At 50.3% G+C, this 115343-nt stretch carries 103 protein-coding genes and 1 pseudogene (2 of these 104 cut by a window edge); 35 read left to right on the top strand and 69 right to left on the bottom strand.

Annotation, left to right across the window (positions count from 1 at the left end; genetic code table 11):
- Positions 1-757, bottom strand: partial view of a leucine-rich repeat protein gene (locus ACX93W_RS17680; RefSeq protein WP_459393693.1) — the beginning only. Its footprint begins 4550 nt before the window's first position; 757 of the gene's 5307 nt are visible here — the first part of the coding sequence; it begins with the start codon at positions 755-757; its stop codon lies off the left edge, out of view.
- A gap of 134 nt (positions 758-891) precedes the next feature.
- Between ACX93W_RS17680 and ACX93W_RS17675 the strand changes: the two genes are divergently transcribed.
- Positions 892-1056, top strand: coding sequence for a hypothetical protein (locus tag ACX93W_RS17675; RefSeq protein ID WP_459393692.1), 165 nt, complete (start codon positions 892-894; stop codon positions 1054-1056).
- Positions 1057-1172: 116 nt separating this feature from the next.
- On the opposite strand, the gene ACX93W_RS17670 is transcribed toward ACX93W_RS17675, so the two are convergent.
- The 11 genes from ACX93W_RS17670 to coxB form a co-directional block, all read right to left on the bottom strand.
- Entirely contained in the window at positions 1173-2483 is a 1311-nt protein-coding gene (locus ACX93W_RS17670; RefSeq protein ID WP_459393691.1) for an ABC transporter permease, read from the bottom strand.
- Entirely contained in the window at positions 2476-3378 is a 903-nt protein-coding gene (locus ACX93W_RS17665; RefSeq protein WP_459393690.1) for an ABC transporter ATP-binding protein, read from the bottom strand. The genes ACX93W_RS17670 and ACX93W_RS17665 overlap by 8 nt, the downstream gene beginning before the upstream one ends.
- Entirely contained in the window at positions 3375-4310 is a 936-nt protein-coding gene (locus ACX93W_RS17660; protein ID WP_459393689.1) for an ABC transporter ATP-binding protein, read from the bottom strand. Before ACX93W_RS17660 ends, ACX93W_RS17665 begins: the two co-directional genes overlap by 4 nt.
- 5 nt (positions 4311-4315) lie before the next feature.
- Complete coding sequence (locus tag ACX93W_RS17655; RefSeq protein ID WP_459393688.1) at positions 4316-4711, bottom strand: GntR family transcriptional regulator; 396 nt, start codon at positions 4709-4711, stop codon at positions 4316-4318.
- Positions 4712-4731: 20 nt separating this feature from the next.
- Positions 4732-5463 (bottom strand): hypothetical protein, encoded by a 732-nt coding sequence (locus tag ACX93W_RS17650; protein ID WP_459393687.1) that lies wholly within the window; start codon positions 5461-5463, stop codon positions 4732-4734.
- A gap of 728 nt (positions 5464-6191) precedes the next feature.
- Complete coding sequence (locus ACX93W_RS17645) at positions 6192-6635, bottom strand: DUF420 domain-containing protein (protein ID WP_459393722.1); 444 nt, start codon at positions 6633-6635, stop codon at positions 6192-6194.
- 114 nt (positions 6636-6749) lie between these two features.
- Positions 6750-7649 (bottom strand): cytochrome c oxidase assembly factor CtaG, encoded by a 900-nt coding sequence (gene ctaG, locus ACX93W_RS17640; protein ID WP_459393686.1) that lies wholly within the window; start codon positions 7647-7649, stop codon positions 6750-6752.
- Positions 7650-7744: 95 nt separating this feature from the next.
- A complete protein-coding gene (locus tag ACX93W_RS17635; RefSeq protein WP_459393685.1) occupies positions 7745-8062 on the bottom strand; it encodes a cytochrome C oxidase subunit IV family protein in 318 nt (105 codons plus the stop codon).
- Positions 8063-8065: 3 nt separating this feature from the next.
- Positions 8066-8683 (bottom strand): cytochrome (ubi)quinol oxidase subunit III, encoded by a 618-nt coding sequence (locus tag ACX93W_RS17630; RefSeq protein WP_459393684.1) that lies wholly within the window; start codon positions 8681-8683, stop codon positions 8066-8068.
- On the bottom strand, positions 8680-10530 hold the full coding sequence (gene ctaD, locus ACX93W_RS17625; protein ID WP_459393721.1) for a cytochrome c oxidase subunit I: 1851 nt from the start codon (positions 10528-10530) through the stop codon (positions 8680-8682). Before ctaD ends, ACX93W_RS17630 begins: the two co-directional genes overlap by 4 nt.
- A gap of 80 nt (positions 10531-10610) precedes the next feature.
- The gene (gene coxB / locus ACX93W_RS17620) at positions 10611-11666 is read right to left on the bottom strand and encodes a cytochrome c oxidase subunit II (protein WP_459393683.1); all 1056 of its coding nucleotides are present in this window, start codon (positions 11664-11666) and stop codon (positions 10611-10613) included.
- 366 nt (positions 11667-12032) lie between these two features.
- On the opposite strand from coxB, the gene ACX93W_RS17615 reads away from it, so the two are divergent.
- Entirely contained in the window at positions 12033-12767 is a 735-nt protein-coding gene (locus tag ACX93W_RS17615; RefSeq protein ID WP_459393682.1) for a hypothetical protein, read from the top strand.
- A 46-nt stretch (positions 12768-12813) separates the two neighbouring features.
- Here ACX93W_RS17615 and ACX93W_RS17610 read toward each other — a convergent pair whose 3' ends face one another.
- From ACX93W_RS17610 to ACX93W_RS17600, 3 genes are all read right to left on the bottom strand, one after another.
- Positions 12814-13626 (bottom strand): DUF421 domain-containing protein, encoded by an 813-nt coding sequence (locus ACX93W_RS17610; RefSeq protein WP_459393681.1) that lies wholly within the window; start codon positions 13624-13626, stop codon positions 12814-12816.
- A 1057-nt stretch (positions 13627-14683) separates the two neighbouring features.
- Positions 14684-14884: a cation transporter gene (locus ACX93W_RS17605; RefSeq protein WP_459393680.1), complete on the bottom strand. Its 201-nt coding sequence runs from the start codon at positions 14882-14884 to the stop codon at positions 14684-14686.
- 19 nt (positions 14885-14903) lie between these two features.
- Positions 14904-15242, bottom strand: a complete 339-nt coding sequence (locus ACX93W_RS17600) for a metal-sensitive transcriptional regulator (protein WP_459393679.1) — start codon at positions 15240-15242, stop codon at positions 14904-14906.
- 184 nt (positions 15243-15426) lie between these two features.
- Between ACX93W_RS17600 and ACX93W_RS17595 the strand changes: the two genes are divergently transcribed.
- Together ACX93W_RS17595 and ACX93W_RS17590 are read left to right on the top strand one after the other, a co-directional pair.
- The gene (locus ACX93W_RS17595) at positions 15427-16164 is read left to right on the top strand and encodes a glycerophosphodiester phosphodiesterase (protein WP_459393678.1); all 738 of its coding nucleotides are present in this window, start codon (positions 15427-15429) and stop codon (positions 16162-16164) included.
- A gap of 2 nt (positions 16165-16166) precedes the next feature.
- A complete protein-coding gene (locus ACX93W_RS17590) occupies positions 16167-17351 on the top strand; it encodes an SLC45 family MFS transporter (RefSeq protein ID WP_459393677.1) in 1185 nt (394 codons plus the stop codon).
- Positions 17352-17397: 46 nt separating this feature from the next.
- On the opposite strand, the gene ACX93W_RS17585 is transcribed toward ACX93W_RS17590, so the two are convergent.
- The 4 genes from ACX93W_RS17585 to ACX93W_RS17570 form a co-directional block, all read right to left on the bottom strand.
- Positions 17398-18270, bottom strand: a complete 873-nt coding sequence (locus tag ACX93W_RS17585; RefSeq protein ID WP_459393676.1) for a YitT family protein — start codon at positions 18268-18270, stop codon at positions 17398-17400.
- A 216-nt stretch (positions 18271-18486) separates the two neighbouring features.
- Positions 18487-18981 carry a glutathione peroxidase gene (locus ACX93W_RS17580; RefSeq protein WP_459393675.1) on the bottom strand — a complete coding sequence of 165 codons (495 nt, stop codon included), beginning with the start codon at positions 18979-18981 and terminating at the stop codon, positions 18487-18489.
- A gap of 71 nt (positions 18982-19052) precedes the next feature.
- The gene (locus tag ACX93W_RS17575) at positions 19053-20618 is read right to left on the bottom strand and encodes a UxaA family hydrolase (protein WP_459393674.1); all 1566 of its coding nucleotides are present in this window, start codon (positions 20616-20618) and stop codon (positions 19053-19055) included.
- The gene (locus ACX93W_RS17570) at positions 20602-22107 is read right to left on the bottom strand and encodes a tagaturonate reductase (protein WP_459393673.1); all 1506 of its coding nucleotides are present in this window, start codon (positions 22105-22107) and stop codon (positions 20602-20604) included. Before ACX93W_RS17570 ends, ACX93W_RS17575 begins: the two co-directional genes overlap by 17 nt.
- 258 nt (positions 22108-22365) lie before the next feature.
- On the opposite strand from ACX93W_RS17570, the gene ACX93W_RS17565 reads away from it, so the two are divergent.
- From ACX93W_RS17565 to ACX93W_RS17555, 3 genes are read left to right on the top strand one after another with little or no spacing between them, the layout of a single operon-like run.
- Positions 22366-23043 (top strand): GntR family transcriptional regulator, encoded by a 678-nt coding sequence (locus ACX93W_RS17565; RefSeq protein ID WP_459393720.1) that lies wholly within the window; start codon positions 22366-22368, stop codon positions 23041-23043.
- Between the two features lie 15 nt (positions 23044-23058).
- Complete coding sequence (gene uxuA / locus ACX93W_RS17560) at positions 23059-24141, top strand: mannonate dehydratase (RefSeq protein WP_459393672.1); 1083 nt, start codon at positions 23059-23061, stop codon at positions 24139-24141.
- Positions 24138-25019 (top strand): SDR family oxidoreductase, encoded by an 882-nt coding sequence (locus ACX93W_RS17555; protein WP_459393671.1) that lies wholly within the window; start codon positions 24138-24140, stop codon positions 25017-25019. The genes uxuA and ACX93W_RS17555 overlap by 4 nt, the downstream gene beginning before the upstream one ends.
- A gap of 158 nt (positions 25020-25177) precedes the next feature.
- Here the strand turns inward: ACX93W_RS17555 and ACX93W_RS17550 are convergent, their stop codons facing one another.
- The 24 genes from ACX93W_RS17550 to ACX93W_RS17435 all read right to left on the bottom strand — a co-directional run bounded on the left by ACX93W_RS17550 (position 25178) and on the right by ACX93W_RS17435 (position 43445).
- On the bottom strand, positions 25178-25465 hold the full coding sequence (locus tag ACX93W_RS17550; RefSeq protein ID WP_459393670.1) for a HesB/YadR/YfhF family protein: 288 nt from the start codon (positions 25463-25465) through the stop codon (positions 25178-25180).
- A 91-nt stretch (positions 25466-25556) separates the two neighbouring features.
- Positions 25557-26822, bottom strand: a complete 1266-nt coding sequence (locus tag ACX93W_RS17545) for a DUF438 domain-containing protein (RefSeq protein ID WP_459393669.1) — start codon at positions 26820-26822, stop codon at positions 25557-25559.
- A gap of 172 nt (positions 26823-26994) precedes the next feature.
- Positions 26995-27819, bottom strand: coding sequence for an ABC transporter permease subunit (locus ACX93W_RS17540; RefSeq protein ID WP_459393668.1), 825 nt, complete (start codon positions 27817-27819; stop codon positions 26995-26997).
- Entirely contained in the window at positions 27816-28802 is a 987-nt protein-coding gene (locus tag ACX93W_RS17535; RefSeq protein ID WP_459393667.1) for an ABC transporter ATP-binding protein, read from the bottom strand. The genes ACX93W_RS17540 and ACX93W_RS17535 overlap by 4 nt, the downstream gene beginning before the upstream one ends.
- Complete coding sequence (locus ACX93W_RS17530) at positions 28802-29017, bottom strand: PLD nuclease N-terminal domain-containing protein (RefSeq protein WP_459393666.1); 216 nt, start codon at positions 29015-29017, stop codon at positions 28802-28804. Before ACX93W_RS17530 ends, ACX93W_RS17535 begins: the two co-directional genes overlap by 1 nt.
- Positions 29014-29274: a sigmaY antisigma factor component gene (locus tag ACX93W_RS17525; protein WP_459393665.1), complete on the bottom strand. Its 261-nt coding sequence runs from the start codon at positions 29272-29274 to the stop codon at positions 29014-29016. Before ACX93W_RS17525 ends, ACX93W_RS17530 begins: the two co-directional genes overlap by 4 nt.
- Positions 29274-29627: a DUF5345 family protein gene (locus ACX93W_RS17520; RefSeq protein WP_459393664.1), complete on the bottom strand. Its 354-nt coding sequence runs from the start codon at positions 29625-29627 to the stop codon at positions 29274-29276. The genes ACX93W_RS17525 and ACX93W_RS17520 overlap by 1 nt, the downstream gene beginning before the upstream one ends.
- Positions 29620-30147: an RNA polymerase sigma factor SigY gene (gene sigY, locus ACX93W_RS17515; RefSeq protein WP_459393663.1), complete on the bottom strand. Its 528-nt coding sequence runs from the start codon at positions 30145-30147 to the stop codon at positions 29620-29622. Before sigY ends, ACX93W_RS17520 begins: the two co-directional genes overlap by 8 nt.
- 307 nt (positions 30148-30454) lie before the next feature.
- Entirely contained in the window at positions 30455-32239 is a 1785-nt protein-coding gene (locus ACX93W_RS17510; protein WP_459393662.1) for a PH domain-containing protein, read from the bottom strand.
- Positions 32232-32711 carry a PH domain-containing protein gene (locus ACX93W_RS17505; RefSeq protein WP_459393661.1) on the bottom strand — a complete coding sequence of 160 codons (480 nt, stop codon included), beginning with the start codon at positions 32709-32711 and terminating at the stop codon, positions 32232-32234. Before ACX93W_RS17505 ends, ACX93W_RS17510 begins: the two co-directional genes overlap by 8 nt.
- A 53-nt stretch (positions 32712-32764) precedes the next feature.
- Positions 32765-33250 (bottom strand): hypothetical protein, encoded by a 486-nt coding sequence (locus tag ACX93W_RS17500; protein WP_459393660.1) that lies wholly within the window; start codon positions 33248-33250, stop codon positions 32765-32767.
- 20 nt (positions 33251-33270) lie between these two features.
- On the bottom strand, positions 33271-33696 hold the full coding sequence (locus ACX93W_RS17495) for a hypothetical protein (RefSeq protein ID WP_459393659.1): 426 nt from the start codon (positions 33694-33696) through the stop codon (positions 33271-33273).
- Positions 33693-33839, bottom strand: coding sequence for a hypothetical protein (locus tag ACX93W_RS17490; protein WP_459393658.1), 147 nt, complete (start codon positions 33837-33839; stop codon positions 33693-33695). Before ACX93W_RS17490 ends, ACX93W_RS17495 begins: the two co-directional genes overlap by 4 nt.
- Before the next feature lie 46 nt (positions 33840-33885).
- The gene (locus tag ACX93W_RS17485) at positions 33886-34035 is read right to left on the bottom strand and encodes a hypothetical protein (protein ID WP_169833440.1); all 150 of its coding nucleotides are present in this window, start codon (positions 34033-34035) and stop codon (positions 33886-33888) included.
- 66 nt (positions 34036-34101) lie between these two features.
- Positions 34102-34992 carry a hypothetical protein gene (locus tag ACX93W_RS17480; protein WP_459393657.1) on the bottom strand — a complete coding sequence of 297 codons (891 nt, stop codon included), beginning with the start codon at positions 34990-34992 and terminating at the stop codon, positions 34102-34104.
- A gap of 12 nt (positions 34993-35004) precedes the next feature.
- Complete coding sequence (locus ACX93W_RS17475) at positions 35005-35940, bottom strand: type II secretion system F family protein (protein WP_459393656.1); 936 nt, start codon at positions 35938-35940, stop codon at positions 35005-35007.
- A complete protein-coding gene (locus tag ACX93W_RS17470; protein WP_459393655.1) occupies positions 35937-37325 on the bottom strand; it encodes an ATPase, T2SS/T4P/T4SS family in 1389 nt (462 codons plus the stop codon). Before ACX93W_RS17470 ends, ACX93W_RS17475 begins: the two co-directional genes overlap by 4 nt.
- A gap of 17 nt (positions 37326-37342) precedes the next feature.
- Positions 37343-38194, bottom strand: coding sequence for a hypothetical protein (locus ACX93W_RS17465; RefSeq protein WP_459393654.1), 852 nt, complete (start codon positions 38192-38194; stop codon positions 37343-37345).
- A complete protein-coding gene (locus tag ACX93W_RS17460; protein ID WP_459393653.1) occupies positions 38191-38925 on the bottom strand; it encodes an SAF domain-containing protein in 735 nt (244 codons plus the stop codon). Before ACX93W_RS17460 ends, ACX93W_RS17465 begins: the two co-directional genes overlap by 4 nt.
- A gap of 158 nt (positions 38926-39083) precedes the next feature.
- Positions 39084-39434, bottom strand: coding sequence for a type II toxin-antitoxin system PemK/MazF family toxin (locus ACX93W_RS17455; RefSeq protein WP_068686489.1), 351 nt, complete (start codon positions 39432-39434; stop codon positions 39084-39086).
- A 3-nt stretch (positions 39435-39437) separates the two neighbouring features.
- On the bottom strand, positions 39438-39719 hold the full coding sequence (locus ACX93W_RS17450) for a CopG family ribbon-helix-helix protein (protein ID WP_068686490.1): 282 nt from the start codon (positions 39717-39719) through the stop codon (positions 39438-39440).
- 279 nt (positions 39720-39998) lie between these two features.
- On the bottom strand, positions 39999-41189 hold the full coding sequence (gene alr / locus ACX93W_RS17445; protein WP_459393652.1) for an alanine racemase: 1191 nt from the start codon (positions 41187-41189) through the stop codon (positions 39999-40001).
- 136 nt (positions 41190-41325) lie between these two features.
- A complete protein-coding gene (locus ACX93W_RS17440) occupies positions 41326-42534 on the bottom strand; it encodes a LolA family protein (protein ID WP_459393651.1) in 1209 nt (402 codons plus the stop codon).
- A gap of 236 nt (positions 42535-42770) precedes the next feature.
- A complete protein-coding gene (locus ACX93W_RS17435; protein ID WP_459393650.1) occupies positions 42771-43445 on the bottom strand; it encodes a stalk domain-containing protein in 675 nt (224 codons plus the stop codon).
- A 270-nt stretch (positions 43446-43715) separates the two neighbouring features.
- On the opposite strand from ACX93W_RS17435, the gene ACX93W_RS17430 reads away from it, so the two are divergent.
- The gene (locus ACX93W_RS17430; protein WP_459393649.1) at positions 43716-44858 is read left to right on the top strand and encodes a sensor histidine kinase; all 1143 of its coding nucleotides are present in this window, start codon (positions 43716-43718) and stop codon (positions 44856-44858) included.
- 662 nt (positions 44859-45520) lie between these two features.
- Here ACX93W_RS17430 and ACX93W_RS17425 read toward each other — a convergent pair.
- Positions 45521-45655, bottom strand: coding sequence for a hypothetical protein (locus ACX93W_RS17425; RefSeq protein WP_459393648.1), 135 nt, complete (start codon positions 45653-45655; stop codon positions 45521-45523).
- A gap of 294 nt (positions 45656-45949) precedes the next feature.
- Between ACX93W_RS17425 and ACX93W_RS17420 the strand changes: the two genes are divergently transcribed.
- Positions 45950-48340 (top strand): S9 family peptidase, encoded by a 2391-nt coding sequence (locus tag ACX93W_RS17420; RefSeq protein ID WP_459393647.1) that lies wholly within the window; start codon positions 45950-45952, stop codon positions 48338-48340.
- Positions 48341-48438: 98 nt separating this feature from the next.
- On the opposite strand, the gene ACX93W_RS17415 is transcribed toward ACX93W_RS17420, so the two are convergent.
- Together ACX93W_RS17415 and ACX93W_RS17410 are read right to left on the bottom strand one after the other, a co-directional pair.
- Entirely contained in the window at positions 48439-49098 is a 660-nt protein-coding gene (locus tag ACX93W_RS17415) for a response regulator transcription factor (protein ID WP_459393646.1), read from the bottom strand.
- A 260-nt stretch (positions 49099-49358) separates the two neighbouring features.
- Entirely contained in the window at positions 49359-50321 is a 963-nt protein-coding gene (locus tag ACX93W_RS17410) for a M23 family metallopeptidase (RefSeq protein ID WP_459393645.1), read from the bottom strand.
- Positions 50322-50568: 247 nt separating this feature from the next.
- Between ACX93W_RS17410 and ACX93W_RS17405 the strand changes: the two genes are divergently transcribed.
- From ACX93W_RS17405 to ACX93W_RS17380, 6 genes and pseudogenes are all read left to right on the top strand, one after another.
- A complete protein-coding gene (locus ACX93W_RS17405; RefSeq protein WP_459393644.1) occupies positions 50569-51327 on the top strand; it encodes a response regulator transcription factor in 759 nt (252 codons plus the stop codon).
- On the top strand, positions 51324-53081 hold the full coding sequence (locus ACX93W_RS17400; protein ID WP_459393643.1) for a sensor histidine kinase: 1758 nt from the start codon (positions 51324-51326) through the stop codon (positions 53079-53081). The genes ACX93W_RS17405 and ACX93W_RS17400 overlap by 4 nt, the downstream gene beginning before the upstream one ends.
- Before the next feature lie 229 nt (positions 53082-53310).
- A complete protein-coding gene (locus ACX93W_RS17395) occupies positions 53311-54411 on the top strand; it encodes an SPFH domain-containing protein (protein WP_459393642.1) in 1101 nt (366 codons plus the stop codon).
- Positions 54408-55148 (top strand): hypothetical protein, encoded by a 741-nt coding sequence (locus ACX93W_RS17390; protein ID WP_459393641.1) that lies wholly within the window; start codon positions 54408-54410, stop codon positions 55146-55148. The genes ACX93W_RS17395 and ACX93W_RS17390 overlap by 4 nt, the downstream gene beginning before the upstream one ends.
- A gap of 258 nt (positions 55149-55406) precedes the next feature.
- Positions 55407-55613: pseudogene (locus ACX93W_RS17385) on the top strand (TM2 domain-containing protein); the annotation flags it as partial.
- A 289-nt stretch (positions 55614-55902) separates the two neighbouring features.
- Complete coding sequence (locus ACX93W_RS17380) at positions 55903-57603, top strand: CotH kinase family protein (RefSeq protein ID WP_459393640.1); 1701 nt, start codon at positions 55903-55905, stop codon at positions 57601-57603.
- A 130-nt stretch (positions 57604-57733) separates the two neighbouring features.
- Here the strand turns inward: ACX93W_RS17380 and ACX93W_RS17375 are convergent, their stop codons facing one another.
- From ACX93W_RS17375 to ACX93W_RS17350, 6 genes are read right to left on the bottom strand one after another with little or no spacing between them, the layout of a single operon-like run.
- Positions 57734-59323 (bottom strand): methyl-accepting chemotaxis protein, encoded by a 1590-nt coding sequence (locus ACX93W_RS17375; protein WP_459393639.1) that lies wholly within the window; start codon positions 59321-59323, stop codon positions 57734-57736.
- 42 nt (positions 59324-59365) lie between these two features.
- Positions 59366-61399, bottom strand: a complete 2034-nt coding sequence (locus tag ACX93W_RS17370) for a chemotaxis protein CheA (protein ID WP_459393638.1) — start codon at positions 61397-61399, stop codon at positions 59366-59368.
- Positions 61400-61412: 13 nt separating this feature from the next.
- Positions 61413-61841 carry a chemotaxis protein CheW gene (locus ACX93W_RS17365; protein ID WP_459393637.1) on the bottom strand — a complete coding sequence of 143 codons (429 nt, stop codon included), beginning with the start codon at positions 61839-61841 and terminating at the stop codon, positions 61413-61415.
- A gap of 19 nt (positions 61842-61860) precedes the next feature.
- On the bottom strand, positions 61861-62913 hold the full coding sequence (locus ACX93W_RS17360) for a protein-glutamate methylesterase/protein-glutamine glutaminase (RefSeq protein ID WP_459393636.1): 1053 nt from the start codon (positions 62911-62913) through the stop codon (positions 61861-61863).
- Positions 62914-62959: 46 nt separating this feature from the next.
- Positions 62960-63160 (bottom strand): hypothetical protein, encoded by a 201-nt coding sequence (locus ACX93W_RS17355; RefSeq protein ID WP_459393635.1) that lies wholly within the window; start codon positions 63158-63160, stop codon positions 62960-62962.
- 31 nt (positions 63161-63191) lie between these two features.
- Entirely contained in the window at positions 63192-63554 is a 363-nt protein-coding gene (locus ACX93W_RS17350) for a response regulator (protein WP_459393634.1), read from the bottom strand.
- Between the two features lie 306 nt (positions 63555-63860).
- Between ACX93W_RS17350 and ACX93W_RS17345 the strand changes: the two genes are divergently transcribed.
- Positions 63861-64298: a helix-turn-helix domain-containing protein gene (locus tag ACX93W_RS17345; protein WP_459393633.1), complete on the top strand. Its 438-nt coding sequence runs from the start codon at positions 63861-63863 to the stop codon at positions 64296-64298.
- Positions 64299-64439: 141 nt separating this feature from the next.
- On the opposite strand, the gene ACX93W_RS17340 is transcribed toward ACX93W_RS17345, so the two are convergent.
- Genes ACX93W_RS17340 through ACX93W_RS17330 form a run of 3 tightly spaced genes read right to left on the bottom strand, consistent with a single transcriptional unit; the run spans position 64440 to position 77535 of the window.
- On the bottom strand, positions 64440-67619 hold the full coding sequence (locus tag ACX93W_RS17340) for a hybrid sensor histidine kinase/response regulator (protein ID WP_459393632.1): 3180 nt from the start codon (positions 67617-67619) through the stop codon (positions 64440-64442).
- 18 nt (positions 67620-67637) lie between these two features.
- On the bottom strand, positions 67638-68789 hold the full coding sequence (locus ACX93W_RS17335) for a response regulator (RefSeq protein ID WP_459393631.1): 1152 nt from the start codon (positions 68787-68789) through the stop codon (positions 67638-67640).
- A gap of 28 nt (positions 68790-68817) precedes the next feature.
- Entirely contained in the window at positions 68818-77535 is an 8718-nt protein-coding gene (locus ACX93W_RS17330; RefSeq protein ID WP_459393630.1) for a cadherin-like beta sandwich domain-containing protein, read from the bottom strand.
- 248 nt (positions 77536-77783) lie between these two features.
- Between ACX93W_RS17330 and ACX93W_RS17325 the strand changes: the two genes are divergently transcribed.
- Positions 77784-78002: a PspC domain-containing protein gene (locus tag ACX93W_RS17325; RefSeq protein WP_459393629.1), complete on the top strand. Its 219-nt coding sequence runs from the start codon at positions 77784-77786 to the stop codon at positions 78000-78002.
- A gap of 64 nt (positions 78003-78066) precedes the next feature.
- Positions 78067-78744, top strand: coding sequence for a PspA/IM30 family protein (locus tag ACX93W_RS17320; protein ID WP_459393628.1), 678 nt, complete (start codon positions 78067-78069; stop codon positions 78742-78744).
- Positions 78745-78869: 125 nt separating this feature from the next.
- Here the strand turns inward: ACX93W_RS17320 and ACX93W_RS17315 are convergent, their stop codons facing one another.
- The gene (locus tag ACX93W_RS17315; protein ID WP_459393627.1) at positions 78870-79070 is read right to left on the bottom strand and encodes an AraC family transcriptional regulator; all 201 of its coding nucleotides are present in this window, start codon (positions 79068-79070) and stop codon (positions 78870-78872) included.
- A gap of 193 nt (positions 79071-79263) precedes the next feature.
- Between ACX93W_RS17315 and ACX93W_RS17310 the strand changes: the two genes are divergently transcribed.
- The 8 genes from ACX93W_RS17310 to ACX93W_RS17275 all read left to right on the top strand — a co-directional run bounded on the left by ACX93W_RS17310 (position 79264) and on the right by ACX93W_RS17275 (position 92046).
- Positions 79264-81180 carry a sensor histidine kinase gene (locus ACX93W_RS17310; RefSeq protein ID WP_459393626.1) on the top strand — a complete coding sequence of 639 codons (1917 nt, stop codon included), beginning with the start codon at positions 79264-79266 and terminating at the stop codon, positions 81178-81180.
- On the top strand, positions 81155-82744 hold the full coding sequence (locus tag ACX93W_RS17305; RefSeq protein ID WP_459393625.1) for a response regulator transcription factor: 1590 nt from the start codon (positions 81155-81157) through the stop codon (positions 82742-82744). Before ACX93W_RS17310 ends, ACX93W_RS17305 begins: the two co-directional genes overlap by 26 nt.
- Positions 82741-84054, top strand: a complete 1314-nt coding sequence (locus ACX93W_RS17300) for an ABC transporter substrate-binding protein (RefSeq protein ID WP_459393624.1) — start codon at positions 82741-82743, stop codon at positions 84052-84054. The genes ACX93W_RS17305 and ACX93W_RS17300 overlap by 4 nt, the downstream gene beginning before the upstream one ends.
- A gap of 277 nt (positions 84055-84331) precedes the next feature.
- Positions 84332-85681 (top strand): ABC transporter substrate-binding protein, encoded by a 1350-nt coding sequence (locus ACX93W_RS17295; protein ID WP_459393623.1) that lies wholly within the window; start codon positions 84332-84334, stop codon positions 85679-85681.
- Positions 85682-85814: 133 nt separating this feature from the next.
- Positions 85815-86744, top strand: a complete 930-nt coding sequence (locus ACX93W_RS17290) for a carbohydrate ABC transporter permease (RefSeq protein WP_459393719.1) — start codon at positions 85815-85817, stop codon at positions 86742-86744.
- A gap of 86 nt (positions 86745-86830) precedes the next feature.
- Entirely contained in the window at positions 86831-87658 is an 828-nt protein-coding gene (locus ACX93W_RS17285) for a carbohydrate ABC transporter permease (protein ID WP_459393718.1), read from the top strand.
- Positions 87659-87735: 77 nt separating this feature from the next.
- The gene (locus ACX93W_RS17280; protein ID WP_459393622.1) at positions 87736-88761 is read left to right on the top strand and encodes a glycoside hydrolase family 88/105 protein; all 1026 of its coding nucleotides are present in this window, start codon (positions 87736-87738) and stop codon (positions 88759-88761) included.
- A 1914-nt stretch (positions 88762-90675) separates the two neighbouring features.
- A complete protein-coding gene (locus ACX93W_RS17275) occupies positions 90676-92046 on the top strand; it encodes an FAD-dependent oxidoreductase (RefSeq protein WP_459393621.1) in 1371 nt (456 codons plus the stop codon).
- Between the two features lie 102 nt (positions 92047-92148).
- On the opposite strand, the gene ACX93W_RS17270 is transcribed toward ACX93W_RS17275, so the two are convergent.
- Entirely contained in the window at positions 92149-92538 is a 390-nt protein-coding gene (locus ACX93W_RS17270) for a hypothetical protein (RefSeq protein ID WP_459393620.1), read from the bottom strand.
- 261 nt (positions 92539-92799) lie between these two features.
- Between ACX93W_RS17270 and ACX93W_RS17265 the strand changes: the two genes are divergently transcribed.
- From ACX93W_RS17265 to ACX93W_RS17255, 3 genes are read left to right on the top strand one after another with little or no spacing between them, the layout of a single operon-like run.
- A complete protein-coding gene (locus tag ACX93W_RS17265; protein WP_459393619.1) occupies positions 92800-94020 on the top strand; it encodes an SPFH domain-containing protein in 1221 nt (406 codons plus the stop codon).
- Positions 94021-94023: 3 nt separating this feature from the next.
- On the top strand, positions 94024-94758 hold the full coding sequence (locus ACX93W_RS17260; protein WP_459393618.1) for a hypothetical protein: 735 nt from the start codon (positions 94024-94026) through the stop codon (positions 94756-94758).
- A gap of 19 nt (positions 94759-94777) precedes the next feature.
- Complete coding sequence (locus tag ACX93W_RS17255; protein WP_459393617.1) at positions 94778-95515, top strand: hypothetical protein; 738 nt, start codon at positions 94778-94780, stop codon at positions 95513-95515.
- A gap of 50 nt (positions 95516-95565) precedes the next feature.
- Here the strand turns inward: ACX93W_RS17255 and ACX93W_RS17250 are convergent, their stop codons facing one another.
- Both ACX93W_RS17250 and ACX93W_RS17245 read right to left on the bottom strand, forming a co-directional pair.
- Complete coding sequence (locus ACX93W_RS17250) at positions 95566-96210, bottom strand: response regulator (protein WP_459393616.1); 645 nt, start codon at positions 96208-96210, stop codon at positions 95566-95568.
- A gap of 22 nt (positions 96211-96232) precedes the next feature.
- Positions 96233-97378 carry a sensor histidine kinase gene (locus ACX93W_RS17245; RefSeq protein ID WP_459393615.1) on the bottom strand — a complete coding sequence of 382 codons (1146 nt, stop codon included), beginning with the start codon at positions 97376-97378 and terminating at the stop codon, positions 96233-96235.
- A 188-nt stretch (positions 97379-97566) separates the two neighbouring features.
- Here ACX93W_RS17245 and ACX93W_RS17240 point away from each other — a divergent pair, with 188 nt between their 5' ends.
- From ACX93W_RS17240 to ACX93W_RS17230, 3 genes are read left to right on the top strand one after another with little or no spacing between them, the layout of a single operon-like run.
- Complete coding sequence (locus ACX93W_RS17240; RefSeq protein ID WP_459393614.1) at positions 97567-98502, top strand: ABC transporter ATP-binding protein; 936 nt, start codon at positions 97567-97569, stop codon at positions 98500-98502.
- 10 nt (positions 98503-98512) lie between these two features.
- Positions 98513-99694: an ABC transporter permease gene (locus ACX93W_RS17235; RefSeq protein WP_459393613.1), complete on the top strand. Its 1182-nt coding sequence runs from the start codon at positions 98513-98515 to the stop codon at positions 99692-99694.
- Positions 99691-100839, top strand: a complete 1149-nt coding sequence (locus ACX93W_RS17230) for an ABC transporter permease (RefSeq protein WP_459393612.1) — start codon at positions 99691-99693, stop codon at positions 100837-100839. The genes ACX93W_RS17235 and ACX93W_RS17230 overlap by 4 nt, the downstream gene beginning before the upstream one ends.
- A 104-nt stretch (positions 100840-100943) precedes the next feature.
- Here the strand turns inward: ACX93W_RS17230 and ACX93W_RS17225 are convergent, their stop codons facing one another.
- The 4 genes from ACX93W_RS17225 to ACX93W_RS17210 all read right to left on the bottom strand — a co-directional run bounded on the left by ACX93W_RS17225 (position 100944) and on the right by ACX93W_RS17210 (position 105020).
- A complete protein-coding gene (locus ACX93W_RS17225; RefSeq protein ID WP_459393611.1) occupies positions 100944-101627 on the bottom strand; it encodes a M50 family metallopeptidase in 684 nt (227 codons plus the stop codon).
- A gap of 70 nt (positions 101628-101697) precedes the next feature.
- A complete protein-coding gene (locus ACX93W_RS17220; RefSeq protein WP_459393610.1) occupies positions 101698-103461 on the bottom strand; it encodes an ABC transporter ATP-binding protein in 1764 nt (587 codons plus the stop codon).
- On the bottom strand, positions 103458-104141 hold the full coding sequence (locus ACX93W_RS17215; RefSeq protein WP_459393609.1) for a hypothetical protein: 684 nt from the start codon (positions 104139-104141) through the stop codon (positions 103458-103460). Before ACX93W_RS17215 ends, ACX93W_RS17220 begins: the two co-directional genes overlap by 4 nt.
- Positions 104142-104177: 36 nt before the next feature.
- Positions 104178-105020: a MerR family transcriptional regulator gene (locus tag ACX93W_RS17210; protein ID WP_459393608.1), complete on the bottom strand. Its 843-nt coding sequence runs from the start codon at positions 105018-105020 to the stop codon at positions 104178-104180.
- 214 nt (positions 105021-105234) lie between these two features.
- On the opposite strand from ACX93W_RS17210, the gene ACX93W_RS17205 reads away from it, so the two are divergent.
- Complete coding sequence (locus tag ACX93W_RS17205; RefSeq protein WP_459393607.1) at positions 105235-105531, top strand: hypothetical protein; 297 nt, start codon at positions 105235-105237, stop codon at positions 105529-105531.
- Positions 105532-105696: 165 nt separating this feature from the next.
- Here the strand turns inward: ACX93W_RS17205 and ACX93W_RS17200 are convergent, their stop codons facing one another.
- Complete coding sequence (locus ACX93W_RS17200) at positions 105697-107889, bottom strand: alpha-galactosidase (protein ID WP_459393606.1); 2193 nt, start codon at positions 107887-107889, stop codon at positions 105697-105699.
- Between the two features lie 234 nt (positions 107890-108123).
- On the bottom strand, positions 108124-109197 hold the full coding sequence (locus ACX93W_RS17195; RefSeq protein WP_459393605.1) for a LacI family DNA-binding transcriptional regulator: 1074 nt from the start codon (positions 109195-109197) through the stop codon (positions 108124-108126).
- Between the two features lie 368 nt (positions 109198-109565).
- Here ACX93W_RS17195 and ACX93W_RS17190 point away from each other — a divergent pair, with 368 nt between their 5' ends.
- The gene (locus ACX93W_RS17190; RefSeq protein WP_459393604.1) at positions 109566-110297 is read left to right on the top strand and encodes a hypothetical protein; all 732 of its coding nucleotides are present in this window, start codon (positions 109566-109568) and stop codon (positions 110295-110297) included.
- Between the two features lie 158 nt (positions 110298-110455).
- On the opposite strand, the gene ACX93W_RS17185 is transcribed toward ACX93W_RS17190, so the two are convergent.
- Complete coding sequence (locus tag ACX93W_RS17185) at positions 110456-110983, bottom strand: hypothetical protein (protein WP_459393603.1); 528 nt, start codon at positions 110981-110983, stop codon at positions 110456-110458.
- Positions 110984-111227: 244 nt separating this feature from the next.
- Here ACX93W_RS17185 and ACX93W_RS17180 point away from each other — a divergent pair, with 244 nt between their 5' ends.
- A complete protein-coding gene (locus ACX93W_RS17180; RefSeq protein ID WP_459393602.1) occupies positions 111228-112145 on the top strand; it encodes a class I SAM-dependent methyltransferase in 918 nt (305 codons plus the stop codon).
- Positions 112146-112357: 212 nt separating this feature from the next.
- Here ACX93W_RS17180 and ACX93W_RS17175 read toward each other — a convergent pair whose 3' ends face one another.
- From ACX93W_RS17175 to ACX93W_RS17165, 3 genes are all read right to left on the bottom strand, one after another.
- On the bottom strand, positions 112358-113575 hold the full coding sequence (locus ACX93W_RS17175; RefSeq protein WP_459393601.1) for a hypothetical protein: 1218 nt from the start codon (positions 113573-113575) through the stop codon (positions 112358-112360).
- A gap of 80 nt (positions 113576-113655) precedes the next feature.
- Complete coding sequence (locus ACX93W_RS17170; protein ID WP_459393600.1) at positions 113656-115137, bottom strand: sensor histidine kinase; 1482 nt, start codon at positions 115135-115137, stop codon at positions 113656-113658.
- Positions 115130-115343, bottom strand: the end of a protein-coding gene (locus ACX93W_RS17165) for a response regulator transcription factor (RefSeq protein ID WP_459393599.1). Its footprint extends 482 nt past the window's final position; 214 of the gene's 696 nt are visible here — the last part of the coding sequence; its start codon lies beyond the right edge, outside the window — the gene reads right to left on this strand; its stop codon occupies positions 115130-115132. Before ACX93W_RS17165 ends, ACX93W_RS17170 begins: the two co-directional genes overlap by 8 nt.

Raw genomic sequence — 115343 nt, 5'->3', positions numbered from 1 at the left:
CTGTTTTGGCAGTCGCGACCGCTTGAAACAACGCCGTTCCGTCAACAAATTCGTGACCGCTATTCGCTGCATAAGTAGCTGCTGGAGAATTCGCGATTCCAAATAGTTTTAGATTCCCCGGATTGCTCCTAAAGACGTCTACCCCAAAAGATGTCTCAGCGCCTAAAACAGTTACGCTTGTCAAATTATTAGCATAGAATGCAGAGCTCTGAACAGTCGTTACGCCTGACGGGATAACCAGTCTTGTAAGTTTATTAGTGTCGAAAGCCCCTCCTGAAATGGTCTTCAAATTTTCCGATAAAGTAATTGATGTTAAATCACTCATGTAAAAAGCATAGTTACCGATCGACGTCACGCTATCCGGGAATACAACGCTCGTAAGAGGATTGTTCTCGAAAGCACTGGCTCCAATCCTTAGCAAGTTGTCGGGTAGATCTATAGAAGTGAGGCTATTATAACGAAAAGCATACGTTTGAATCTCCACCACACTATTCGGAATAACGACACTCGCAAGTTTAGGTTTAGCCGTCCCGTAGGTATCAAACGCCGATCTTCCAATCGAAGTTACCGCCACACCCGATAACGTTTCGGGAATGACCACATTCACCTCCGTACCTGAGTAACCTGTAACGGTGGCGACATTGTTGCTCGTAGTGAAAATAAATTCAACTTCGGCCGCATACCCGACTTGAATTTGCGTTAATGAAGTCCCGAACGCTATTAATGCAATCAATAAACATAATAGTGATTTTCTCATAATATTTCTCCTTTACCATTGAGCTTGTCGAATAAACGGGTACAACTTTTCATTATAGAGACGGTCAATAAATAAATAATGAAAGAAATAGCAGAATACGCGCAGCATCAAGCGATTCGGGGATTTGAATTTATGTGAAATGGATCAGAGAAATGGCAGAGATCGGGGAAATCCTTTTCTGGCAAGAATCTGCGGGATATCGGCAGGGAAATAAATCAGGAAAAAAAAAAGCGGAGGAAAAAGCCAAAAGCCAACCGACTATTACTATTCATTATACTTCTGCAGCCCGGTCAATTTGAAATAACTTCAGTTTTCCTGAAGGAGCGTGTTAATTCGAAAAAAGGCTGCCGATTAATATCGGCAGCCTTGATACTCTTCTCAATAATTATGACTCCTCACATGTACATGCAAAGCCTTAAATCTTGTAAGCCTTCATCGCTTTGCGGATTTCTTTCCAGCTTGGGCGTTTGCCGTACATCAGGACGCCTGTGCGGTAGATTTTGGCAGAAGCGTAAACCGCTCCATAGATGGTGACCAGCAGGATTGCGATGGAAACCAGTACTTCCCATGTCGGTACGCCGGTAAGTCCAAGACGAAGCGTCATGACAAATGGCGAGAAGAGCGGGATAAAGGAAGTTATTTTAACCAGCAGGCTGTCCGGCGTGCTGATGCTGAACATGGCGATGTAGAAGCCTGCCAACGAGATAAAAGTCATCGGCATTGTTGCCTGCCCCAGATCCTCCGTCCGGCTCACGATGGAGCCAACCGCAGCATAGAGGGTGGCGAACAGGAAAAAGCCGGTGAGGAAGAACACTAGCGAATATACAAGCAGCATCGGATCAATGCTGGAAAGATCAATATTGAAGCCGCTCAACGTGCTTTTATTATGCGGAAGCGACAGATTGATCAGAATAACGCAGACGTACAAGGCAACCTGAGAAAGCACGACCAGGAACATACCGAAAATTTTGCCGAACATCTGCTTAAGCGGCGCAACACTTGTGATCAGAATTTCCATGATGCGCGAGCTTTTCTCGGCCGTTACCTCGGAAGCAATCAATTGTCCGGATGTCATGATGGCAATGAACAGGAAGATGATGATAAAGTAGATCAAGCCCATGTTTACGCCTTGCTGCGCCGATGATTTGCCTTCACCGCCCGTGCTGCCGGAAGTGATTTGCAAGGTTGTGATTTTGATAGGAGCCTGAAGCATAGCCAATTGGCTGTCGCTAAGGCCCGCATCTTGCAGCGCGGTTTGCAGGCGAATATTTTGCAGCGCGGTTTGCAGAGATTCCGTTACGCTGAATTCCATCAGCTTTTCCGATTTATAGGACATGGCAGGATAGCCGTTGTCGCTCATTTCGCCAAATTCCAGATACCCGTTGATGGAGCCATTGTTAATGGCCTCCTGCAATTGCTGCTCGTTCTGCGCAGCATCGCCTTTGTCCGGGAACGCGGCCATTTGGATGCTGCTGCCTTCCACGGCGTCAAAATATGCCTTGAGGCTGTTGCCCGTTTCCGTACCCGCGTCCTGTTCGCCTTGCTGAGACTGGATATAGCCGATTTGTTTGGCACTGGACTCGCCTTTGTCAAACTGGCTAATGATATAAGGAAGATTAATGCCGATGCTAATAATGAGTGCAATAATAAGCGTTGTAATGATAAATGCTTTGCCGCGGAATTTATTCTTCGTCGTAAATCCTACTACTGTCCAGAAACTATTCATTACGCTCACCTACCGTCTTAATAAAGATTTCGTTTAACGTTGGTTCCTTGATTTCAAAACGGGTCACTTCGGACTGCTCAAGCGCATGGCGCAAAATTTCCGGTCCAACGGCCTCCGACTGGATGCCGATTTCATAGCCGTATTCATGCTTGTTAACAAAGGTTACGCCGCTGATGTCCTCAAAACCTTTTACTTCGGACCTAGCGCTCAGGATCACCCGTTCACGCGGGAAACGTCCCTTTACTTCCTTCAGATTGCCGCTAAGCACGGTATTGGACCTGTGCAGTATCGTAATGTTGCGGCAAAGCTCCTCAACGTGCTCCATCCGGTGAGTCGAAAACAGGATGCTGCTGCCGGAATCGCGCAACTCTTTTACCGTGGCTTTTAACAGCTCCACATTGACGGGATCCAGCCCGCTAAAGGCTTCGTCCAGCACAACGAATTGCGGCTTGTGGTTGACGGCAGCGATAAACTGGATTTTTTGCTGATTACCTTTAGACAGCTCCTCTACCTTTTTGTTGTAATACTCCGGTACCTCGAACCTTTCCAGCCAACGCTTCAGGTTTTGATCGGCGTCTTTTTTAGACATGCCGCGAAGCTGGGAGAGGTAAAGAATCTGGTCGCAAACCCGTACTTTTGGATAAAGACCGCGTTCCTCCGGCAAATATCCCAGCAAACCAAGCTGCTTCGTGCTGTAAGGCTGCCCATTGTAACGAATGTTGCCTGAATCGGGATAAATCAAGCCCAGAACCATCCGCATCGTTGTTGTTTTGCCAGCGCCGTTGGCGCCGAGCAGACCATAAATTTCGCCTTGCCCTACTTCAAAACTGATGCCGTTAACTGCTGTTTTGTCCGCATATTGCTTAATCACATTTTCGACTATTAATGGTTTCATTTGAACAATCCCCTCGTTTCATGTACTCTTGATCCCAAACCGTCCCGCTGTAGATGCGCTGCCAATATATCATCCAGCTCCAATGCTTGCCTGCTGGTTATATCTATGCCGTTTAACCTGCACCATTCCTCTGCATCCCAGGCTTTGCCCGTGACAACCCGGAAAGCGGAGGCTCCGACTGGTTCAATGCTGCATTGACCGGGAAGGTCTGCCAAACGGGTCGACGTAAGTCCGTCTCCCGAAACGTAAAGCGTAAACCAGTTTCCAAACAGTTCATCCTTTTCATACATGCCAAGCACTCGGCCTTGGGCCATAAATACGATATAATCCGCCAGGCGTTTTACTTCCTCAATGATGTGTGTATTCATCAAAATGGTTCTGCCGCCTTGCCCCATATACCGATGCAGCACATCAATCATCGTTTTCCAAGCGATGGGGTCCAGCCCCGACGATGGTTCATCCAGCAGAAGCAGCTCTGGACTATGGGCGATGGCAAGCGCAAATTCAAATTTGCGGCGCATCCCCTTGGACATTTTGGACATCCGCTGATTGTCGTTCACTCCCAAAATATGAAGCAGTTCCTGATATCGATTGACATTCCAGTTGGGATACCAGCCACTATAATAGCGAGCCTTGTCGCAAGCTTTCAAGTTGTCATCAAGTTTAAACGGACCTTCCGCCAGGTAGCCAATACGCTGCTTAATAAGGTGGTCGCCTTCGCCGCCTACTTCGCTTCCCAGCATCGTTACTTTACCATGATCCGGCTTGCTGAGATCCAGCGCCATGCGGAACAGCGTACTTTTCCCGCTGCCATTAGGGCCAACAATCGCCGTTATAAAACCCTCCGGTATGCCAAGCGTAATTGGCCCAATCTCAAAATTGCTTCTTTTTTGGTGTATCCCATCAAAAACAATAGCTTGTTGCTCCTCCATCCCTCTCATCCCCCTTCGCTGTATTGATTGTCTAGCGCCTCGTTAAACAATTGGTGCAATTCCTCTTTGGAACACTTTACTCGTTTTCCGGCAACAATAGCTTCATCAATGGCCTCAAGCACTCCCGCCAACCGCTGACGGTCACGCTCCTGCTCCCCGACTCGCGCCACATAGGTGCCTGTCCCCTGACGTGTTCGCACAAGCCCTTCCGTCTCCAGGTCGCTATAAACCCGCTTGACCGTTATGACACTGCATTTGACAGCCTGAGCAAGCTCGCGGATGGATGGGAGCAAGGTTCCCTCCGCCAATTGCCCGCTTACAATCAAAGCCTTGAGCTGAACTTCAATCTGTTGGTAGAGCGGCTCGGAGCTTTGCTCGTTAATTTGGATGGGCAGTCGCATCGCTTCACCCGCTTTCTAGATTATCTGTACAAATCTCTTTTTTGTATGCGGCCTATTTTCGCATTATAGCTGACTACTGCGGCTAAAACCGCTACGCCCAATGCAATTAGACTGATCCAGCCCTGTCCGTCCCTGCTTAGTTCGTATACCCTCACCAGCACAGAATACTGGACGAGATACGAAAGCAGAATGGATGTGCCTAGCAATAGAACGACGAAGATCAAACAAAACCAGAAGTAAAACTTGCCCGAAAACCCAATCTCGATATAAGTATAGATAACGGCCACCGCTATCGCGTAACTGAACCAGAACAACGAAAACAACAGATAACCGACCAGATCCAAAGGCACACTGTATAGCTGTGTTGTCATGAGATAGAAAAGAGTAAAAAAGATGCCTAACGTCGGAATTGCGTTCATTAATAACAAAAAGATGCGCCCCAATGCGACCTGACGATTCGAAATCGGGAGTATTCTCCAACCCACAACCTTGTTCGTATAATCATCGGTTTTCCAATAAAACCCTTTAACCTGCGATGACAACAACCCCAGAAGAGGAAATAGCCCCCAGGCTAGAAAGTCCATAGCCCATCCGATAAAAGAATCCAGTTCGCCGTCTTTCATAGCACTGGAGAAGTATCCTCCCAGAAACAGAAGCAGATAGAAGATAAAAAAGACGCCCATCAAATGCCGCCATCCGCCCCTTCGAAACTCTTCCTTAGCAAAATACCATGCTCCTTGCCAAGTGTTCATGCCATCACGCCTCCTATATGCTTCACACTGTTTATATACTGTATATATCTATATACACAGTATATGCACACTATACTCTCCTGTCAACCCCCTTGATAATTGCTATTGCCGTTGCCATTTCCTTTTCTATTGCCATCTCGCACATTTTCTCCATTAAAGCCAAGCTCCTTTACAAACAAAGCAGTGAACCTTCATAAATAATGGATGAAAAATGATGGATGAAAGCAAAAATTAACGATTGACTGTTAGCAAGAGAAATCTCTGCGGCACAAAGGTTGGTGTAATTGCTACGAGTGGTTTACAAACGCTAAGCAGCATTTTTTCGGTGTGCCGAATACCGGCCACATTCTTACGGACATCCGTGACCTTTAGAGCCTTTTTTTCGATCAAAAGCCCATTTTAAAGGACATCCATGACCGTAAAAGCCAAAATTCACCCCACACACACGACTTTTGAGCGTCTAAAGGACGGGGATGTCCTTTAGACGAAGACAAAGTAGCCATTTGAGGCTCTAACGGTCATGAATGACCGCTAGACAGGAGAAAGCTTGAAAGCTACCTATCGAAGTCCATTTATTAAAAAAGGTTATCATCTTCAGCAACCCCTATATAAGCAGAAACAATAGGAACAAACAACGATGCCGATTTTCCCCGCAAAAAAACAGCCGTTCCGTACAGCCTCGAACAGCTGTGCCGGAACGGCTGTTTCACCGTTGCCGATATCTCGTTTCAACTAAATATCGCATCAAATAGCGGTTTGACCTCCGCCGCAGGGTATATCACATACAAGATGAGATAAACAAAAACGCCGGTAATCGCCGTTATAAACCATATGATTGAAGTAATTCGCCCCAGTCGGCGATGCTTGACCATTTTTTTGCGGTAACCCAAAGTTATTGTCGTAATCCCGAATACCGCAGCAACCGTAGCGAGGACAATATGGAACAGCAAGAAAATAAGATAATAAGGTTTAAGTCCGTCGGGTCCGTTGTACGGCGTACTGCCGATAAACAACGTTCGTGATGCATAGATAACAAAAAAGATAATTGCCGCAATAGCGGCCCACAGCATTACGGTCTGATGCTGCTCCAGCTTGCGCTTGATGGCAAGTCGCCACCCAATGGCGACCAGCACGGCGCTAACCACGATAAAAAAAGTGCTGGTCGTCGGCATAAGCGTATTCAAATCGCTACCACTCAATCACATCACTCCATCCAGGCGCAAAAGGCTAACCTGTCCCGGACAGATCAAGCGTTTTGCAGCAAAATTGGCTAACCAGCTTCATTCCTATTGTACCGTACCGGGATTGGGCAAATCATCCTCTGTATGCTCGCGTTTAAACCATTGCCGGAAAATGTAGGCAAGAATGATGCCGTACATCAGCTCCTGCACCAGCTTCATTACAATACCGCCAAGCTGCTGGTCCTGCACCACGCCGCCCATGTAATTAAAGAAATCCGGTCCTCCGTATTCCGTCAATAGATAGGCAGTATCGCCGGGTATGCAATACCCCATCGCCGTCGCCCACACCCCGGGATCGCTGTAGGTCGCATACAGACCCGTATCCGCAAAAATAATGAGCGCGCAAGCAGGCGTCAGCAGTACCCCATTGGCAAAAACATACGCCATTCTTTTTACGTCGGTCAGCCTTGACCATTCCGGAACCGGAGATGCCACCTGCCACCACATCATAAAGGAGGCAATGAGCAGAACCAAATAATAGAGCCGATGCACAGTAAAGTTAGTCATGACGTAGTCATGCACAACGGGAACATGGTAGATTGAAAACAACATATTAAATAGAATAAGCGTAATAACAGGATGCATCAAAAAACGCAGCTTGCGCCAGAATGGATGGCCAAACAGCTTGCGCCACAGAAATGCCGGTACGGCCAGCAAAACCATCAGCGGAACAATCAAATAAGAGATTGACATATTGACCATATGAAACGTAAACATCAAATGGCCAAGCAAATTCAGCGGCCCGCCATGCGATAGGTAGAACAGAAAAGCGGCAGAAACAAACAATGTTTTTTGCCACCCGCTTGCTCCCTGCTCGTTCGGGGCGTGTTTCTCCCTCCAAGGGCCTACCAAATAGAAATACAAGATAACGATCGCAGCCATAGCAAAAAGAAACAGCGGCGTCCACAATTCCTCAAAGCTGAAATAACCCAGGATGCCAAACATCGCGATTGCACTCCTTTCGTGCTTAACGGACTTTACGCAAGAAGAGGGACCCGGCAAGGGACCCTCCTCTGTTCAATTATGCCAAGCGGCTTGCCTTACCACCATACCCAATATTCCGCCATAATGACGCAGGTAAAAACGATAAAGACGCCGGACAAGATGCCGATGACGGCGTAGCGGTGTCCGCGGTCCTTCATATGCATCCAGAAGGCCATCTGCACAAACACCTGAAGCACTGCCGTACCCAGCAAAATAATATAGATGAAGTCTTTGTTGATTTCGCCGCTGATGACAGTTGCAAACGCAATAAACGTCAGCAAAATGGAGAACAAAAAAGCAATGATATGCTTTTTGGGTCCTTCAACCTTATGCCGCCTTCTGCTTTGCTCCGGGGAGGAACCATTCGCTGCCATGCGTTAAACCACCTTTCCCATCAAATATACGACTGTAAAGATGAACACCCAGACAACGTCGATAAAATGCCAGTACATGCCCGCAACATAAACCTTTGGCGCGGTAACCACGGTCAGGCCTTTTCTCTTCAGCTGGATAATCAGCAGCGTAATCCACAGGATACCAAACAATACGTGTGCTCCGTGGAAACCGACCAGGGTATAAAACGATGAGCTGAACGCGCTGGTTGTAAAGCCGTGGCCTTCAAGTACATAGTGGTAAAACTCGTAAATTTCCAGCCCTAGAAAACCTACGCCAAGAAGAACGGTAATAATCAGCCAGTTAATCAAAGCTTTAGTTTCATGCCTATGCATCGCCTGAATGGCGAAAACGCTCGTCAAGCTGGATGTAAGCAGAATAGCGGTTGCGATGGCCACCAGCCCAAGATCAAATAAATGATCCGGAGTGGGGCCGTCCATCACTTGATCGCGAAGCGCCAGAAACGCCGCAAAGAGTGTGCCGAAAAGCACTGTTTCTCCGCCAAGGAACAACCAGAAACCAAGAACCTTATTGCGGCCTTCCAGGGTCGCTTTTTCCGGCTCGTGGGGCAATTGCCCTTCTGCATGTGTTTGCGCACTCATGCTTTTCCCCCCATATCCTTCAGAATTTCAGCCTCTTCAATATGGAAGCCGTGATCGTCGATTACGGAACGAAGCAGCATGGAAATCAGGGTGGTCAACAAGCCGATAATACCGATGAAATGCCCGGTCGTCAGCGGCGTGCCAAGGAAATGACCCCAATCCGGCGCGTACATAAACCCAAAACCTGCGATAAACAGTCCCAATCCCATAAAAAACGGAAGGATGGACGGAGATGGCATATGAATCGGGCCAATCGGCTCTGCCGGAGTCATACCGCTGCGGCCTTCCATTTTTTCTTTCCAAAAAGCATCGTAGCCACGTACAAGAGGCGTTTGAGCAAAATTGTATTCCGGCGCCGGCGAAGGAATTGTCCATTCCAACGTACGTCCGTCTTCCCAAGGATCGTATACGGCGGTTTTAGGTTTTGCAAACGAAGCAATAACATTAAGCAGGAACATAATCGTACCGATGCCCATCATAAAAGCGCCGATGGTGCTGATCATGTTCATTTCGTTAAATCCAAGACCGTCCAGGTACTGCCAGATCCGGCGCGGCATGCCCAGCAAACCAAGGAAATGCTGTACAAAAAACGTCAAATGAAAGCCGATATAGAACATCCAGAACGTCCACTTGCCTAATGTTTCATTCAATACGCGTCCGAACATTTTAGGCCACCAGTAATGCAGACCGGCAAATATGCCAAGCACCAGGCCGCCAACAATTACGTAATGGAAATGCGCGACGACAAAATAGGAATCGTGATACTGGAAGTCAGCTGGCGCCGCGGCCAACATGACACCCGTTACGCCGCCCATAACGAAGGTCGGGATAAAGCCGACCGCGTAAAGATTGGCAGTGGTGAACTTGATGGAGCCGCCCCACATCGTAAACAGCCAGTTGAATATTTTGATACCGGTCGGCACGGCAATCAGCATCGTCGCAATCGAGAACAAGGCGTTAGCAATAGGGCCCAATCCCGTTGTAAACATATGATGCGCCCATACCATAAAGCCCAGGAAGCCGATCAAAATCGTCGCAAACACCATAGAGCTATAGCCAAACAGCCGTTTGCGCGAGAAGGTACTAATGACTTCGGAAATGATGCCAAAGGCAGGCAGGATCAGAATATATACCTCAGGGTGTCCGAAAATCCAGAAAATATGCTCCCAGAGTACGGCATTGCCGCCCGCGGTTGGATCAAAGAAATTCGCTCCGAACAAGCGGTCGAACATAAGAGCCGCAAGACCAACAGTCAGTGCCGGGAAAGCAAACAGGATGAGCGCCGATGTAATAAAAGCCGTCCATGTAAACATCGGCATCCGCATAAAGGTCATGCCTGGAGCTCTCATATTAATGATCGTGACAAGGAAGTTGATGCCCCCGATCAAGGTTCCGATCCCCGCAATCTGCAGGCCCAAAACATAATAATCTACGCCATGGTTTCCGCTATACGTTGTTCCCGCTAACGGCGCGTAAGATGTCCAGCCCGCATCGGGAACGCTTCCCACTATCCAGCTGACATTCAATAGCAAGCCGCCAAAAAGGAACGTCCAGAATCCTAGCGAGTTTACAAATGGGAACGCAACGTCGCGCGCGCCGATTTGCAGCGGTACAACCGCATTCATCAAAGCGAACAGGAGCGGCATCGCCGCAAGGAAAATCATAGTGGTGCCATGCATCGTTATGAGCTCGTTATACGTATTTGCGCTTACAAAGTCATTCTGAGGCGCCCATAGCTGCACCCGGATCAGAATAGCCTCCAGGCCCCCTACCAGAAAGAAAAAGCCTCCTGCTATCAAATACAAAATTCCGATCTTTTTGTGGTCAACGGTTGTCAGCCAGTCCATAATCCCACTGTAACGCTTGACTGCATGACCATGTGCGTGAGCATGTGCCAAAGCAGGAACCCCCTTCAATCACTGATGATTTATTCAAAATCTAACGTTAACTCCGACAAATACTTCGCGATGCCCTGTATCTCTTCTTCTGTCAGATCATATTGATCTGTCATCGCGTTTCCGGGTTTGATCGCATTGGGATCTTTAATCCATTTGTAGAGGTTGTTGTAAACCGTATCTTCGTGTTTGTATTTAATATCATCAGCTTCGACGTTAACCAGAATGCCCGCAACGCTTTCTTTGCTGCCGATACCGGTCAGGTTAGGAAAAGCAGGACCGCCCATATCGCCTACGGCATGGCATGCCAGACATTTTTTCTCGAATGCGTCCGCAATCGCCGGATCGCTCGGCATTGCAACTGGAGCTTGCATTGCGGCTGTCCAACGGTCGAAGGAAGCGGCATCAACAGACTTTACCTTAAAGTCCATCAGGCCGTGCGAAGGGCCGCATAACTCGGCGCATTTGCCCAAGTAAACGCCTTCTTTTGGCGCTGAAAAATACATTCTATTTTCGTTTCCTGCAGGATTTGTATCTATTTTGCCCGCAAGAGAAGGAATCCAGAAGGAGTGAATGACATCAGCCGATTTGGCTTCGATGGCTACTACGCGGTTGTTAGGAATGACAAGCTCCTGAGAAGTCTTGATCCCAAGCTCCGGATACTCGAATTCCCACCAATATTGATGAGAGGTAACGATAACTTTCACCGCATCAGGGTCGTTACTGTAATCTTTGGACAGGTTGAATACGGATTGCACAGTCGGCACACCCAAAATAATGAGCAGGATGATCGGAATGACAGTCCAGATGATCTCCAGCTTATGGCTGCCTTCCACTTGCTTAGGTATGCTCTTGTCTCCCGCGCGTCTGCGGAAACGAATAATGACGTAGAAGCAGATTGCAAACACGACAACAACAACGATCGCCATAATGATTATCGCCGTTTTCATCAGTCCAAACTGTTCTTCCGCCACAGGTCCTTGCGGATTCAGCGTCGACAGATCCGCTCTGCCGCAAGCCGTCAGCAGTAACGCCAGCATGGCCATAAGCGGCGCAAGCCGTTTTACAAATTGCCACCGATTCATCATTAATCAACCCCATTTTTGACTTTTTCGCAACGACCGGATTTCCCGTGGCCAGCGGTCTGTTACGTAATCTGTTGATGATTCTTCACAATGCTGTAACATAAATCACTTAATTAAATATAAAGTTGTGTCTCATTTTTGTCAACGCTCCACAGAGAGTTCACAAATTGTTCTCAAAGCTGTCAAAAACGTTGTTGCAGCAGCAATTTGACATTGCATTATTCCTAATTTTCCCCTTCGTATCAAAATTACTCTATTTTTCATTGTAGCCCAAACCAATGGCTAATTATGTATCGGAACCGAAGCGTATATTTCGGGCCGGCTAATCCACACTAATGGCAATACACATTGAAATGGAGGCAATCCGTGATGAGGAAAAAAGCGGCTCTGCTGCTGGTTCTGGCCTTGCTTGCGGTTTTTCCGGCAGGATGCAGCTATAAGCAGGAGTTTCAAAGGAGCGATTCCGATTACGGCAGCAGAAAAAGCGGGGATCCCAAAAACAGCGGAGTCCGGTCATATGGCACAGCGTCAAGCAATCCCAATCAGCATCATAACGTATTTTTTGAATACAGCTCCGCCTTGTCGCGCAAGGTTACATCATTAAACGGCATAGCCGCCGCCAACGTAATGCTGACGGACAAAAACGCATATGTCGCCATCCTGCTGGACTGGACGGCGGTTGGCACGACGGGTTACGGTGGAACCTGGGAGCAGAACAACACCGGCACAAATGAAGGAGTCTACAATATCGATAGCGGCACTCCCTACGGCAACGGCCGGGTTGCCGCCTCTCCTTACAATTCGTATTACACCGTTAATGAACATCATCGATTATCCCATGAGCTCAAGCAAACCATTGCCGACCTGATCCGCGCGGAACTGCCGATGGTACAGGAGGTTCACATCTCGGCCAACATGGAATTTATCAACTATTTCAACGAGTTCGCCAAAGAAGCTTGGGGCGGACGTGCTCTTTCGCCATGGACGGACAGCTTCAACACCGTTGTTCAGTATTATTTCGACGGGGGCAGCGTGATGCCTAAACCGATAACCCAGCCGGGACGCGTGTCGCCCGAGGAATGGCAAATGGTCAAACCGCGTTGAGAAAATCTCTTCCTATTATATATGTCAATACAAACATTCCGAAGAATTAGTTGGAACGATCCTTCTCGTCCAGCTTGCCTTCCAGCATTCGCAGTTCCATCATTAACCGTCCGATGCTTTGCCTGATTTCCTCTTTGCTGGAGGCATTGTAGCCGGACGGTTTCTTCTGCGGCAGCGATCGGCCATCCATCGTATGGAACGTCATTTCATTATTTCCATCGATTTGCGCCAGTAAAACCTCATCCAGCTTTAACGACAACTGCTTGAGCTCGGCATGAACAAAATCTTCATTTTGACCGCTCTGCTGCAGCTCCTCCTTTATCAGCTTGCCGTCGATGATGACGGCATAGGACGGTTTATCTTCTCCGGGATACCACCCTAGCATATCGGGAGTGATGGGCTGAAATTGTTTTTTTAGCATGACATCCAGTTCGCCGTTTGGCTCCATCACCGCAAATTCGACATCCGCTACCCGAAATACATCCTTTTGCCTCAGCTGCTCCAGCAGTTCCTCGACGGTTAATCTTTCTTTGGCAAGTTTGCTTTTCTCCAGCTTTCCGTTTTTGATCAGCACCGTGCTTTTGCCGTCAATATATTCGTTGGCTTTCCTGCTCTTGAGCGTCCAGAACTCAATACCCACCGATACGCTGACCCAAACGCAAAGCGAGATGATGCCCAGATACCATAAATTATCGATGTCCAGAGAAATATAGGCGGCGATATTGCCGATTGAAATGCCCGTTATGTATTCAAACAACGACAACTCCGAAATTTGTCGTTTGCCAAGCAGCTTGGTCAAAAAAAACAAAATGATAATAGCGGCAAAGGTTCGTATAATAACCTCTAACCATTCTTGCATGCATATACTCTCCTTCCCCTTTGAAAGGTTGTTCAAATTGAGCTTTTTGAACCCGTCCTATTAGAGTGTCCAAAAGGAGAAAAGTCATGCATGTTCTGCATTGAATTGATGCTTGCATTTACAGATGAAATGAGTTATGATTATAAGAATGATATATTTAACCCCTATGAAATCCTCAGTAAGATTCAATTTACCCTCTGATTTTGATTTCTAACTGACCCATTGAGCTTTGATTGTTGTTATGGAAATTCTGATTCACACTGGCGCGGTCATTGGAGCCGCAAGGACGGAAGAGAGGTAGGGCTTTCGTTGTTTTAGGATGAGAAGACATTGGTGATTAGGGCGTATCTTAAAACTCGCTCAAGGGCATCTTTCACTGCCTTTTCGCACCCTGCTGCGTTACTTTTCCTTGACTTACCCCGGTAAGCCTGCGAAAAAACGCCTTGCATGGAACGAAAATTCGGCATAATCTGCTCCCAGCGGAATTTCAAGACACACCCGGGCATTTGGATTAAACCCGCTACAGGTTAAATATATATAATTAAGGGCAGCCATCCGGTAACTCAACATATGTTGCTGGAATGGACTGCCCTGTCCAACTTTCAGCCCGCTTTTCAGTTCCATATTCGACGCCGGCCATGCCGCCAGGCATGATCCGCAATGGAAAGCGGACTTTTTGAACAACCGCATAAAAATGAAGTTCAAAAAGTCCGCTTTTCAGTGTCAAGAAGATGGGATGAAGCTAGAAACTGAGTAGCGGAGCTTAGTGGGAGCTAAGTGAGCAACGGAAGTTTCGGCTGAGTCCCATATTCGACGCCGGCCATGCCGCCAGGCATGATCCGCAATGGAAAGCGGACTTTTTGAACAACCGCATAAAAATGAAGTTCAAAAAGTCCGCTTTTCAGTGCCAAGAAGATGGGATGAAGCTAGAAACTGAGTAGCGGAGCTTAGTGGGAGCTAAGTGAGCAACGGAAGTTTCGGCTGAGTCCCATATTCGACGCCGGCCATGCCGCCAGGCATGTTACGCAATGGAAAGCGGACTTTTTGAACATCCTCTTTAAAGGATGTCGTAGCCTTGGTCCTCGATGGCCGCCTTAATTTGCTCCAACGACACCTTTGCTGCATCGTAGGACACCTCAACTTGTCCGCTAGCAAGATCGACCGATCCGCTTGCGCCAACTTCCTCAACTGCTTTTTGCACAGAGCTTACGCAATGACCGCAGCTCATACCCGATACTTTCAATACAGCGTTTTCCATGTTGGATCCCTCTTTCCCTTTATTTCATTAATTTATTGACGGTCACGAGCAATTCCTGAATAACCTCTTCTTCGCCCGCCTGAATGCGTTCAACGACACAGCTTTTCAAATGCCCTTCCAGCAGCAGCTTGGCTACACTGCCCAAAGCGGATTGTGCGGCTGCAATTTGCGTCAATACATCATCGCAATACGTATCTTTTTCGATCATCGCTTTGACACCGCGAATTTGACCTTCAATCCGGTTTAGCCGGGAAGCCAGATTTTGCTTCAGCTTCTCGGAATGATGGCTCTTGCGGGGTTCGTCGCCATTATGACTATGACAGTGTTGCTCCTCCGAGCCTTCATGTGCAGAATTCATTGCGTTACCTCCACTGTAGTTCATTTGATATCACCATTCTATCATACCCCCACAGGGTATGTAAAGGAAACCTTTTCTCCTCTTATTTCAACAGCTTCTTTAGGTTTTGTAAATGCAAATCAGCGGGGTATTGGCTATATTTAATGGAGATGATACATACTTATTTCGGAAAGGGATGGACCTTATGACAACAATTAATTTTGCGCATCGGGGAGCCAGCGGATATTGCCCGGAAAATACGATGAGCGCTTTTGCAAAAGCCGCGGAGCTTGGAGCTACTGGAATTGAGACGGACGTCCAGCGTACAAAAGACGGCGTGCTGGTTCTGATTCATGATGAATCTCTGCAGCGTACAACTGGCCTTGCGCAGCTGGTCAAGGATACCGACTATGAGCAGTTGTCGACTCTGGATGCGGGCAGCTGGTTTCATCCTGATTTTGGACACGAGACCATTCCAACACTGGAACAGCTATTGTCCTTTGGCAAAGAGCATGGGCTGATTTTGAATCTGGAGTTAAAAAACGGAATTGTTCTGTATGAGGGGATGGAAGCGGAGGTCATAACGCTTGTTGCTGAATACGGCATGAACGACAAGGTTGTCATTTCGAGCTTTAATCATTATTCGCTTGCCCTGTGCAAAACACTGGCCCCGGAGATCTCCACAGGCGTTTTATATATGGAAGGTCTTTATCGTCCGTGGGACTACGCGCGGACGCTCGGCGCCGATGCTTTGCATCCTATTTTTTATGCCGTGCTGCCGGAATGGGTGGCAGAGGCTAGGGAAGCTGGCGTTGCTTATCATCCTTTTACCGTCAATGAACCCGGTGATCTGGAGCGGATGCTGAATGCCGGAGTGGCGGGAATCATAACGGATTATCCGGACCGGCTTCACGCATTGATGAATAAGGGGACGGTGCTATAACTATGAGGGAGTTTTCGGCGAAAAAAATATGGCTGCTGGGATTGGGCTTTTTCAGCATTAGCATCACATGGGCGCTTTACAATGCGTTTGTCCCTTTTTTCCTGGAAAAGTATTTGTCCAGCGTGTCCGCCATCGGCTTTATGATGACGATCGACAATTATTTTGCCATCTTTCTTCAGCCGATTATTGGCCGCTTAAGCGACCGCACGACTTCAAAGCGGGGCAAGCGAATGCCATTTTTAATCATCGGCATGCCGCTGGCGGCTCTATTCGGGGCTTTGATACCGTTTCATACCAGCTTTATTGTTTTGATCGTCTTTATGGTATTGATGAATTTGGCGATGAGTCTGTACCGTTCGCCCACCGTTGCGCTTATGCCGGATCTTACTCCTGGCAGCAAGCGGACTCAAGCTAACGGCATCATCAATCTGATGGGCGGAATTGGCTCCATTCTTGCTTTTGCCGGCGGCTCTTATCTTTTCGAAAAGCATACGTCACTGCCGTTCCTATCATCATCGCTTATTACAATCGCCTGTCTTGGCGCGTTGCTGTATTTCATTAAAGAATCCAGAGATTCCAGCACCTTTGTGCCGGCTGAACGCGCTCCTAAGCTTGCTTCGCTGCGCGGCGAATGGAATTTATCCACACTGCTGCTGCTGGGCGCAATCTTTTTCTGGTTTTTCTCGTACCAGGGCGTTGAAGCATTATTTACCCTCTATGGCAAAAACCATATCGGCTTGTCCGAGGGCGAAGCTTCGTTTTCTCTTGCTTTCTTTTCGCTGGCTTTTGTCATTGCCGCGCTGCCAAGCGGGATGTTGGGCAGCCGTCTGGGCAACCGTAAAGTCATCATGGCGGGCGTTATCGGACTAATTGCCGTTTTTAGCCTCATCTCGTTTGTCGAGGATGTATGGACTCTTCGGTTATTTCTGCTTGCTGGCGGTATTTGCTGGGCGTTGATCAATATTAATTCCTATCCCTTTATCGTAGCCCTTGGCAAGGAGAGCAGCATCGGAACCCGAACCGGCATTTATTATTTTGCCTCTTCCTTGGCTGCTATTTCCTCCCCGCCTCTGCTTGGGAAGCTAATCGATATGTGGGGCTACGGTATTCTTTTTTATGCCGCTGCCGGAGGTATGTTGATTGCGCTGCTCTTCCTGCTTCTCATTCGGGATCAAGGCCGCAATTAATCAACCAGCCGTACAACACTGCTCCCTGCGGAGTTTTAAGACAAACCTAGTGAATACTGCTTTTGCTGAAGTTTCCGCCCAGGACGTCGGAGACGTGTTCTATTGCGATAAACGCTTTTTCGTCAATTTCCTGTACGATCGCTTTTAGTTTGGCAAGCTCCAGGCGGGATACGACGCAGTAGATTACCTTCGTGTCTTCGCCTGAGTAGCCGCCTTGGGCTTGCAGCAGCGTTGTGCTGCGACCCAGCCTGTCCACGATGGATTGGGAGATTTCGGAATATTCCTTGGAGATGATGGTAACCGACTTGGATTCATCCAAACCTTCTACCACAATATCAATGACTTTAATGGCGATGTAATAAGTAAGCATGGAGTACATAGCAGAGGACCATTCAAACACAAAACCGGCAATAATGAAAATAATGACGTTAAAAATCATAATGACCTGACCTACGGCCATTCTCAATTTTTTGGAGATCATAATGGATACAATCTCGATGCCGTCCAGCGCCCCGCCAAAGCGGATAACAAGGCCCACGCCCGCGCCAAGAATCATACCCCCAAACAAAACACCCAGCAGCTTGTCGTCGGGAAACGCTCCGCTATGATGCAGGAGAGCCGTTGTCAGCGACATAATAATAATTCCGTACAGAGCCGAAACGGCAAACGTTTTTCCCAATTGCTTATAGCCCCAAATCAAAAAGGGCACGTTTACGATAAATAAGTACAAGCTTAGCGGCAATGGCGTCAAAGCCGAAAGCATAATGGATATACCGGCGATACCTCCGTCGATAATATCAAATGGTACAAGAAACTTTTCCAGGGCAACACCCATCAATATGGAACCGATCGTAATAAAAAAAACGCGTTTAGCAACTTCGAGAAGTGAAAGCTTCCTATGCTCTCTTCCATGTGGCATCCCGGCGCACCTCCGTTTATCAAATAAGTCTGCATTTCATTATAAAACTTTCCGTACCATTTTCCCATTCAAAATTTGCACATCAGAGCAAAATAAATCCAATCCTGCGAAGTATTCACTTTAGAACTTATAATAATACGTAATCATTGGAATAAACTTCAAAAGCCTTCCAGTGAATAGACCACTGAAAGGCTTATATAGAGTGTATTATCGCAATCAGGAAGAAATCGGCGTTTTCAGAAGCTCCGCAATGTAGCTTTCGATTTTGGCTGGTTCGTCGGCAGAGCCAAAACGTTTGACTACATTTCCTTCGCGGTCGACCAAAAATTTCGTAAAGTTCCATTTGATCGCTTTAGTGCCCAGCACGCCGCGTGCTTCCTCCGTCAAATGCTTGAAGAGAGGATGCGCGTCTTTGCCGTTAACATCCGTTTTGGAGAATAGCGGAAAGTTTACGCCAAAATTCAGCTCGCACACTTGAGCCACCTCGCTGTCCGTTTCCTTCTCCTGATTGGCGAATTGACCGCTCGGAAAACCCAATACGGCAAAACCTTGCTCGCTGTATTCGTCATGAAGCTTCTGCAGTCCTTTAAACTGCGGCGCAAATCCGCAACCCGTTGCAGTGTTGACGATCAGCATAACCTTTCCCTTGTAGGGCGCTAGCGTACCGGTCTGGCCAGAAATGCTTTTAACTTCAATATCGTAAATGGACATGTTGTTGCCTCCTCATATATATTTTGCATAATTTAATTTTATACAATTTATATGTGAGTGTCAACTGCTCTCTATAGAGTTACTCCGTCTTTAAAAATAGCGATTTCTTTAAATCCGTTGCGCTCGCTGCAGGTTTGCCCTTTTCCGGAGGCCAGCGCAATCAGGTAGCTCCACAGCTCGTCGCCAAGCTCCTCCATGGAATGGCTTTCCAGCAGTCTGCCCGCGTCAAAATCAATCCAGTTTTTCTTGCGCGCGGCCAGCCCGCTGTTGGTGGAAATTTTGACGGTTGGCACAGGTCCGCCAAACGGCGTTCCCCTGCCTGTTGTGAACAATACAATGTGTGCGCCGGCCGCTGACAAGGCCGTTACCGACACCTGGTCGTTGCCCGGGGCTTCCAGCAGCGTCAATCCCGGCTTCCGCGCTTGTTTACCGTAAGGAATCACGTCGGCAACGGGCGCATGTCCGCCTTTTTGCGTGCAGCCCAGCGACTTTTCCTCCAGCGTAGTAATGCCGCCCGCTTTGTTGCCGGGAGACGGATTTTCGTAAATTTCCTGGTTATGGCGAATGAAATATTGCTTGAAATCATTGACCAAATGAACGATATGATCAAAAACGTCCTCGTTCTCCGCCCGATCCATTAATATTTTTTCGGCGCCAAACATTTCCGGCACTTCCGTAAGAATAGCGCTGCCGCCAGCCGCAATTAAACGATCCGACATTCTGCCCACCAAGGGATTGGCGGTAATGCCGGAAAAGCCGTCCGAGCCTCCGCATTTCAGGCCGATCTTCAGGCGGGAAACCGGAACCGGCTCTCTTTTGAAGGTTTCCGCGTATTCGACAAGTTCTTCTATCAACTCCAGCGCTTCTTCGATTTCGTCCTCCGCTTGCTGCGCCTTCAGAAATTTGACTCGTCGGGAATCATGCGGGCCGATAGCTTCCTTAAAAGCCTCCACTTGATTGTTTTCGCAGCCCAATCCTACAACCAACACGCCTCCGGCATTGGGATGGCGGGCCAGCGAAGCGAGCAGCTTTTGAGTATACGCCAAATCATCGCCAAGCTGCGAGCAGCCGTAGGGATGAGCGTAATGATAGATGCCGTCAACGCGATCCCCAAAAGCGGAGGAGGCGCGCCACGCTACAATATCGCACGTTTTGTTGATGCAGCCCACCGTATTGATAATCCATATTTCGTTGCGGATGCCGACTTCTCCGTTTTCGCGTACATATCCATCGAAGCAGAGCGTTTTATCCTCCACGTTTCCTTTTTCAGCCGCGGCAGATCCTTCCTTAACCTTGTCCGCTCCAGCCGTTTCACCAGCTTCTCCAAAACCCAGGCCAGCGGCTGCGGGTTCATAGACGTAATCCAGAATCCCTTTAAGTCCCGTAGCCAAATTATGAGTATGAATCCACTCGCCGGGTCCAATATCGGCCATGGCAACGCCTATGGAATATCCAAATTTAAGAACATGCTCTCCCTTGGCAATCGCACGAGCCGCTACTTTATGTCCTTGGGGAACATCCTCCGTCAACTCTATCCCCCCGGCAGCTCCTTCCTCATCCAGCCGTTGACCCTTGGCCAAATCCTTGAGAGCGATAATGACCATATCATCACTGTGAAGCTTAATTCCGTTGTTCATGATCTCCGTCCTCCCATTGTTCCATCAGATTTGCTGCCGCTTCTGCCAAGCCAGGTGCTACTGCGTTGAGATCCAAGCCCCATAGCTGCTCTAAAGCCAATAGCCGTTGAACCGTTTCTTGCAGGGAATGATTCTGTTCCTTTGCGGTTGCCCATATATCGGCAATGATCTCCAGCAAAGCAGCGTCGTCCTTTACAATGTAGCGTTCGCCGGCGAGATCATATCCTTCGTATCCATCCTCGCCATTTGCGATTTTATAATACCGCAGCAAACCGGCAAGTCCATGCAGCAGGCCGACCGGCACGGCGCTTTCCCAATAATGGCTGATGGAAGGAAGCAGGCGGGTTTTGAATTTGCTCAAGCTGTTCATGGCAATATCGGAAAGCCTGTGGCGGATAAAAGGATTCAGAAAACGCCCCGTCACTTCAGCCGCATAACTTTCCAATTCCTGCCGGTCGTACGGCAGCGACGGGATAATCTCCTCCTCCACCGTCCTTTTCACCAGCGCGCCCCACCGGGAATGCTCCATGGTTTCTCTAACTTCCTTGAGGCCATGCACCAGGCCCACCAGCGCCATCAACGTATGGGCTCCATTTAGAATACGGACCTTGCGCTGCTGATAAGGATTTAATTCCTCCACCCATCGCACGTTCATTCCGCTTCGGGCAAGCGGCAGCACATCCTCCAGCTCCGGCTCGCCTTCAATAACCCACAGATGGTAAGGCTCCGCCGTTGTCAGCATGGGATCGCGGTAACCCCATTCCTGAAACCAGGCCTCCGCCTGGGCTTCATCGGGATACCCCGTCACAATCCGGTCCACCAATGAATTCAAAAAGCGATTATGCTCCAGCACCCACTTGATGAATGCCTCCGGCAAATCCCAGTCCTTGCAATATTGCAGCACGCATTCCTTCAGCGCGTCCCCGTTGCGTTCCAGCAGCTCGCAAGGGAAAAAATACAACCCCTTCGCTCCATCCCCGTCAAACACCAAATATCTATGATAAAGAAGCTGCGCCAATTTTCCCGGGTACGATACCGCCGGCTGGCCCTCCACCAGCACCTCCGGCCGGTAGGCTATGCCCGCTTCAGTCGTATTGGACACCACAATCTGCAGCTCCGGTCCCTTCGCGATTTCAAGAAACGTTTCCCAATTGCTGTAGGGATCAAAAACACGGCCAAAAACCTCTACTATTTCCTTCCGTTCAACCGGTTTTCCATCCTGAAGTCCCCGAACCACAACCGTATACAGGCCATCCTGCTCCGCCAACGCCTCGATTTTCGGTCTCCCTCCGGGCCTTGGCTGGACAACCGCGACACTTCCGTTATAGACGCCTTTTTTGCGGCTTTCGTACAGCATCAAATCAACAAATCCCCGCAAAAAATTGCCTTCTCCAATCTGCAGCACCGTAACGGGATCGCTCCGCAGCGCCTCCAGTCTTTCCTTGCCTGACTCCCCCAATAGTTCTGCATTAAGCCGATCGATTGTCATAACGGCAACACTCCTTTTACGAATGATTACACCCTTTATTCAAAAAAGAATCTATTCTTATGGCTCCCGCTTGTTTCGTCTTCATTATAGCGAATGAATATTAGTGCTTTAATCACGGATTCATACCTCTTTATAACCTATTTTGATGTTTTTATAAATGCAGTTCCGTTTTCGCTCGAGAAAGTTGGAAGCCTTTACATTTTATCTTGTATACTTGTATGGTAGTGTGGTAGGATGTTTGAAGAGAGGTGATTGATGATGAACATGCTGAGGCGCCAGCGAGGCGGTTCTACCCGCGACGAGGTTTACAGAGCGCTGCGCGACGACATTCTTAGCCTGAAGCTGCCCCCCGGAACTCCCCTATCCGAAAATGAAGCTTCGCAGCGTTTTGAAGTTAGCCGGACGCCGGTAAGGGAAAGCTTGATGAAGCTGGCCCAGGAGGGATTGGTGCAGGTGCTGCCCCAAAGGGGCACGTTCGTTTCGCTCATCGATACCTCGCTTGTGGAGGAAGCCCGGTTTATGCGGGAGCATCTGGAATGCGCCGTTGTGGAGCTTGCCTGCTCCGCTTTTGACGATACGATCTTCCGGGAATTGTTGTCCAATCTGGACCGGCAGCGCGACTCCATACAAGCTTTGGATCTGGATGGCATGTTTCAACTGGATCAGGAGTTTCACGAGCTGTTGTTCAGGGGAGTGGGCAAGTCCCATACCTGGGGAGCGTTAGGGCAGCTGACCGTTCATTTGAACCGCAGCCGCAGACTTCGGCTTGCCGACGATCACAACTGGGGCCACCTGTACGAGCAGCACCGGCAGATGGCGGAGGCGATCCGCAGCAAGGACAGCAGCAACGCCAGAGAGTTAATGAAGAATCACTTGAATTTGAATGTAGCCGATCAAGCATTATTGAAGGAAAAATATCCCCACTACTTTATTTAGGAGGCTATGATCATTATGCGCATGACGTTCAGATGGTTTGGCGAAGGCAATGATACCGTCCCGCTGCGGTACATTCCGCAAATTCCCGGGACAGAGGGCATCGTTTGGTCACTGCATGACGTGCCTGCCGGCGAGGAATGGCCGATGGACAAAATTTTGGAGGTAAAGGCCCAGGCCGAGGAAGCCGGCCTTCATATCGAGGTTGTTGAAAGCGTTAACGTACATGAAGATATCAAGCTTGGTCTTCCGTCCCGCGACCGCTATATTCATAACTACAAGGAAACGATAAAAAAACTGGGTCAGGTCGGCGTCAAAGTGATTTGCTACAACTTTATGCCGATTTTTGATTGGCTGCGCACCGATCTCCATAAGGAGACGGAGGACGGCTCTACTGCTCTCTTTTATGAAAAGGGCCGGATTGACGGTGAAGATCCATTTGAGCTGGTCCGAGTGATTAATGAAAACTCCGCTTTGACGATGCCGGGTTGGGAGCCGGAGCGTCTGCAGCATCTGACTACCCTGTTTGAAGCTTACCGTGGCGTAACGGAGGAGAACCTTTGGGAAAACTTATCCTACTTCCTGCATGAGATTATACCGGTGGCTGCCGAAAACGGAATCAAAATGGCGATCCATCCCGACGATCCGCCATGGAGCATTTTTGGATTGCCGCGTATTATGACGTCGCATGCCAATTTCACCCGATTCCTATCACTCTACGATCATCCGGCAAACGGCATTACCCTATGCAGCGGCTCCTTAGGCGCCAATCCTGAAAATGACATTATAGCCATGATCCACGATTTTAAGGATCGTATTCCGTTTGCCCATATCCGCAATGTGCGCGTCTTTGATAATGGCGACTTTATCGAGACATCCCACCGGAGTCAGGACGGCACCGTCGATATCGCAGGCATTGTGAAGGCCTATCATGATATCGGCTACACCGGATACGCACGTCCCGATCATGGCCGCCATATCTGGGATGAAAAGTGCCGTCCCGGCTACGGCTTGTACGACCGCGCCTTGGGCATCATGCATCTTTGGGGCTTATGGGACGCATACCGTTATGAAGCCGGCCAAGGAGGTAAGGCAAAATGAGCGGAGGAACAAACGAAGATCTGAACGTTGGCCTTCCCCTTCATCCCGCTTTGCACGGCAAGGTAGCCGTTGTAACCGGCGGCGCCGGCGTTTTGTGCCGGACGATGGCGTTAGAGCTTGCCAGGCAAGGAGCAAAAGTTGCCATTGTAGGCCGCACCGCTTCCAAAAATGAGGCGGTTGCCGAGGAAATCAGGGCGCAAGGCGGCATTGCTTTTGCTGCGGCTTGCGATGTGACCAGCGCAGAAAGCACGCGCGAGGCTAGCCGTTCCATTCTTGAGGCGCTGGGCCCCTGCGACATTTTAATTAACGGGGCGGGCGGCAACCATGCCAGCGCCAACACAACCAAAGAAACCTTTAGCAGGGAAGATCTGAACAAAGAAGGATTAACCACCTTTTTTAGTCTGAGTCTGGACGGCTTCAGGCAGGTGCTGGATCTTAACCTGATGGGTTCCTTGATTCCGTCCCAAGTATTTGCGGAGCAAATGCTGGACCGGCCCGCTCCCGTCATCATCAATATTTCATCCATGAGCGCCCCTTCGCCTATGACGAAGGTGCCTGCCTACAGCGCAGCCAAATCGGCCATCGACAACTTTACCAAATGGCTTGCCGTTCATATGGCCGAGGCGGGCATTCGCGTCAACGGAATTGCGCCGGGCTTTTTCCTGACGGAGCAAAACCGCGCTTTGCTTCTGAATGGAGACGGCTCGTTAACGGAGCGTTCGAGCAAAATCATCTCGCAAACGCCAATGCGCCGTTTTGGACAACCTCAGGATTTATTAGGCGTTTTGCTCTGGCTCGTCGACGATGCAACTTCCGGCTTCGTAACCGGTGCAACCATACCCGTCGACGGAGGATTTATGGCCTATTCCGGCGTGTAATGATACAGACAAAAAAATGCCCCGCATCCGCTTGAGAGCAGATGTGGGGCATTTTGGCCTATTGCTGCTGGTTTAAGTCCAGGAAATAACTCCTTATGCTCCAGCGCAAGACATTATAATAGACGACTTTGGAGTCTCTTATCGCTTATGTTTCAGGCTTAAACAACCTGCATCGAGATTTCCTCATATTGGCTGTCAAAGGAGATGCGCAGCTCTTTATCTCCCACGTACCAAAGATTGTCTTCCTCCATAAAGAAGGTAATGCCTTCTACTTCTTGTCTCAGTCCGGCATTTCTAGGCGTTTCCTTCGTTATGCCAAGCGACAAGCCCGGATGTACGCTGCCGCAGCCGCCAAGTCTTACAAAGACTCTCAAGGCATCGCCGTCAGCAAGCTCCATCTGCTCCTTGTACCACAATGCCGCCGCCTGCTCCACGTTCATTTTCATCGCACTCAACCCCCGGCAAATTTGTGATCCTTCCCTTCAACCTTATCCGCTTTGCTGAAGAAAAGCAACCATTCATTCGCCTGGATGACATCTAGTTTTCCGACAATATCCGTTTTTGACCTTCAAGCGCTTTAATCGGCGCGATATTTTGCGTAAACTCCAGCGTGCCCAAGTAGGCTCCATCTTCACCTCTGACCGCATAATAACGAATCAGCACGAATTTATCTTTAAACGGAATCCAGAAATCCTCCGAGTCCTTTTTGCCCGCTTTAAAGTCGGCCAGCAGCTCATTAACAACATGAACGCTTTGCGGCGGATGGCAATTCTGTACGGTACGTCCGATGACCGCTTTAGTCCGGGCAAAAATGCGTTCCTTGCCATGGGAGAAATAACGAACAACATCATTTTCATCGATGAACGTCAAATCCACCGGCATGTGATTCATGATCCCTTCAAGCTGCGCAACCGACAAAATGCCTGTGCTGAAACGAACATATCCGTTTTGTACGCCTTGTTCCGTTTCTTCGATTTCCTCAGCGCCTTCAGGCTCTGGCGCTCTTGCCGGCACCCAGGTTTCGCTGCCATCGATCAGGCAAAATCCGATTTGGTCGCTTTCCGCCGCTATTTTGACCCATTCGTCTTCGGTCAGCTTGCCCAGCGCCATCGGCAGGAGAATATTCTCCTCCTTGTAGATCATTTCATTGACCTCGCGGATGACGTGCTCCAAGCCGGCTGCGATTTCATCTTTATTGCCGGGATTGGCGACAAGCTCCGCTTTCACTTCTTTTACCATGGCGCGAATCGTATCATCCACGCCCCACATAACTTTGGTCGGGCCATAGATGCCGTATTTCTCCAGGTAAGGGAACAACAGATTTTCTTTGCGGCTATAATGCTTGTCAATATCCAGAAGCAAGCTCAGATCTTCCAGCAATTTGAAAATCAGCCCTTCGTCCTGTTTGCCTTCCTTAAACTTATCGGTATGAAGGCGCAGCTTGAAGTTTACCAGCTTCTCCAGCTCGCGGTTCTCCAGCTTAAACGTGTGAACAGGATGTCCCGGCTGCTCCTCCGGTTTTGCAGAACGGTGAATTTCCTCGATCGAGCCTTTAAAAATAGCGGTATGAACAGAGCACAAACGCTGCACTTCCGATACGGGAATGCCTTCCTCTTCCATTAACGCATGCTCGATTGCCGATATTTCGTCGATCGACACATTGCCGACCGCTTCATGAAAACGCGCTTTCACTTCATCCACGCTTTTCCCTTGATGAAGCTCCTTTATAATATCCTTCAGCATTTCTTGCCGGCGGCTTCTTTCTGCTTGTCCCTGTTCACGATTATTGATGATTTCACTCATGTCCGGTCCCCCTCTGATGTACTGCCGTACGTCATGCCAGACATGACTTTAAGCTGACATCAACGTGTACTCAGAGTATACTGATAATGATTATCACAAGTCAATATATCGTGCACCTCGTTCACAAAAACACTATATATTGATATTTTTTGTGAACATTTTAAAATACACCTTAATCAATAGCCGCTGCTCTCCGAAGAAGGAAATTGGCCAGCCAAATAAAAGCCGCCACCAGCAGAATCGTCGCGCCAAGACAAGCGCTGAATCTGCCGTTCCATTCCAGGGAGCCCATCGCAGCTTGACGGGCAAAACCGGGAAGAGCCCCCGGAAGCCAGCCCACATATTTGGGCAGTAAACCGGACAGCAAGGACAACACCGCTCCAGCTCCCAGTGCGGCAAATGCGGCGCCTGCGGCGCTTCTTAACGCGGTGCTGAGCAGCAGCGTCAATGTCAGCAGCACGATTAGCCATAGCTCATAGAGCAAATAACTGGACAACACCTGGCGGAAGGGCACCGCTTCGATTAAAAATCCGGTATAATACCAAGCCGCTCCGTATCCGGCAAGCAGCGACAGCGAGGACAAAAGCAGCATGGACGCCCACTTGGATAACAAGTAACCGGCGGGAGCAACCGGCTTTACCAGAATCATCGATACGGCTCCGCTATTTCGCTCGCTCGAAACCGTGCCCATAAACACCAGCACGATTACAAGCGCTCCAAGCGATCCGAATTGCGACAGCGTTTCGGCCATCACCTGCGCCCCGCTTGGCAGAGGGATGTCGAAGCCTTCCGGCAAATTTCCCGATTTTCGCAACAGAATCGGCATGTAATAGGAAGTCACCGGCTGCATGACACCAAGTGCAATAAATACAATCGGCACCCATATCAGCTTCAGGCTGCGCACTAGCTCCAGCAGTTCTTTGCCAAGCATCGCTCCGTACCGGGATAACCCGGAGGTTGATCTCACATTCCGTTCACTCACCGCAATCCCGCTCATCCCTTCACCACTTTCATAAATAGATCTTCAAGCGAGGAAGAGCCAATCTCCAGCTTGGTTACTCCCACTTTTCCATCTGCAAGCTCCTCCAGCAGCATCTGCCTGGCCTGCGAGATATCATCTACCATTAGACGCAGTTGACAGCCCTCCTGCTCCGCCTCCCGAACATGGCGAAGCAGCGCCAGACGCCGGCTTCCGCTCTCCATGTCGGAGGCTTTACTTGCTAACAACTCAACATCACGCTTCAGGGACATCGCCCACTCGCGCGACTCATGACCTTCCTCCAGCCGGATATTGATGACGGGAAGACGATTATTGTTCCGAACCTCCTGCAGCGAGCCTTGAAGAGCAATTTGTCCGGAAGCCATTATAATAATGTCATCGCACAGCTCTTCCGCATCATGAAGCACATGGGTTGAAAAAAGCACCGTCGTTTCGGACTTCAGCTCCTGAAGCAGCTCCAGCACCTCGCGCCGTCCGATCGGATCAAGCGCGGAGACCGGTTCATCCATAACCAGCAGCTTGGGCCGGTGAACAAGACTTTGCGCCAGCCCAAGACGCTGCTTCATGCCGCCGGAATAGCCCTGAATGCGCCGCTTGCCGGCTTCCTCCAGCCCTACGCGGGACAACAGTTCCTGCGCTCGAACATCTGCCTGCCGCGCCGTAAGGCCGCAAAGCTTCCCCGCATAAACCACATATTCCTTGCCAGTCATCCAACCGTAAAAGGACGGCGATTGCGGCACATAACCAAGCAGCTCCCTTATATCCTGCCGCTCTCTGCCGCTGCCGCCATTGATGCGAACCTTGCCTTCCGTCGCTTTAAGCAGCCCCGTCAGCATGCGAATGGTCGTTGTTTTTCCGGCGCCGTTTGGCCCCAGCAGGGCAGCGCAGCGCCCTTCCATCACCGTAAAGTCCAGCCCCTTGACCGCTTTTGTCGCTCCAAAGGATTTGGCCAGCCCCTCAACCGCCAGTAAAGGTACCATTAATCATTTCTCCTTCCGAACACCATAAAAGCGATTGGCCCAAACAAATTGACAAACACGATGATCAGAATCCACATCCATTTGGGTCCCCTCGTTTGATCGGACCTGATACACATAATCAACGCAATCAGCATCAAAATGAACTGCACAACTATAATCGGCCCAATAATGGGCAACAGTTCATCAAGGAAAAAAAAATCCTCCATCATATTCATGATTCATCGACTCCTTTTCCATTGTAATCCGTCCCTTGCCCGCCCCGCTCCCGCCGTTTGCGGTTGCGGGAAGGCAGTACAACGACTAACCAATACACAATCAGAGGACCCGGAAACTGAATCAGTCCCCATAACCCCCAAAACCACTTCAGACCGCCACGCTTGCCGGAGTCCAGAAACAGCCAGGTCGACTGACCAATCATTATCGAACCCAGCAACAGCCAAAACCATACCGATTCTTTCAGCTGCTCTTCCATCAGACCTTCGCCCGCCCAACAAATTTATAGCAGAAAAACAGCAGACAGACGGCACTGACCGTTCCATACATGCCCCAGAATAATCCGGCATTGGCTTCCGCCATCCAAACCATGCCCAATAGAATGCACACCGCCACCAGCCAAAACAGAAGCAGCTCAGCCCACTTCGCTTTTTGAAGATTTCGCTTATGCTCGACAACCAGCGTTTCCAGCATGCTCATAGCAGGCGGCTCCGGCGCGTGAGCGTCATCAAACTGTTGCAGCTTTCCCAGCATATTTTCCTGAAACCACATTGCGTCATCATCGATCTTTTTGTGCTTCTCGGTTTTTTCGGTTTTTCGGCCATTATTCACGCTCACCAAGCTCCTTTCTGATCAGCTTCATGCCAATGCTTAATCTGGATTTAACCGTCCCAAGCCTGATCTCAAGCATTTCAGCAATCTCCTCCTGGGAGTAGCCGTAATAATATTTCAACAGTACCGGCATCCGGTGATGCTCCTCCAGATTGCCTAGCGCCTGCAAAGCGGCGGGCCACTCCTCCATAAGCGTCAAGGTTTCAAAACGCAACCGGTGATGGTTAATCTCTTCCTTCAGCCATCTCTCCTCCCTTTTGCGGCGCCTTGCCTTGTCGATCGCCAGCCTGGAGGAGATTGCGATCAGCCAGGTTGAAAATTTGGAACGCTCCTGAAACGAGGAGATCCGTTCAATCGCTTTAAGCATCGTTTCCTGGACAAGGTCCTCGGCGCGGCTCCGGTCCATGGTCAGCTTCAGCGCATATTGGTAAAGCAGTTTGTAATTGCGCTGCAGCAGTTCAGCCAGCGACGTTTGATCCCCGCTTTTTGCTGCAGCAATCAGCTTGGCCTCATTCCCCAATGAACCCGCGGCTCCCTTCGCTTATGTTGCTTGATTGTTGCTGGTGTTGTTTGTTTTTTTGCAGCTGGATATTACTTTGACGCCCAGCTTCTTCGTTTCGTTCATTTCGATTTACAAGATAAATTTGCATAAAAGAATAGTGTCACTTTTTCCCGCTACTTCAAGCACAGTTTTGGTCTTGACCAAAAACAAAAAAAGCTTCCTTACCGCTAATCGGTAATTGAAGCCTTTTTTGCAAGCAGATTACAAGCAATAAACAATTACTGTCTTACCATGATTGTGATGACTAGGCTTTTAAAACTGCACCTTAAGTGCGGCTGCGACTGTACCAGTTCCAGACGTTCTCCACATCAGCCCGTTCAAGACAGGACACGCCAAAATTCATCGTGCTGCCAAGCGCATATACCGACAGAGACGCCAGTTCTCTGCGGCGTTGTCCACGTGAGCGCGAAACCTTCAGCGCCACAATGCGCGGCCTGACGATTAGATAAGTGCTGCGGTTCAACCAGCGCCGCCTGAGCGACAACTGCCGATTTGCCAGCAGCACGCCTGCTGAGCGATGGCAAAAAAAACGCCATGCCGCTACCAGCGGAATAAGAAGAAGACTCCAGCTTCCGACAGCTCCGAACACAATGATGAAGGCTGCACTTGCCATTACAGCTAGCAGCAGCGGGATCCGTATATAATAGAGCAGCGCTCTTCGAGGCGGAGGCTGCAGCTTTTGTCCGCTTCCCATGTGGAAGCCGGGAATAAAACCATCCAGCAGCTGCTGGATTTCCGAAAGCTTGATGTAAGGATGCAGCATCAGCATTTCCTGCTTCTCGGAAGTCACCACCTGCAGCTTGACCTCGCCGTAGCCTAACCATTGGCGCAGCAGGCTTTCGCCCACGATAACGGCCTGTACATTGCGGGGGTTAAACACAACCATCTTTTTCTCCAACAGCCCATAGCTCAACGTGACCTGGTCGCTTTCCCTCGCAATTCTGAACCCGCTGTATTTAAGCACATAAAGCACGATGGACAATACCCAGGCAAACACCAGCACAAGGAGAGCTACAACAGTAATCATCAGTACACCTGACAATAACTGGGCAGAGTCCTCAACAACCTGTTCAACAAAATGATCCGGCACCAATAGCTTAATAAAATCGTCGGCAAACGAATAAATCCCCGCCAAAAAAGCCAAGGCCAATCCGAAGTTCAAGGAGGTAGCGGCAGCCTGGAACAGCTTGCCCGGCCCGAGCCCAATGACGCGCTCCTGCCGCTTAGAGCTTTGGGAGTGTTGTCCGGCGGATGAGCTGCCCGCAGCCCTTTGCCCAGGGTGCTCCGCTTCTCCAATCCGCAGACTTGAATTCCATGCCGGTCCGCCACGATCAGACGACTTAGCCGATGCAACTGGCGAAGGCGTTCCATTATTCAACGACTCCATCGCGCCAGACGTCGAAGGCGTTCCATTTTCCAGCGACTCCATCGCGCCGGATGCCGAAGGCATTCCACTTTCCAGCGACTCCATCGCGCCAGACGTCGAAGGCGTTCCATTTTCCAGCGACTCCATCGCGCCGGATGCCGAAGGCATTCCACTTTCCGGCACAGGACGTATGCGCTCCGAATCTGCGGCCGCCTTACTGCCCGCTCCTTTAACCTCATCTGCAAACTGACGCAGCTGATCCTTGATAACGCCGGCTTCCTTTAGGGACAATGCCTGCAAAACACCGTCCGCTTTTTTTCCGCCGCCAGGCGTTTCGATTTTCAACTGCGCGATGCCAAGCAAACGCTGGATGAGGGGCTGCTCCACATTGACGGAGTGTATTCGTGAGTAATACAGAGTCTTTTCCTCACGGAAGAGATACCCTTTTCGTATGATCATCCGGTCTTCCTGCAGCCAAAAAATCGTCGTTCTCCATTCCATGTAACTAAAAAACAATATAAGGACAACAACGCCCGAAATACCGGCAAGCCAATACCATTCCAGCAGCCTCGACCAGTTAAAGCCATTAAAGATTCCAATAAAAATGAGGGGTAAAAAGCCCTTCACAGCACTTAACAAGCCATATACCATATATAGCGGGTGAAGACGTCTCTCCTTATTCATCGGTTTCGTCCACCCTCGCCAAAACTCCGATGCGCTGCTTCAGCCCCTCCGCATCCTCAAGCTTTAAACCGCTTATTTTATGCGTGGTTGCAGCCGTTACAATCAACACTTTGGCAAGCCCGAATTTCCGCAATATAGGACCGCTCTCCATCTCGACGTGCTGAACTTTCACCATGGGCACCAGCACATTGCTTATAAAAATCAAACCCGATTGAATTTCCAGCTCATCTTGAAACAACTCATAACGGAATCTCTCATAATGTACTTTTGGGACAAGCCAGGTAAATATAATCAGGCTGAGCAATAGCAGACCTAAACAAATCCATACGGGAAGCAGCGTCCATTCCTGCCATTCCGCCACAATCCAATAAGCGGCAATCAACAACGCGAAAACACCGTTGGATATACTTTCTTTCAACCGGTCGGCTTTTAAATAATCGGGATGCAATCGTTTCGTCAATGCCCGGTTCATGTAGTCCTCCTTATTCCATCATCCTCCTATTACACCAATTTTGACGCAACCAGTCAACTGGCGACCAGCTCCGCCGTTCCTTTAATGGTCCACTCTATGGGATCAAGCCCCCTAAAGGTTTGAGGATGCTTTATGCCTGCAATAAGCACGACTCCGGGCTTGCGCAGCACAACCTCATACTGGTAGGCTTCATTTACGTATTCAAACGGGAAGTTTTGCTCCGAATTGATAATTTCCAGCACCAGCACCTGGACGGGCTCCCGCAGCCAGGAGCCTGGAAGCGGCGAACCGCCGCCATCCAGCAACAGGTTGGTTTGCAGATACTGCATGGCCGCCGCGGCCGCCTCCTTCTCATCAAGGCGCAGCACGCCTTCACCTAATGCTTCCTTGTCCAACTGCTGTGCAGCGGCGTGAGCCGCGCGGTTGACAGCCCTTTTCCCCTGAAACAAATGCTTCATCGCGATTTCTTCATCGATCTGAATAATATGACACAGCAGCCAAATCGTCATCATGGCCATAATGGCCACCAATTTGTGCATTTCTTCCACCTTCGTCCGATTCAGTTCACATATTCGCTCATCTTCATGCCGAAAGCCCGCATCCTGGCGTCCGGCGAAATGGCTTCAATGCCAATCAGTGAATCAATAACAAACAGCCTTTCGTACGGATAGCTGATGATCAAGGCAATTCCGGTCCCTCTGGGCACCGGCGACGAAGACTCCCCCGCCGAAACGCCGCTTGTCGTGGAAAGCTCGTATCTCAGCGATTCCCCGTTCAGTCCAAGCTTCGAAAGCCGCTCTCTGGACCGCTGCAGCATATCTTCGCCTATGTAACCGTAAGTGCCGCTTGCGCCAACCTCCAGCAAAAAATCTACTTCCTGTTGAAGCGCAGCCTGCCTGACAATGGCCACATGTCTGTAGATGGGCGAAAACATAATCCAGCACAGCATAGCCGCAAACAAAACAAAAACCAGAAGCTGCTTCAAGGGCTCATCTCCCTTATATGCTGGCTCATTGCCCCTCCGCTGCGGCTTACTCCATTTTTCAACCCGCCGTCGCCCTCTGCAGCGGCGGCGTAAACAAGCACAACCGTAACAATCAGCATCAAAGTTATCAGCAACGCCCGCAATCCCATTCCTCCTTCCGCCAAGTCCAGAGCACAATTCATCACATCATCAAGGCAGAAGAGTGTTGATTCGGGTATTAGCCGCATTTCCCTGTGACTGAATTTGCGCTCTTGTTCCCGTTGTGTCCTGTGCAATGATGGAATTAAACAGTACAACAACCACAACCAGCAGCATAACTGTCATCAAAATATTGCGCATCTTCTCACCTCCTTCCAAATAGATAATTGATCAAAAAGTCTTTTTTCCTTCAATTAGGAATGAGGACTAACCTAATGTTTGGAACAGCTTTTGCCCTTCCATAACCCATGGATAAATAAAAACCTGAAAAGTATAGAGTATCGGCAGGCCGGCAACAACAAACAGCAGATAGGACGCCGATTCCTTTCTACCCTCTTTGGCCAGCTCCAGCTTTTCCTTGTAATCGCCGATCCTTGCCCGAAGCAGGCTGTAATATTGACTGCTTTCATGAAGCCGGAGCGCATCCAGCGTCTCCGCAAAGCTTAAACCGTCATCGCTGCCGATCCGTTCCTTAAAGTTTTTGAGCGCAAGAGCGGGATCATGATACCACTCTGCCAATAAGCGCTCCAGATCGCCCCGGATCGCACCCGTTAACGGAATGCAGCGTGTCAATTTGGCGTGGATATGCAGCGACGAATCGCATAGATAAAGCAGCTGATTGCTGATCCGGTAAATATCGCCCGTCATTTGCAGACTGCGCATCTTAGCTAGCGACCGCAGCCACATCCGGTCAACCTTTAATCCGGCAGCCAGCAGCAGCGGAACGCCAAGCAACAGCTGAAGCTGCAGAATCGACAAGTGGTTATGTCCGAACCATCCTGCCGCCACAGCCGCAAGACTCAATACCATCATTGCCAATCTTCGACCCGCCGCGTACCATCCGGGATCATCCGTAATCCCGCAGCCCGCCAGCAGCAAGCTTCGCTCCTGAAAATCAGGGCTGTTTGTTTTGATGCCAAGCGCCTTCAGCAAACGTTCCGGAGGAGGCGAAGCCCGCCATTTCAATTGAGCCAGCCGCCTCCAGCGTCCCGGGCGACGCGGCCACAGGGTCAGCAGCGCATAAAATCCCGCCGCGCCGAACAGAAACTGCCCGGCCAAGCTGGCTGTTCCAACGAACTGTATCATCCATTGATGCATGGGCAGACTCCTTTACATTTTTTTGCGAGACAGCCACAATCCCATTAAAAACGAAGCAAAAATCAGCAGAAACGAGTTTAAAAGCATATCTCTGCCCCGAGGGTCCAGAAAATAGTAATAGTAGGAATTTTCCTTGTTGTAATGGATGTTGATTCCGATAAACAGGCCAAGAAACAACAGCGGCGTAAAATTGGCCAGCCGAATTTCCAAAAGGCGATGCCTCTCCTGCTCATTGGAGCGGCGCGCCTTTCTCATGTCGGAGATCAGTTCCTTCAGTCCTTCCGACACCGATACGCCTTCCCCCAGCGAAACCCTCAAAATATTGACAAAATAATCGCCCCACACATGTCCCAGCGATGAACCCAACAGCCGAAGGCTTGCTTCATCATCTCCACGCACGGACAAATTGCGATACAATTGCTCGAAGACACCTTGCATAGGCCCCAGCAGTCGTTTCTCCTCCACTGCCCGTTGAAGCGCAACCTTGACCTGCCTCTCTCCCGTTACCAGGTAACACTGATAAAACAGCTCAACCGCCGGCAAAAAATCCATTTGCGCTCCCATTCTCCGATGAACAAGCAAGGCCCGAAGAGACGTATAGGGCACAAAACCAATCAGTAGTCCAAACAGCAGGGAACCTTTCGCCGTTTGAAAGAAGAGACTTCCCGCTGTTATGCCAACAAGCAGCAGCAGCCCGCTTGCAGCGATAAAAGCATCCGGCTTAATCTCAAGCCTTAGCGTTTCCAGCAGCTCGGACACATGATTCCGAATGCTTTTGTACCGGCTAAAATGGCGAAGCAGCAAATTCCTTGTACTGTAAGGCGATTCATAGGTCAGCCGGCTGGTCAATTGTTTTTTGCCGAGCCACAAGGCAAGGCCCGAGTAAATGCTAATGCCAAACAGCAGAAAAAGCAGCAATCCAGCAGCCCAAAACGCGCCTCCGCTCATAAGGCATACCCCGCAGCAGCAAGACGGTCCGCCGCCCTTTGCGAAGGGAGATCGGGCGAAATCCACCCGCCGCCGGCTTCATCCAGCTTAAACCAGTCCCTTACCTTAACCTCTCCGCCATGCCAGACCAGCTCGCCTATACGGGAAACCACCCGCCTGCCTCTCCACAGCTTCATTTCAATGCCAACCTCCGTCACATATTCCGTTATCCTTTTAGCCAGCCGCTCCGCATTCATCGCGCGGCCATCCAGCATGCACATATCGGTAATCGCTTCCGGCACATCCTCCAGATGGTTGGCATGCACTGTCGTCATACTGCCGGAATGTCCGCGCGTACAGGCTCTAACGTAGATGTTCGCGTCGTCATCGCGAATCTCCGCATGAATAATTCGTTCCGGCGATTGCCGGAGGGCCAGCCGGAAAGCCTGTCCCGCGGAATGTCCTGCATCCTCTTCCGAAGCTTCGTACTCCACAATATTTTTATCCGGAAAATCCCGTCCCAGCATCATCTCGAAGCGGCTTTCAATCGTAACAATCCGCTCGGTATCCGGCAGCTCTGCAATAAACGCCTTCATCAGATTGGTTTTGCCGGAGTTGGTCGGTCCAATAATGACCAGATTAAATCTGGCTTTCAACACTGCCCCCAGCAGCCGGGTCATGTCTGCGCTCAAAGTGCGGCATGCAGGCCCTGCCAGCGCATCCAGACTGAAGCTTTGCACAGTATAGAAACGGATGGTCAATGTTGGACTCGCCGTAAATCCAAAACCGGTCATCGTTACCCGCGAGCCGTCACGCAGCATAACTTCCGCCCAGCGCTTGCGCGGAGTAATCCGGTCGTTGTTGTACAAAACAAGATTTTGCTGAATTCTCTCCACTTCTCTGATGCTGCCGAAGCTGTAGCCGGACAACCTTGCTGCGCCGTTCCGCACCTCATAGATACGCGTCCCTACCACCTGAACCTCCTCCAGCCCCGTCTTGCCCGCCAGCACCAGTTCCAGCACGTTTAACCCAACAACCTCGGCAAAAAGGGCTTCCGCCAACGTCGCATAGGGATGCCGCCAGCCATCGTCATGAATTCGCATGGACTGCAGCCGATCTTGTATAACGGCGAGCACCTGTGTCCTCTCATGCGGGAAACCAAGCACCGCTTTGTTTAACGTTTCTCCATATTGCCGACGCTCTTCACCCGTTATGCCCCGGGGAGCGCTCAGATAGGAGCGGATATCCTCCGCGAGCTTGTCGAACTCCTCTTCACGGCTCCACTCCTGCCTTGGGCTTGCTTCCGCGCCCGGGCCATCGGCATCAGCCCCGGAATCAAATCCCTGACCTCCTCCTCTTGATACCATCGCGGCAAATTCAGAAGGCGAAAACCGTAGATCACTCATGCTTCTTCACCTCCCTTTTATACCGAATCCACGCCGCCCCGCAGCTTAGACAGCTTGCGGAACCATGGCTGGTTTTGCATAGGCGAAAATCCCCTTTGCAGTCCATAACGTTTCAATAGCTCTTTCGCCGGCTTAACCATCGCTTTTTTGCCTTCTCCATCTCTGCTTAGCCAGTCCTGAAACTGTCCTTTATCATAGCTGCTGTACAGCGCGCTGTTTAATTGCAGCTGGCCGAGCGGATTGACCCCAAGCTCTTTGCATATTTGCTTCATGCTGTACCCTTCCCCTCCCCATGCTCCGTGCACGACGACGCAGTCGTATTGATTTGACTCGATTTGGAACAGCGGCGACACCTGTCCGATCCAGCGTTTGCCGTCTTCCTGAAAATGAGATAATGCCGGAGTCGTTACGACAATCCGCGTCTCGGCCTCCCGAATGGCGCAAACTGTGGCAGCGTTATCCCAATATGCTCCTACATCCAGCACGACGAAATCAAAAGTTCGTTTAGCCACATGGATCAAATGGCTGATTTCAAGGGGCTGATAATACTCCGCCTGCTCCCGATTCATGCTGCCGAACAAAATATGCAGATTGCGCTGTCCCGGAAGAGGCAGCGTGGCTCTTCGCAAAAGCTCTGGAGATAACGACTTCGAATGAAGCTCCGGCTTAAGCTGATCTAATGTGGTCGGCGGATTGTCCACGCCCAAAAAACGATGCAGCTTGGCGCTTTTGAGATGCAGGCATAGGAACCCGACCGAAATGCCTCCCGCTTCCGCCATGCGCAAAGCGGTTGCAAACGCCGCCGTAGTGGTGCCAATGTTGGGCGTTGTGCCTACAAACACGGCCGTGGAAGACGATGAATTGCTCATGGCGTAATCCCCTCTCTTGAACCGGTTCCTTCCAGGCGCTGGAACGATTCCGGACTGTATGCCACAACCAGCTTGATTTCCCCATCCCTGCACAGGTTGTCCAGCTCCAGCCACTGTTCCTCTGTCAAATTCAGGTTCAGAAAATCAATGGTGCCGTTGGCATCGCGCCTTGCGGCGTACATCCCTTCCTTGTTGCCTTCCGCCAATGCCAGCAGGTGGGACTGCGCCAAATTGTCGATCTCCACATTGCCGGATGTTTTGACCGAGGCGACTACAACGCTGTCCGGAAACAGCTTGCGCGACTCTCCTGTTCCCCCCGAAGCATAAAGCTGCACCAGATCGCCGGCCCGGATGCCGCTGGAAATCGACTTGATATATTCCTTCGGAATGCCGAAGGTGGATTCTTCAAGGCCGGGCTGAAGTCCGTATTCATTCAGCTTCCAGACCAGCAGCGGCTCGCCCTTGCCCAGCGGAACTGCCGCCTCAAGTCCAACTGCTCCGTAAATATCCAGCAGCATGTCCACTGCAAAAGCATCGCGCGCCAGCCTTGCAATCTCCAGATCCTCTCCTTTTATCACTTCTCCGGCAGCAATAAACCGTTTGGGTATAACAACGCCAATTGTTTCCTCGGCGGTTAACTGCTGTCGTTGAAGATGGTATAAACCGTATACAAGACCCGCCGACAACAACGCCGCGGCAAGCGCCATCCAAAGTTTGCGATTGCTTCCCATATCCCTCACTTCCCCTCCAGGCAACAAAAAAAGAACGCATTCTCCGCTGCAACAGCGTTAAGAATGCGTTCTTCGCATATATGTGCCTATATTCAATAGTCAATTTCCAATTGAGCCTATAATAGCAAAGTCACCTGTCAATTGTCTATCGTTTTTTTTCAAAAATCAATCAAACCAACGCTAATCAGCAAGGCATCGTCCACCTTGCGCATCGTTTCATCGTCCAGATGGGTAATTTTGTCGGTGAGACGCTGCTTGTCGATTGTTCGGATCTGCTCCAGCAGCACAACGGAATCACGGTCAAAGCCATGGCTCGCCGCATCCATTTCGACATGGGTGGGCAGTTTGGCCTTCTGGATTTGCGCGGTTATGGCCGCAACAATGACTGTTGGGCTAAAGCGGTTGCCGATATCGTTCTGAATAACAAGCACAGGGCGCACCCCGCCTTGCTCCGAGCCAACCACCGGCGACAAATCGGCAAAAAACACATCTCCGCGTTTTACGATCACTGTCTACACCCCGCTTACGAGCCGGCCCAACGTATGGTTCGCTTCTTCCTCCGCCTGGAAAGCCTCCGACGCCATGTTCAGGTTGATTTTCGCCATCTCCATATAGCCGCGCTGCATGGATTCGCGAATTTGGCGTTTTTTGCGCTCCACCAAGTATTGCTTCATGGCTTGACGAATAAACTCGCTGCGATTCGAATTTTCCTTGGCAACGATTCCGTCCACCTCCTCAAGCAATTGATCGGGCAAGCTAATCATAATCCTTTTCGTATTATGCAAATTGGCCACCGAACTCGCACCTCCAAAACTTTTCCAACCCCGTATTACACATTATGACAAAATATCGCGGTGACTATACTTCAACATTTCTATGCTGTCCGTATAGCTTTTATGCTATATGGCTTGTATGCAAGAAAAATGCCGGAATTCCGCCTGTCAAACCGATGTACATGAGACTTTATACTCTTATTCGCTATTTCTCGTTCATTTCCTTCATGGCTCAAAAAAAGAATTTCATGGGATTAACTTCCTCCGGGAAAGCGTCCACAAAATGTCCAAAAAGCTCCCTTAGCTACTCAGATCATTTGTAACCTTCACAACGGAGCCATCCTCTGTATACACGCGCGGAAGACGGGCGGCCAGCATGCAGATCAGCTCATACGGAATGGTGCCTAGCTGCTCGGCCACTTCCTCGGCTGTAATTTCTTCATCGCCCTGCCGTCCGATCAAAACGGCTTCCGCTCCCGGCTCTATATCGTCAATCTCTCCATTGCCTTCTCCCAGCGAAACCATGCATTGATCCATGCAGATGGTTCCGACAATAGGCCGCTTGACGCCGCCAACAAGCGCGTTGGCTTTGCCCGTCAGCATTCGGCTGTAGCCGTCGGCATAGCCGATCGGCAATGTGCCGATGATCTCGTTCTCTCCAGCAAAATAGCGTGTTCCATAGCTGATTCCCCAGCCCTCTGGAGCACGCTTCACAAAAACGACATTGCTCTTGAGGCTGAGAACCGGCTCCAGCTTGACCTGGCTGCGATTTACTTCCTCCGAAGGATACAGGCCGTACAGGCCGATGCCCAGACGCACCATGCCGCCCGCCCATTCCGGCGTGTCGATGCCGCCCGCGCTGTTGGCCGCATGAACAAGGGGAATATTCCAGCCCCGCTCCTTCACGGCCGCCGCGATTTCGGCAAACCGCTCATATTGAAGCCTGGTATAGCTTTTATCGGCTTCATCCGCTTTGGCGTAATGAGTAAACAGCCCCTCGACCTCGAGCTGCGGCGTATCCAGCGCTCTTCCGATGAAATCCAGGCTTGACTCAAGGCCGATCACTCCAAGCCTGCCCATGCCGGAATCGATTTTGATATGCGTCTTCAGCTTTAAACCGCCGGCTTCATCAAGAGCTGCCGCCGCATCCAGGATGTCCTCCCGGAACAGGCTAATCGCGATATCATGCCGGCGGGCAAGCTCCAATCCGTCGGCTGGCACAAAACCAAGCACCAGAATCGGAGCTTTAATGCCCCCCTGCCGAAGCTGCAACGCTTCATCCAGAAACGCAACGCCTAAATAATCAACGCCAAACCGTTCTGCCGCCTCCGCTATTGCTACCGCGCCATGTCCATAGGCATTCGCCTTGACCGATGCCATTACGCGGCATCCTTCCGGCAGTGACGCCCTCACAGCCTCCAGATTGCGCCGCATCGCATCAAGCGATAGTTCTACCCTGGTCGGGCGATAATAAGCATTCAAATCTGTCACCTTCTCCTCGTTGCATCCCATCTGACAGTCCGATCTTTTTTCAGATAAAATTAATGTTAACCCCGCAACTTCGGACTGTCAATGAAATGAATGGCAGATACGGATGACACCTATTGGAAATGAAAGCTCGCTCTCTTTATTTACCGATTTCGCCCTGCACGGATTGAGCGACTTTGAGCATTTCGTATTCCGGCAGATTGGCGCTGGACAAGCGGAACTGGCTGCCTTGATAGCTCCATGTCAATGTCTGGAGCTCCTCGCCTACCGTTAGCTCGCCGATGGTAAAGCCAAGATCGACCAGCGTGCCCGGCACAAGCGTCGCCGCTACATCCTTGGGCTGCGTTTGAATAAGCGAGTAGCTGTATGTGCCGTTAAAGCGCGTCAGCAGGCCCGGCTGCCCGGCGTATTCAATGTCGGAGCTGTCCTGCCAGCTAACGCCTTCGGGCAGATACAGCGGCTCCAATGCCGTAAACGTGTTTTCGCCTTGTCCGGACTCTGCGGCTGTTTCTTCTCCTTGCGGCGCGGCAGCCGCTCCGTCATCCGGCGTTCCGGCAGCTTCATCGTCGCCTTCAGCCGCTTCTTCGCCATCCCCGCCTCCGCTATTTTCCGGGGCCGATGCATCATCGTCTTTATGCTCCGTTCCGTGGTTCTCGCCGGAATGCTCCGGAGTCGCCAAGGTTGGCTCATCTCCGCCGGCTCCGGAAGGAGCGGCTTCCGCCTTCATATTCGCTTCGGTTTCAAATACGCTTTTGTCGAATTTGGGCCCAAAGCTGAATTTATCGAACTTAACATCAACCATCACATTGGCATTGGTATCGCTGACTTCTACCTGGCGAGGGCTCAAATCATCCTTATCCAGCCAGATTTTCTGGCGCGCCAGCGCTCCGCTGTTATAATTCGCCATCACATCAAAAACGTAAGCGTCTTCGCTTGTCGTAAACTGCCTGGAGTTATCCACGATAATGCTGTTCGCAAGCGTCTGGAACAAGTACACCTGGCCTTGGCTCTGCGGCCAGTCGCTCTGGAAACGGAAAACCTTGTTAAGCTTCGGCGTCAGCACAAACACGCCTTCTTCATTTCTAAGCACGATTTGTGTAATGTCCTTTTCTTCATTGGTTAGCTTGATTCGGTAATGATTCGGTTTTTGGTAAGAAACCTCCACGCCGTAAGTCAGCGGCTGCTGTCCCGTATGAAGCGTCATCGTGCCGCTTCCCTGATAGCTCTCCATGCTGCTGACAAACTTGTCCAGCTCCTTCACCACGGACTCGGCGTCCTTCGTTCCGCAAGCAGACAAAATAAGTGAAAAAATCAGCACAATTGCCGCCGTCCATGTCATGCGACGCATGATATCATCCCCTCTGCACCCTTAGTTTTAACTGGCTGATACCATGTCTATGAGGGGACTCGGCCAATTATGCGGACGACTTTGACAAGCTGCCGCTGCAGATTGCAAGGCTGCCCTGCTCCGCCAACAGGGATTGACGCCAGCTACTTGCCCCAAAGCCCGCATAGAACCAAAAAGCCAGCCGGAATTTTCCCGGCTGGCCCATTGAAACAAAAGCATCTATTCATAAGCGGTGTTTAACGATAATAGGATGCGTTCAAAGGAATGAAGGCAGCGCTGTTTTCTTTTATATCAAAATGAATATACAACGACTCGACGCCTCCGATGTCGGCTTCAATTGTAACCAGCCCATCCTCCGCTTTAACGACATTGACCTGCTTCAGGATGATATCGTTATCGCTATCCTTGATCTCCACTTTTTCAATATCCTCGCCTATTGCGGCAATTTGAAGGTAAAGCTTTTGATGCTCTTTTTTGGGATAAAGCATAAAGCTGCCGTTACGGTTTCCGTTTCCGTTATTGAAATAAGCTTCTTTATAGTCGATGCCTTTGTACGTCGTTTGAGCCGGATCCTTGGTATGGTACATATCATCGAAGCCTTGGGCGATTGCCGTTCCATCGATTTTTTCCCCAAGAATGATTGTTTTGGTCTCATTGTCGTAATCAACCGCTACGCCCAAAGCGTCGGAAATGGCCCGGATCGGGAAGTAGTTGGAGTCTTTGTAGTTAATGGGTACGATGGCGTTGCCGTTGGCATCCTTCAGTTGAATTGGCGAACCGTCTACTTTAACTTTGATGTCAGGGTTCAAAAACGCCTTGATTTCCTGCAGTTTGGTTGCAGCGAACGCCCCTGTCCCCATACTGAGCAGCATAGCCGCGCTAATGCCAACAATGATTACGCTTTTTTTCAAAACTTCTCACTCTCCCACAGCTTCGATTAGTGTTTAAATGAGAACATCGTACAAAGAATACTCCGGGAATACAAGTACCTGCGGTTGTATTTGAGCTAGTCCCTATTCCTTATTTTGCCTTGGGATGCTCAAACGGAATGGCTTAGAACCAATGCATCGTTTACAGCAACTCTCATGCTCCTTTACTATTGAGAAATAAAGTGACATGAAAAGGGTTGTTCGTCGTTCGCTTGAGCTACTGCTAACAGGAGTCAAATGAGGGGTTTTGATATGTTTAATAAACCAATACACTGGTTGGATTATGTCGCAATTTTTATTCGTCTTTTTTGGGCGCTGACTCGAATCATTGCTCTTCATGGCAGCATTGGGGCCGACAATGGAGGGCTTTGGGCGTTATGCGCATGTGGTTTCTTGTTATCCGCCGCTCTTCCATTTTTTCTATACCTGAAGCGAGGAGTTTCGCCGCTTGCGGTGTCCGCTGTCGAACTGCTTTTGACAGGTGGGTTGTATTTTTTGCTTCCCGACGAGATGAATCAAAACATTCTTGTTTTTTTCCAAGTGCCCTTTTTGACTTTCGGCTACCTTTGCAGAAGGTCAAATGCATTTGGGATTACTGTAGGCTTATTTTTTGTTGCCAGCCTCGGCCTGGGTCAGCTTTCTGCTATCCCATGGGAAACGGCATTGGAGGAATCCGTTAACTTATTGCTTTTTGCCGGCATAGGATTTTGTTTTAGGAAGCTGGTTGCAGCCAACCGCACTATACAGCAGCAGAATGCTACCTTGCAAATTTATGCGAAACAAATTGAACGGCTTACGTTAACGGAGGAACGCAACAGGTTGTCGCGTGATCTTCATGACACGGTCGGACATAACTTTACCGCTGCCATAATTGGAATGGATGCCATACTCTATTTAATGGATGCCGCCCCTGAAGAAGCAAAACTTCGACTGCGCGAATTGCTCAAGATGATGCGAGCAGGGTTGGATGAGGTCAGGCGGCACATACATGCCATCGCTCCAAATGAAGCCGAGAATCAACCCTTGTCAGCCGCCCTTTATCAAATCGGCAATGAATTCCACCAGCATACAGGAATGAAGGTTGAGCTTGAAGTAATTGGCTTGGAGAAAAAGCTGTCCGAAATGACTAGCCAGTTTTTGATTCGTTTTATGCAAGAGTCCCTTACGAATGCAATGAGGCATGGGCAGGCGTCTCATACGGGGGTTAAGCTGTTTTACGAGGCGGACATGCTAACGATAACCGTTACGGATGACGGCTTGGGATTTCAAGAACTGGTTAAAGGTTTCGGGCTGGAAGCAATGGAACGGCGCGCAGCCAATTTAAACGGTATGATTAACATATCCTCTAATCCTGGCGGCGGCATTACACTGACATGTAAAGTGCCCATTCAATAGGCAGCTTTTAACCGCTGCTCATAAGCACGCAAACAATGCGGGCTATCCAAAAGGACCCTAAAATGACTCAAAAATAATGGGCTGGGCGAGAAGACGCAAGGTTTTCCATCCGGCCTTTTATGTACCTGCTTTTGCAGGTACATAAAAGGCGCATCACCGTCACGGTCACCTGCTTTGCAGGTACATGGCAAGGCGCATCACCGTCACGGTCACCTGTTTTGTCATCTTCTCCTTCGCTGTAGCGGACATGGATGTCCCTTACAAGGGGAAAAAGCAACTTTTCTACATTGTAAGGGACACATATGACCATTACAGCTAAAAAAAGAGCCAAAATGGCATGTTTTGGGGCTGTATTGGACATGGATGTCCGTTACATTCGGCAAACGCTCTGAAAAACATAGCTAACGGACATGAATGTCCACTAGCCATACGTCACGCCGTCGCTCCCACTAGCTATGCACCACGCTGTCGCATCCAATAGCCATGCGCTTCACTCTAGTTTCCGCTTGCCCTGTGCCGCACTGTAGTTCCCGCTTGCCCTGTGCCGCACTGTAGTTCCCGCTTGCCATGCGACGCGCTGTCGCTCCCTCCAGCCATACGCACGCTGTAGCTCCCGCTAGCCATGCGCTTCACTCTAGTTCCCGCTTGCCATGCGCTTCACTCTAGTTCCCGTTTGCCATGCGACGCGCTGTCGCTCCCTCCAGCCATACGCACGCTGTCGTTCCCGCTAGCCATACGCCTCGCTCTAATTCCCGCCAGCCATGCACCGCGCTGTCGCTCCCTCCAGCTATACGCACGCTGTAGCTCCCGCTAGCCACTCTATGTTTGCTGTGCTTTTAGCCGTCAAGTAATCGTTTGTTCGTCAACAAATGGCTTCAAGCGGGTTAAAGCGGGCTCGAGCGAATTCAAATGGCTTCAAGCGGCCTGCATGTGCCAACCGTCTCCGTTTATTTCGCAAACGTAATGACCAGCAGCCTTTTCGGATCGCCCTTTTTGTGACTTTTTTTAGCCATTCTTCACTAGGAACTATGACTTTTTTTGACTATCTTTTGGAAGACGGAAGTTACATTCACACAAACGGGAGGAACGAAATGAAGAAGATTTTAGTTACAGCGTTGTCCTTATGTCTGACGGCCGGCGGCATAGGTTCAGTGTCTTTGGCGAAAAGCGAGACGGCGACGGCCGCCATAAACAGCGGTAACAAAGAGTTGTCCGCATTAGTGGATCTCGGAATTATGCCTGCCAGCGTTATAAACAAGGATAAAACCAGAGTCGTTACGAGGGGAGAAGCAGCAGAATTATTGTACAAGGCATTTCAATTACAGGAACCTGATTCCATGACCGGCTTTGCAGATGTAAGTGCCGTTGCGGAACATGCCGAAGCCATCTATGCCTTGAAGGAAAAAAATATCGCAACCGGATATGAGGGACGCTATCATCCGGAGAAGGCGCTATCCAATGAACAAGCCGCAACCTTGTTAGTCCGCAGCTTCGGTTGGCATGATAATGGCATTCAAGCCATTTATTCGGACCAGGATGCTATATCCAAGGCGCATCTGGCCGATGCCCTCACACTAAGACAGCAGTTTATATCGGATTCTGGATTATTCGAGCCTAAAGCAGCCATTAATTACGAGCAGTTTGGCATTTATTTGTACAGGGCCATGGAGCTGGAGTATGTTGATGAAAACCATCTTCCGCTAGAGTATTTTTTCCAGATACCAGAGAATACCGAATATAAATTATCGCCTGATGGAACCTATTTGGCTTATTTGGCCCCTTGGAGCAATCGTCTAAATCTGTTCGTCCAAAAAGTTGGTCAATCCGAGGGGGTTCGCATCACAGACGTTACTGAGCGTAATATCTCCACTTTTATTTGGGGGAATAACACAACGCTGATCTATCCGATGGACAACGGCGGAGATGAAAACGACCATCTTTACCGCATTGGAATTGACGGTGAGGGCAATAAGGATCTTACTCCTTATCCCGGCACAAAAGCTTCAATCCTTTCCCAGCTATCTCAAAATGAACTATTAATCCAGCTAAATCAACGCGATTCCTCCCTGTTTGACGTTTATAAACTGAACATTAAAACAGGCGAGTTAACGCTAACAGCACAAAATCCAGGCAACATAACCAGTTGGCTGGCCGACCATAACGGAGTGGTGCGAGTGGCCCACTACACCGGCGAAGACGCGTCTAAAGTGCTTTACAGAGCGTCAGATAAAGAGCAGTTTCAAACGTTGATGACGATAGAAAGCGGTGATGTCTTTCAGCCGGTTTTGTTTACTGCGGACAATAAACAGCTATATGCATTAACCAATGTAGGAAAAGACAAAACGGAGCTTGTCGCTTATGATCCGATTTCAAAAAAGGTAACCGAAAAACTCTATTCCGACCCTGAGATTGATGTCAGCTCTGTGTTGTTGTCAAACAATAAAATTATGGCGGCTGTATATGAACGCGACAAGCTTCAGTACTACTTTTTCGATAAGCAATTAATGCAGCTGCAGACCACGCTTCAGGAAAAAATGGCTGGAAAAAGTATTTCCATACGGGACTTTAGTCAAGATGAAAACAAGCTTTTGTTTACAAGCTACAGCGATGTTTCGCCTGGCAGCTATTATTTCTATGATCGTACGACAGATACAATAGAAAAAATTGCGGATAGCGCTTCTTGGATTAACGAAAGCTGGCTCTCTCGCACGAAGCCTATCGCTTATACGGCCCGCGACGGTTTGACGATAAACGGCTATTTGACCATTCCAAACAATACAGAAGCTAAAGATTTACCCGTCATCGTATATCCGCATGGAGGTCCTTGGTTGAGAGACTCATGGGGTTATAGCCCTGTCATTCAATTTATCGCAAACCGTGGATATGCAGTTCTGCAGATGAATTACCGAGGGTCTACCGGCTACGGGAAAGCTTTCCTTCAAGCTGGAAAAAAACAATGGGGGAGGGCGATGCAAGATGATATAACCGATGGCGTGAATTGGTTGATTAACGAAGGAATCGCTGACCCTGAACGAATTGCAATTTGCGGGATTTCCTACGGAGGTTACGCGGCACTGGCAGGTTTGGCCTTTACTCCTGATTTATATGCTGCCGGCGTGAGCTTTGTGGGGCCTTCTAATCTGATTACACTGTTAAACAGCATCCCGGCCTATTGGAGATCGGAACAACAAATGTTTTTCGAGCATGTAGGCAACCCGGCGGTTGATGAAGAGGAACTTAAAGAAATATCCCCTTTATTCCACGTCGATAAAATTAAAGCTCCTTTGTTTGTCGCCCAAGGCGCCAACGACCCTCGGGTTAATATTGCCGAATCCAATCAGATTGTCGAAGCCTTGCGCAAACGGGGCATTGATGTGCCTTATATGGTAAAGGAGAACGAAGGACACGGCTTCTATAATGTTGAAAACCAGATCGATTTCTACAAAACGTTAGAAAAGTTTCTTCATGAGCACCTTAAATAAAGAGAAGTGGAAGTGACTTCGCCCAGCATCATCAGTGGATTAAAAAAGCTTCGCAGATGCCAGGGATCAGTCCCCTAGCAGCTCCACGAAGCTTCTTTTTACTGCAATATCCCTTGCTCTATTGCTTTACGCATCGCTGAAGCGCGATTCTCAGCTCCAAGCTTGGAATAGATGCTGGAAATATAGTTTTTAACGGTTCCTTCTGATAAAAACAACCGCTCGGCAATTGAACGATTGACTAAACCTTCCGAAATCAACTGAAGCACCTTTAATTCCCGCTCCGTCAGATCGTGTATGCAATTAGCTTTGGGTACTGGCTCTGCCTCAGCCTTGCCTGAGGATTGATGGACAAACAGGGACCGGGCAACTTCCTGCGTAATCATCATTTCCCCCCGATGGACAAGCTGAATGGCGTTGGTCAAGTCCATAGGGTCAATAGCTTTAAGAATGTAGCCTTCCGCCCCATTATTAAGCGCGGATTTTACATATTCGATATCCTGAAAGGTAGTAAGAATAATTATTTTTATTTGCGGCCATCGCTTTTTTATGATGATTGTAGCATCTACACCATTCATGACCGGCATATGGATGTCCATTAGAATAATGTCCGGCTGCAGCGCTTCTGCCTTTTCAATTGCTGTTTGGCCATTCTCCGCCAACCCGACCACGTCAATGCCCGGAGTCATTCCCAGCACAATGCCCAGACTTTTGAGAATCAATTCCTGATCCTCTACAATTAAAAGCTGAATGGCTGACATGAATAGATACCCCTCTCTTCATACATGCTCCTCAAGTATATCAACACTGTGCACGTAATTCCAGAGTAGGGCCGCCTTGCACATTGCTGTGCAAGACCTCACGTCATTTTATCCGCCGCTATATGTGGTTTAAAGGTTTATGACAGCCTTACCGACGACCCCGTCCTATAAGAAGTAATGAAAATAGGTCGATGATATAAGAACGATTATGATTAACGCCGATATAGTCACTTTCTTTTTCATATGACGCCCATGCCCGCCTAACCGCCGTTTACCGCATCGCCCTGCACGGGATGAAGATCGTTTTCCCATTTGATGCGGAGCGACTTGCTCGCAAACAAATCATCGCCATCCGAAACCTGGAAATGCAGATGCGCTTCGCTGGAATTGCCGGAGTTGCCGCTTAACCCTACGACGTCGCCTTTTTCCACCCTATCGCCAACCTTGACCGTTACGGAATCCTTTTTCAAATGGGCCAGATAGCTGAATTCTCCATCCCCGTGATCAATGACGACCACATTGCCTGCTGGCTGCTTCTCATTCATTGTGCCTACCGGCTCATTGTCCGGAATATCACTCACTACATGGACAACCTTTCCGGCATGCGGAGCTGTAATGTCCTTGCCAAAGGCATAATAGCTTTCATTTTTCGCAGGATCTCCGCTGTAGGAGAATCCGTCCTTCACTTGAATCAGATCGTAGGCGTAACGCTGGCTTTCATATTCATAATGATAGTTGGCAAGCACGTTTTCTCCGCCCCAGAAAACAAACCAGTCCTCTGTCAGCGGCAAGGAATAAGTGAGCTTGGTAAAAGCTTGATCAGTTTGAGGATAGGTTTCCAGCGGCACCATCTTAAAGCTGAAGATTTCCCCCTGCTCGGTCAAAATGACACTTAATCCTTTGCCGGTGTCTTCACTTCTCCACGTTTTGTAAGTGCTGTTGTTCAAGCTCAACTCCGACACGCCCTGCCATGCCTTCACATCTCCGCTATAACCTTTTACAGCCTTTATGAAGTCCTTTCTTGAAAACTCCTTGCGGAAATCGGCCGTTAAGCCGTCATAAAGGCGGTCGTATTCCCCTGCTTCAACCGCTCCGATTATTTCATTGGAAGGAATAACAACCGTTTCCGCCGGTTCTCCAGCAGAGCAGCCCGCCAGCAGAACTCCCGCTCCAATACATACAGCCATCCCTTTTTGGGTTAATGTTCCTTTTCCTTTTGTCATTTCCCCGCTCCTCCGTTTATCTTGCGTATCCTCTCTCTTTCCTGACATCAAAAGTGTAGCAAGCCTATCTTGTCATTGCCGTAACGCTGTCTTAACGCGGTCTTAATTCAATCCGTCAAAAATAAGACTGTGTTCATACAACAAAAGCCTGTTCGCGCTCGCCGCATGTTACAATTACCCTGTAGGAATGACAAAAAACGGCACCTTGAGGCTGTATAAAATAGAAGGTACAACAGGAGGCTTTACTATGAACGATATCCCCATTTTGCTTGTGGACGATGAACAAGCTCTTCTGCAATTGCTGGAAACCGTTTTTCGAAAAGAGGGCTTTTCAGCAATAGACAAAGCAGCGACAGCCGAGGAAGCGATCGAGGTTTGCCGCCGCAAGGCCTATGGCGTTATCGTGCTGGACGTGACGCTGCCGGGCATGAGCGGCATAGAAGCTTGTCCCTTTATTCGCGCTTTGACCGATGCTCCCATCCTGTTCCTAAGCGCGCGCTCCACCGACTTTGACAAGTTGTCCGGGTTTGCGGTCGGCGGCGACGATTACGTCACCAAACCGTTTAACCCGCTGGAGGTTGTGGCCCGAATCCGCTCGCTCATTCGCCGCAGCGGCAAAACCGCCTCTCCGGCGATCCCGCAGGATTCCGCGGCAACACAGGCAGGCTGCTATGACTTCGGCAGATTCCAGGTGGACGAGCGCGCGGTAGAGCTTATCGTGGAGAATCGCTATACGCCATGTCCTCCCCTGGTTTTTCAGCTGCTCCTCTTTCTTGTCAGGAATCCCAACCGGGTATTTACCAAAAGCGAGCTTTATGAGCGCGTTTGGGGAGAACAAAGCATTTCCGACGATAATACGGTCATGGTCCACATTCACCGAATTCGGGAACGGATCGAAAAGGATCCCTCACGGCCTGAATACCTGGTTAATGTGAGGGGAATGGGGTACAAGCTGGTGAAAAAGGCAGTGTCCGATTTCCGCGCAGAGGAGACAACGCCTTCATGAATATTAAATGGCGGCTCGCTCTTAAGCTTGCGACAGGACTGCTTGTCGTAGGGGCTGTATTGCTGGTTTTGGCCGGATTTATTCTCAAATGGGGCACCGATAACATGAGCCGGCTGGAGGCGACCCGGCAATTCGAAAGCGCCGGCCTTTACCAGTTGATCCAAACGCTTCAGCAGGAGGACGGCATCATCCGCTTTGATCCCGAGTTGCTGGCAATGGTAAGAGACAGCGGCGGTTGGCTGCAGCGCATCGATGAGGAAGGCAAGGTTATCGACTCTTATCTCGTCCCTCCCGACGTGCCTTCCTCCTACGGTCCAGGCGAGTTAACAGCATATTGGCTGGGACGAACGCCATTTTCCTATCAATTGTACCTATGGATTCAAGACAAAAAAGGCGTTACGCATACGTTGCTTTATGGCCAAAGAAACGATGATGCCCTGCTGCTGAAAGAAATCGCCGAGTCTGCCAAACAAAACAATGGAAATCTGGAGCTTCCGTCCAAACTTGCCCGCACCCTTACAGAAAGCAGATCCTGGCTTCAGTTGTTGGACGAGGAAGGCAAGCAAATAGCAGCATTTAATGCGCCGGAAGGCGCCGTTGCCCAGTTTACGCTTCAGGAAATGGCGCTCCGCAGCGTTTATTTCGACCAATACGGAACGAGACTGATGACGCAATACGAACCGGACAGCGGCTTGACCTGGGTATTAAGCACGGCACTGGACAATATGGAGCCGGGACAAAAACCGCTAATCCAGCCGGACTTTGCCATTTTGATGTCGACCACCGGGATGCTGATCGCATCCTCCATGGTCGTCTATGCCGTGTTTGCCTGGTGGTTCGGTCAACACTCCGGCGTGCCGATCCTGCACATGATGAATTGGCTGAAGGCGTTGGGCGGCGGGAGTTATGCCGAGCCAACGGGGAGCAATGGCAGACCCCGCAGCACTGGCGCCGACGGCAAACGCAGGCGGCGCTATCGTCTTTACGGAGATGTCATGGATTCGCTGGAGTCCTTGACGCGCACGCTTATAAGGGATACGAAAGCCCGGGAGGAAACGGAGAAAACCCGAAACGAATGGATTGCAGGTGTTTCCCATGACTTGAAAACGCCGCTTTCTTCCATTAAGGGGTATGCCCATCTGCTGGAGAACCCCGCCTATGAATGGTCAGCGGAAGAGGTACGCTCCTTTGCCCGCATCATGCTGGACAAGTCGACGCATATGGAAGGACTCATTGGCGACCTGGCATTGGCCTACCAGCTGCGAAGCGGAGCTGTTCCTCCTTCACTTGACGAGGTCGAGTTAAACGCCTACATCCCGGAGACGCTATACGGTGCAGAAATTACGCCCGACAATCTGGCTTCCCGAATCCTGTTCCTGCCGGCGGAGGAGCCGGTAAAGCTGTATGTCTACAAACCCTGGTTTCAGCGCATCGTCGATAATTTGACCGCCAATGCTTTTCTGCACAATTCCAAGTCCACCACGCTGACCGTTTCGGTGTCTGTTTCTGACTCCGGCGAGATTATGATTGTGTTTGCCGATAACGGAGAAGGCATGGACGAGGAAACCAGGGAGAGATTGTTCGAGCGTTATTACAGGGGAACGGATACAGAAAGCTCGCCCGAGGGTACCGGACTTGGCATGGCCGTAACCAAAGCGCTGGTCGAGGCGTTTGACGGGACGATCACCGTAGAAAGCGTCAAAAACAAAGGCACGGCCATTACACTGACATGGCTTAACAATAGAGGCCGATAGACCCTGGAAATGACTTTGGTACAAAAAAGCTCAAGAAAAACTGTTTTATTCCTATGAAATATGACAAAATAAGCTCTCTATGATTTTTATCAATTGCTAGACATGGGATAAATGTACTAAGATAAAGAATAGGGAAAATATGTGATTCGTCACAGAAATAAGAGGGGGGATACCTCTGGCGATTATTGATGTTATTAAATTTAATGGAATTGCAAATCGCAACTGGCTGGTGTTCCGTTATCCGGGCGACAGCTTTGTCCATGGAGCCCAGTTGATCGTGGGAGAAGGGCAAATCGCCGTATTGGTCAAAGGCGGCAAGGCACTGGAATATTTCTCGGCTGGCACCTATACGCTCAGTACCAAAAACATACCGCTGCTGAAGTCTATCGTAAACTTGCCGTTCGGGAAAAAAACGCCCTTTTCGGTCGAAATATTTTTCATTAACCGGACTGCCAAACTGGATATTTTGTGGGGAACCAGCGATCCCGTCAGCCTGATCGACCCCAAATACAATGTGAGACTAAGGGTTCGCGCATTTGGGCAGCTCGGCATCCGGGTAGAGGACTTCAGAGTCTTTTTGACGGAGCTTATCGGTACTCTGGGCGATCATGAGGTGGTCAAATACGACTCCATGATTCAATACTTTAAAGGGCTGACCGTAACCAAGGTGAAAACCGTCATTTCTTCCACCGTGATCAAGGAAAAGATATCCGTTCTTGAGATCGCGCCTTTGCTGGAGGAGATTTCCGATAACATTGAAGCTAACATTGCGGGCGAATTCGAACGATTTGGTTTGTCCGTCGTCAATTTCAATGTATCGTCGATCAACTTCCCCGATGAGGATTTTGATATCATCAACAAGATTTTAGGCGAAAAAGCATCCTTCGACATTATCGGAGACAACCGTTACAACATTAAACGATCCTTCGATGTTATGGAGTCCGCTGCGGGAAGCGACGGCGGCGGCCTTACGGCAGCGGGGATCGGCATTGGCCTCGGAACAAGCGCCGGACTGGCGGTTGGCGGCACTCTGGCGGGAGCGGCAGGGGGCATCCTGCATCCCCCGTCTCCGCTCAATACGAATCCATGTTCATCATGCGGAACCGCCAATGATCCCGATTCCAAGTTTTGCGGCAATTGCGGGGACAAGCTGGGCAAGAAGCAGGTCGAATGCGGAGCTTGCGGGAATGATGTCGACATCGGAACGAAGTTTTGTCCCGAATGCGGCAATTCCATGCTCAAGAAGACATGCGCCGGATGCGGTCATGAGAATGGGCCTGAAGTCAAGTTTTGCAGCGAATGCGGCGGCAAACTGGGAGGACAGGGATGAATACGAACCAATTATCTATAACCGGGCTGCTGAAATTAGGCGGCTGCCTCCTTTTTGATCTAGCTGCTATTTTTGTTTTTTTTCGGCTGTTTTCATTATTCGCCCTGCTCGCGCCTATCAAGTCTCTATTGATGCTGCTGGTGCTGGCCATCGGGCTGGTTGCCATTAACGGCGCCGTTTTATTCGCGAGCACGCTGAACAAAAGGATCGGAACCGTCTACACGGCTGTTATCGTGTGTTCGGCCATTCTATACGGCGCTGCCGCAAACGCACTCTCAATCGTGGCCATTGCCGGAAGCGCATCCGCCTATGTGCTTTGGGAGCTGCTCCTGCTTGCTGCTTATTTCATTTTTCTTGCCGTTATCCTTCGCTTCGCCAAGCGGGAAGCCGCTGAGGCGGGGTTGGCCGAAATTGAGCTGGAGGAGAGCCAAGCCGTCAATCAGCGGTTGCTGGGCATCGAGGCTTTGCTGCTGGGCAGACAAGGCCAAGACGGAATCGTTCCCGTTCTTCAAGCCTTCAAGTCATTAAAGGAGCGTATGCAAGCCTCCACTCCTTTTGGCCGCGTCCTGGGCAATCGTCAAGTGATGGAAATCGAACGGAGTATTCACAGCCATCTGGAATATATTCAAATCCAGGCTGGCGTCGAGAGTGCTGTTGGCGATACAACCGAGCTGCAGAAGTATATTGAAGAAACGCGCAGACTTGTGAAGAACAGGGAAGCGCTAATGATCAGATAACGAAAAGGAGATTTCACCATGACAACAAAAAATTGTTCCTCCTGCGGCGCGCCTGTTGCGCTTGATGCCGCAGAATGCCGGTATTGCGGCGAAAAACTGGCGGTCGGCCAGCCATCATACCAATCTCCGCCGCCACCGCCGCCGCCTCCTCAACAATGGTTTGGACAGCAGCAGCCGCAACAGCAACAATATCAACAACCTCCTTATGGCAATCAGCAATACCAACAGCCCTACGGACAACAGCGGCCTGTTTATTACAACCGCAAAAACAAGGTGCTTGCGGGATTGCTAGGCATCTTTTTAGGCGGCCTCGGGATTCATAAGTTTTATTTGGGCAGAATTGGTTGGGGTATCGTTTACGTATTGTTTTGCTGGACATATATTCCGTCATTTATCGGATTTATTGAAGGTATTGTTTATTTGGCCTCAAACGAGGATCGCTTCCATATGAAATACAGCAAGTGAGGATTTTTTTACCGCAGCCATTCGCAGAAGATCGGCCGCGGTTAACAGACTAAATTGTTAAAAAAAAAGCGGGAAAGACGGGCCGTAGCGGCCAGTCTCTCCCGTTTTTTTCATGTCTGTTTATTTTGCCCAACCCTGTTTTGGGCACTTCTGACCAACTTTACTTAAGATTTATTAAAGGTTACGCATCTACAATGAGTCACATAAGCGAGCGACGGAGCAGACAGCTCTGGCATTGTGCCATTTGAACAGATGTGCATTAGAACAAATAAGAAAGGCGATGATCATTATGTTTAGGATTTCATTAAACCTGTTGCTGGCTTTAGCCGTAATATGGATGCTGACGGGATGTTCGGCTCTGCTATCGACAAATAATCAGGAAGTTACCCAAGATTCCGTCCAATCCGATTCTGCGTCCACGGCTACAGCTTCGGAAGCAGAAATACAGACCACCTCTCTTGGATATGCCGACGAGATCGATAAAACAGAAATGATGACCTTTGAAATTTCGGTGGATGAAACCGAATGGCAGGCCATGCTGGACAATGCAGCGGCTGAAGAGTATATACCGGCAGACATCAAGATTAATGGGACAACAATCAAAAATGTCGGCATACGTCCGAAGGGTAACTCAAGCCTTTCATCGATTGTACGAGACGATACGACGGACCGCTACAGCTTCAAAATAAAGTTTGACGAATATGTAGATGGTCAGACCTGGCTAGGCCTGGATAAAATCGTGCTTAATAATAACTTCTCCGATGCAACAAGCCTGAAGGAATATCTGTCCTATGACATCATGACTTATATCGGTGTAGATGCGCCGCTATTCGCTTTTGCGGATATCTCGCTCAATGGCGAGACCTGGGGCTTCTATCTGGCCGTAGAAGATCTGGACAGCGGTTATCTTGAACGGGTCTATAACGATGAAGGAGAGCTGTATAAACCGGAATCGGATATGGACGCAGGAGGTATGGGCGGAGGACAAATGCCCGGTGGCGAAAACGGCGAACCGCCAATGCCTGGCGACGCAAGCGGCAACCAGTCGATGCCAGATGCCGCAAATGGCGACCGGCCGATGCCGGACGGCGGGAATAAAGAAGATCTGGCTCCGGCCGATGCTGGCGGGGATCAAACGATGCCGGTCCAGCAAAACAGGAATGGCAGAGGGATGAGAGGCATGGCTGACAACGGCGTCTCCCTCCAGTACACTGACGATGAAATCGACAGCTATTCGGCGATCTTCGACAACTCAAAAACGAAAACCGATGAAGCCGATCAGCAGCGCGTCATTGAAGCGTTGAAAAATCTCTCCGAGGGCAATGAGCTTGAAACCTATGTGGATGTTGACGCCGTGCTCCGATATTTTGCGGCACATACAGTGGTGGTCAATCTTGACAGCTATGTTTCCAATATGGGGCATAACTACTACCTCTACGAAAACGACGGGCAAATCAGCATTCTTCCTTGGGATTACAATCTGGCGTTTGGCGGCTTCCAGTCGGGAAGCGCATCGGATGTCGTCAATTTCCCCATTGATACTCCAGTATCGGGAATAAACCTGGAGGATCGCCCATTGCTTGCGAAATTGCTTGAAGTGCCTGAATATCTGGAAACGTATCATCAATATTTGCAAGAGATCGTTGACGGCTATTTTGCCAACGGCAAGTTCGAACAAACGGTGAATAACCTGAGCTCAATGATTTCCGAATATGTGAAAAATGACCCTTCGGCCTTCTATAGCTACGATGAATTTTCAGCAGGAATTGAGGAACTGAAGAAATTGGGAGCCCTTCGCGCAGAGAGCATCCAAGGGCAGCTTGACGGGACAATTCCGTCAACAACAGAAGGGCAGCAAACGGATTCAAGCGCGCTCGTGGATTCTTCTTCCGTAAACCTGCAATCGCTCGGCTCTCAGGGAGGAGGCGGTGAACGCAACGGAATGGGCGGCCAAGGCGGACCAGGCGATTGGGGCAAGCAGCAGTCTTGAGACCCAAGGAAGGGATGTGAACGGATCCCGGATAACCGATCCATGTAAAAAAGCGGGAGAGACCAGGCATGTTGGCCAGTCTCTCCCGCTTCTATCATGCTTCCTATCATGTTTCGCTGCTGTGTTTGCCTTATACCGTTTTGAATACCGATACGGTTTGCTGCAAATCCTCTGCCAATTGAGCAAGCGATTGAGCCGTCGACGCGGACTCTTCGCTGACAGCAGCCGCTTCTTCCGTAACCGCCGAGATGTTCTCCACGGCTGTCAGCACGTTGGCTGCCTGAGCCGCCTGCTGTTCGCTTGCCGCAGCAATCTCCGAAACTCGTTGACCAGAGTCATTAACCATGTTGCTGATTTTTTGGAAGGCTTCACCGGATTGCTCCGACAATTGCGCCGTTTCCTGTACGGCTGTAACGCTTCTTTTTGTATTTTCCTGCATGCCTTGAATAATGGATGCGATTTTTTTCGTCGCCTCGCCGCTGCGTTCCGCCAGCTTGCGCACTTCATCGGCTACAACAGAGAACCCTCTGCCTTGTTCGCCCGCACGCGCCGCTTCAATAGCTGCATTCAGCGCAAGCAGATTTGTTTGGTCCGAAATATCCTCGATGACTTCGATAATATCGCCGATTTGATGTGAATCCCGCTCCAACTGGGCCATCTGCTCCCGCACTCCGTTCATGCTTCTGAGCGAGGACTCGATAATGACTTTCCCTTCTCCCGCCAGCTTCATTGTGGCGTCGGAGAGCTCGGAGGCTTCTTCGGTGCTTTCCGCTACAGCCTGGATAGCAGACGTCAGCTCGCTGAACAACTCGTTGATTGTTTGCGCTGCCGTTGCCTGAGAGGTGCTGCCGCTGGCAATCTCCTGCGTGCTCGCCGAGATTTGCTCTGCTGCCGCAGCTACGCTATGGGATGAAGAAACGATGTTGCCTACCGTTCCGTTCAGCTTGTCGATCATGCTGTTAAAGGATGACGCCAATTGGCCCACCTCGTCATGCGTATCGATAGCGGCCTTTTGACGCAAATCGCCTTCCGCCACTTTCCCTGCGATTCCCACCATTTGGCTAAGAGGCCTGGAAATAATTTTGGCAAGGATGATACCGAACAGAATGCATAGTACAAACGCAACAGCAATGAAAATAATGGTTCCCATAAGAGCTGAGTCGTAAAGATTCTGCCCGTCTTGATAAGCGGTTTCCGCCTCCGAAACGTTGATGTCGGCGCTGTCGGTCAAGATTTTCGCAACTACATTGCCGGCAGCGACCAAATCTCCATTAATCAGGTTAAACATGTCATCCAGCCGCTCCTGGTTGTTAAGCTCGACTGCTTTGTTCAGGAATGATTCATACTCGCGCCATGCATTGTCGAACGGTTCGATAATCGCCTTTCCGGCATCGGTTAAATTCGTGGATCTGTAGCTATCGACACTATTCAACAACGTCCGTTTTGTATCCTCAATCTTCTTGAACGCATCTGCGTTTTGCTGCGGCGTTTTGGCCATATACAAATCGCGAATATAAATTCGCAGCTGACTATATTTAACATTGGCCTCCAGCGCTTCCCTAACTGGAATGAGCTGATCCTGGTACATTTTTTTGAGCGTAACATTCAGGCTGTTCAAGTTGGCAAGTCCGTACACCCCGACGCCTGCCATTAAAATTGAAATGATGATAAAGGCGGAGATCAGCTTAACGCTTATGCGCAAGTTCATAAACCATTTCATCTGTGTTGCCTCCCTGTCTGATTATAATCATTGTGATTCTTTTCAGATGATGCCGTTAGCCTTTCTGAACAAGCCTCCCGTTTCCAGGATCAATGCGATTTTTCCATTGCCCAGAATCGTAGCGCCGGAGATGCACGGCACTTTACCGACATAGGAGCCAAGCGATTTGATGACAACCTCCTGGTTGCCCAGAAGTTCATCTACGCATACAGCCATTTTCTGCTCCGCGCTGGCAATAACGACAACCGGTGTTTTTACTCCGGTTTTCAGCTCCCGCGGGTATCCGAACAAATCATGAAGCCAAACAAGCGGCAAGAGCTGATTTCGTATCGCCAGTACGGGCGATCCCTTGATCATCTGCAAGTCAGACAGGTCCACCCTTACAATTTCAACAACCGAGCTCATGGGCAGGACAAAACGCTGATCGCTGGCCTTAACCAGCAGACCGGTCGTAATCGCCAGCGTTAGCGGCAGGCGAATAATAAAGGTAGTGCCTTTTCCTAAAGTGGTATCAATATCGATTCTTCCGTTTAGGCGTTCGATATCGGTACGAACGATATCCATGCCGACTCCGCGTCCGGAAATATCGCTGACCGCTGTCGCCGTGGAGAATCCCGGCTGGAAAATGAGGCGCAAGCTTTTGAACTCATCCAGCATGCCTGCTTCTTCCTCCGAAATAATGCCTTTGGCAAACGCCGAACGGCGCAAGGCGGCAGGATCAATTCCCCCTCCATCGTCAGAGATGGCGATAACCACCTGATTATCCTCATGGGCCGCACGTATTTTCACAATACCTTTTGCCGGTTTACCGGCTGCGATCCGCTTTTCTGGGAGTTCGATGCCGTGATCCACCGCATTGCGAATCAAATGGATCAGCGGATCGCCGATTTCTTCGATCAAGGTTCGGTCCAGCTCCGTATCGCCGCCTTCTACAACCAAATCGACGTCTTTGCCTAATGTCAGCGCCAAGTCACGGACCATTCTCGGAAAACGATTCAGAAGCTGTTCGATAGGCAGCATTCTAACCTTCATCACGTTTTCTTGCAGCTCGCCGATCAGCCTGGACAAGTGATCCGTAATTTCGCCCATCCCGTCCAGAGCCTCGGATGAGCCGTATTGCCGCTTAAGGCTTAGAGATGCCTGCTTCATACGGGTCTGGTCGATAACCAGTTCCCCAAGCAAGTTCATAACCTCCTCCAGCCGCTCCACTTTTACCCGAATCGTCTGATTGGACTGTTTTTTATCCGCTGCCGTTGAACCGTGGTTTTCCGTGTGATCGCCTGACTCGTTCGTTGGACATGGCGTTTCGCCGCTTGGAATAGGCAAAGCTTCGAATTCCCCATAATCTTCGTCAGGGGAAATCTCTCCCGTTGCAGAGCTTGCAACCTCAAACTGCGACTCCAGAATCGATGCAACCTGCTCCAACGGCGTTCCAGGGGCCAGCAGCCAACGAATCCTTCCGCCAGGCTCTTCATCCTCCGTGCTTTCCAGCTTCGGTTCGCTCCACAGCACCTCGCACACGCCGCGCAGCTTCAGATCGATAACGCTTATTCGCGCCATCTTCATCAAACAATCGTCGGCCAGCACAATCTCCGCCCAAGGCAAGTTCTCTCCATCGCGGCTATAGTTGTTGATGAATGAAACGGCTTCCTCCGGCCATTCCGGTTGTCCGGAGTGGCAATGTTTAACGCTTGCGGGTTTTGTAGTATATTCCCTGAGGCGGGCTGCAATATGAAGGGCCGGAGACAAGGCGGCATTCCGAATGATCGCTCCTTGCATAACCTTGATGCTGTCCAGACATTCAAAAAACAGATGGCCCAATTCCCGGGACAAGCCCATTTCTTTTCTGCGCAGCATGTCCAGGAGATGTTCCCACTCGTGGGTCAAATCCTTTAATTCTTCATAACCCATTGCCGCAGATGAACCTTTGATCGTATGAGCAACGCGGAACAGACGCTGGATGCCCTCTGCTGTCGCGCCTTGTTGCTCCAGCCGCAGCAATTCCTCTTCCATCTCGTCAATCTGTTCGCCTAGCTCCTCCAGGAAGATATCCCTAAATTCCGCGTAATCGGACATATTCAGCTCCCCCTTACTTCCGAAGCAAAACTTCATCGATTTTCAAAATACCGACAAGTTCCTTGTCCGAGACGCCAATACCTGTGAAATAAGCGCCGTTTATGCCTCCAATACGCTCAAGCGGGGGCTGGATATCCTCGTAGCGCGCCACCTTGTGCACGCGATCCACGATAATGCCGACGGCTTCTTCCTGGTGGTGAACCACAATAATTCGGGTAGCTTTTGAATTGGGCAGATCCTGTAACGAAAAGAGCGAGCGCAGGCTGATTACCGGGATAATTTTGCCTCGCAGGTTGATTACGCCTTTTACATAAAACTGACAGTTTGGTATTTCAGTAATCTCCTGCATCGTAATGATTTCGTGCACCTCGGCTATTTTGATGGCATAGCTTTCGTTGCCAATCCCAAATTGCACATACTGTGTCAGTCCCGTCTCGTTCATATGTCGGCTCCCTTTCTGATTACACCCTGGTCAGTTCAACAAGCTTGCGGCCGATTTCATGAAGCGGCAGCTTGTACTGGGCTGCGCCTCGTTCCACTGCCGCTTTAGGCATGCCGTACACAATGCAGGTTTCTTTCGATTCCGCAATCGTTGAAGCGGCAGCGCCGCTCTGCCTTGCCAGCAGCATCTGTTCCGCACCGTCGTCTCCCATTCCCGTCAATAATACATAATGGCGTTTTACGCCTTGTAGAGCGGAGACCGAACGGAACAGCTCGTTCACGGAGGGACGATGCCTGCCGCCGGATTCTCTCTGATGGAGATTCACGGCGTAACCATTCCTTGTCTCAACCAGATTCATTTGAAAATCACCCGGCGCGATATAAACGCCGTTGTTGCCTATCGGTTGACCGTCCTTCGCTTCAACGACATTGAGATGAGTGACTGTATTCAAGCGGTCCGCCAGCGATGCTGTAAATTTGGGCGGCATATGCTGGACAATAACGATGGGATGATGAAAATGCGCCGGAAGCCCCGACAACAGCTCCGTTAGAGCTTGCGGTCCGCCGGTGGAAACGCCAACGGCTACGATATGGGTTACGGGCAGCTCGGAAGCCCCCTCCCTGCGGGGCAAAATATCGGCTTTTCTCTCCATTCCCGCCAGTCGGCGCAGCCGTCCTACAGGGGCGCCATAAGCCGCCCTGATTTTTTTGACCAGATCCCTTCTGATTCTGTAAATATCAAACAGCGCCGAGCCCGTTGGCTTCGTAATGAAATCAACAGCGCCAAATTGCAAGGCGCGGACGGTCTCGGAAGCACCTTCTTTGGTGAAGGAGCTAATCATAATAACGGGAGTTGGATGTTTTCCCATAATTTCGGCCAGTGCCGAAATACCATCCATGTCCGGCATTTCCACATCCATCGTGATCACGTCCGGCTTTAGCAGAGCCGTCTTTTCGACAGCTTCCAGGCCCGTCCGGGCCGTGCCCACAACCTTCATGCCTTCTTCTTCTATGTATCTGGTTAACAGATTTCGCATAAATAATGAATCATCGACAATCAATATGCGATACATGGCCCCTTCCCTCTCTCATATTCTGAAGCCGTTTCAAGCGCCGATTTCAAAGGGGGCCTTTAATATTCAGTGCGTCGGCGATTTTGCTTCGATAACGTTTACCGGGACGAACCCCGTACAGAATCTCCGTAAAGCGGTTGACAGGTATTCCTTCTGTTTCACAAAACTGCTTTTGCGTCATTCGCCTCTCCAGCAGCTCCCGTTTTACTGCCAAACCAAAATAAGTAAGCTGTTTGGTCTTGCTCATCCTTTGCACCTCATCTTATCCGCACCTGAAATTAATAGGACAAAACATCACGCAGCGTACTGACGACGCGATTTCGGTGAAACGGTTTAATGATAAAATCTTTTGCCCCGGCTCGAATGGCTTCCACCACCATATCGCGGTGACCGATTGCGGAACAAACCACAATGCTGGCATTAGGGTCCAGCTCCATAATTTTCCGGATTGCCGTCAAGCCGTCCATCGTAGGCATGGTAATATCCATCGTGACAACATCAGGTCTATGTTCTTCGTATAATTGAATAGCTTGTAAACCATCTCCTGCTTCTGCCACTACTTCAAATCCGTTGGACACCAAGATTTCGCTCATGGAAGCGCGCATAAAAGCTGCATCGTCGGCAACCAAAACCGTCTTCATTTCCTCACTTTTCCTCCTTTCAGTTCTGCATTCGCCATAAAACGACAAGCTATAAATAAAAAAATCATCATCCGCATATGTAGGTCTTTAGGCTTATAGTAAACGGACGATGATTTTTTATTTACATACAAATAATGTAATTCGATATTGTCAGGTTTTTTACCTAACATCCAAATACCGCCTCTGATGATATAATAATGAGGAGATAATAGTATTATTTTTATCATATATCTGATATGAGATTTTTGCAATAATTTATTCAATATTTATCTGTTTTAGGATATAGAATGGAACGGGAGGAGAGCTATGCAGACTTTCGCTGAAAGATTTCAATATTTAAGGAAACTGACAGGATTAAAACAGGCCGAATTTGCCAGCAGAATAAACCTTTCACAAGGAAGACTGAGCGATATCGAGAAAGGAAAAAACAAACCTTCCGCCGATACGCTGGTATCTGTGGCACAGCAGTTTTCAACCGATGTGAATTGGCTTCTGATGGGAACAGGAACGGCTCCTCAATCACTTGAAATCTTTAATGATAACCTTGGCCTGAGGGGATTTTCGCATCTATCGAATTCTGAAAATGCAAACGAATATATAGCCGAAAAAGAGCTGATTACCAAATACAAGATGTTAAATAAAGACAATAGAAAACATATAGAGAAGTTCATCTGTTATTTGATCTTCGAGCAACAAGACTATAGTCCTATTATGAAGGAGTTTCCTAATCAAGAAATTACGTGATCTTTTTCCACTTCGTGTGGTATTTTTTCCACAAATGTGTTTTTTCGGCCCCATCCTCCCATACGTCTGGAACAACTCCGCATTCAGCCTTTGCCGCATAAGGACTGGTTCCAACAAACCAGTCCTTCCTCTGCTTTCTCACTATTCCGGATAGCGTTTGGACAATGGCCCAGAATGTAACGTCTCCTTGCCCGTTCGCAACACCCGTCCGCCTTGCTGGACATGAGGCGCCGGCACTTCAAAAGAAACAAGCGTCCCGATATCCTCGACACTTTCAATTTGCAGTCCGCTGCCCCCATAGAGCGACAGCAGTCTCCGGTGGATATTGATCAAGCCTACTCCGCCCACAAGACGATTCTCTTGCAGCAGACTGCTCCGTTCGGAAGCTTTTATCCCCTTTCCATTGTCGCGCACGGAGATAATGACTTTGTCCTGCTCCTGCGCCACTTTTAGCACGACAGTCCCGCCTGCCGCCTTTTGCGTTACGCCATGGCGAACCGCATTTTCGACAATGGGCTGTATGCTAAGCGGAGGAATAAAGAGTTGAAGTCCCTCTTCAACCTCGTATTCCATGACCAGACGTTTGCCAAAACGAGCTTGTTCAAGAGCGGCATAGGATTGGACCAGCTCCAGCTCGCGGTCCAGGCTGACAAGCTGCTGTCTGCTGTGAAAATCAAAGCTGCTGCGCAAATATTTGCTTAAATCGATCAGCAAATGCGTCGCCTTGTCGGGGTCAGTCGGACAAACCGATATGATCGTGTTTAAGGCGTTGTACAGAAAGTGCGGCTTGATTTGCGCCTGCAAAAAAGCCAGTTCCGAGCGAATAACGCTTTGGAAGGAACGGCGCAGCTCCAGCAAGGTCCTAACTCTGGCCCGCAACACAACGGAATCGACCGGCTTATTCAGAAAATCATTAATGCCTGCGCCAAAGGCCGTTCCGATATCGCCAGCCAGGTTCCGGGCCGTCAACATCAGCACGGGAAGCTCCGACAACGTAAACCGCTCCCGAATGCGCCGGCACAGCTCCAGGCCCGACATCTCCGGCATCATCCAATCCGTGATGACCAAATCTACGCCGCTTTTGCCGCCAAGCACCTCCAAGGCTTCTTCGCCGTTATCAACGGCAATGACACTGTAATGCTCCATCGACATCAGATTAATCAGCACCTGCAGATTGACATGATCATCATCCACGACCAGCACCGTAAAATGCTCCGGATCATCGCCTTGTTCTTTGACCGGATGCCGTTCCGCGCTGCGTTGCAGCAGTCCCTCAGCTCCTTTGGGAGCTAATTCTGCTGCCATTTCCGCAGCCGCCCCCGCATCTGATTGATCCAATGCAATTGGAATCGTAAAGGAAAAGACAGAACCTTCCCCAGGCGTTGAATGTACGCTTATTTGGCCCCCATGCAGCTCGATCAGCTTTTTGGTAATGCCAAGCCCGATCCCCGTCCCCGCGCTTCGAGCCGCCTCGTTATCGCTCAATCCGCTATGATAGGGAAGAAAGATATGTTCCAATTGGTCTCTCTGTATTCCGATGCCGGTATCCGTAACGCTGATCCGAACCATGCCGTCCCGCACTTCGCCATAAATCCTTATACCGCCGCGATGGGTAAACTTGACGGCATTGCCAAGCAGATTGAACAAAATCTGGCGCAGCCTGTCCTCGTCGGCATGAACCCGGGGCAATTCAGGAGGCCAGCCCTGCTTCAGGTACAGCCCTTTTTTGTGCAGCAGAGGCTCCATCACCTCAATCACAGATTGCGCGGCTGCCTGCAATTTAACCGGTCTGAGATTGAGCGAAAGCTGCCCGTTCCGCAGAGTGGAAAAGTCCAAAATGTCATGGATCAAAAAATTAAGCCTTCTGCCTGTGGCCGCAATCATGCCAAGTTGTCTGGCCTGATCGGAATCCGGCTTGCCCGCGACGCCTTCCAGCAGCGATTCCGCAATATTGACGATGCCATGCAGAGGCGTCCTCAGTTCATGGGAGGTATTTGCCATAAATTCATCCTTCAGCCCGTCCAGCGTAACAAGCTTATGCGACAGCTGCTCCACCTCGCTGAACGAGGATGAAAACCGCCGGGCCAACATCAGAATTTGCACGGTAACAAATACAAGCAGCTCGTATGACAAATAAAACTGAATGTCCAGCATCCCCTGCACCTGAATCAAATTCACAAACGCATAAATGCTGAGACTGATGGCGCTCAGAAGCAGGAAGTACGCGTCCGGCGTCCGCTTCGCCACTCCTCGGCCAAGCACAAAGAGCAGTATCGCCACGATAGCGGCAAAAATAAAGCCAGGCACAATAAACCAGCGCGAATAAAGCATAGGCGGCAGCAGCACGCCCATAATTAGCGAAAACCAGGCCAACCCTCTGGTGAAGCGGAAAAGCCCTCGGCCCATGGCCCCCGGCACCGATACGTTGATGTAGTGGAGCAAAAACCAATATCCGCTGGACGTGGAAACCACCTGCAGCCAAAGCATCAGCTCATAGGGCATATCCGGCAGCAGCTGGCCCAGCAGTTTTTCCCCATGCGTCAATACAAACATAAGAAGCGATACGCAAAAAAGCGCCAGGTAAAGCAGCGACTTTTCTTCTCTCCTCATGAAATACAGGAAGAAAAAGAATAAAATAAACAACGAAAAACCAACGATGCTAATAAAATCGCCAAACAAGCTGACATCCCTCAGGGATACGATATCGCTTTTAAGCCCAAACCACACGGGCTGCAAAATGCCGCCGTTGGCGTAAATATGGTTCGAAACCTGAATGATAATTTCGACCGTTTCGCCATCCAGTTCGGCAAAACCGATATACGGTATGTTGGACGGGTCGGACAGCTCTCTTGAAGGCCCGGGTTCGCCGCTTGCTCCAATTTCTTTGCCGCCCATAAATATTTTGTTGGCCATCCGGATATTGGTTGTGCGAATGCCATAGATGTCCGCTTCGTCTCCCGACAGCTCTATAAGCAAACGGTAGGTGCCAAATCCCGTACCCTCAGGTTTGCCGTCTCCCGCAATATACGCATTCCATTCTCCGGGCAACGTAAAGAGGCCCGATAATTCAGGCCTCTCTTCGGCTGCTCCCGCTGACGAGGCAAAATGCTTCGGTTCCAGCAACTGGCCGCGATAGAATTCCCATTCGCCGCTTATTGCAACGGCGCCTTGAGACTCAAAATTCCATTCCTGCAAATCCAGAGTTCCATCATCGGCATATGGCAGCGACTCCGCCCCCGACTGCTGGCGGATATAGCTGATAACCGGTATTGCCGCGATAATCAGAAAAAATAGAAGGATGCCCCACAATTGCTTTTTCAACTCATCACTTCCCCCTGTCTATCGCGGCTCCCCGCTGTAAAGCTTGTAATACAGCTCTGTTGTATGAGGCTCCGGCAGCACGCCCAATTCATTCTGGAGCATCTGCCGGAACATTTGATAGCTCTCTCTCACCATGATTGGATGGTTCATTTTTTTGTAGCCTTGCATGACCAGCCGGCATAGCTCGTCCGAATAAGGGAACTGCTCCTGCGCTTGCAGCAAACGCTGCACGGCTTCCTGATTCTGGCCTTCCTCCAGCTCGTGCCGAGCCATGCTGCACATTAGCTGGAAGTAGCTTTGCTGGAGATTCAACCGTTTATTTTCGGCCCATTCGTAGTTGTGATCTTCAAAATATTCTCCTTGATAGAGAGATAGGGCATATTCGTATTTGTTCCAGTCCGAAAGCCGCAAACCGCCCGACACTGAAGCAAGTTGCTCAAACTCGTCCACGTCGGTCTGAAAACCGCCAAGCGGAAGACGATAGCTTTCATCCTCGTATTCCACTGTGCAGACGGCTCCCCACTCCCGCAGCAAATGTCTGATCCTCGAAACGGAATGGTGCAGGTATGTAACTGCTTTGTCTTGCTCCTGTTCCCGCCAAAGCTTCTCGATCAGCCGTTCCTTCGTTACCCATGCCCCTTTTAAATGGAGCAGGTAGGCAAAAAGCTCCTGGGCTTTTTTGGTGCGCCACTTGACCTTTTCTCTGGAGGCGGCGCCCGTGACAAGCTCCAGACGCTTGAAGCAGCGGACGTTAATAACGTCCGCTGCCGCGGCAGCTTCTGGAAGGGCGGCATGCTTGCCCGTCAAGGCCATATATTCCTGAACGCGATCAATCGTTTTTCTGATCCGGTCCGCATCCACAGGTTTAAGCAAATAATCCAGCGCGTATAACTCAAAAGCTTCAACCGCATAAGCGGAATAAGCAGTAACGTAAACGATGCGGATTGAGGGAAACTGCTCCTGGATCAATTCGGCAGCCTCCAATCCGTTCATCTCCGGCATCCCGATGTCGAGAAACGCAACATCGGCATGCTCTGGCGACAGATGCTGGAGCGCTTCCTTCGCCGATGTATATTTTCCCGCAATTTGAACCCTGCCGTCGTTCTGAAGCAAACGCTCCAAATGAATCAAAGCCGGTTCTTCATCATCTACCAAAATGACCTTCAGCATATTCCCATGTCTCCGCATCGTAAAAATTTTATTGCTCGCTATCGATGTAGCTCAGCTCTCCATCCGGCAGTTCCTGTACATACCCTGATGCCGCTTCGATGTCCCGCTTCGCCCAATGGGCAGGGGGCACGTCGGACCAGCCGGTTCCCGGATAAGCTTGCGGCACCGGACGTCCCAGTACTTTGTTCAGCACGGTGACGGCTTCGCCGCGCAGCAGCAATCTGCCGGGGCGGAAGGTGGCGTCAGGATAACCCTGCATAATGCCGGCTTCCTGTACGGCGCCAATCGCGCCATCAGCCCAATGCTCCTTGGCATCGGCAAAGGCTGTCGCCTTGTCCGCCAGACCCATCCAGCGTGCTGCAATGGTTGCAAGCTCCGCTCTTGTGACGCCGGCTTCCGGCCGGAAGCTGACTCCGTCTCCATTCATAATACCATGACTTTGCAAAAGCTTGATAGCATCCACGGCCCAATAACCGGACGGGACATCTTGGAATTCAATGCTTTCAGACGCGGAGTTGCCGGACGTAAGGCTGGCCGTCTCCAGCTGGCGAGCCAGAATCGTTGCAAGCTCAGCGCGGGTTATGGTTTTGTCGGCTCTGAACGTGCCGTCAGGATAACCGCTGATGTATGGCGCAAAAATCTGGTCTCCCGTCAAACGCACGATGGAGAAAATGCTGAATTTCGTTACGTCAAAGGCAATTCCGTTCAGAACGCCCTCCGCGTCATACTGCAAGACCCCTTGTGCAAGAACCTGCTCTCCGTCGCTGTGCTGAATGTAAACAGCCAGCTCGCGGGCAAGCTTCGCCGCTTCAGGCGTGCCTTGTTTGATGTTCTGCTCGGCAAGCGGCAGAACAATCGTTGTTTTGGCAGACTTGTAGTTTGTTTCAATGGTTGCCGGTGTGCCCCATACTTCCGCGGCACGTCCGCCAAGCTGCTCTTTTAGTGCTTTTTCATTCAACAGGTGGCTGCGAACAGCACCCTGCTCCGCAAGATCCCGGATTGGCACAATACGGAAGAATAGCTCTGTGCCGGCCGCTTTTATTTTTGCCAGCGTATCCTGATCCAGCGTAAGCGTTGCTGTCGGCGTCACCAACTGCAGCGTTATGCCGTTATCCGACAGAAGCGCCACCGCTTCCGGTACAATCGTAACGGCCGTTTCGTCCGCCGGACTTTCCGGCGCCTTAGGATCGTTGATGACAATCGCAACGCGGGATTGTGTTGCTTTTTTGGCTTGAGCAGCGATTTCTTTCGCCTTTTCAGCCGACATCAATACGTTGTCTCTCCATTTTCCTTGCACGGTCATTTCGCGTTCAATGTCGACATTGGCAATCATTCCGCCGCCGTTGCCTCCGCTCAATACTTCTGCAGGACGGGTATTGTTATTCGCAATAGCGCCTACCTCGACCTGAACGGAATATTGGCGGGAACTGCTTCGATCGCCGGATTCCACGCCGACAACAATCAAATTGCTGCCAACCGTCAACGGTACCGACTTGTATTCGCCCTTCTTCACGGCGGTGCCGTTAATCGTCAGGCGAGCATCGCCTTGCAGCGTATTCGCCATCACCGACAACGAAGAAATATATGCCTTGTCGTCAACCGAATAACTAAGCTTGCCGCTTTCGAAATCACCCGAAATTTTTGCTCCGGACAACTTCAGCTCGCTCAGATAAGGAGCCGCCGCAGCTGTTGCTGCGCCTCTGTAAATGCGCAATTGATAGGTTTGCGATGTACCGTCCTGCGCCGTCACCACAACGCTTGCCGTTTGCGTTCCGTTGCGAAGCGTCACGGTTCCTTGCGCGCTGCTTCCATTTGCTGCTCCGCCGCCGATGGCGACAGTTGCGAAAGGACTGGCAGCTTGCGCATTTACAACAAGCTCTGCTCTATCGGACGGAACAATGACGCTGTATGCCAGTTCCGAGCCCGAGAAGTCGGTCGTTAATTGACCGCCTTGCAGCGTCAATCCCGACAACTGCGCATTGCTGTCATACTCTCGAACAACCGTCAGCGTATAAGTGCGCTGTTCTTGTCCATCCGGCGACTCGACTCTTACGTGAACGGAATTGTTTCCTGTCGTCAGATCAACCGGGGTTGCACCGGATGCCAATACGTTATTGATATAAATGCGGGAGCCTTGTTTATAGGCGCTTGCGCTTATTGTAATGCGGGAATCCTGGTGCTCCGCATATACCGTGTATTCGCTGGTAGCGCCGCTGAATGCCGGCTCCGGCAGCAGTTCTTCATCGCCCGACATCAACGACAGCGACTTCAGCACCGCTACGTTGGACAAGCGGGTCCCGATGTTAATGGTATACGTTCGGCTGCTGTTGTCCGCCGCGGTTACCTTCACCTGTACGGTTCTGATAGCTTGCGCCGAAGGAGCGCTAAGCTCGATGTAGCCTCCATCCTCAAGAGAACGGCCGTCAACCGTGACAACAGAATCGCTTGCTGCCGCTGCCGCGTACAGCTTGAAGTTCCCCTCTTCTACAATGGCATTGTAGCTTTGCTGATCGGGATGGAACAGCTCAGACAAATATCCGTTGCCCAGCTCCAGTCCCGCCAAATCTACGGCTTTGATTTTGGTATCTTCGACGCTTTCCGTGCCTTTGACTACCTCAAACCAATATTCCGTGCTGTTGCCCACCTCGTCCGTTGCGATCGCAACAACGGTGTGCGACGTTTGGCCGTCCCACTGGATAGGCGCGTAGTAATTGAATTTTCCGTCGCCATTCAGCGGTACAATGCGTCCATCAATAGTCAGCTTTGCTCCAATATCGGTCTGGCCGATAATCGGCAGCCTGCTGCCATACACCGCTTGTCCGCTAAGCGGCATGCGCTCTGGTCCTTCGCCGTCCAGCTGTCCCGCCGCATACAGGAAAGGTCCTGTGCGGTCTACATACAGCTTGGAATATTGGCTGCTGTAGTCTCCCCTTGCATTGACGGCCTGCACTTCGATTGTGTAATCCCTCTGCTCCAGCGTAGCCGCCTGCAGCAAGGCGTTCAAATCAAAGTTTGCCGTGCCCCCGGCAGTTACAGGGGTTGTCTCCAGTAGCTCGCCGTTGACATACAGGTCAACCTCAGCGCTTTGATCGCTCGCAACCTGAACGGTCACGGCTTCAGCCGCCGTTTTGACCATTGCTTCTTCCTGATTGTCGTAGCTCTTGTAAGTGCCGCTTACCTGTTTAGCTCCTCCGGTTGCAAAAGAAAGCTCAATCTTTGCAGAATCCGGCTCCGGCAAGAAGGCTTGAACCGCCGCGGATACAGGGCTGACAACCGTTTTTCCATTCGCCTCGCCAACCGCCATCACATCCAGCGTATACGTAAACCCGGATTCATAGCCGGCAATCGTAACGGTCTGCAGCTCGCCATCCTGATGATCCACGCCAAGCGTTTCCTTGACCGTTTCTCCGATTTCGTTCTGGAAAGCTACGGTAATTTGATAATATTCCACCTCAGGGACGTTGGTTCCCCGGAATTGGAGGGTCAACTCCTCATTGCCGGTCGATACCACTTGCACCTGCTGCGGCTGCTCCAGCATAACGGCCGCCGTCAGGTTAACCGGCTCTTTCGTTACCGCAAACAACGGAGCGATTTCTTCGCCTTCCGCAACCATTGCGATCCAATATTCGCCAGGCATATAGCCCTCTGGAATACTGATCGTCTCTATGCCTGAAGATGGAAGCCCTTCGGCGATAACCGGACCAATCGCCTTATCGGCTTGCTCCGTAAGCATCAGCTTCACCTTGGTTCCCGGTTTCGCATTGCTTACATTCCATTTCACGCGGTACGTATTGTCTGCGCCGCCCGCTGCAGGCTGCGCCGAAAATTCCTCGATTTTGCTAATGAGATCCAGCTCGTACAAACTCACCTGCACCGGTCCGCTGGAGATAATCTGCACTTTGCCTGCCGTCTTCACATCAGCCCCTGCATACAGCACATCCTGGCTTCCGACAAACGGAAGGTTGGACGTAAAGACAACATCTCCGTAATCCTCATCGTCAAGCGTATTGCGTGCGGCCGGCTGCAGCACAGCATTGTAATCCACCGCATCGCTGTCTTCAAACACCATTGGCAAAAGCTGGCCGGACGGCGCCCGCAGCTTCGTATCGGTGCCGCCGCCTTCGATGATGAACATATAGCGGCCCGGCTTGTCGATATCCAGACTAGTTGTATATTCCGCCTGGCCTTTCGAGAAAAACGGCGTTAAGTCGGTGTATTTCATTGTGCTGCTGAATGCGCGGAGCGTAACAAAGTCCGATCCTACGACTTTCCACGCGCCTTGCTCTTCTTTTGCAGCTTCCACCAGAATCGTCCATTTGCCTAGTTCATCCTCATAACGGGCATTCCATCCCGCTTCCCATGAGTTGGTCAGCAGAGGATAAACGCTGCCGTCCGGACGGTACAAAATCTCCGAACCGTTTGCCCCCTCGATTTCGAGCAAGCTTTGACCCTCTTTAAGCGTCACTTCCGTAGCCAGTGATTCCACCAAAAGAGCGGATCTAAGGACTTGGGTTGTTGTGGACGCCCCGATGGAATAAACCGCTATATCAGCAGCGTCGCCGCCGGTCAACAACCATTCGCCAGGCTGTGCAACATCCGCTACCAGATTCAGTTTGCCGCTAACGGCATCAGTGAACTGATTCCACCCCTGATGAGCGGAATCGGCAACCAGGCCGTATTCCCGGCCATCCGGCTTGTAAAGCTTGAGTTCGCCTTTTGCGCCATCCAGTTGAATGGCGGTCATGCCGCGGTTCTCCAGATTGATCGCAGTAACCGTTGCGCCGGAAGCAGCAGACCATAGGGTCGCCAACTCGCCAAGCCCAAGCTCCTGATGAACAAAAGTCAGCTCGTATACTTCAAACGAACGTGCGGAGGAAGCAGCAAGCTTCCAGGTTTCATCCTTTTTCACCGGGATTACAATAAATGTTTTGTCCGCAGAGGAATCATAAGCTGCCGCAAGGCTGCGGGCAGCACCTTCGGTTTGGGCTTCGCCAAATCCAAGCGGAACCTCGATTCCATTGGGATCTTTGATCGTTACGCCGCTGCTATTCCCATCCAGGACGAGCAACGCATTGTAAGCATGATCAGCCTTCCATTCATACTGAATCGTATGATCGTCAGGGAAAGTCGCTTGCGCCGCATCTTCCCGCAATACGGCTGTAAAATTACCTGTCGAGATAGCGGCTCGAACATTGCGGGTTACCCCGGTATCGCCCTGCTGAATAACCGAGTTTTGCAGCAATAAATCATATCCGTTGTCGACGGTTTCCAGCGGATTGGCCAGCGGCGCAAACAGAGCGGCCGATGACAAGCGCGATGACAGGCGGGAAGCGCCGAATGCAGCAAGCAGCGTCGGTGTCTTCACCATATTCTTTTTCATGCGCTCGATTTCTTTTTTCATATCCTTGCTTGCGCCCAAGCTGATGTCGAACTTGTTCGGCTTAAATACATATTTAGCCGAGCCGCCAAACCAGCCGGAGCCTACCGAGCCAAAAATTTGCTGGTTGTTGACGCCAACATCGATGCCGCCGAAGCTTTTTCCGCCGATAACGGAAACCCAACGCGGAATCTGGATGCGTGCGCTCACGAAGCCGTTGTAGCCCGTATTCGAGAAATATTGCGCAAACAATTCGCCGATGACAATGTCAATCAGATTCAGGTTTGCGTGCAGCTGGAAGCCCGGGCTGCTGATTCCTTTAAATCCGGACGCATTCCAGATCGTGATAAAATCAAGCTTGGCTACGGGTACCCAATAGATGCCCAGCTCGCCTGAAGCCTGGAAATGGTATCGCGACAGCCCTACGGCAAGGTTGTTGCCGTTGACCATGTTGTAATCTTTAATTTCCGGCGTAATGACGTCGGATGCTGCGCCGTACGCCTTCAGCGTAAACGGCACTTCGTTCTGGCTGGCAAGGCCGGAGAAGCCGCCGCCTATGCGAGTAATTTGGGCGCCTGTATTGCCCAGCTTGATTTTGCGGCGAACGCCAAAGCTGAGCGCGTCCAGTTTGCCCCGCTTAAACAGGATATCCGCTTCAAAACCAACCTTTTGCTTGCGCAGATCGAAGGAACCGCCCGCGCCGTAAATCGGCACGCGTGTATCCAGACGGAAACGAAGTTCCGCTCCTTCCAGCGGGCCTGCTTCGAAATTGCCTTCAATATTGAAGGTTCCGGCGAAGTCGAAGCGATCGCGCTTGAATTGCAGCGCTTCGATTTCCGATTCGCCTTTGATTTTGGCGGAGCCTGCCGTGAAATTCACTTTGATTTCGCCGCCAAGTCTAATGCCGCCGCTAACAAAGGCGATACTGTTAACCGAGATGGGCAGATTCAAATTCAGATAATCATAGTTGCTGCCCGCATTGTTCAATTCAATAGAAAAATCGTCGGATTCAAATTCGAATTCGCCTTGAAGCAGCGTATACATAATGCCGGATTGCTCGACATACAGCATGCCTTTGCCGGATACGACGGCATGTTCGCCGCGCATGTCTACCGTCAGCTCGCTGCCCTTGAATTTGACGTATTGATTAAGCAACACAACATGCTCCGGATTGCTCAGCCTGAATACGCCAAGCTCGCCTGGCAGCTCCCTGAATGGGCCGCTAATGGTCAGCTTGTCGATTTCCTCATTGTCCGGATCGCTCGACGGAACAACGATTTCATTATAGTCGCGCGGCTCGTATACGCCCGTCGACGTGATGAGCAATGCATCCTCAAGCACAAAATCGCGGTAAAAATCATGCTGCAGGTCAAGATCGTATTTACCGTCGCCGAGCGCATCGGTCCAGACCAGCTCCAGCTCCAGATCGTTGCGGACCTTGGCCGTCAACGGATAGACCTTGCCGTCTTTCCCCTTCAGCGTATAGTTGACCTCGGATGCCGGCCTTCTCCAGAGGTTGGTAATGCCTTCGCCGACAACCAGCATCCGCTTTTTGTCATCCGCATGCAGCACGGAAGGCGAAGAACGGTCGTATCGAAGATCCGCTACCACCATTGCGGGGTCCAGATAAAACTGGAAAGCCGCCGTATCGCTGTACGCTGTTCCAACGGTATTGGTGGCATATACCCGCGCTTCATAATGCACCTGCCACTTCAGACCCTTGAGATCAAACGTCAACGCTCCCGCTTCATTATCTTCGTCAATCAGCTTGGACCACTCGGTTTGGCCAAACTCTCGGTATTCTACGCCAATTTCCTGGAATGCTTTGCCGGTTACGTTAGCCATAATCCGGACAAGATCGTTTTCTTTATTGACTTTATCCATCAGCACTACTGGCGTCCCCGACAGCGTCACCGTAGGCAGGGCCGGAAGCTCGTTGCCGAACCGGAACGTATCGCCCGTCAAGCCGCCCCATTCATGGTTGCCGCCGAATACGACGAACTGCTCGCCGTCAAACGCCATGCTCATGTAGCTGCCGGAGCCCGGGCCGTCCTTGACGCCGCCGCCCGGACCTCTGGACGTGCCGGTTGTCAGCCACTCCACCCAGGAGGAATTCCAGCTTTCCCAGCCGATAACCGCTCGGTTGCCATTGCGATCGGGCGGATTTGCAATCGGGCGTTTCTTGTTAGGCACGATCGAATTGGATGGAGGCTGTACCCAGTCGAATTCTCCGCCATAGAAAACAACCCGTCGGCCGTCATAAGCCATAATGTGGCCCCAACGTCCCCAATCCTGCTGCTCTGTTGGCGTTGTATCTCCATTCCAGTTCGTGCCGTCCCAGATCCACAGCTTGTTGGAGTTAATCTGGTAATTCGACCCGTTGCGCGTTTCTGAACCGATATTGCCGCCATACAAAACGGCATGTTTGCCGTCATAGGACATTGCCCCGTAATAGGTTGGCGGCGGGCTTGTTTCCGGAGTCGCTTCTACCCAGCCGTTTTCGGTAAGGAGCCAGGTATCTCCGAGACGCACGCGCGTGCTGCCGGATAACGAATAACCGCCAAACAAAACCAGCTGTTTGCCGTCATAGGCCATATGCGAGCCTGCGCGCGCGCTTGGAACCGCGACATTCTGCTTTTCCCAGACCTGGCCCACGCCATTCCAGGACCACATGTCTCCCAATACGCCGGAGGCTCCTTGTCCGCCAAACATGATGATCCGTTTGGATACGGGATCATAAGCAATCGCGGCTCCGCGGCGGGCTTCCAGGCCTGCGGGAACGCTGCTGTTCGGAAGCTTGCTCCACGCCTTCTCCTCGCCGTCCCACATAAAATTGTCGCGAAGCAGCGCAGTTGCGCTTTGTCCGCCGAACAAAATAACTTTGCGATTTAGTTCATCAAAAGCCATCGCCGCGCCTTCACGAGCGCTAGGCGAAATGTTGCTCGTTATTTTTTCCCACGAATAATCGGTCAATTGGTCCAACGGCTGAGCCGGGGGCTGTTCTGTCTGGCCATCGTCGTTGCCGCCGCTGCCATCCCCATTTGGATCGCCGTTATCTTGGCCATCATTATTTTGGCCGCCGTCATTGCTTCCGTCATTGTTCTGATCGTCTCCGGCACCGTCAGCATCCTGGCTGCCATCCGGGTTGTCCAACCCGGCATCGCTTCCAGCGCCGCCGTCCGTTTGATCGTCTCCTGCTCCTTCGGTCCCACCGGAATTGTCCCCGCCATCTTGCTGCGTCGAGACGTCATCCGTGTCCGCAAATACCTGCTGCACGCCCTGATAGGCCGGATATGCAGGGTACAGCTGAATGAGCATCATTAAGGCAACGCAAAGGCTGATCACCCTGACCATACGCTTTTGAATCATTTCTGCAACATACCTCCCTGTAAGCATAAAGTCCTAAGTCTTGTAGTCTGTTTTCCATTATAGCGACGTGCTCTGGACATGTTCTAAACATTTTGGGCAACACTTCCATCCACAAGCCTCCCCGTCCCTCGACCCGGACCATCCCCGCCTAAAGGCCAGCACCAAGAATAGACCACGGACCGTTACCGCAGCAGGCAGCATTTTGTAAGATATAGACATAGAAGAGCCATACGAAAGGATGAATCCAAATGAATAAACTTTATCGGTCGGCAACGGACAACAAAATTACCGGATTATGCGGAGGCATTGGACAATGGCTTGGCATTGATCCCACAGTTATCAGACTTCTCGTCGTCATTTCCCTGTTTTTCAGCTTTGGCACTACGGCATTGATCTACTTCTTGCTTTCCATGTTCGTGCCGAAAGAGCCGTACCAAGGCTACTCTAACAGCAACTATTACTACTAAGGAGCTTTCATTCCTGCACGGCGGGCACCCGCCAATCCTATCACTATAAAAGGAGAGAGATCACATGGGAATTTTTCAAAGAGTATTCAGCATGACAAAAGCGGCAGCCAACGAGGTATTGGACAAAATCGAAAATCCCGTTATGATGTTAAACCAATATTTGCGGGAGCTTGACGAAGAGATCGCGGCAACGGAACGCAATGCTGCCAGCCAGCGGGCGCAGGAGCGGCTTCTTGCAACCAAGCTGAAAGAACAGCAAGCGCAAGCGGGACATTACGAGGAAAAGGCCATTCAGGCCGCGGCTCAGGATCGCGAAACAGAAGCCCGCGCGGCGCTTGAAGCCAAGATTCTGTATCTGGAACAAGGCGAAGAAACCATCAGGCTGCAGCAGCTTGCCCGCCAGGCGGCAGAGGAGTTAAGCCAGCGGGTGGAGCACTTGAAGGAAGAGCGCGTGCGTCTGCATAGCAAACGGACGGAGCTGGCTGCCCGGGTCAGAACGGCAAGCGATACCCCCGGATTTGCTTCGTCCCCCCTCAGCGGTGCGGTAAGCCAGGCTTCACGCGGGTTTGACCGGATTGAACAAAAGGTGATGGAATGGGAAGCGCATCGCGAGCTTGCCAAATCCAGCGGAGGACATTCCACTACAGCGTCCTACTCTCAATCGGCGGTTGCGCAGGAGGAGCGGAACGAGCGGGTGGAGGAAGAGCTCCAGCGCCTGCTGAGTCAAAAATCCGGCAGCTAACGCCGCCTTGATCATAAAAACAGAGAAGCGCCCTTCACGTTATTGCAGCGTGAAGGACGCTTTTTTTGTGGCGGCTATTGCAGGGGTGCTAGCCATTTGCAGCTAATGTGATGTCTAAGGTGCGGTCAACAGGCTTTCAACAATAAAATCCAGCTGCTTGTCCAAGGAATAAATATCGTTGTAGTCAAATATTCCACGGGGCTGAGTCCCATTGCGTCCTTGAATCGCCGCGTCAAGTGGCGCGGACTCCAGCCAAGCCGCTCCGCCAACGCCTCAATGCCCGTATTGTCCCGGTAGTGCTGACTTAAATAGCGAACGGCCGGCATCACGGGATCCGCTGGTGAAATGCCTTCATTCCGGCTCTGGCGTCGCATGACCAGTATACAAGATAATCATTATCACTTGCAGACATTCACTGTAAAATGAACAAAATTCCCTGTTATTTAATACTCCCGGCCAAAAAAAGATATAGTATAATGATTATTCACACATCCATTTCATGTATGGGGAGGCGCTCTCGTGATTTCCATTGCCCGTACAAAAGCGGCATTTTTGAAAGCGCTCTATCGTAATCTGAGAATCAAGCAGAAGCTTTTCCTGCTGTTCTTTTTTGTCATGATTCTTGTTTGCTCCTGCTTTATGATCGTGCTGCAATACGTTTATCGCGTCTATGACGAGGAAATCCATTCGCAAGCCGCGCAATCGTTGTCCGTCACCTCTTTTGGCATCGAAAACGAGCTGATCAAGCTGGAGAATCTCACGTTCCGTCTGGCGACCGACGCTACCCTGCAATCGTATTTGAGCAGCATAAAAGACGGCAATACGGAATATGAGCAGTTCGTCACAACGCGCGATATAAAAGAAAGGCTGATGGCGCTGGGCGGCTCGGAGAAATACGTGTTGTCCATGCAGCTTGTCGATACCCATGATCATGAATACGGCACCGGGGTCCGCCCGATCAATACGCCGATTGAAAAAATAGAAGCGGTCAGCGCGCTTGCCGAAAAGCGGCAAGGAGGCAACATCTGGGCGCTTCCCGATCAAGGCGACAACTCCCTTATCGCCGCCAGGGAAATCCGCTCCTACTTCTCCCATGTCAACATCGATCTTGAACGGCTGGGCTTTATAATGACCCGAGTTCATCTCGACAGACTGATCGCCGACTACTCCCGCGGCCTCGACAACAAGGATGTCCAGCTCATCATTATGAGCGGCGACGAAATGATTTATCCGCGCTCCTTTCCGGAGGTATTTGCCGGTATTCGCGACAAACTCCCTGAAGCGCAGGGTTATACGACCATCGAGCTGCAGCGCAACAAATATTTTGCAACCCATCTTCCCTCCAACTATAGCAACTGGACCTATGTGATCATTTCGCCCTACGACTCTATCTTTTACGCCATCAACAACGTCAAACATTTTGTTTTGCTGATCATGATCGCAATCGTGGCGTTGACTCTTCTGTTGTCCATCTCGTTTGCCCGCAGCATCACCCGTCCGATCGAAAGTCTGAATTCCAAAATGAAGCGGGTTCAAATGGGCGATTTCGCCAATCTGGAGTCCGACCGCGAGCTTCCGCTCTTCAGCGACGAGGCAGGGCAGATGCACCGTAATTTCCGGATAATGCTGGATCGGATCAATGAGCTGATCAATGAAAATTTCAAGAAACAAATCGCCATCAAGGATTCCGAGTTCAAAGCGCTTCAAGCCCAGATAAACCCCCATTTTCTGTACAATACGCTGGAATCGATCAACTGGCTGGCCAAAATGGCCGGACAGCAGCGCATTTCCATCATGGTGGAATCACTGGGCTACCTGCTTCGAAACTCCATCAGCAACAAGCAGGCGTTAACAACGATTCAGGATGAATTGTCTACCGTTGAGCATTACATTACCATTCAGGGCTTCCGGTTTCAGGACAGATTATCCTTCTCCAGCGACGTCCCGGCCCATCTGCTGCAATGTTCGCTGCCGCGCATGTCGCTGCAGCCCCTTGTCGAAAACGCGATCAAGCATGGATTGGAAAATATGCTGGAGACTTGTGTCATTACGATCACCGCAGAGCAGACCGGAAATGAAGTCACGCTGTCCGTTACCGACAACGGCCCGGGCTTTCCCGCCCACAGCAGCATGCAATGGCAGGAGGCGACAAGGGACGGCGGCAGAGCGGCTGAACCTGTTTTTGCGCAAGAAGCAGAACACGACAGTTCCCGATCAACAGGGCTTCCCGGCTTCCAAGGAGCAAGAACAGCCGGAAAACAAGAGAGCAAAACCGGCGGAATTGGCCTTCGCAACATTCATGAACGGATCAGGCTGCTGTTCGGCCAGCCCTATGGATTGACATTGAAACGCGAGAAAAGCCTTACCTCTGTGCTTATCCATATTCCATACCGGAAGGAGATGGAGCATCATGTACAACGTGCTGCTGGTGGATGACGAACCTATTATTCTGGAGGGGATCTCCAGCATTATCGATTGGGGCCGCCACGGCACCACGCTGGCGGGAACCGCACGCAACGGCATCGAAGCCGCCCGCTTTATACAAGAGCATGAGCCGGATATTGTCATCACCGACATTCGGATGCCGGGCATGGACGGCCTTCAGCTCATCGAAAAGGTAAAGCAGGAACGTCCCGGCATTGTTTTTATATTGCTCTCCGGCTTTAGCGAATTTGAATACGCCCGCGGAGCCATGCGGCACGGAGTCGCGCATTATCTGGTCAAGCCTTGCAATGAAAACGCCATTTCCTCGGCGCTTGAGGAAATTGTCGAGGAGCTGGACAAACGGAATGCGCGAAAGGCATTTATGGATCGGCTGCAGCATGAATGCGCCGCGATGCTGCCTCATGCCAAGGAGCAGCTGCTCAAAGAGATGGTAACCAACAAAACCTACGGCCCGCGCGATTGGGATTCTTTTACCCGCCTGTTCCGCATTCCCCTCACTTCAAGCAAAGTCAGGCTGGTGCTGTTTCAACTGGAAGGCAGTTTTGAATACGAGCATCTGTTCGCCGTCAAAAATATTGCGGAAGATGTGTTGGACAAAGGAACGCTGCTGCTCGGCACAACAATCGGCGAACGCGTGCTGCTGCTCGTAACAGAGCCGCCAAGCGAAGCCGAGCTGCTGGAGAAGGTGGAAAAAACAAGAGAAATTTTTCTGGGTTACTACCGGATCGACATGACGATTTCGCTCAGCGAAGCCGGCGACATGACAGATGCCCGCAAGCTGTACCACGATACGCTGGAATGTCTGGCACACCGGTTCTATCTTGGAGAAGGCAGCCTTATTACAAGCCGGGACGTGGTACGCAGTCCCCGTTCCGCGGAAATCGACCTGGAGAGCGAAGCGGAGCGCATTCTGCTGCTCGTAAAGGCAGGCAGACAGCAGGAGGTCAAAGCCGGCATCCGGCAATGGTTTGATACTTTGTCCGAGGCAAGGCTGGATATTGCCGTAACCCAGTCCTATGTCATTCCATTTTATTTGTCGATCATCCGACTGGCCGTTCCCGGGGAGGTTGGCGCCTATATGAAACGTCTGACGCTGCTGGAGAAGCTGGATACGCTGCCGGCGCTGCACGAGCTGGTAGATGCCGCCGCAGACAACATAACCCGGAACTACTATGAATCAAATCTGAAGCAGCATTCCGCCGTCATTCATAAAGTGCTGGATATTATCCAGTCCAATCTCGGCAATCCGCAATTGACGCTGAATTGGGTGGCCAAAGAAATGCTTTATATGAACGCGGATTATTTGGGCAAGCTGTTCAAAAAGGAATTGGGGCTCAAATTTTCCGGTTACGTTGTCAATCTCCGGCTTGAAGCGGCCGTTAAGTTGATGAACGAAAGCGACGACATCAAGGTTTTTGAGGTAGCCGATCGTCTGGGCTATGGCGATAATCCGCAATATTTCAGCCAAGTGTTCAAAAAATACATGGGCTGCGCTCCTTCGGAATACAAGCGGGTTCCGCAATTGACCGGCCATGAGGAAGGGGGCCGGGTATGAGCCGCCGCAAACCGGAGAAGGCGCTGCTCCTCCTTCTGCTGCTTCTGTTCACAACGACCTCCTGTTCTCTTTCGGGAAGCGCCATTATCAGCGGCAATGGACATTCACAGCAATTATCGCTCCGCGAGCCCGTTACGCTGAGACTTGCCTGGTGGGGCGGCCAACCCCGGCATGAATATACGCTGAAGGTTATCGAGCTTTATGAACGGAAGAATCCCCATGTCAAAATCGAACCGGAGTACGCAAGCTGGGATGATTACTGGCGTCGCCTGGCTCCGCAGGCAGCCGGGAACGAGCTTCCCGACATCATTCAGATGGATTTGAATTATATTGCCCAATACAGCTCAAAAGGCCAACTCGCCGATTTGACGCCGTATATCGGCAGCATTCTGGATACCTCCTTTATTAACGAAGCAGTCCTTCAAGGTGGGGAAATGTCCGGCAAGCTGTTCGGCTTCAGCCTGGGCGTCAACGCGCTTCAAATCAACTATGACCCCGTACTGCTGAAGCAGGCAACCGGCCTCGCGGAGCTCCCCGACAACTGGACATGGGAGGATTACAGCAGACTTGGCGCTGCCGCCGCGAAAAAAGGGATCTATTTTGAAACCGGCCTGACGCCCGAGGTGTATTTCGGCTATTATCTCCGCACGCACGGCAAATCCTTGTATAGCAAGGACGGCAGATCCCTTGGGTATGATGATGACAAATTGTTCGAGGATTATTTCTCCCGCACGATTTCGTTGATGCTTCAGGGCGGATCGCCTCCGCCGGAGAAGATGCTCATGATTACCGGCATTGATGCCGATCCCGTTGTAACCGGCGATGCCATCAGCATCTGGCATTGGTCCAACCAATATATCGGACTGCAGCAAACAGCGGATCGCCAGCTCAGCATCCACCATCCGCCCGGACCAGGCGTAAACGAAGGCATGTTCCTGAAACCAAGCATGTTTTTTTCGATTTCCGCCAATTCTGCCCGCAAGGAGGAAGCGACGCGATTTATTAACTTCTTCGTCAATGACCTGGAGGCCAACAAGCTGATTAACGCGGAACGCGGCGTCCCCGTCTCCGCCCTCGTCAAGGAGGAGCTGACGCCTTATTTAAGTCCGGACCAGCAAAAGGTGTTCTCCTACATCTCCTGGGCGGAGCAGCACAGCAGTCCCATTGACGCAATTGATCCTCCAGGGGCTGCGGAGGTCATCGAGCTGTTCCGGGAAATCAACGAAAGAATGAAGTTCCGCGAGCTCGAACCGGCTGACGCCGCCCGTCTGTTCCGCAAGGAGGCTACATTGATTCTTTCCCGAAATTAAAACGGCGCACGCCCTCGGGCGATCCATATACCGAAATCGAGGGAGGATCAGTAAGACGGCTGTTGATCGGCAAGACAATCCATATCCACGTCCACGGCCTCCACCGCATATGTCCCATCTTTCGCCACCGCGCGCTGACTTCAGCGCGCGGTGTTTCGTTATTGCGCACACCTCTGATTTTTGAACATTTCCCACTGTTCTCTGAATTCAAGCGCTTCGCTCGCGATGGCATAATGAAATCAGAAAGTGGCTTTATACAAAAAAGGAGGTTGAACACGTGAAACAAAAAAAATCGTTTTTGCTCATGCTGTCGCTAATCCTCGTCTTTTCTCTGGTGGCGGCCTGCTCCTCGGGCAGCAGCGGCAACCCGGAAACCAGCCCAACAAACGCGCCGGCATCCAGCACGCCGGAGGCCAGCGGGGACAACGGCGGCGAACCGGAGCCGGTTACGCTCCGCATCGCATGGTGGGGCAGCCAGGGACGCCATGACTACACGCAAGAGGTTATCAAGCAATACCAGGAAAAAAATAAACATGTCACCATCGAAGCCGAATTCGCAAACTGGGACGAGTACTGGCAGCGCCTTGCAACCCAAGCCGCTTCCAATACATTGCCGGACATCATCCAGATGGACCTCTCTGTCATTACCCAATACTCGGAGCGCGGCCAGTTGCTTGATTTGCAGCCGTATTTGGACAACGGCACAATCAACACCGACAACATTTCCGATACCGTATTATCCGGCGGCGTTGTCGACGGCAAGCTGTATGGCCTGAGCCTTGGCGCCAATGCGCTTGGCCTGCCTTACAACCCTGAAATTTTGGCGGCTGCCGGCGTAGAGCTTCCTTCAAAAGACTGGACTTACGATGATTTGGAGAAGCTTGCCGGCGATTTGCAAGCGAAGGGCTATTTCCTTAGCGGCCCGCCAAACAGCGAAGAGTTTTTCCACTATTTCCTGCGGACGAAGGGCAGTACGCTGTTTGCAGCCGATGGAACCGGTCTTGGTTATGAAGACGATGCATTGTTCGGCGAATATTTCGGACGTCTCCAGCGCATTTATGACGCCGGAGCCATCCAGCCTCTGGATCAAGCCTCGCTTATCACAAGCTGGGAAGAAGGCGCGGTAGCCAAAGGAACCGCATTTGCCGACTTCCTGTGGTCGAACCAATATGTAGGTTTGGCTGCTGCTGCGCAGAAGGAGCTGGACATCCATCCTCTGCCGGGACCTGGCAGCAAAGAAGGCCTGTTCATGAAACCAAGCATGTTCTTCTCCGTCACCAACAACACCAAAGCAGCGGATGAAGCCGCTCGTTTCCTGGACTTTTTCACCAATGATCTGGAAGCCAACAAGCTGATCAAGGGCGAACGCGGCGTACCGATTTCCTCCGCCGTCCAAGAGGCGCTTCGTCCAGAGCTAAGCGAAATTCAGAACAAAATGTTTGATTATGTGGCATGGGCAAGCGAAAACAGCACGCCGATCAGCGCTCCGCCACCAATCGGTGCAGCGGAAGTATATTCCACTCTGAAGGAAACCGTCGAAGCGTTGTTCTACAAGCAATACAGCCTCGAAGAGGCGGCATCCATCTTCCGTCAGGAAGCGGAAGCCATCCTGGCACGGAATCAGTAAGGCCTTCCGCAGCGGGAGCGACTTCACCCGCTCGCAATCAGTAAGGCCCTACGCAGCGGAAGCGACTTCACCCGCTCACAATCAGTAAGGCCATCGGAAGCGGCGGCGGCCACGGCATGTAGCCGCCGCCCCCATCATGAAAACGGGGATGAAACTTATGAAAGCTAACCGGTTACTGGACAACAATAATGTTGTCGGCTATTTTTTCCTGATGCCGTTCCTGATCGGCTTCCTTCTCTTTACCTTGTACCCTATTCTGGCATCCTTCTACTTTTCGTTTACGCAATATAACCTGCTCTCTCCTCCCGCCTGGATCGGGCTGGACAATTATTCACGGATGTTAAACGATCCGCGACTGGAAAACTCGCTGAAGGTTACATTTACTTATGTATTTGCATCTGTTCCGTTCCGTCTTGCGTTCGCTCTGTTCGTCGCCATGCTGCTGAATGCGGCGGCCAAGGGCATCGGCCTTTATCGTACTGCCTATTATTTGCCGTCCATTATCGGCGGCAGCGTCGCCGTCGCGATTATGTGGAAACAAATCTTTGGCGACAAAGGCGCGCTCAACTCCCTGCTTAACTCGATCGGCATTGAATCCAGCACCTCCTGGATATCGCATCCTTCAACCGCTTTATATGCGCTGGTTGGATTATCCGTCTGGCAATTCGGCTCCTCTATGCTTATTTTTCTGGCGGGGCTCAAAAATATACCTTCAACCTATTATGAAGCCGCCGGCGTTGACGGCGCAGGGCCGATCAGGCGCTTCTTCAGCATTACGCTGCCGCTGCTAAGCCCTATCATCTTTTTCAATCTGATTATGCAGACGATCGCCGCGTTTATGACCTTTACGCCTGCATTCGTCATCTCCAACGGCCAAGGCGGGCCGCTGGGCAAAACGATGCTGTATTCGCTCTATTTGTTCAAACGCGCGTTTGAGTTTTTTGATATGGGTTACGCTTCGGCCATGGCCTGGTTTATCCTGATCATCATTACGATCATGACGGGTCTGCTGTTCTTCAGCTCCCGCTTCTGGGTCCACTACGAATCGAAAGGGGATCGGTGACAATGAAACCCACTGCAAAAACAAATGCGGCAGCCTCTCCCCTGACGGCACAGGATTTGGTCATCCGGCACGGGAAGCGAAGGAAGATGCTGCGAGGACTGGTTTACCACCTCAGCGTCGGCTTGCTCGCCTTTGCTATGCTTTATCCCGTCTTATGGATGTTCGCCAGCTCGTTTAAAAGCAATCAGGATATTTTTCAAAACTCCCATATCTTGATTCCTCAAGTATGGCAGTTTGAGAACTACACCAGCGGCTGGGCCGGCTTCGGCGGCATCACGTTTGCGACCTTTTTCAAAAATTCGTTTATTATCGCTATCGTTTCCACCATCGGCGCCGTAGCTTCCTCCGCCATGGTTGCGTATGCTTTTGCCCGAATTCCATTCCGCTTTAAGGGGTTCTGGTTTGGCTGCATGATGATGACCATGATGCTTCCCGGCGATGTAACGATTATTCCGCAATATGTCATGTTTAACAGCCTGGACTGGATTTCGACCTTCAAGCCGATTATTGTGCCCGCCTTTTTTGGCGCTCCGTTCTTTATCTTCCTGATCATTCAGTTTATCCGGACGATACCAAGCGAGATGGACGAAGCGGCCAAAATCGACGGGTGCAGCAAGTTCGGCATATTCTACCGGATTATCGTTCCGCTCATTATTCCCGCCATGACGACGGCGGCAATCTTCTCCTTTTACTGGAGATGGGATGATTTTCTTGGGCCGCTGCTTTATTTGAACAAACCTGCTATGTATCCGGTGTCGCTGGCGTTAAAATTGTTCCTGGATTCGCAATCTTATTCGGAATGGGGCTCCATGTTTGCGATGTCCTGCTTGTCGCTTGTGCCCGTTCTGTTGATTTTCTTCCTGTTTCAACGTTATATTGTAGAGGGAATAAGCACAAGCGGACTTAAAGGCTAATGAATGAACGCTTATTCGGAAGCATTCAGACGAAAACGGACAATAGTAATAAGTATGGCAAAGGAGAATCTGACATTATGCCCCCTCTTATTTATGATGAGCAAGAGATCAAGCAAGCGATCGATCGTGTTGTCAAACGAACTTTTCGTATGGACCTGACCTGGGATTGGCCTGCCGGCGTCGCTTTCTATGGCGTAGCCCGTGCTTATGAAGCGACCGGCAACAAGGAATACATCGAGCTGCTTCAAGGCTGGGTGGATGAAAATCTGGAGGACGGCTTGCCCGATTTGTCCGTCAACCGGGTTTCGATCGGCCATTGTCTGATTACGCTTTACCAGGCGACCGGGGAAGAGAAATATCTCTCCATCGCCAGCGAAATGGCGGAATATTTGAAGAACGAAGCCGTTCGTTTCGGCGACGGCATCTTCCAGCATACGGTTGGTTCCGGCGCAAACGACTTCCCTGAGCAAGCTTGGGTCGATACGATGATGATGGCCGGTTATTTTCTGCTGAGAATGGCCAAGCTGCTGGACCGCGAGGATTATTATTGGGACGGCCTCCGGCAATACCACGGCCATGAGGACCTGCTGCAGGACCCTGCCACGGATCTGTATTATCATGGATGGGACAATATCAACCGCAATCATATGTCAGGCGTGTTCTGGTGCCGCGGCAATTCCTGGGCCGCCTATACGATGGCCAAATCATTTCCGTATGTCAAAGTTCAGCATCCCGCTTTTATGATCATCGAAGGTTCGCTGCGCGATCAGCTCAGCGCGCTGGTCCGCCTCCAGCATGAATCCGGCTTGTGGCATACCGTGTTAACCGACGATACCTCTTATCTGGAGACATCAGGATCTGCGGGAATCGCCGCTGCGTTGCTGACCCGGGGACGGATCTACAACAAATACGTGAACAAAAGCATTACCGGCATCCTGTCGCAAATCCGCGAGGATGGCGCGGTCATGGGCGTTTCCGCCGGAACCGCCGTGATGGATGATGCGGACGGCTACCGCAACACCTCCAGCAAACGCATCCAGGGCTGGGGCCAAGGTCTTGCCCTCGCCTTCCTGGCGGAGATTCTGGAACGCCATGATTGGTAAAAGATTTTAACCCGCGCGCATAAGTCGGAGAGATGCGTTCGCGTTTTTTAACTCGCACGCATAAGTCGGAGAGATGCGTTCGCGTTTCTTAACTCGCACGCATAAGTCAGAGAGATGCGTTCGCGTTTTTTAACTCGCACACATAAGTTGGAGTGAAGCGTTCGCGTTTCTGCCCAGCTTCGTATTATCAGGTCAACCAGAAATTCTGGTTGGCCTTTTATTTCTTGCTAGCCTTTTATTTCTGGTTAGCCTTTTTTGTGTCAATACTTATCAATACTGTACAAAATGAGAATCCAAAGGACTTTAATGTTATTGAGCACACTCCCACTTGGCGGTGATTGTATCACAAGTCGGCAATGATCTACTGCTGCTCGAACAGTTTGAGGGGATTAGACTAGGGGACAAACAATGAGCTAGCGGAAACTAGACAGGCTGTTAATCGGGGAGCTAACCGAATCTCGACAGGCTGCTAATCAGGGAGCTAACCGAATCTCGACAGGCTGTTAATCAGGGGGCTAACCGAATCTCGACAGGCTGTTAATCAGGGAGCTAACCGAATCTCGACAGGCTGTTAATCAGGGAGCTAACCGAATCTCGACAGGCTGCTCACCAAAAGACTAATCGAGGTTAGACAAGGTGCCATCCAAGGAGCTAGGGACTAGACAATCTATTAGGCTGAGGACTAACCGAACTCGAAAGGCTGCTCAGTAAAAGACTAATCGCGGGCAGACAAGGTGCCATCCAAGGAGTTGGGGGACTAGACGATCTATTTGGCTGAGGACTAACCGAAATTCGACGGGCTGATCACCAAAAGGCTAATCGAGGTTAGGCATGAGGCTAACGCTAACGGTCAGATTTGACCGTTAGAACTAAAAAAACTGCAATCTCTGTTTTTAACGGCCATTTTTGTCCGTTAGCACCAGAAATAAGCCAATAATCGCATCATATTGGGTTGTAACGGACATACATGGCCGTTACAAAACTCAAATGCCTCAGATTTGGCCTTTAATGGACATTTATGTCCACTAGAGCAGGTGATGCGGGCTTGTCATGTAACAAAGTCATATAGGAATCATATGACTACCTGAAGAGCAGGGCATCATTCGTCTCCTCCCCCCTAGTTGATCAGCTACCTAAAAACAGTCACACCAGCAAAGTACTGTCTGAAATTAGCTACCTTGGAACGTGTGCTTTAAAACGAGCTACCTTGAAAGTAGCTACCTTGGAACGTGTGCTTTAAAACGAGCTACCTTGAAATTAGCTACCTTGGAACGTGTGCTTTAAAACGAGCTACCTTGAAATTAGCTACCTTGGAACGTGTGCCTTAAAACGAGCTACTTTGAAAGAGCTACCTTGGAACGTGTGCTTTAAAACGAGCTACCTTGAAAGTAGCTACCTTGGAACGTGTGCTTTAAAACGAGCTACCTTGAAATTAGCTACCTTGGAACATGTGCCTTAAAACGAGCTACTTTGAAAGAGCTACCTTGGAACGTGTGCCTTAAAACGAGCTACCTTGAAATTAGCTACCTTGGAACGTGTGCCTTAAAACGAGCTACTTTGAAAGAGCTACCTTGGAACGTGTGCCTTAAAACGAGCTACCTTGAAATTAGCTACCTTGAACCCTTGAACCGGTCGCATTGACATAACCTCGAGCCACCTTGATATAAACTGCCTGCAATCCAGGATGTGAATTTTGTCACAAATTAGCCATTGTCTTTTTTGGAAGGATGATTTATTATAGTGACATAAGCTTGTGAAACAAATCACATTAGCGCGATTGGTTGTGAATTAATTCTCATATCGGTCTGCAGAAATGGGTATGCTTCAAACATATCCCGCGTGTCTCAAGGAACCGCAGCCGACATGCTTGTAAACATGTAGAGCCTATAAAACAAACCTGGGAGGTAATACCTGATGAAACCACTTAACATTGCTGTGATCGGATGCACCCATGCTGGAACTGCCGCTATTGTAAATATGGCTAAATTATATCCCGAAGCCGTCATTACCGTGTTCGAACGAAACGATAATATTTCCTTCCTGTCGTGCGGCATCGCCCTTCATGTCGGCGGCGTAGTCCAAAGAGCCGAGGAATTGTTCTACTCCTCGCCAACACAGCTCGCTGAGCTTGGCGTAACCACTCTGATGCGGCACGATGTATTGTCGGTGGATACGGATGCCAAGACGCTGCGCGCCCGCAACCTGGAAACCGGCGAAGAGTTCCAGCATCATTTTGACAAACTGGTTGTCACTACTGGCTCGTGGCCGATCATTCCAAAAATGGACGGCATCAATCTTGATAACATCATGTTGTGCAAAAACTACAATCACGCTCAAGCCATCATCGAAAAAGCGAAGGATGCCCGCCGCATCGCCGTCGTAGGCGCAGGGTATATCGGCATCGAGCTGGTGGAAGCTTTTGAAATGCTGGGTAAGGAAGTTACTCTTATTGATAATATGGACCGCGTCCTGTACAAATATTTGGACAAAGAATTTACAGATGTTACCGAGCAGGATTTGCTGGAAAAAGGGGTTGAGCTTGCGCTTGGCCAAACGGTTCAGTCGTTTGCAGGAGATGCCAAAGGCAAGGTAGCAACTGTGGTGACCAACAAGGGCCAATATGAGGCGGACATGGTTGTGCTCTGCATCGGCTTCCGTCCAAACACTGAGCTGCTGAAGAGTCAAGTGGATATGCTTCCGAACGGAGCGATCATGGTGGATGAGTACATGCGCACAAGCAAGGCGGATGTGTTCGCAGCCGGCGACAGCTGCGCGGTTCATTACAATCCAACCGGCGAACATGCCTACATCCCGCTTGCGACCAATGCGGTTCGCATGGGAACACTGGTTGCCCGCAACCTGCTTCAGCCAACCGTGAAATACCTGGGTACGCAAGCGACATCGGGTATCAAAATTTACGACTATAATATCGCATCGACAGGTTTGACCGAAACGGCTGCCCTTGCCGCAGGCTTGAATGTGAAAAATGTTACAATCGAGGATAACTACCGCCCTGAATTTATGCCAACTTACGAAAAGGTAACGCTGAAGGTGGTTTACATGGCCGACACAGGCGTCATCGTAGGCGCACAAGTGATGTCGAAGGCGGATTTGACGCAAAGCATCAACACGATGTCGGTTTGCATCCAGAACAAGATGACAATGGATGAGCTCGCTTTTGTCGACTTCTTCTTCCAGCCGCATTACAACAAACCTTGGAACCTGCTCAACCAAGCAGGCTTGCAGGCAGAGGTGCAACAAGCGGAGAACCTGCAAACCGTCTAAAACGCTAGTTCGAGCAGTCCGATTTTTCGAGCGAGGGGATAGGCCTATGCTAAGCCTAAGAATAACTCAATAACATAGGCCTATTGCTAAGCCTGGGATGGCTCACTGCGCCACAAGCAACCACATCACCCGCAGGTTGGCGCCCGTAGCTTCGGATTCCGCGCAGAAGAGAAGGTCAAGATGGGGCACGAAATCGTTGACGATGTAGTCTGTCAGCAGCTGATTTCGTTGTCCCGTCTTTTTTATGCTTATAAAAGAACCCTTATACCGTTCTCGGACTCCAGTCCCCGATTTGGATCGATCCTGCTTGACGTCTGCATCGCGCGGTGGAATGCCTAAAGCGATCGTAGGCGGAGTTTTGGACAACTCGGCATAAACCTGCTCGCCGATGCCGTTCTTGACAAGATGCAGATCCGGCGCCAGTTCCAGCACCGCCTCCAGATTAATGGCTTCGCTGTCCGTCCATTCGCATAACAGCTGATAGAATAACATGCTTTGCTAACGCAGATTCAACTCTGCCCTTGAAAATCTGCCTCTAAAAACAGCGCCGCCGCTCATCAACTTCCCTAATCCGAAAGCGCGATTGAGAATGATTTTTATTTAGCTCATTTTACAGCAGGACGCTCTTTCCTTCAATAATGCGATTGTGCGGCAAATCTGGCAAAAATGGTAGCCGACCACCACTCTTTCTATTAAAATAGAGTTAGGAATGGGGCTATTTTCCTAAATCAGGACACAAGAGGTGTAGTAATTTTGGCAATTATCGACGTAGTCAAATATGACGGTTCGCCGGATGTATATGCATGGAAACATCCCGACGAAGAGCTTGGCACTTGGACCCAGCTTATCGTCAATCAAACGCAGGAAGCTATTTTGTTCAAGGACGGCAAAGCGCTGGACAGCTTTGGCCCGGGACGCCATACGTTGAGTACGGCCAATATTCCTATATTAAACCATCTCATTAACCTGCCTTTTGGCGGAAAATCTCCTTTTGCCGCCGAAGTGTGGTATGTCAATAAAATAAGCGTATTAAATATTAAATGGGGGACGAGCTCCCCGATTCAAATCAAGGACGCCAAATTCAACATTATGGTGCCTGTCCGTGCTTTCGGCCAATTCGGCCTGACGATCGAGGACAGCCGGCGATTTCTGCTGAAACTGGTGGGCACGCTGCCCCAATTTACGCGCGAGGCGCTCACCCAGCATTTGCGCGCCGTGGTCATCATGACCATCACGGAAGTGCTGACCGCATACCTGCTGCAAAAAGGAATCAGCGCGCTGGAGATCAACGCGTTTGTCGGCGAGATTTCGCGGCATGCCGAAGCCCGCATTAGCGAAGCGCTCAAAGAATTTGGCATCAAGCTTCATCATTTCTACTTCGAAAACATTAATGTGCCCGAGGACGATCCTTCCATCGAAAAGCTTCGCAGCGTGCTGAACAAGCGGATGGAAATGGATCTGGTCGGCTTCAACTATCAGCAGCAGCGTTCCCTTGACGTGCTGGAAGGAGCGGCAAAAAACAGCGGCAGCACAGCCCCTCTTTTCATGGGCGCGCAATTAGGAGGCGCTCTTGGCGGCGCGTTCGGCAACGGGATATCGCAGTTGTCCGGCGCGATGGAGACAGCGGCTGCCTGTCCGCATTGCAACGCGCAGGTAACGGCATCCGCACTATTTTGCAGCGCCTGCGGGAAAACAACGCAACCTCCGTCAAAGGCTGCCGCTCCGGCGGCAAAAACGCATCACTGCGATAAATGCGGAGAAGCGCTTTCGGAAAACGCCAAGTTTTGCGCAAAATGCGGCGATCGATATCATGCATGTCCATCTTGCGGCGCCGATGTTGCGGAGGATAGCGCGAACTGCCATGAATGCGGGACGGCACTGCCCAAGCCTTGCACTGTATGTAAGGAGCCGATTCCCGGCAACGCGAAGTTTTGCCATTTATGCGGCGCAAGCCAGGCGACGGGAGGACAATAAAGCATGTCCAATTACAAAAAAAGCGCTGTGGCTGTCACGCTGATTTATGTCGCCACGGTTGCTTTAACCGCCGTTCTTTTCCTGGTCTTCAGCCCGCTTTTGGCCTGGAACGGACAGACCGCACTGGCCTTTGGCTCGCTGCTTCTTGCCGAAACCGCATTATGGCTATGCGTCTCCGGTATAATCCAAAAAGCGGGCGCGGATCATTCCGTCCCAGCCAATGCGGCTTTGCTGACCGCATTGGCCGGTTATGCGGCGCTTTCGGTTGTATTGGCCTTTTTCACATTTCTACCGTTTTGGGCCTATGCCTTGATTCATGCCATCGCGGCTCTTCTGACTTTTGTGTTGTTCTGCCTCCTGTTTCTCTCCAGAAAAAAAATAACCGGAGGTATCGCCCATGACGCGGAACGAACGGCGAATTGGAGCAGCATTATTGCATCGGCTAAAAACGCCCAAGCCAAGCTCCAGTATTGGGAGCCTCAAAAAAGGGAGCTTCTTAGGAAGGAGCTGGACGAGCTTGTGGATATCATCCAATATAGCGACCCCACAACCCTTCCCGCAGTGGCGGAAATGGAGTACAGCCTGCAGCTGGACTTGCAGCTTGTAGCCCAAATGCTGGATGCCAATCGGGAGCAGCAGCCGCAAAGCGGGGGCATAAGAGATTTGCATCAAAAAATCACCGAGGCGCAAAACGGGGTTAAGCTTCGGAATATCCAGCTTGCTGCCGGAAAATCGTAAGGACGGAAAGGAAAACGCCATGAGTAATTTTGTAAGGTATATTCTGTTGACGCTAGGGTTGTTCTGCCTGTGCCTGGCAACCTTGATCGGCGTAGCCGCCCTGTCTATCATTGTCGACGGGACCAGCGCAGGCACCGTGGCGGCAGACGCGAGCGGCGCTACCGCATCGGTTGTCGTCGTCCTTGTAATGGCCGTTCCCGTTTTTTTCATTTCTTGGCTGGGCCGCTATCTGCTGCAAAAAGCAAGAAACGGCAAACCCGAAGCCAGCACCGGAGCGAAATTCGGGAGTATTTTTTTACTGCTGGTCGGTATCATCATTGGTTTGACGGGTATATCACTAGTAGTTGCCTTGTTGACTGTCGAGGGTACGGATAGCGAGCTTGCCACATCTTCAGCTATAGAATGGATCGGCATTATGGCCGTGGCGACTTTCTTTGTTTCACCGTCCGGCGCTGCAATCTGGCTTAGCCTGTCCATCATGAAAACTCGCAGGACCAGCGGCGGTGCAACACGCAAAAAAGCGCCCGCGCCTACCAAGGTTCCGTCTTCGTCTTCGCAATACCGGATGATTGGCGGCGAACGGGAGCCTATTCTGCACCGTCCGGAAAAAGTCCCGCCTCCCTCTCCACCGCCCAAAAGTCCAGCTGCGCCGTCCAGGCCGGAAACATACACCTGCAACGGCTGCGGAGCAAAAACAACAACTTTGGCCGGGGAAGACGCCATCTGCGATTATTGCGGCACCGCTTTACGGAATTAGCGATTATTGCGGCACGGCTTTACGGAATTAGCGATTATCGGACCGCTTCGTTATAGCTTCAAATAATAAATCGCCAGTTGGGTCCGGTCCCGCAACGAAAGCTTGCCCAAAATTTCGGAAATATAGTTTTTGACCGTGCCTTCGCTCAGATATAATGTCTGGGCGATTTCTTTGTTGGAAAGGCCTTCCGAAACTTTCCGCACGATTCCCTGCTCTGCTTTCGTCAAGCCAAGCCGTTCGAGCTGGGCGTCCTTCTGATCCGGCGAATGAGCTTCATGATTGAGCCAACCTGCCATTTTCCGGGCTATTTTGGGATCGATGAGCATATGTCCCTTGGCCACGGTTCTTATGGCGTCAATGATGACCTGGGGCGGCGTATTTTTGAGCAAATATCCGTTTGCCCCCCGTTTAATCGCTTCTACGATGTAATCGTCATCATCAAAGGTGGTCAGAATCAACACGCCGATTGAAGGGAACACTCCCTTGATCAGGCCGGTTCCCATCACGCCGTCGCATTCCGGCATACGGACATCCATTAAAACAATATCGACCGCCCCTCGCTCCTGCAGAAATTCCAGCGCTTCATACCCATTGGAACAAACGCCGGCTACCTCAAGCCCCTCCTGCATGCCCAGGATCATCGCCAGGCTTTCTCTTATATAGGAATCGTCATCTACAATCAGCAGCGAAATCAATGTTATCAGCTCCTTGGTTCCTTCAGCTTTCCTGTCTCCGATGCGGCAAATAGGTCGTCACTTTAAACGGTTCCGACGTTTGCACCTCGATACGTCCGCCATGTCGGCGCGCCCGCTCCTCCATTCCGGCAAATCCCATGCCGTTATTCCGCTTGTCGGTTGCCGCCATGGCCTTGCCGTTGTTGGATACCGAAAACACAATCGCATCCTTGGCAAAATGAAGGCCAACCGCAATTTTGGTTGCCCCGCCGTGACGAACGGCATTGGTCATCGCTTCCTGAGCGTTGCGGTACAACGTAAGCTCCTCGCTTGGATACAGCGGGTACGGCTGTCCTTGAATTTGCAGCGTAACATCGATGCCGGAGCTATCGGCAAATTCCGTGATAAGCCGATCCAGCGAATAACGCTGCGTCTCCTCCGGCGCCGGTTGCAGCCTATGCACCGTCGTGCGCAGCGTTTCCATCCCTTCGGCAAGCTGATCACGGATTTGGGCAACCAGTTTGCCTGCTCCTCCGGGATTTGCATCATACATATGAACCAGCGCTTCCGACATCATTTTGACCCGGATCAGCCGATGTCCCAATTCGTCATGAATATCCCGCGCAATCCGGTTCCGCTCATTGGCTTGCGCCAGATGCTCCAGCTGCTTGGCGTCAATCCCCATGCGGCGTTTCGCCTCGGCCAATTCATAATGCTTGCTTCGCAGCTCATCATAAACAATCTCCAGCGTTTCATTCTGCTTCTGGATTCGTTCCAGCGTATAGCCCAGCAGAAGCGTTACGCTAAACATAATATGCAGCGCAAACTGATACATAGGATCAAGGAAATAGGTTAGCCGGATCAACGTCAAATAGCTTAGCAGCAGCAGTGGCGCGCGGACGAGCATGTTTCTGCCCCCCCCATCCAGCAATGAGATCAACACGGAAAAGAGCCATAAATGAATGACATCCCCGTAGGCCAAGCCAGCAATCAGAATAAGGGCCAGCTCAACAGGGACCAGCAGGAACTCCATTCGGTGCGGCAATTTCCCCCTGGCTTGAACCATCAGCAGCATTGCAAAAAAATAAACGAAAAACAGGGCATCCTGTATCATTCCGGAATGAAAAAAGGTGTACATAAACGGTAATATAATAAATAGATAACGCAGCAATGTAATCGTGCCGGCCATCAACACGCCTCCTCCAATACCGTTCAAAACCAATCCCAGTATAGAGGAAATCAGGCAATAAGGGTAGCATGCAAGGCCTCTTATGACGTAAAAATGACTTTTGTCATGTCGAAAATGACGGATTCAACCTGTTTTTCGAAGCGCGGTCGACTATAATTCAATCATCAAGCAACGGGAGTGAAAAAACGATGGCACTAATACAAATCAAAGATGCAGTCAAACGGTATGGCAGCTTGCTTTCCGTCGACCATCTCAATCTGGACATTCACGAGGGTGAAATTTTTGGCCTGCTGGGCCCTAACGGAGCTGGCAAAAGCACAACCATACATATGCTGAGCGGACTTCTTCCCATCGATAAAGGCGACATTACGGTCCAAGGCGTTTCGGTCGCTTCCGATCCGCTAAAGGTCAAAGGAATGTTGGGCTTGGTCCCGCAGGATCTGGCTATCTATGAGGAATTGACCGCTATCGAAAATGTAACCTTTTTTGCCCGCCTGTACGGCTTAAAAGGAAAGCTGCTTCAGGAACGAGTTAAAGAGGCGCTTGCTTTTGTCGGGCTGTCGGACCGAAGCAAGGATAAGCCCGGTTCCTTCTCCGGCGGGATGAAAAGAAGGCTTAATATCGCATGCGCCATCACCCACCGTCCTAAAGTAATCATTATGGACGAACCGACGGTCGGCATTGATCCCCAATCCCGAAACCACATCCTGGAATCCGTCAAGGAGCTTAATCGGCTTGGTTCAACCATCATCTATACCTCCCATTACATGGAGGAGGTTGAAGCGATCGGAACGCGAGTTGGCGTTATCGACAAGGGCCGCCTCATTGCATGCGGCACCAAAGCCGAGTTGGTCGAAAGGGTCAGTGATGAAGAAAAGCTGGTCATTGAGGCTGAAGGCTTAACAGAGGAAGCGCTTGGCGAGCTTGAGCTTCATCCCAAGGTCAACAAGCTCTCCCGGACCGGCTCCAGGCTGGAGCTGTACATGGGTTCCTCCCATGCCTATCTGCAAGACGTTTTATTTATTTTGACCAAGCATCAAATCAAACTTCAATCGATAACGCGCGTCGAACCGGATCTGGAATCGCTGTTCCTGTCCTTGACCGGGAAAACGCTGAGGGATTAGGAGAATGAAAATGCTGGCGATGATCTATTACGACTTGTTGCAAATGTTCCGCTCCAAGCAAATCTGGTTCACCCTGTTTGCGCTCCCGATCTCGCTCATCTTTATTTTGGGTGCGGCGCTTGCGAATGATTTTGAAGGGCAAAACAAAGATATTGACGATCCCAATCTGACTGTGTACATAGGGGAAAATAACCCAATGGGGGAAACGCTTCGCGCTTTCCTGTCGGATGACAGCTTGCCGCTGAACGTAACCTCGGCCAAAAGTGAAGCTGAAGTACGAGAATCCCTCCAATCCAAAAAAGCGGATTTCGGCATCATCCTTCCATCCCAGGGGGCTGAGCTTGGGGACGGCGCGAGCTCGTCCAAGCTCCAAACCCTTTTAGGCAAAAACAGCGCTCAAAATATTGTTGCTCAATCCGTGCTGCAGCAGTTTGTTGACGGAGTGAATGTACATGCCGCTATTCAACAAATGGAAGCCGCTCTCGGGGCAGACGGCGGGCAAGCGGCGCAAGAAACCGCCAACAGCGGGAGTGTCCCTGCGGCAGCAGTCCGCTCGGGGCATATCGTCGAGACCTCCCTCACTTCCAGCCTGGGCCAGTTTCGAGCGGTTGAATATTACACGGCTGCCATGATGGTTATGTTTCTTATGTATTCCGGCATGATGGCGGGTGTTGGCATATTGAAGGAAAAAGCCAGCAATACGCTGTCGCGCATCAATGCAATGCCGGTTTCCGGCCTCAATTTTCTGCTGGCCAAAATCGGTTCAACCCTGGTTATAACGGCCATTCAAGTTATGGTTGTGCTGGCCGTCAGCCGTATTTTCTACGATGTCACATTTGGCGGACAATGGCATCAGGTTGCCCTGTTATGCCTGCTGATGTCGTTGTTCAGCATCGCGTTATCCATTTTACTGGCGCTAATGATGCGCAGTGCCAAATCGATGCAGACGATTTTTCATTGCATTATCGTCTTAATGACGTTTCTAAGCGGCGGATTTATTGCAGGGGTAGGCGGCATCATCACCGACATTGCCAAATTTACGCCGGCCTACTGGGCTAAGGATGGCATGCTTGAATTGGTGCTTCAAGGCTCCTATGCAGGCATCGGCACCCACTACTCGTTGCTCGCCGTCATGGCTTTGATTCTGATTGCCGCCATGGCCGTCATCTACAAAAAGGAGGGCTTCCGATGAAGATTTTCCTCATTGCCTATCAGATATTGCGAAGAACCTTGACGACCAAAAAAGGGTTTCTCATGTATATTCTGCTGCCTTCCTTGCTTATTGCAGGCATTGTCAGCTTGTTCGGCAATTCCGTCCAAGCCCCGTTCCCGGTTGCTTATGTCAATTTGGACCAGGGTCGGCTCGGCGCCGATTTGATTGATCAAGTCAATACGCACTCCCTCTTTCAAGCTTTCCCCGAAAAGGATTCCGACGCCGTCAGACAGGCAGTCCGCAAGCGCGACACTGATACCGGCATCATCATTCCGGCTGATTTTACAGAAAAGCTGGAGTCCGGCCAAGGAGGAGAAGTAGAGATTTACCAGGTTCATAAAAATGAAAGGAGCTATAGTCTTCGTTATTTCGTCGAACAGAAGGTCGAAGTGCTCCAGCAGTTGAGTCTGTGGTCGCTTGGCTCAGGCGGGAACAACTCTGCGGAGCAACTGGATGAAGTCATCAAGCAGCAGTTGGAATCGCCTTACCTGACGGTTGCCGAAGATACGGGGAAGCAGTCGCTGGACAACACAACCTTAACGCTGATGTGCGGTTTTACGCTCCTGTTTATGATGGGTTTGATGAACAGCTCCGTATCCACCATTATGGAGGATCGCGAAAACAATATTACTAGCCGGATTTTTGCCGCCCCTGTCCGAAAGGTCCACATCTTTGCCGGTAATCTGCTGGGCATTTTCATTGTAGGAAGCCTCCAGATGCTCGCCATTTTGCTGGCCACCCGTTATGTGTTCGGCTTTGATTACGACATTCCGTTTTACGCCCATTTCATCGTGCTTGAGCTATTCCTGCTGGCCACCATGGGAATCGCAAGCGCAGCGGCGGGGCTGGTAAAAAACTTGACCAGCCTGAACATGGTGCATACCTTGATTCTGACGCCTACCTGCATGATTGGCGGCTGCTTCTGGCCAAGGGAGATCATGCCCGACTTCCTGCAGAAAGCAGGCAATTTTGTTCCCCAAAGCTGGACGATCGACGCTATTATGGAGCTGACGACCGGCGCAAACTTGCTGGATATTTGGCCTAAATTGGCCGTTCTGCTGCTGATGGCAGCCGTTCTGCTTGGCTTTGGGTCCGTTATTCTCCAGCCTTCCAAAACAGCATAACGTATCCATGTCCAGCCTCTGCGGGCTGAACCGGAAACGCCCGGCATAATGAAGCTGAATCAGCTCCATCATGCCGGGCGTTTTGGATTGATTTGCGCATTCATTTACATCTGCAGCGATTGCTGACGACGGCGGCGGAACATGGTGCTGAGCGAAACACGGGCGCACCATAGGGACACAACAACAAACAATAACCCCCAGACCAGAGCGGGCAAAAAAGCCGAACGGCTTAAGCTGGTTGCGTCTCCGGCAAAACCCGGCTGGGTCAGCGACAAATAAAAGATGACAAACGAGGATACAACCGACTCCACCAGGCACAAGAAGGCGATTAGCAGATAATAGCCCTTTTGCAGCCATAACGGCGCCATAAACGCGATTAGCGCAGTTATGACGGTAAAGCCGGCGCTCCATGCCATTCCGTATCCGTTGCGCACAAACAGGATCAGCCCCAGCCCCGACAATATCGCTACAATGACAAGCCCCGTTTTCAACCTGCCGCCGGCATATAATTGAAACAGCAGCATGGAAAAAAGGGAAGCCCCGATATAGCCGGCCAACGCAATGGGAATCATCATCCAGTTTTCCTGGAAACGGGTTACCGTTACCCCGCTTTGATTGGCGTACAAATGTATTTGCATCACGCTTCCCTGCAGAAGCAAGGCGGCCAACGCATGCGATAGCTCATGCACTAGCGTATTGACGTTGCGAAAAAAAGCTGAAAACGGAACAAACCTCGTTAATATCAAAGCAACCACTAAAATGATGCCTGTCCGGAACCATGAAAACATTCCCTGTCACCTCCCGCTGTACTCATTATACTGGAAACGTACCGTTAACGCCCGCATTCTGCCTGTTCGCCTATACGGCGTTGTCCATCATCTGTCCATGCACAAGCTTTGCATACAGTTCATTGGTCTGAAGCAGCTCTCCGTGCTTGCCTTGACCGCTCACTACGCCTTGCTCCATCACGATAATCCGGTCGGCTCCGGCAATCGTGGACAAACGGTGAGCAATGACTAACGTGGTGCGCGACGCCATCAAGGCTTGCAGCGCTTCCTGCACCAGCTGTTCGGACTCGCTGTCCAAATGAGCGGTTGCTTCGTCCAGCAGCAGGATTTCGGGATTTCGGAGGAAGGCTCTTGCAATGGCCAATCGCTGCCGTTGTCCGCCCGACAGCTTCACCCCGCGTTCGCCTACTTCCGTATCCAGCCCTTCCGGCAATGAAGATATAAACTCACTCAGGTTGGCTCCGCCGATGGCAGCCCGGATATCCTCTTCCTTGCACCCGTCCAGACCATAAGTCAGGTTGTACCTGATGCTGCCGGCCATCATCGGGCTTTCCTGCGATACATAAGCAAGTTTTCCTCTCCATTCCTTCAGCGGCAAGTCCTGGATCGATCTGCCGCCATAAACAATACTCCCGCTTCCCGGTTCATAAAAACGTTCCAATAACGAAAATAGAGTGGTTTTGCCTCCTCCGCTTGGCCCCACAATAGCGGTCATGCCGCCGGCTACCGCCTGAAAAGAGACGCCGCTTAGAATCGGCCGGTCCTCCGAGTAAGCAAAGCTGATATCCCGAAATGCCAGCCCTGCTCCATTTCCTTCGCGGCTGCTTTCGCCATCTCTGACTACTGCATTTTTCTTGTCATCGTCCATCTGTGCCCAACCATGCTCGCCCTGCTGATCCAGCAGTTCGATGATTCGTTCCGAAGCGCCCAACGCCTTCTGGAACTGAGTAAAAAACGAAGCCATTTGCGTAAATGGCATTACAATCTGGAACATGTACAAAATGATCGCAACCATTTCCCCGGTGGAAAGCTCTCCTTGCGCCACCCTCACGCCGCCATAACCAATCAGCAGCACCAGAATAAGCAGCATAACCGTCATCATTAACGGGGTGACGATAGAAAGGATTCGCGCTTCCTTGAGGCCGAACCTGAACAGGCCCGCGATCCTTACTTTGCCTTGTTTCTTCTCCACGTCTTCAGCCAACGAAGACTTCACGAGGCGGATTTCGGACAACACTCGTCCAAGATCGCCTTGAAACAGCGCGGTTTCGTCCTGCATCGCTTTGGACACCTTGAACATCCGGCTTCCAAGCGGCCACAGCACCAGCAGCGCTGCGGGGATCGCAAGCAGCATTAACAGCGTCATCCTCCAGTCGATATAGAACAAGATGGCGACGCCGCCAACAATAGCCACGATTCCGCTCAAAAAGGATATAACATGGTTGATAATAAAATCCTTGATGACATTGGTATCATTCGTGACCCGGCTCATCGTCTCGCCCGATGTATTGCGGTCAAAAAAAGAAACAGGAAGCTTCAGCACTTTATTCCACAATTCCTTGCGAATGCCGCTTACCATGTATTGACCGACATAGGACATGGAATAGACCGAAAAGGCCGACATCCCCGTCTGCACGATAAAAACGGCGGCTAGTCCAATAATCGTTATCGATTCCAGAGCGGAATTCGATATTTGTTCAACCAGATTTTTGGTCATTAAGGGAATCAGCAGCGACAAAGCCGTCTCACCCAAGCCAAGTATGACAGCTCCCGCAATGATCCAAGCGGCAGGCCGGTGTCTTTTGAGTAGCGCTATAAATGCTTGGACGTTCATAAAATTTCTCCTTCCCTATACAAACCCCATTCTTGCTGGAACCTCTCGCGATCATCCACGCGAAATACAATAACCGATACCGTCTTTTTCACGCCGTACAACGTCTTTATTTGCATGGGTTGTTTTAAGACGATTTCGAATTGAGGCGTATCAAAGCGCATGTATGAGAGGTACACTCCGTCTTCCGCTTTGTCGATCAGATCGATTGGCTTCGCTTGGCGAAGACGTTCAATATTATCCAGCGGTACGGCTATCGTGCTTTGCATCCCCATTGCGATATAGAACATGTTTTCATTTAACAAATGCGGTTGACGGCGACTAGACTGATAGAGGGCGACGATATACAAGATTCCATAAATATTAAGAGCCAATACGGCCCAAGCAACTATTCCGTTCCACCTGCTTAAAAGGAAATGCAGCAGCCCCGCTTCCAGCCCTATCAAAATCGCAAAAAAGATCGTCAGCACTTTCAACTGGGAATCCCTGTGATAGGTGTACACGGAAAACCGAGATGGAGGCAATGAAGGCTTTTTAAACCAAACCAAAAGAGAATAATAAAATGTACAGGCCTCTGCAAACACTAAATCCGAAAAACGTCCGCTTCCCAAGGCCTGATTAATCTTTCCTCTTACTTTTTCCATTGGCGTATGAAGTAATAAATCGTTTTGCTCTAGCGGCATGTTATCGTCCTCTTTAATGGCATTATTATTGTTCTCTTATGGGTTGTCGCTTTGTTCTTTAATCAAAAGACTTTGAACATCAAGCAGCTCCAGCACCTTTCCCAAAAACTGCTCTTCATCCGGTGACAGCCACATTTGGTTAAAAATCGGATTTTGGTTAACGGACGCATCCTCCATCTCGGCGATTTTAAGCAGGTCCTGTTCATTCAGCTTGGTTAATGAATCGCCCAAAACAACCTTTAACACATCCATTAATCGACTTCCGTCTTCCAGCACCTGCGGGTCATCCGGCGTTCTGCCGTCATGGTAATGGCGGATGAGCTTAACAAACTCCGCTGTCAGCTTTCGCTCCAGCTCCCTTTTGTCGGCTTCCTTCTTATCGCGCATAAAAATAGTGTCCAAAAAAGGGGCGGGCAAAAATTGGGCAAGCTGCTCCCGTTGTTCGTCTTCATGATAAATATTGTGGATGAATAGCAGCAAAAGCGCATTTTCCACCTGCCCGGCATTGTTGGCAATATCGCGAATCCGTTCCATCGTTGCCAGCACACGATCCAACTGCTCCCGTTTGCGCAGCAAAAGCTCGTATTGCATTTCAAGCGATTCCTGAAGGCTTTGATCGCTTTCATTCAAGTGCTCGCCGATTTCCTCCAATGAAAAGTTCAAATATTTCAGTGTTGCAATTCTCTGAAGCTGAAGCAAATCGCCGTCCCGATAATAGCGATGCCCCTGTCCGTTCCGTCCCGACGGCTTCAACAATTCCTTTCGGTCATAATAACGAAGCGTGCGCTCCGTTAATCCCGTTAATTTTGAAAACTCGCCGACACTGTAGATTTTTTCTCTATCGCTTTTATCTGCATTGTCATCCCTGAATTCGGTCATGGTGTTTCCCTCCCTTATCCTAACCTTATCACCTGACGTTACGTCAAGCGCAAGAGAAAGTTTCACCCCCAAATTGAGGAAATGTAAATACAGTAATTGTGTTTTATAATCCCTACAGTTTCTTTAAAATAAAATGGTTGTAATTATACTATGAAACTATATAATATAAATGTATTTATTTTCTTTATACACCATCGACAAGGGAGAGATTGTGTTGAGTAACTTTCAACCGCAACAAGGCCAACCAGGCGGATTTCCACCGCAGCAAGGCTATCAGCAAGAAGTAGCACCTGTTATTTCCATGAAGGAATGGATGCTGACTTTGCTGATTATGATTATTCCGATTGTTAACGTCATTATGATGTTTGTATTTGCCTTCGGCGAAGGAAATCCTTCTAAAAAGAACTACTTTAAAGCATCGCTTCTGTTTGCAGCCATTATTTTAGGCATCTATGTGATTTTTGCCATTCTTTTTGCAGGCGCTTTGTTCTCGGCGTTTGGTAATATGTAACTCTTGCTCCTTTTGATGCGAAGCCTGGACGGGTTAAGCTTCAATTACGGATATGAGCTAGGCAATGCAAGCAAAAGGCGTTCCCGCGGGAACGCCTTTTTGCTTTGGACCTATTTCTATATTCATGAAATTCGCGAACGGCTTGAATCGAAACATGACACTTTTTTAGCCCACCGTTTTAAAGTGGAACACCGTGCTTGCGAAGTCGCCATGGAATTGCGGTTTTGGAAGGCCTGCGTACATCAGCTCGTCTCCGCCGTAAACCGTTTCGGTTCCTTGCAGCGAGTATTCTTTGTTGGCATCCAGCCCTTGCAGGCGGAAACGGCCAAGAACGGGATTTGGTTCCTGCAGAACGGTGACAAATACGGCAAACGCTTCGCTTTTGTCCTTGGATACAAACATCCAGGCCGTATCATTGCCATCAAACGGGCTAAGCAAACGATAGAAATCGCCAAATTGAACAAGGTGACGCACTTCTTTGTAAAGCGCTACTTGGGCTTTAACCTCTACCTGCTCTTCTTCACTGAACTTGGTCAAATCCAGCTCGTAACCAAAGTTGCCGGACAAGGCGACATGTCCCCGGGTTGATAACGAAGTAATCCTGTTCACCTGATGGTTAGGCACGGCCGACACATGGGAACCCATGGCGCTTACGGGATACACAATGCTTGTGCCGTATTGGATTTTTAGACGGGAAACGGCGTCCGTGTTGTCGCTCGTCCAGGTTTGCGGCATGTAATACAGCATTCCGGGGTCAAAGCGTCCGCCGCCGCCGGAGCAGCTTTCAAACAGAATATGCGGGAATGCGGTCGTGATGCGCTCCAGCACGGAATACAAACCAAGCATATAGCGATGCGCGGTTTCGCGTTGGCGCTCCGCTGGCAGAAGTGCGGAACCAATTTCTGTCATATTGCGGTTCATGTCCCATTTGACGTACGTGATCGGCGCGCTGGACAAAATATCGCTAACAACCGTTACGATGTAATCCTGAACATCGGCGCGGGACAGGTCGAGCACCAGCTGGCGACGTGCTTGGGTCCGTCTGCGTCCCTCTACATGCAGACACCAGTCGGGATGGTTGCGGTATAGCTCGCTCTCCGGCGAAATCATCTCCGGCTCGAACCACAGACCAAATTCCATGTTTAGATTTTTGACGCGCTGCACCAGATCCGGCAAGCCGTTTGGCAGCTTGTTACGGTCTACGAACCAGTCGCCAAGCGACGAATTATCGCTGTCCCGTTTACCGAACCAGCCGTCATCCAATACAAACAGCTCGATACCCAGCTGCTGACCGGCGGTTGCGATAGCTTCGATTTTGTCCGCGTTAAAATTGAAATAGGTCGCTTCCCAGTTGTTGATCAGAATCGGACGTTGCTTGTCGCGGAATTCTCCACGGCACAATCTTGTGCGATACAGGTCGTGATAGCCGCGCGACATGCCGCCGATGCCTTCGTCGGAATAGACAAGAATCGCCTCCGGCGTCTGGAATGCTTCTCCGCCATTCAGCAGCCAATTGAAATCGAAGTCGTTGATACCCGCGAACAGGCGAGCCGTATGGAACTGATCCACTTCAACACCGGCCTTGAAGCTGCCGCTGTACACAAAGCTTACGCCGTACGCTTCACCAAACGTTTCCGTCGTTCCTTCCGCAAGCAACGCCACAAATGGGTTTTGCATATGGCTGCTTGAGCCGCGGCGGCTTTCAACGGCTTGCAGGCCCGGAACCAATTTGCGCTTGTGAACATGACGCTCGCGTACCCATGCGCCGGAAAGCTGAAGCAGTTCAAAACGATCATGCGGCATATCCAGACTGACGCTGTAGGCGCGCAATAGGTTTAAAGGAACCTCGCTTGTGTTTATGAAGCGCACGGAACGCGCGATGGCCGGATGGTCTGCAAATGCAGTATAAGACAATACCGTCTTCAGGCCGGAAAGCTCATCCTTTAACGTAATTTCCAGCGTTTGTGCTTCTTCCTGGCTTTCGATGTAAACAGCCGGAAGTCCTTCCAGTCCTGGTTTGCCTTCCAATATAGCATGGGACTCATATACCAGCTCCGTTACTGTTGTGCCATTATCCAGCTGAGCCTGAAAAGCAGGCTGGCGGAAGTCGGAGCTTCCGAAGGACGGATATTCCTGCGGCAGCGTATCCAGTGAATACGAAAGCTGCTCCAGATCGGTGCTAGGCGAAAAGGAAGCTCTTTCTTGCAGCTCCAGCAGTTGGCTCAAATTGCCGCTGCGTATTCTTTTTCCCCAATAATAATGGGCCAGATGGCCTTGTTTGGTTACGCCAAGCACATAGCTGACGTTTTGGGATTGCAGGTGAAACAAGTTTTTATCCTTCAAATAAGTAATGGTCATGTTCTTTCGCCTCCATTGTTGTCATGTACATTCTGTAACGGTCGCAGGCGTCCATTACAGCCTCAAAAACCGGATAAATCTATTTTTGCCGGACAAAAATGTCCGTTAGAGCGCAAAACAAGGGAATTTCTCGTTGAAAACTGCTGTAATGGACATATCTGTCCATTACAAATCTAGAAAACGTCGAATCTTCCGGCTAACGGTCATAAATGTCCGTTTAATGGAAGGCATGGCTCACATTTCAGGTTCAGCTCCACAGCTTTGCCGAATCATAAAAGAGGTATTTATGACGACATGCGCAGCCGCTTCCCTTCCCTCCAGCCTTTCCAGTAGCAGTTGCACCGCAGTTCGACCCATCTGCTCGGTATACACCCGATTCGTCGTCAGCGGCGGCGTCAAATATGGCGCAATTTCGATATCGTCGAAACCGATCAGCGCCATTTCCCCCGGAACGGAAATACTCCGCTCGTGAAGGACACGCAAGGCTCCGACAGCCATAGGGTCGCTGCCCAGCAAACATGCCGTCGGGTGGTTCCCAGCCGTTTCTTCCAACAGGGCAATCATGCCGTTGTACCCTCCGGCCGATGACCACTCTGCTTCGCAGTTATAGGCAGGCTGGTACAAGCCGCCCTCTTCCATAATCCGGCGATATGCTTCTCGCCTGGGATCCAGCAAGCTGTCTTGACAATCTTGGCGTTCGGGAGCTGTAGTGCCTGTGCCCGCAAGCGCCAAACGATGCACCCGTTCGTTGCCTCCCATATAGGCAATTTGCTTATGCCCCATCTCCGCAAGATGGCTCAGGCTCTCCTTAACAGCTCCTTCAAAATCCGCCTTGACGGTATCAAAAGGGTCCAGCTTGTGTACATGATTGACAAAAACGATGCGTTTTTCATCCCCATATAGTTCAAGCACATCACGATGATCGATGGAGCCAACCACGATCAGTCCATCCAATCCATGAACCGGAACCAACTCTGCGTTGCCGTTGCCGCGCATGACTTTGGATATCGTCAGCCCGCTTTCCTCGCAGCGTTTCTCGATTCCTTTTCGAATGGAGGAAAAATAGGGGTCATGCGCCTCATCCTCAAGAGTTGACCACATCAGCAAGCCGATTTCGCGTCGGGACAGGGACTCTTCCTGCTTTAGCCGCCGAAGGCGTTTTGGCTTATAAGCCAAATCTTCGGCAATACTAAAGATGCGTGAACGGGTTTCCTCGCTGACAGAAAGCGTGCTGTCGTTATTCAAGACGCGGGATACGGTTGCTGCCGATACGCCAGCATGAGCGGCAATTTGTTTAATTGTTGTCATGTGCGCTCCGTTTTAGCTTTAATTTTAGTTAATATTTTTACTTAACAAATCGATCATACCAAACTGCCGCTTCATATTCAAGCCATGCCTAAATATGGTTGCTGCAACATTCAGGGATTCGACATTCGTCCATATAACTAAGTATAAAAGTTGAACAAAAGAGTTCAGCGATGTAGGCCGGCGTGTGAAAAGTTCTTCCGATCGCTGTTGTTCCCAGATTCCCTGAATGATAGGGGTTAATGGTGAAATCCGGAAACAAAGGCGAGCGCTTCGCTTCTCCAGAACCATTCACACTCTGGCCTGTCGCTACTTTTCTTTTATTCAGCTTATATACAAGCACAGAGACGGACTTACAAGGGGGGGCTTTGATGAAAAGGTTGGGATTTGTATGTTTGACGCTTGTTATGCTGCTTGGAGTCGCCGCTTGTTCCGGTAAAGCGCAAACGAATAATACGCCTGTGACTTCCCCGGTATCGGATGGAACCGGCACGAATACCAGCACTCCAGCCAAAGAGCAACGAGACGGTCAGAATTCAGGGACAGATAAAGAGGAAAACAAAGGACAGGACGAAGGCCAAAACGCCGGGGGTAAAATCGAAGGCGCCGCAACTGCTGAAGAAGGCGCTCATGCCGTTGTTGCAGCATTGAAAGATAAGGATATGGAAAAACTGAAAACCTTAATCCATCCAGAGAAAGGACTGTTGTTTTCGCCTTATGTTCACATTGAGAAGGACAGCGCTCTTGTTTTTAAGCGCTCCGAGCTGCCTGCTTTGGATGATGAAAAAATCTACACTTGGGGGCAATATGACGGCTCTGGCGAATCGATTAAAATGACTTTTGCCCAATATGTTGAGCGATTTGTTTACGACCATGATTTTTCCTCGCCCGAACAGATCGGTTTGAATGAAATTAAAGGAAGCGGCAATAGCCTGCCTAATATTCAAGAAGTATTCCCCGAAGGCCAATTCGTTGACTATTATTTCAGCGGGTTCGAGGAGCAATATGCGGGGATGGATTGGGCCAGCCTGATTATTGTACTGGAGGAGTACCAAGGCAGTTGGTATGCCGTAGCGGCTGTTCATAATCAATGGACAATTTAGAGCACAAAATCACAATCATTGCACGTCCTTTATCAGCGAACAGGCCCCCGAATTTTTCTCCCCATCATTATCAGAGCTTGAACTTGATGTAAAAGGGAGAATGCTGGCCTGCAAGCTTTATGCGGAAATGCTGATTTTATGAGTCAAAATGAGCCTAATCAGCATTCAAATTGGCTCAATACTTTCAAACTCTTATAATCGCTCGGCTCATTCGCCTTTAGCGCATACAGAATAGAAGACTCCTCACCTGCTAATTCGAAAATTTCACCGTTAAGGCAAGTCATAAATTTTCGCATTTGGTTAATGAACCGCTCTACATCCAGATGTGAAAAACTCTGTTCAGGCACGGAGCAAATCATGGCTCCGGCTTCTCTGTGCATGCACATAAATGTATCATAATCAAAAGCCGCTTGCTTAAACCCGTCCGGCAGGCTGTAAACAGACAAGCACTCCAGATCTTCGCCGTCATTCAGCGCCGCCTTCAGTTTTTTCTCCATTCTTCTGATGGTCATTAGTTTTCCCGATTTAAAGGAACTTCCTATAATGCCTACATAGTTAGCTGGAAAGCCTAACTCCTTACTTTCATTCACCATAAGCTCATACCAGTCCCCTATTCCCGCAGAACTGGCATTAATAGGGCCGTATATAACCAGATTCATTGTCTTCTTATTTTTTATGAGAATCACCTGCTCCCCTCTTGCCTTAATCCGGAGAACAAAGGCGAACGCCTCGCTTCTCCAGAACCATCCATACTCTGTCCTGCTACTGCCGTTTCTTTAATTGAACTTATATAGATAAAAAAACGCCACCTAATTGTGACGTCAATGTGAATTCTAATATTTCAACTCGTTTATTGTACCATAAAATTACATAAAAGTCAAGTCTATCATCATTGTTATCCCTGATGATATAACGGATATGAGGTGATTAATGATGAAGTCAAGAAGCTTGACTGCACTGGTAAGCGCATTTGCAAGAGCCTACCATGCTGAGTCTAACGGCGCCAAAATTTTCGATGACACATTGGCGCGACAACTGCTGACGAAAAAGGAATACGATGACATTTCATTTAATATGTCGGAGAACGTCGCCGCTTTTGAACCCGGTTTCGTTGGGACTCGAGAGGAAGCGCTGCGTCTTATTGTCGACCGCCAGCTTGCCCCTGCGCCGCTTGGCCGGTCCGCGTTTGCAGAAGAAGCGCTGGAGACGGCGGTTGCGCTCGGAGCCAGGCAATATCTCCTGTTTGCAGCAGGCTATGACACCTTTGCATATCGACAGCCGAGCTGGAGCAAGGAACTGACTATTTTTGAAATCGACCACCAGGCAACCGCATCCGACAAGCAGCGACGTTTGTTGAGCTTTGAAAAAAACACCCCTGCCAATCTGTTTACTCTGGCTGCCGATTTTAATGAAGCCGACTGGGCTCAGGCCCTGCTTGGTTGCCCGGCTTTCGACAGGAATCAGCTCAGCTTCGGCAGTTTGCTTGGCATCAGCTATTATTTGACCCCCGAACGTTTTCAATCGCTATTGGAAACTATCGCGTCCATCATGCCATCCGGCAGCAGCCTTGTATTTGATTATCCCGATGAGCATACGCTGACGGAAAATGCGGGACCACGCGCCAAAAGGCAAGTTTTGATGGCTGCGCATGCGGGAGAACCTTTTCTTGCAAGCTATTCTTACACCGAGCTGGAGCGGCTTTTGGAGGAATGCGGCTGGTTAATCTACCGCCATCTCGTTCCCGTCGAAATTACGACTGACCTGTTTGGCGACTACAACCGCAGCCATCCTGAACATCCCATCACGGCATTTGACAATGTAAACTATTGCTTGGCCGTCAAACGTTAGGCATGGATGGACTGCCATTATACGATAATATTCAAACCATTCATGTGATAGCCGGCCATTGTGCGGGGTCGATCAAATACTGAGCGTGGTCGATCAAATACTGAGCGTGAATGGTTAAGCTCAAACTATAACTAGTCCGTTCCCTTCAGAACGATCGAACTGAAGGGAACGGCCGCTTTTTATCAACACATGGGCCTATCGACTTTGCGGGACTAATCCTTTTTCAACAAGTCCTGTACTGAAAATTCCCCGATTTGTTCCACTACACTTCCGTCACCGAGGCCATTATCAAATGCCAGCTTCATATAGAAGTTCTCTGAATCCTCGCTCCAATCAACCAGCAAACCAACGATGGAATAAAGCTGCTGCCCCTTCATCACTGGCGCTACGGCTGTCACCTCACCATTGTTCAGTTGATAAAGCGAGATCTGCTCAGGCTCCATTTCATGAATTAATAGCTTTGTTTCATCCGGGGATAAGCTGAATGCGTAGCCTCTCCGGGTTTCCTCGTATTGCTTCTCAAGAATCGTTTGTGTCTCTTTCGTGGCGGAATCAAACAAATACACTCCCGTGTTGTCCCCGGATTCACCTGCCAGCAATAAATCACCATTGGAAAGCACCTTCAGCCAATAGGAGGAATGTTCCTCTTCTTGGACTAAAGCCGACTTTACCAGTTCCGAGCTTTGCGGCTCGTTCAAGTTCATTTTGTAGGTACCTGACTGGATGTCCGATGACTCTACTTGAATGTAGACATGATGATCGACGATTGACAGATCATTGCTATACCCGTAGCTTTCAACCTTTAAGCGTTGCTCAAGATCAATCTCGATCCATTTCTCTGCCGTTACATCCCAAATTAGCACATGACCGACCTGAGGCTGGAAAATAACATAGTTTCCCTCCGGATCGCCAAACTGAACTTCGGATGTATAGTCAAAAAAACCTCGCTTTTGATAATACCTGTCACTCTTATCCAACAGCAATGTGGATTCGCCGCTGGCGATATCCATAAGCCATACCTCGCTGTCCCTCTCGTAAAGCGCTAGTTTTCCGTTTTCGGAAACCGACAACACGGTTGTATCCAGCAGTTGCAGGGGTTCATTTTGATCGATAGTGCCATCAAGCGAACTTTGGTAAAAACCATCCTTCCAGTTAAAAAACACTTTACCCCCTGTCATAAACAAAATGTCGCTGTAATCAACGGGCTGGCTGACGTTGAGAAGCTTCCCAAAAATTTCGGGCTCCTCCATCAAGGTTAATTCCGACCTAACATCGCTGCTCAGTTCAAAAGTAACCTCCTTTTGTGCTGTGCCGTCCAAAATACCGCAGCCTCCAAGCATTAAACTGCAGGACAGCAAACCTGTCATCCCCGCCCGTACAATCCAGCGTTGGCTTTGTGTAGTTCTTGTCAATAATGTCTGGATTCTCATCCTGATCTCTCCCTTCCTTACCGTGATGAGAATCAGCATACCGGATAGACATGTCCATTTCTCGCATGTTTATTGCCAACTTATGAACATACAGGCAGCGTCACTTCAACGCACACATGACTACCGGAACGGGAAAAAGAAATAGCGCCCCCATGCCGTTCCACAATTGTTTTACAGATAGCAAGCCCTAACCCGCTTCCATCCCCTGTCGTACGTTCTGCGCCTCGATAAAATGGTTCAAACACCATATTGGCGTCTGCATCCCGCTCCGTTTCATTAGTGAACAAAACCAGCGCTTTTTTCTCTGCAACAGTCAAATGAATACCGACATGAATGCCTTCAGAGCCATATTTAATGCTGTTATCGATTAAGTTTATCCAAACACGGCGAAGCTCGTCCCGCTCGCCGATCACGGTTGCGGTATCCAAATCAAGCTCCAAAGTAATCCCGTATTTGGCCGCCTTCAGTTCCATATCCTGTGAACAACGTTCCAGTTCCTGCTTTAAATCCAATGGCTCCAACTGTCGTGAATACGCCGTGTCATCACTGCTGGCGATTTCCAGCAGCCGAACAACCATTTCGTGCAATCTACCGCTTTCGTCTATGATTTTCCCTGCTGCTTTATGCAAAAAAATTGCATCAGAAAAACCTGGTTTCCCGATAATCTGGGCATATCCCGAGATAGCCGCCAAAGGCGTCTTCAACTCATGGGTGACCTGCTGATAGAAGCGGCGTTTGCTCTCCTCCAATGCTGCCACTCGCCCCCGTTCAGCTTCAAGGTCTTCCATCTGCTTCTGTATTTGTTCCTTCATCTTCTGAAAGCTTTGAGCCAGCTCTCCCACTTCATCGCGGGATTGAACCAAACGCATTTGAGCCTTCGACTCATGATTTGATTTCCCCTCTCCAAAAGCAAGCATTGACCGAGACAAAAGCGCAAGGGATGCCGTCAGCCTTCGCGACAGCCATAACGTCAGCCCAACAACAGCCGCAAGCAGCAACGCCCCAAACAAAGCCGCTCTTCCCAAAATCACGGAATTGGCTTGATATCGCTCACTATAATCCGCCGTTATCGTGATCATGCCATCATAGCTTTCCTGCCAATACAAAGGAAAGCTGAGCAATGATAACTGCCGGCCATCTTCCTTTAAGATCGTGACTACAGAGGTATTGTTAATCGTAGCTTCACTATGCTGTTCCAGCATTTTTTGCATAATGGGATTTGAGCTCTGGTACATCCTCCCGCCACCGATCGGAAATGCCTGATTCTGAAAGTTGCCTTCTTTATTGATATAGACAGCCCGATACCCACTGCTTCTGGCAATGCCGTTAAGTATAGTCTGCATATCATTATTTGCTGGCTCATCATCCACATTATTCAATAAGGAATATTGTTTAATCAACGAGTATGAGTGCATTTGCAGATTATACATGTCATTTCTTATAGCTTGTATCGTTTGCCGCTCCAACGTATGAGACAAATACCAATAGAGCCCGCTAATCGCCAAAATAAAAAGTGTGATGAAGCTGAGCGCCATCCGCCGACGCAATGTTCCCCTAACCATGAATAGCTCCCTGACCGCGTTTGTAGCCGATGCCAAACACCGTTTCAAGCCAGTGCAAATCCAATTTTTTTCGTATTCGCTGCACATGGACGTCCACTGTACGGGCGTCTCCCTCATAATCCATTTCCCAAACATGCTGCAAAATTTCTTCTCGCGAAAATACCTGTCCGGGATGATCCCAAAACAGCAGCAGCACCTGGTATTCC

Source organism: Paenibacillus sp. CAU 1782, assembly GCF_054551715.1.
Note: the sequence above shows the minus strand (reverse complement) of the source record. Positions and strands in the feature narration are given on the sequence as shown.

Bases quoted from the DNA above. Each gene is read 5' to 3' on its own strand.
- ACX93W_RS17555 (WP_459393671.1), top strand. From the start codon at position 24,138: ATGAGCGGAGGAACAAACGAAGATCTGAACGTTGGCCTTCCCCTTCAT.
- ACX93W_RS17550 (WP_459393670.1), bottom strand. From the start codon at position 25,465: ATGAAAATGAACGTGGAGCAGGCGGCGGCATTGTGGTACAAGGAGCAG.
- ACX93W_RS17540 (WP_459393668.1), bottom strand. From the start codon at position 27,819: ATGAGCGGGATTGCGGTGAGTGAACGGAATGTGAGATCAACCTCCGGG.
- ACX93W_RS17600 (WP_459393679.1), bottom strand. From the start codon at position 15,242: ATGAATTCTGCACATGAAGGCTCGGAGGAGCAACACTGTCATAGTCAT.
- ACX93W_RS17225 (WP_459393611.1), bottom strand. From the start codon at position 101,627: ATGTTTTCATGGTTCCGGACAGGCATCATTTTAGTGGTTGCTTTGATA.
- ACX93W_RS17480 (WP_459393657.1), bottom strand. From the start codon at position 34,992: ATGCATCAATGGATGATACAGTTCGTTGGAACAGCCAGCTTGGCCGGG.
- ACX93W_RS17580 (WP_459393675.1), bottom strand. From the start codon at position 18,981: ATGTCCATTTACGATATTGAAGTTAAAAGCATTTCTGGCCAGACCGGT.
- ctaD (WP_459393721.1), bottom strand. From the start codon at position 10,530: ATGGACTGGCTGACAACCGTTGACCACAAAAAGATCGGAATTTTGTAT.
- ACX93W_RS17335 (WP_459393631.1), bottom strand. From the start codon at position 68,789: ATGCTGAAGGTCATTTTGGTAGATGATGAAGAACCGGCTTTGATTCAT.
- ACX93W_RS17670 (WP_459393691.1), bottom strand. From the start codon at position 2,483: ATGAATAGTTTCTGGACAGTAGTAGGATTTACGACGAAGAATAAATTC.
- ACX93W_RS17440 (WP_459393651.1), bottom strand. From the start codon at position 42,534: ATGCGTCGCATGACATGGACGGCGGCAATTGTGCTGATTTTTTCACTT.
- ACX93W_RS17615 (WP_459393682.1), top strand. From the start codon at position 12,033: ATGAGGAAAAAAGCGGCTCTGCTGCTGGTTCTGGCCTTGCTTGCGGTT.
- ACX93W_RS17170 (WP_459393600.1), bottom strand. From the start codon at position 115,137: ATGGTTAGGGGAACATTGCGTCGGCGGATGGCGCTCAGCTTCATCACA.
- ACX93W_RS17660 (WP_459393689.1), bottom strand. From the start codon at position 4,310: ATGGAGGAGCAACAAGCTATTGTTTTTGATGGGATACACCAAAAAAGA.
- ACX93W_RS17190 (WP_459393604.1), top strand. From the start codon at position 109,566: ATGAAAAGGTTGGGATTTGTATGTTTGACGCTTGTTATGCTGCTTGGA.
- ACX93W_RS17565 (WP_459393720.1), top strand. From the start codon at position 22,366: ATGAACATGCTGAGGCGCCAGCGAGGCGGTTCTACCCGCGACGAGGTT.
- ACX93W_RS17345 (WP_459393633.1), top strand. From the start codon at position 63,861: ATGCAGACTTTCGCTGAAAGATTTCAATATTTAAGGAAACTGACAGGA.
- ACX93W_RS17610 (WP_459393681.1), bottom strand. From the start codon at position 13,626: ATGCAAGAATGGTTAGAGGTTATTATACGAACCTTTGCCGCTATTATC.
- ACX93W_RS17260 (WP_459393618.1), top strand. From the start codon at position 94,024: ATGTCCAATTACAAAAAAAGCGCTGTGGCTGTCACGCTGATTTATGTC.
- ACX93W_RS17230 (WP_459393612.1), top strand. From the start codon at position 99,691: ATGAAGATTTTCCTCATTGCCTATCAGATATTGCGAAGAACCTTGACG.
- ACX93W_RS17215 (WP_459393609.1), bottom strand. From the start codon at position 104,141: ATGCCGCTAGAGCAAAACGATTTATTACTTCATACGCCAATGGAAAAA.
- ACX93W_RS17505 (WP_459393661.1), bottom strand. From the start codon at position 32,711: ATGAACCGGGCATTGACGAAACGATTGCATCCCGATTATTTAAAAGCC.
- ACX93W_RS17415 (WP_459393646.1), bottom strand. From the start codon at position 49,098: ATGTCAGCCATTCAGCTTTTAATTGTAGAGGATCAGGAATTGATTCTC.
- ACX93W_RS17235 (WP_459393613.1), top strand. From the start codon at position 98,513: ATGCTGGCGATGATCTATTACGACTTGTTGCAAATGTTCCGCTCCAAG.
- ACX93W_RS17240 (WP_459393614.1), top strand. From the start codon at position 97,567: ATGGCACTAATACAAATCAAAGATGCAGTCAAACGGTATGGCAGCTTG.
- ACX93W_RS17635 (WP_459393685.1), bottom strand. From the start codon at position 8,062: ATGGCAGCGAATGGTTCCTCCCCGGAGCAAAGCAGAAGGCGGCATAAG.
- ACX93W_RS17410 (WP_459393645.1), bottom strand. From the start codon at position 50,321: ATGACAAAAGGAAAAGGAACATTAACCCAAAAAGGGATGGCTGTATGT.
- ACX93W_RS17255 (WP_459393617.1), top strand. From the start codon at position 94,778: ATGAGTAATTTTGTAAGGTATATTCTGTTGACGCTAGGGTTGTTCTGC.
- ACX93W_RS17485 (WP_169833440.1), bottom strand. From the start codon at position 34,035: ATGCGCAATATTTTGATGACAGTTATGCTGCTGGTTGTGGTTGTTGTA.
- uxuA (WP_459393672.1), top strand. From the start codon at position 23,059: ATGCGCATGACGTTCAGATGGTTTGGCGAAGGCAATGATACCGTCCCG.
- ACX93W_RS17320 (WP_459393628.1), top strand. From the start codon at position 78,067: ATGGGAATTTTTCAAAGAGTATTCAGCATGACAAAAGCGGCAGCCAAC.
- ACX93W_RS17315 (WP_459393627.1), bottom strand. From the start codon at position 79,070: ATGCCGGCCGTTCGCTATTTAAGTCAGCACTACCGGGACAATACGGGC.
- ACX93W_RS17585 (WP_459393676.1), bottom strand. From the start codon at position 18,270: ATGCCACATGGAAGAGAGCATAGGAAGCTTTCACTTCTCGAAGTTGCT.
- ACX93W_RS17390 (WP_459393641.1), top strand. From the start codon at position 54,408: ATGAATACGAACCAATTATCTATAACCGGGCTGCTGAAATTAGGCGGC.
- ACX93W_RS17175 (WP_459393601.1), bottom strand. From the start codon at position 113,575: ATGAGAATCCAGACATTATTGACAAGAACTACACAAAGCCAACGCTGG.
- ACX93W_RS17575 (WP_459393674.1), bottom strand. From the start codon at position 20,618: ATGAACAACGGAATTAAGCTTCACAGTGATGATATGGTCATTATCGCT.
- ACX93W_RS17430 (WP_459393649.1), top strand. From the start codon at position 43,716: ATGTTTAATAAACCAATACACTGGTTGGATTATGTCGCAATTTTTATT.
- ACX93W_RS17330 (WP_459393630.1), bottom strand. From the start codon at position 77,535: ATGATTCAAAAGCGTATGGTCAGGGTGATCAGCCTTTGCGTTGCCTTA.
- ACX93W_RS17285 (WP_459393718.1), top strand. From the start codon at position 86,831: ATGCTGCGAGGACTGGTTTACCACCTCAGCGTCGGCTTGCTCGCCTTT.
- ACX93W_RS17180 (WP_459393602.1), top strand. From the start codon at position 111,228: ATGATGAAGTCAAGAAGCTTGACTGCACTGGTAAGCGCATTTGCAAGA.
- ACX93W_RS17420 (WP_459393647.1), top strand. From the start codon at position 45,950: ATGAAGAAGATTTTAGTTACAGCGTTGTCCTTATGTCTGACGGCCGGC.
- ACX93W_RS17460 (WP_459393653.1), bottom strand. From the start codon at position 38,925: ATGGGAAGCAATCGCAAACTTTGGATGGCGCTTGCCGCGGCGTTGTTG.
- ACX93W_RS17525 (WP_459393665.1), bottom strand. From the start codon at position 29,274: ATGGAAGAGCAGCTGAAAGAATCGGTATGGTTTTGGCTGTTGCTGGGT.
- ACX93W_RS17530 (WP_459393666.1), bottom strand. From the start codon at position 29,017: ATGAATATGATGGAGGATTTTTTTTTCCTTGATGAACTGTTGCCCATT.
- ACX93W_RS17570 (WP_459393673.1), bottom strand. From the start codon at position 22,107: ATGACAATCGATCGGCTTAATGCAGAACTATTGGGGGAGTCAGGCAAG.
- ACX93W_RS17650 (WP_459393687.1), bottom strand. From the start codon at position 5,463: ATGAACACTTGGCAAGGAGCATGGTATTTTGCTAAGGAAGAGTTTCGA.
- ACX93W_RS17375 (WP_459393639.1), bottom strand. From the start codon at position 59,323: ATGAAATGGTTTATGAACTTGCGCATAAGCGTTAAGCTGATCTCCGCC.
- ACX93W_RS17325 (WP_459393629.1), top strand. From the start codon at position 77,784: ATGAATAAACTTTATCGGTCGGCAACGGACAACAAAATTACCGGATTA.
- ACX93W_RS17630 (WP_459393684.1), bottom strand. From the start codon at position 8,683: ATGAGTGCGCAAACACATGCAGAAGGGCAATTGCCCCACGAGCCGGAA.
- ACX93W_RS17665 (WP_459393690.1), bottom strand. From the start codon at position 3,378: ATGAAACCATTAATAGTCGAAAATGTGATTAAGCAATATGCGGACAAA.
- ACX93W_RS17200 (WP_459393606.1), bottom strand. From the start codon at position 107,889: ATGACCATTACTTATTTGAAGGATAAAAACTTGTTTCACCTGCAATCC.
- ACX93W_RS17220 (WP_459393610.1), bottom strand. From the start codon at position 103,461: ATGAACGTCCAAGCATTTATAGCGCTACTCAAAAGACACCGGCCTGCC.
- ACX93W_RS17475 (WP_459393656.1), bottom strand. From the start codon at position 35,940: ATGAGCGGAGGCGCGTTTTGGGCTGCTGGATTGCTGCTTTTTCTGCTG.
- ACX93W_RS17300 (WP_459393624.1), top strand. From the start codon at position 82,741: ATGAGCCGCCGCAAACCGGAGAAGGCGCTGCTCCTCCTTCTGCTGCTT.
- ACX93W_RS17535 (WP_459393667.1), bottom strand. From the start codon at position 28,802: ATGGTACCTTTACTGGCGGTTGAGGGGCTGGCCAAATCCTTTGGAGCG.
- ACX93W_RS17605 (WP_459393680.1), bottom strand. From the start codon at position 14,884: ATGGAAAACGCTGTATTGAAAGTATCGGGTATGAGCTGCGGTCATTGC.
- ACX93W_RS17360 (WP_459393636.1), bottom strand. From the start codon at position 62,913: ATGTATCGCATATTGATTGTCGATGATTCATTATTTATGCGAAATCTG.
- ACX93W_RS17465 (WP_459393654.1), bottom strand. From the start codon at position 38,194: ATGAGCAATTCATCGTCTTCCACGGCCGTGTTTGTAGGCACAACGCCC.
- ACX93W_RS17655 (WP_459393688.1), bottom strand. From the start codon at position 4,711: ATGCGACTGCCCATCCAAATTAACGAGCAAAGCTCCGAGCCGCTCTAC.
- ACX93W_RS17510 (WP_459393662.1), bottom strand. From the start codon at position 32,239: ATGAATAAGGAGAGACGTCTTCACCCGCTATATATGGTATATGGCTTG.
- ACX93W_RS17245 (WP_459393615.1), bottom strand. From the start codon at position 97,378: ATGGCCGGCACGATTACATTGCTGCGTTATCTATTTATTATATTACCG.
- ACX93W_RS17370 (WP_459393638.1), bottom strand. From the start codon at position 61,399: ATGTCCGATTACGCGGAATTTAGGGATATCTTCCTGGAGGAGCTAGGC.
- ACX93W_RS17270 (WP_459393620.1), bottom strand. From the start codon at position 92,538: ATGTTATTCTATCAGCTGTTATGCGAATGGACGGACAGCGAAGCCATT.
- ACX93W_RS17365 (WP_459393637.1), bottom strand. From the start codon at position 61,841: ATGAACGAGACGGGACTGACACAGTATGTGCAATTTGGGATTGGCAAC.
- ACX93W_RS17380 (WP_459393640.1), top strand. From the start codon at position 55,903: ATGTTTAGGATTTCATTAAACCTGTTGCTGGCTTTAGCCGTAATATGG.
- ACX93W_RS17305 (WP_459393625.1), top strand. From the start codon at position 81,155: ATGTACAACGTGCTGCTGGTGGATGACGAACCTATTATTCTGGAGGGG.
- ACX93W_RS17195 (WP_459393605.1), bottom strand. From the start codon at position 109,197: ATGACAACAATTAAACAAATTGCCGCTCATGCTGGCGTATCGGCAGCA.
- ACX93W_RS17545 (WP_459393669.1), bottom strand. From the start codon at position 26,822: ATGAGTGAAATCATCAATAATCGTGAACAGGGACAAGCAGAAAGAAGC.
- ACX93W_RS17280 (WP_459393622.1), top strand. From the start codon at position 87,736: ATGCCCCCTCTTATTTATGATGAGCAAGAGATCAAGCAAGCGATCGAT.
- ACX93W_RS17645 (WP_459393722.1), bottom strand. From the start codon at position 6,635: ATGCCGACGACCAGCACTTTTTTTATCGTGGTTAGCGCCGTGCTGGTC.
- ACX93W_RS17470 (WP_459393655.1), bottom strand. From the start codon at position 37,325: ATGAGTGATCTACGGTTTTCGCCTTCTGAATTTGCCGCGATGGTATCA.
- coxB (WP_459393683.1), bottom strand. From the start codon at position 11,666: ATGATGAATCGGTGGCAATTTGTAAAACGGCTTGCGCCGCTTATGGCC.
- ACX93W_RS17405 (WP_459393644.1), top strand. From the start codon at position 50,569: ATGAACGATATCCCCATTTTGCTTGTGGACGATGAACAAGCTCTTCTG.
- ACX93W_RS17210 (WP_459393608.1), bottom strand. From the start codon at position 105,020: ATGACCGAATTCAGGGATGACAATGCAGATAAAAGCGATAGAGAAAAA.
- ctaG (WP_459393686.1), bottom strand. From the start codon at position 7,649: ATGTTTGGCATCCTGGGTTATTTCAGCTTTGAGGAATTGTGGACGCCG.
- ACX93W_RS17275 (WP_459393621.1), top strand. From the start codon at position 90,676: ATGAAACCACTTAACATTGCTGTGATCGGATGCACCCATGCTGGAACT.
- ACX93W_RS17500 (WP_459393660.1), bottom strand. From the start codon at position 33,250: ATGCACAAATTGGTGGCCATTATGGCCATGATGACGATTTGGCTGCTG.
- ACX93W_RS17400 (WP_459393643.1), top strand. From the start codon at position 51,324: ATGAATATTAAATGGCGGCTCGCTCTTAAGCTTGCGACAGGACTGCTT.
- ACX93W_RS17595 (WP_459393678.1), top strand. From the start codon at position 15,427: ATGACAACAATTAATTTTGCGCATCGGGGAGCCAGCGGATATTGCCCG.
- ACX93W_RS17590 (WP_459393677.1), top strand. From the start codon at position 16,167: ATGAGGGAGTTTTCGGCGAAAAAAATATGGCTGCTGGGATTGGGCTTT.
- ACX93W_RS17350 (WP_459393634.1), bottom strand. From the start codon at position 63,554: ATGAAGACGGTTTTGGTTGCCGACGATGCAGCTTTTATGCGCGCTTCC.
- ACX93W_RS17355 (WP_459393635.1), bottom strand. From the start codon at position 63,160: ATGAGCAAGACCAAACAGCTTACTTATTTTGGTTTGGCAGTAAAACGG.